102 protein-coding genes (1 of these 102 running past the window's edge) are annotated in these 115,343 nt (G+C 44.4%); 66 read left to right on the plus strand and 36 right to left on the minus strand.

The genetic code is table 11. The features are described 5' to 3' along the window. Window positions 1-113 precede the first annotated feature (113 nt). A complete protein-coding gene (locus tag AB9H30_RS04685) occupies window positions 114-800 on the plus strand; it encodes a transposase (RefSeq protein WP_371193486.1) in 687 nt (228 codons plus the stop codon). 804 nt (window positions 801-1,604) lie between these two features. On the opposite strand, the gene AB9H30_RS04690 is transcribed toward AB9H30_RS04685, so the two are convergent. Together AB9H30_RS04690 and AB9H30_RS04695 are read right to left on the minus strand one after the other, a co-directional pair. Continuing rightward, a complete protein-coding gene (locus AB9H30_RS04690) occupies window positions 1,605-4,283 on the minus strand; it encodes a hypothetical protein (RefSeq protein ID WP_371193487.1) in 2,679 nt (892 codons plus the stop codon). Between the two features lie 185 nt (window positions 4,284-4,468). Continuing rightward, on the minus strand, window positions 4,469-5,809 hold the full coding sequence (locus AB9H30_RS04695; protein WP_371193488.1) for a S8 family serine peptidase: 1,341 nt from the start codon (window positions 5,807-5,809) through the stop codon (window positions 4,469-4,471). Window positions 5,810-6,018: 209 nt separating this feature from the next. Here AB9H30_RS04695 and AB9H30_RS04700 point away from each other — a divergent pair, with 209 nt between their 5' ends. Next, window positions 6,019-7,740: a tetratricopeptide repeat protein gene (locus tag AB9H30_RS04700; RefSeq protein WP_371193489.1), complete on the plus strand. Its 1,722-nt coding sequence runs from the start codon at window positions 6,019-6,021 to the stop codon at window positions 7,738-7,740. 121 nt (window positions 7,741-7,861) lie between these two features. Further along, window positions 7,862-8,158 carry a hypothetical protein gene (locus tag AB9H30_RS04705; RefSeq protein WP_371193490.1) on the plus strand — a complete coding sequence of 99 codons (297 nt, stop codon included), beginning with the start codon at window positions 7,862-7,864 and terminating at the stop codon, window positions 8,156-8,158. Between the two features lie 365 nt (window positions 8,159-8,523). Here AB9H30_RS04705 and AB9H30_RS04710 read toward each other — a convergent pair whose 3' ends face one another. From AB9H30_RS04710 to AB9H30_RS04750, 9 genes are all read right to left on the minus strand, one after another. After that, entirely contained in the window at window positions 8,524-10,845 is a 2,322-nt protein-coding gene (locus AB9H30_RS04710; protein WP_371193491.1) for an immunoglobulin-like domain-containing protein, read from the minus strand. 240 nt (window positions 10,846-11,085) lie between these two features. Next, window positions 11,086-11,445: a DUF4870 domain-containing protein gene (locus AB9H30_RS04715; RefSeq protein ID WP_371193492.1), complete on the minus strand. Its 360-nt coding sequence runs from the start codon at window positions 11,443-11,445 to the stop codon at window positions 11,086-11,088. 100 nt (window positions 11,446-11,545) lie between these two features. Beyond that, window positions 11,546-12,397: a glutathione-dependent disulfide-bond oxidoreductase gene (gene yghU / locus AB9H30_RS04720; protein ID WP_371193493.1), complete on the minus strand. Its 852-nt coding sequence runs from the start codon at window positions 12,395-12,397 to the stop codon at window positions 11,546-11,548. A gap of 124 nt (window positions 12,398-12,521) precedes the next feature. Continuing rightward, a complete protein-coding gene (locus AB9H30_RS04725) occupies window positions 12,522-13,241 on the minus strand; it encodes an HAD-IA family hydrolase (RefSeq protein WP_371193494.1) in 720 nt (239 codons plus the stop codon). After that, window positions 13,238-14,179: a tyrosine recombinase XerC gene (locus tag AB9H30_RS04730; RefSeq protein ID WP_371193495.1), complete on the minus strand. Its 942-nt coding sequence runs from the start codon at window positions 14,177-14,179 to the stop codon at window positions 13,238-13,240. Before AB9H30_RS04730 ends, AB9H30_RS04725 begins: the two co-directional genes overlap by 4 nt. 13 nt (window positions 14,180-14,192) lie before the next feature. After that, window positions 14,193-14,912 (minus strand): DUF484 family protein, encoded by a 720-nt coding sequence (locus AB9H30_RS04735; RefSeq protein WP_371193496.1) that lies wholly within the window; start codon window positions 14,910-14,912, stop codon window positions 14,193-14,195. Then, window positions 14,909-15,736 carry a diaminopimelate epimerase gene (gene dapF, locus AB9H30_RS04740; RefSeq protein ID WP_371193746.1) on the minus strand — a complete coding sequence of 276 codons (828 nt, stop codon included), beginning with the start codon at window positions 15,734-15,736 and terminating at the stop codon, window positions 14,909-14,911. Before dapF ends, AB9H30_RS04735 begins: the two co-directional genes overlap by 4 nt. Window positions 15,737-15,781: 45 nt before the next feature. Next, window positions 15,782-17,029, minus strand: coding sequence for a diaminopimelate decarboxylase (gene lysA, locus AB9H30_RS04745; RefSeq protein WP_371193497.1), 1,248 nt, complete (start codon window positions 17,027-17,029; stop codon window positions 15,782-15,784). Between the two features lie 2 nt (window positions 17,030-17,031). After that, window positions 17,032-17,187, minus strand: a complete 156-nt coding sequence (locus tag AB9H30_RS04750; RefSeq protein WP_371193498.1) for a lipoprotein — start codon at window positions 17,185-17,187, stop codon at window positions 17,032-17,034. A gap of 298 nt (window positions 17,188-17,485) precedes the next feature. Between AB9H30_RS04750 and rraA the strand changes: the two genes are divergently transcribed. After that, on the plus strand, window positions 17,486-17,974 hold the full coding sequence (gene rraA / locus AB9H30_RS04755; protein WP_371193499.1) for a ribonuclease E activity regulator RraA: 489 nt from the start codon (window positions 17,486-17,488) through the stop codon (window positions 17,972-17,974). Between the two features lie 20 nt (window positions 17,975-17,994). On the opposite strand, the gene AB9H30_RS04760 is transcribed toward rraA, so the two are convergent. The 3 genes from AB9H30_RS04760 to mpl are packed head-to-tail and all read right to left on the minus strand — an operon-like array spanning window position 17,995 to window position 20,816. Next, the gene (locus AB9H30_RS04760; RefSeq protein WP_371193500.1) at window positions 17,995-18,774 is read right to left on the minus strand and encodes a S1/P1 nuclease; all 780 of its coding nucleotides are present in this window, start codon (window positions 18,772-18,774) and stop codon (window positions 17,995-17,997) included. 58 nt (window positions 18,775-18,832) lie between these two features. Beyond that, entirely contained in the window at window positions 18,833-19,456 is a 624-nt protein-coding gene (locus AB9H30_RS04765) for a flavin prenyltransferase UbiX (protein WP_371193501.1), read from the minus strand. Further along, window positions 19,449-20,816: a UDP-N-acetylmuramate:L-alanyl-gamma-D-glutamyl-meso-diaminopimelate ligase gene (mpl, locus tag AB9H30_RS04770; RefSeq protein WP_371193502.1), complete on the minus strand. Its 1,368-nt coding sequence runs from the start codon at window positions 20,814-20,816 to the stop codon at window positions 19,449-19,451. The genes AB9H30_RS04765 and mpl overlap by 8 nt, the downstream gene beginning before the upstream one ends. A gap of 337 nt (window positions 20,817-21,153) precedes the next feature. On the opposite strand from mpl, the gene AB9H30_RS04775 reads away from it, so the two are divergent. The 3 genes from AB9H30_RS04775 (at window position 21,154) to AB9H30_RS04785 (ending at window position 23,507) form a co-directional block, all read left to right on the plus strand. Continuing rightward, on the plus strand, window positions 21,154-22,122 hold the full coding sequence (locus AB9H30_RS04775; protein ID WP_371193503.1) for a class 1 fructose-bisphosphatase: 969 nt from the start codon (window positions 21,154-21,156) through the stop codon (window positions 22,120-22,122). Between the two features lie 286 nt (window positions 22,123-22,408). Then, window positions 22,409-22,945: an inorganic diphosphatase gene (gene ppa, locus AB9H30_RS04780; protein ID WP_371193504.1), complete on the plus strand. Its 537-nt coding sequence runs from the start codon at window positions 22,409-22,411 to the stop codon at window positions 22,943-22,945. Between the two features lie 127 nt (window positions 22,946-23,072). Next, complete coding sequence (locus AB9H30_RS04785; protein ID WP_371193747.1) at window positions 23,073-23,507, plus strand: DUF3299 domain-containing protein; 435 nt, start codon at window positions 23,073-23,075, stop codon at window positions 23,505-23,507. A gap of 103 nt (window positions 23,508-23,610) precedes the next feature. Here the strand turns inward: AB9H30_RS04785 and AB9H30_RS04790 are convergent, their stop codons facing one another. Together AB9H30_RS04790 and uvrA are read right to left on the minus strand one after the other, a co-directional pair. Next, window positions 23,611-24,018, minus strand: a complete 408-nt coding sequence (locus AB9H30_RS04790; protein WP_371193505.1) for an acyl-CoA thioesterase — start codon at window positions 24,016-24,018, stop codon at window positions 23,611-23,613. Window positions 24,019-24,037: 19 nt separating this feature from the next. Continuing rightward, window positions 24,038-26,875: an excinuclease ABC subunit UvrA gene (gene uvrA, locus AB9H30_RS04795; protein WP_371193506.1), complete on the minus strand. Its 2,838-nt coding sequence runs from the start codon at window positions 26,873-26,875 to the stop codon at window positions 24,038-24,040. Window positions 26,876-27,104: 229 nt separating this feature from the next. On the opposite strand from uvrA, the gene AB9H30_RS04800 reads away from it, so the two are divergent. The 26 genes from AB9H30_RS04800 to tldD all read left to right on the plus strand — a co-directional run bounded on the left by AB9H30_RS04800 (window position 27,105) and on the right by tldD (window position 54,105). Beyond that, window positions 27,105-28,517, plus strand: coding sequence for an MFS transporter (locus AB9H30_RS04800; protein WP_371193507.1), 1,413 nt, complete (start codon window positions 27,105-27,107; stop codon window positions 28,515-28,517). A gap of 14 nt (window positions 28,518-28,531) precedes the next feature. After that, window positions 28,532-29,083: a single-stranded DNA-binding protein gene (locus tag AB9H30_RS04805; RefSeq protein ID WP_371193508.1), complete on the plus strand. Its 552-nt coding sequence runs from the start codon at window positions 28,532-28,534 to the stop codon at window positions 29,081-29,083. A gap of 441 nt (window positions 29,084-29,524) precedes the next feature. Further along, window positions 29,525-30,484, plus strand: coding sequence for a biogenesis protein MshI (locus AB9H30_RS04810; RefSeq protein WP_371193509.1), 960 nt, complete (start codon window positions 29,525-29,527; stop codon window positions 30,482-30,484). Beyond that, the gene (locus AB9H30_RS04815; protein WP_371193510.1) at window positions 30,468-31,094 is read left to right on the plus strand and encodes a PilN domain-containing protein; all 627 of its coding nucleotides are present in this window, start codon (window positions 30,468-30,470) and stop codon (window positions 31,092-31,094) included. The genes AB9H30_RS04810 and AB9H30_RS04815 overlap by 17 nt, the downstream gene beginning before the upstream one ends. Further along, window positions 31,081-31,758 (plus strand): MSHA biogenesis protein MshJ, encoded by a 678-nt coding sequence (locus tag AB9H30_RS04820; RefSeq protein WP_371193511.1) that lies wholly within the window; start codon window positions 31,081-31,083, stop codon window positions 31,756-31,758. The genes AB9H30_RS04815 and AB9H30_RS04820 overlap by 14 nt, the downstream gene beginning before the upstream one ends. Beyond that, entirely contained in the window at window positions 31,748-32,092 is a 345-nt protein-coding gene (locus AB9H30_RS04825) for a hypothetical protein (RefSeq protein WP_371193512.1), read from the plus strand. Before AB9H30_RS04820 ends, AB9H30_RS04825 begins: the two co-directional genes overlap by 11 nt. Further along, complete coding sequence (mshL, locus tag AB9H30_RS04830) at window positions 32,089-33,783, plus strand: pilus (MSHA type) biogenesis protein MshL (RefSeq protein WP_371193513.1); 1,695 nt, start codon at window positions 32,089-32,091, stop codon at window positions 33,781-33,783. Before AB9H30_RS04825 ends, mshL begins: the two co-directional genes overlap by 4 nt. 4 nt (window positions 33,784-33,787) lie before the next feature. Then, window positions 33,788-34,747 (plus strand): ExeA family protein, encoded by a 960-nt coding sequence (locus AB9H30_RS04835; protein WP_371193514.1) that lies wholly within the window; start codon window positions 33,788-33,790, stop codon window positions 34,745-34,747. Next, complete coding sequence (locus AB9H30_RS04840) at window positions 34,744-35,850, plus strand: tetratricopeptide repeat protein (RefSeq protein WP_371193515.1); 1,107 nt, start codon at window positions 34,744-34,746, stop codon at window positions 35,848-35,850. The genes AB9H30_RS04835 and AB9H30_RS04840 overlap by 4 nt, the downstream gene beginning before the upstream one ends. Then, entirely contained in the window at window positions 35,850-37,652 is a 1,803-nt protein-coding gene (locus AB9H30_RS04845) for a GspE/PulE family protein (protein ID WP_371193516.1), read from the plus strand. The genes AB9H30_RS04840 and AB9H30_RS04845 overlap by 1 nt, the downstream gene beginning before the upstream one ends. Then, window positions 37,652-38,884 carry a type II secretion system F family protein gene (locus AB9H30_RS04850; RefSeq protein ID WP_371193517.1) on the plus strand — a complete coding sequence of 411 codons (1,233 nt, stop codon included), beginning with the start codon at window positions 37,652-37,654 and terminating at the stop codon, window positions 38,882-38,884. Before AB9H30_RS04845 ends, AB9H30_RS04850 begins: the two co-directional genes overlap by 1 nt. After that, window positions 38,885-39,361: a hypothetical protein gene (locus AB9H30_RS04855; protein WP_371193518.1), complete on the plus strand. Its 477-nt coding sequence runs from the start codon at window positions 38,885-38,887 to the stop codon at window positions 39,359-39,361. Window positions 39,362-39,405: 44 nt separating this feature from the next. After that, window positions 39,406-40,011: a type IV pilin protein gene (locus AB9H30_RS04860; protein ID WP_371193519.1), complete on the plus strand. Its 606-nt coding sequence runs from the start codon at window positions 39,406-39,408 to the stop codon at window positions 40,009-40,011. Window positions 40,012-40,052: 41 nt separating this feature from the next. Further along, window positions 40,053-40,574, plus strand: a complete 522-nt coding sequence (locus AB9H30_RS04865; RefSeq protein WP_371193520.1) for a prepilin-type N-terminal cleavage/methylation domain-containing protein — start codon at window positions 40,053-40,055, stop codon at window positions 40,572-40,574. A 31-nt stretch (window positions 40,575-40,605) separates the two neighbouring features. Next, window positions 40,606-41,163, plus strand: a complete 558-nt coding sequence (locus AB9H30_RS04870) for a type II secretion system protein (RefSeq protein WP_371193521.1) — start codon at window positions 40,606-40,608, stop codon at window positions 41,161-41,163. Then, window positions 41,153-41,743: a prepilin-type N-terminal cleavage/methylation domain-containing protein gene (locus AB9H30_RS04875; RefSeq protein ID WP_371193522.1), complete on the plus strand. Its 591-nt coding sequence runs from the start codon at window positions 41,153-41,155 to the stop codon at window positions 41,741-41,743. The genes AB9H30_RS04870 and AB9H30_RS04875 overlap by 11 nt, the downstream gene beginning before the upstream one ends. After that, window positions 41,743-42,630: a prepilin-type N-terminal cleavage/methylation domain-containing protein gene (locus tag AB9H30_RS04880; RefSeq protein ID WP_371193523.1), complete on the plus strand. Its 888-nt coding sequence runs from the start codon at window positions 41,743-41,745 to the stop codon at window positions 42,628-42,630. The genes AB9H30_RS04875 and AB9H30_RS04880 overlap by 1 nt, the downstream gene beginning before the upstream one ends. Next, window positions 42,620-43,066, plus strand: a complete 447-nt coding sequence (locus AB9H30_RS04885; RefSeq protein WP_371193524.1) for a type II secretory pathway component — start codon at window positions 42,620-42,622, stop codon at window positions 43,064-43,066. The genes AB9H30_RS04880 and AB9H30_RS04885 overlap by 11 nt, the downstream gene beginning before the upstream one ends. 463 nt (window positions 43,067-43,529) lie before the next feature. Further along, the gene (locus AB9H30_RS04890; protein WP_371193525.1) at window positions 43,530-44,573 is read left to right on the plus strand and encodes a rod shape-determining protein; all 1,044 of its coding nucleotides are present in this window, start codon (window positions 43,530-43,532) and stop codon (window positions 44,571-44,573) included. A gap of 27 nt (window positions 44,574-44,600) precedes the next feature. Beyond that, window positions 44,601-45,482, plus strand: coding sequence for a rod shape-determining protein MreC (mreC, locus tag AB9H30_RS04895; protein ID WP_371193526.1), 882 nt, complete (start codon window positions 44,601-44,603; stop codon window positions 45,480-45,482). Then, on the plus strand, window positions 45,479-45,955 hold the full coding sequence (gene mreD, locus AB9H30_RS04900) for a rod shape-determining protein MreD (protein ID WP_371193527.1): 477 nt from the start codon (window positions 45,479-45,481) through the stop codon (window positions 45,953-45,955). The genes mreC and mreD overlap by 4 nt, the downstream gene beginning before the upstream one ends. Window positions 45,956-45,960: 5 nt before the next feature. Further along, a complete protein-coding gene (locus tag AB9H30_RS04905) occupies window positions 45,961-46,518 on the plus strand; it encodes a nucleoside triphosphate pyrophosphatase (protein ID WP_371193528.1) in 558 nt (185 codons plus the stop codon). Window positions 46,519-46,523: 5 nt separating this feature from the next. Continuing rightward, window positions 46,524-47,990 (plus strand): ribonuclease G, encoded by a 1,467-nt coding sequence (gene rng, locus AB9H30_RS04910; protein ID WP_371193748.1) that lies wholly within the window; start codon window positions 46,524-46,526, stop codon window positions 47,988-47,990. After that, window positions 47,987-51,850 (plus strand): YhdP family protein, encoded by a 3,864-nt coding sequence (locus tag AB9H30_RS04915; protein ID WP_371193529.1) that lies wholly within the window; start codon window positions 47,987-47,989, stop codon window positions 51,848-51,850. Before rng ends, AB9H30_RS04915 begins: the two co-directional genes overlap by 4 nt. Continuing rightward, window positions 51,843-52,667: a carbon-nitrogen hydrolase family protein gene (locus AB9H30_RS04920; protein ID WP_371193530.1), complete on the plus strand. Its 825-nt coding sequence runs from the start codon at window positions 51,843-51,845 to the stop codon at window positions 52,665-52,667. The genes AB9H30_RS04915 and AB9H30_RS04920 overlap by 8 nt, the downstream gene beginning before the upstream one ends. Further along, window positions 52,660-54,105 (plus strand): metalloprotease TldD, encoded by a 1,446-nt coding sequence (gene tldD / locus AB9H30_RS04925; protein ID WP_371193531.1) that lies wholly within the window; start codon window positions 52,660-52,662, stop codon window positions 54,103-54,105. The genes AB9H30_RS04920 and tldD overlap by 8 nt, the downstream gene beginning before the upstream one ends. On the opposite strand, the gene AB9H30_RS04930 is transcribed toward tldD, so the two are convergent. Continuing rightward, the gene (locus AB9H30_RS04930) at window positions 54,102-54,866 is read right to left on the minus strand and encodes an MBL fold metallo-hydrolase (RefSeq protein WP_371193532.1); all 765 of its coding nucleotides are present in this window, start codon (window positions 54,864-54,866) and stop codon (window positions 54,102-54,104) included. The genes tldD and AB9H30_RS04930 overlap by 4 nt on opposite strands. A 41-nt stretch (window positions 54,867-54,907) precedes the next feature. Continuing rightward, a complete protein-coding gene (locus AB9H30_RS04935) occupies window positions 54,908-55,192 on the minus strand; it encodes a YebG family protein (protein ID WP_371193533.1) in 285 nt (94 codons plus the stop codon). Window positions 55,193-55,325: 133 nt separating this feature from the next. Here AB9H30_RS04935 and AB9H30_RS04940 point away from each other — a divergent pair, with 133 nt between their 5' ends. Then, on the plus strand, window positions 55,326-55,889 hold the full coding sequence (locus AB9H30_RS04940; protein WP_371193534.1) for an HAD family hydrolase: 564 nt from the start codon (window positions 55,326-55,328) through the stop codon (window positions 55,887-55,889). 380 nt (window positions 55,890-56,269) lie between these two features. Then, a complete protein-coding gene (locus tag AB9H30_RS04945; RefSeq protein ID WP_371193535.1) occupies window positions 56,270-57,781 on the plus strand; it encodes a helix-turn-helix domain-containing protein in 1,512 nt (503 codons plus the stop codon). A 31-nt stretch (window positions 57,782-57,812) separates the two neighbouring features. Here the strand turns inward: AB9H30_RS04945 and AB9H30_RS04950 are convergent, their stop codons facing one another. Next, window positions 57,813-59,957: a GspE/PulE family protein gene (locus tag AB9H30_RS04950; RefSeq protein ID WP_371193749.1), complete on the minus strand. Its 2,145-nt coding sequence runs from the start codon at window positions 59,955-59,957 to the stop codon at window positions 57,813-57,815. Between the two features lie 660 nt (window positions 59,958-60,617). Here AB9H30_RS04950 and rpsJ point away from each other — a divergent pair. Genes rpsJ through rpsQ form a run of 11 tightly spaced genes read left to right on the plus strand, consistent with a single transcriptional unit; the run spans window position 60,618 to window position 65,550 of the window. After that, the gene (rpsJ, locus tag AB9H30_RS04955; protein WP_008845776.1) at window positions 60,618-60,929 is read left to right on the plus strand and encodes a 30S ribosomal protein S10; all 312 of its coding nucleotides are present in this window, start codon (window positions 60,618-60,620) and stop codon (window positions 60,927-60,929) included. 18 nt (window positions 60,930-60,947) lie between these two features. Beyond that, window positions 60,948-61,586 (plus strand): 50S ribosomal protein L3, encoded by a 639-nt coding sequence (rplC, locus tag AB9H30_RS04960; RefSeq protein ID WP_371193536.1) that lies wholly within the window; start codon window positions 60,948-60,950, stop codon window positions 61,584-61,586. Window positions 61,587-61,600: 14 nt separating this feature from the next. Next, window positions 61,601-62,206 (plus strand): 50S ribosomal protein L4, encoded by a 606-nt coding sequence (rplD, locus tag AB9H30_RS04965; RefSeq protein WP_371193537.1) that lies wholly within the window; start codon window positions 61,601-61,603, stop codon window positions 62,204-62,206. Then, window positions 62,203-62,502: a 50S ribosomal protein L23 gene (gene rplW, locus AB9H30_RS04970; RefSeq protein ID WP_371193538.1), complete on the plus strand. Its 300-nt coding sequence runs from the start codon at window positions 62,203-62,205 to the stop codon at window positions 62,500-62,502. Before rplD ends, rplW begins: the two co-directional genes overlap by 4 nt. An 11-nt stretch (window positions 62,503-62,513) precedes the next feature. Then, window positions 62,514-63,338 (plus strand): 50S ribosomal protein L2, encoded by an 825-nt coding sequence (rplB, locus tag AB9H30_RS04975; protein ID WP_371193539.1) that lies wholly within the window; start codon window positions 62,514-62,516, stop codon window positions 63,336-63,338. A gap of 15 nt (window positions 63,339-63,353) precedes the next feature. Then, the gene (gene rpsS, locus AB9H30_RS04980) at window positions 63,354-63,629 is read left to right on the plus strand and encodes a 30S ribosomal protein S19 (RefSeq protein ID WP_010179506.1); all 276 of its coding nucleotides are present in this window, start codon (window positions 63,354-63,356) and stop codon (window positions 63,627-63,629) included. Window positions 63,630-63,639: 10 nt separating this feature from the next. Continuing rightward, window positions 63,640-63,972, plus strand: a complete 333-nt coding sequence (gene rplV / locus AB9H30_RS04985) for a 50S ribosomal protein L22 (RefSeq protein WP_371193540.1) — start codon at window positions 63,640-63,642, stop codon at window positions 63,970-63,972. A gap of 9 nt (window positions 63,973-63,981) precedes the next feature. Then, window positions 63,982-64,683 carry a 30S ribosomal protein S3 gene (gene rpsC / locus AB9H30_RS04990; RefSeq protein WP_371193541.1) on the plus strand — a complete coding sequence of 234 codons (702 nt, stop codon included), beginning with the start codon at window positions 63,982-63,984 and terminating at the stop codon, window positions 64,681-64,683. Window positions 64,684-64,685: 2 nt separating this feature from the next. Continuing rightward, complete coding sequence (rplP, locus tag AB9H30_RS04995; RefSeq protein ID WP_371193542.1) at window positions 64,686-65,099, plus strand: 50S ribosomal protein L16; 414 nt, start codon at window positions 64,686-64,688, stop codon at window positions 65,097-65,099. Next, complete coding sequence (rpmC, locus tag AB9H30_RS05000) at window positions 65,099-65,290, plus strand: 50S ribosomal protein L29 (RefSeq protein ID WP_371193543.1); 192 nt, start codon at window positions 65,099-65,101, stop codon at window positions 65,288-65,290. The genes rplP and rpmC overlap by 1 nt, the downstream gene beginning before the upstream one ends. Continuing rightward, window positions 65,290-65,550: a 30S ribosomal protein S17 gene (rpsQ, locus tag AB9H30_RS05005; RefSeq protein WP_371193544.1), complete on the plus strand. Its 261-nt coding sequence runs from the start codon at window positions 65,290-65,292 to the stop codon at window positions 65,548-65,550. The genes rpmC and rpsQ overlap by 1 nt, the downstream gene beginning before the upstream one ends. A 69-nt stretch (window positions 65,551-65,619) precedes the next feature. Here the strand turns inward: rpsQ and AB9H30_RS05010 are convergent, their stop codons facing one another. Next, window positions 65,620-66,417 (minus strand): thioredoxin family protein, encoded by a 798-nt coding sequence (locus AB9H30_RS05010; protein WP_371193545.1) that lies wholly within the window; start codon window positions 66,415-66,417, stop codon window positions 65,620-65,622. Between the two features lie 226 nt (window positions 66,418-66,643). Here AB9H30_RS05010 and AB9H30_RS05015 point away from each other — a divergent pair, with 226 nt between their 5' ends. Continuing rightward, a complete protein-coding gene (locus AB9H30_RS05015; RefSeq protein WP_371193546.1) occupies window positions 66,644-67,483 on the plus strand; it encodes a spondin domain-containing protein in 840 nt (279 codons plus the stop codon). Window positions 67,484-67,497: 14 nt separating this feature from the next. After that, window positions 67,498-68,358, plus strand: coding sequence for a spondin domain-containing protein (locus AB9H30_RS05020; RefSeq protein ID WP_371193547.1), 861 nt, complete (start codon window positions 67,498-67,500; stop codon window positions 68,356-68,358). 51 nt (window positions 68,359-68,409) lie between these two features. Here AB9H30_RS05020 and AB9H30_RS05025 read toward each other — a convergent pair whose 3' ends face one another. Beyond that, window positions 68,410-69,219 carry a PDZ domain-containing protein gene (locus AB9H30_RS05025; protein ID WP_371193548.1) on the minus strand — a complete coding sequence of 270 codons (810 nt, stop codon included), beginning with the start codon at window positions 69,217-69,219 and terminating at the stop codon, window positions 68,410-68,412. Between the two features lie 307 nt (window positions 69,220-69,526). On the opposite strand from AB9H30_RS05025, the gene AB9H30_RS05030 reads away from it, so the two are divergent. Next, window positions 69,527-71,431, plus strand: a complete 1,905-nt coding sequence (locus tag AB9H30_RS05030; RefSeq protein WP_371193549.1) for a S8 family peptidase — start codon at window positions 69,527-69,529, stop codon at window positions 71,429-71,431. 114 nt (window positions 71,432-71,545) lie between these two features. Then, window positions 71,546-74,809, plus strand: coding sequence for a two-component regulator propeller domain-containing protein (locus tag AB9H30_RS05035; RefSeq protein WP_371193550.1), 3,264 nt, complete (start codon window positions 71,546-71,548; stop codon window positions 74,807-74,809). 208 nt (window positions 74,810-75,017) lie between these two features. On the opposite strand, the gene AB9H30_RS05040 is transcribed toward AB9H30_RS05035, so the two are convergent. After that, the gene (locus AB9H30_RS05040) at window positions 75,018-77,927 is read right to left on the minus strand and encodes a sigma 54-interacting transcriptional regulator (protein ID WP_371193551.1); all 2,910 of its coding nucleotides are present in this window, start codon (window positions 77,925-77,927) and stop codon (window positions 75,018-75,020) included. Between the two features lie 275 nt (window positions 77,928-78,202). Here AB9H30_RS05040 and AB9H30_RS05045 point away from each other — a divergent pair, with 275 nt between their 5' ends. Then, window positions 78,203-79,507 (plus strand): 3-deoxy-D-manno-octulosonic acid transferase, encoded by a 1,305-nt coding sequence (locus tag AB9H30_RS05045; protein ID WP_371193552.1) that lies wholly within the window; start codon window positions 78,203-78,205, stop codon window positions 79,505-79,507. Window positions 79,508-79,547: 40 nt separating this feature from the next. Here AB9H30_RS05045 and purU read toward each other — a convergent pair whose 3' ends face one another. Beyond that, window positions 79,548-80,396 (minus strand): formyltetrahydrofolate deformylase, encoded by an 849-nt coding sequence (purU, locus tag AB9H30_RS05050; protein WP_371193553.1) that lies wholly within the window; start codon window positions 80,394-80,396, stop codon window positions 79,548-79,550. A gap of 56 nt (window positions 80,397-80,452) precedes the next feature. Here purU and AB9H30_RS05055 point away from each other — a divergent pair, with 56 nt between their 5' ends. Next, window positions 80,453-80,689 carry a hypothetical protein gene (locus tag AB9H30_RS05055; RefSeq protein ID WP_371193554.1) on the plus strand — a complete coding sequence of 79 codons (237 nt, stop codon included), beginning with the start codon at window positions 80,453-80,455 and terminating at the stop codon, window positions 80,687-80,689. A 147-nt stretch (window positions 80,690-80,836) separates the two neighbouring features. Beyond that, entirely contained in the window at window positions 80,837-81,559 is a 723-nt protein-coding gene (phbB, locus tag AB9H30_RS05060; protein ID WP_371193555.1) for an acetoacetyl-CoA reductase, read from the plus strand. A gap of 88 nt (window positions 81,560-81,647) precedes the next feature. On the opposite strand, the gene AB9H30_RS05065 is transcribed toward phbB, so the two are convergent. The 7 genes from AB9H30_RS05065 to AB9H30_RS05095 all read right to left on the minus strand — a co-directional run bounded on the left by AB9H30_RS05065 (window position 81,648) and on the right by AB9H30_RS05095 (window position 88,202). After that, window positions 81,648-82,868, minus strand: coding sequence for a lytic murein transglycosylase (locus AB9H30_RS05065; RefSeq protein ID WP_371193556.1), 1,221 nt, complete (start codon window positions 82,866-82,868; stop codon window positions 81,648-81,650). Window positions 82,869-82,957: 89 nt separating this feature from the next. Continuing rightward, a complete protein-coding gene (locus tag AB9H30_RS05070; protein ID WP_371193557.1) occupies window positions 82,958-84,208 on the minus strand; it encodes a polyhydroxyalkanoate depolymerase in 1,251 nt (416 codons plus the stop codon). A gap of 128 nt (window positions 84,209-84,336) precedes the next feature. Then, window positions 84,337-84,681, minus strand: coding sequence for a phasin family protein (locus AB9H30_RS05075; protein ID WP_371193558.1), 345 nt, complete (start codon window positions 84,679-84,681; stop codon window positions 84,337-84,339). A 36-nt stretch (window positions 84,682-84,717) separates the two neighbouring features. Continuing rightward, window positions 84,718-85,431 (minus strand): phasin family protein, encoded by a 714-nt coding sequence (locus tag AB9H30_RS05080; protein ID WP_371193559.1) that lies wholly within the window; start codon window positions 85,429-85,431, stop codon window positions 84,718-84,720. 187 nt (window positions 85,432-85,618) lie between these two features. Then, complete coding sequence (gene phaR, locus AB9H30_RS05085; protein ID WP_371193560.1) at window positions 85,619-86,044, minus strand: polyhydroxyalkanoate synthesis repressor PhaR; 426 nt, start codon at window positions 86,042-86,044, stop codon at window positions 85,619-85,621. A gap of 86 nt (window positions 86,045-86,130) precedes the next feature. After that, complete coding sequence (locus tag AB9H30_RS05090; RefSeq protein ID WP_371193561.1) at window positions 86,131-87,909, minus strand: PHA/PHB synthase family protein; 1,779 nt, start codon at window positions 87,907-87,909, stop codon at window positions 86,131-86,133. Window positions 87,910-87,956: 47 nt separating this feature from the next. Further along, a complete protein-coding gene (locus tag AB9H30_RS05095; RefSeq protein WP_371193562.1) occupies window positions 87,957-88,202 on the minus strand; it encodes a hypothetical protein in 246 nt (81 codons plus the stop codon). Between the two features lie 229 nt (window positions 88,203-88,431). Here AB9H30_RS05095 and mrcB point away from each other — a divergent pair, with 229 nt between their 5' ends. The 5 genes from mrcB to AB9H30_RS05120 all read left to right on the plus strand — a co-directional run bounded on the left by mrcB (window position 88,432) and on the right by AB9H30_RS05120 (window position 95,552). Next, window positions 88,432-90,744 (plus strand): penicillin-binding protein 1B, encoded by a 2,313-nt coding sequence (gene mrcB / locus AB9H30_RS05100; protein ID WP_371193563.1) that lies wholly within the window; start codon window positions 88,432-88,434, stop codon window positions 90,742-90,744. 242 nt (window positions 90,745-90,986) lie between these two features. Next, window positions 90,987-91,325: a P-II family nitrogen regulator gene (gene glnK / locus AB9H30_RS05105; RefSeq protein ID WP_371193564.1), complete on the plus strand. Its 339-nt coding sequence runs from the start codon at window positions 90,987-90,989 to the stop codon at window positions 91,323-91,325. A gap of 38 nt (window positions 91,326-91,363) precedes the next feature. Continuing rightward, window positions 91,364-92,602 carry an ammonium transporter gene (locus AB9H30_RS05110; RefSeq protein ID WP_371193565.1) on the plus strand — a complete coding sequence of 413 codons (1,239 nt, stop codon included), beginning with the start codon at window positions 91,364-91,366 and terminating at the stop codon, window positions 92,600-92,602. A gap of 263 nt (window positions 92,603-92,865) precedes the next feature. Beyond that, window positions 92,866-94,587 (plus strand): gamma-glutamyltransferase, encoded by a 1,722-nt coding sequence (gene ggt / locus AB9H30_RS05115; RefSeq protein ID WP_371193566.1) that lies wholly within the window; start codon window positions 92,866-92,868, stop codon window positions 94,585-94,587. Window positions 94,588-94,622: 35 nt separating this feature from the next. Next, the gene (locus tag AB9H30_RS05120; protein ID WP_371193567.1) at window positions 94,623-95,552 is read left to right on the plus strand and encodes a Dyp-type peroxidase; all 930 of its coding nucleotides are present in this window, start codon (window positions 94,623-94,625) and stop codon (window positions 95,550-95,552) included. A gap of 13 nt (window positions 95,553-95,565) precedes the next feature. Here the strand turns inward: AB9H30_RS05120 and AB9H30_RS05125 are convergent, their stop codons facing one another. The 3 genes from AB9H30_RS05125 to AB9H30_RS05135 are packed head-to-tail and all read right to left on the minus strand — an operon-like array spanning window position 95,566 to window position 98,971. Further along, a complete protein-coding gene (locus tag AB9H30_RS05125) occupies window positions 95,566-96,612 on the minus strand; it encodes an adenylate/guanylate cyclase domain-containing protein (protein ID WP_371193568.1) in 1,047 nt (348 codons plus the stop codon). A gap of 21 nt (window positions 96,613-96,633) precedes the next feature. After that, on the minus strand, window positions 96,634-97,920 hold the full coding sequence (gene hemL / locus AB9H30_RS05130) for a glutamate-1-semialdehyde 2,1-aminomutase (protein WP_371193569.1): 1,287 nt from the start codon (window positions 97,918-97,920) through the stop codon (window positions 96,634-96,636). A 31-nt stretch (window positions 97,921-97,951) separates the two neighbouring features. Then, window positions 97,952-98,971, minus strand: a complete 1,020-nt coding sequence (locus AB9H30_RS05135) for an aspartate carbamoyltransferase (protein ID WP_371193750.1) — start codon at window positions 98,969-98,971, stop codon at window positions 97,952-97,954. 421 nt (window positions 98,972-99,392) lie between these two features. On the opposite strand from AB9H30_RS05135, the gene AB9H30_RS05140 reads away from it, so the two are divergent. The 3 genes from AB9H30_RS05140 to AB9H30_RS05150 all read left to right on the plus strand — a co-directional run bounded on the left by AB9H30_RS05140 (window position 99,393) and on the right by AB9H30_RS05150 (window position 104,548). Continuing rightward, on the plus strand, window positions 99,393-100,589 hold the full coding sequence (locus AB9H30_RS05140) for an efflux RND transporter periplasmic adaptor subunit (protein WP_371193570.1): 1,197 nt from the start codon (window positions 99,393-99,395) through the stop codon (window positions 100,587-100,589). Between the two features lie 2 nt (window positions 100,590-100,591). After that, a complete protein-coding gene (locus tag AB9H30_RS05145) occupies window positions 100,592-103,756 on the plus strand; it encodes an efflux RND transporter permease subunit (RefSeq protein WP_371193571.1) in 3,165 nt (1,054 codons plus the stop codon). Window positions 103,757-103,843: 87 nt separating this feature from the next. Continuing rightward, a complete protein-coding gene (locus tag AB9H30_RS05150; RefSeq protein ID WP_371193572.1) occupies window positions 103,844-104,548 on the plus strand; it encodes a DUF2982 domain-containing protein in 705 nt (234 codons plus the stop codon). A gap of 13 nt (window positions 104,549-104,561) precedes the next feature. On the opposite strand, the gene AB9H30_RS05155 is transcribed toward AB9H30_RS05150, so the two are convergent. After that, the gene (locus AB9H30_RS05155; RefSeq protein WP_371193573.1) at window positions 104,562-107,708 is read right to left on the minus strand and encodes a response regulator; all 3,147 of its coding nucleotides are present in this window, start codon (window positions 107,706-107,708) and stop codon (window positions 104,562-104,564) included. 99 nt (window positions 107,709-107,807) lie between these two features. Between AB9H30_RS05155 and parC the strand changes: the two genes are divergently transcribed. The 4 genes from parC to AB9H30_RS05175 all read left to right on the plus strand — a co-directional run bounded on the left by parC (window position 107,808) and on the right by AB9H30_RS05175 (window position 111,983). Continuing rightward, window positions 107,808-110,162, plus strand: a complete 2,355-nt coding sequence (parC, locus tag AB9H30_RS05160) for a DNA topoisomerase IV subunit A (RefSeq protein ID WP_371193574.1) — start codon at window positions 107,808-107,810, stop codon at window positions 110,160-110,162. After that, window positions 110,149-111,072 (plus strand): putative RNA methyltransferase, encoded by a 924-nt coding sequence (locus AB9H30_RS05165; RefSeq protein WP_371193575.1) that lies wholly within the window; start codon window positions 110,149-110,151, stop codon window positions 111,070-111,072. Before parC ends, AB9H30_RS05165 begins: the two co-directional genes overlap by 14 nt. A 37-nt stretch (window positions 111,073-111,109) precedes the next feature. After that, window positions 111,110-111,625: a redoxin domain-containing protein gene (locus AB9H30_RS05170; protein WP_371193576.1), complete on the plus strand. Its 516-nt coding sequence runs from the start codon at window positions 111,110-111,112 to the stop codon at window positions 111,623-111,625. 151 nt (window positions 111,626-111,776) lie between these two features. Continuing rightward, window positions 111,777-111,983, plus strand: a complete 207-nt coding sequence (locus AB9H30_RS05175) for a hypothetical protein (RefSeq protein ID WP_371193577.1) — start codon at window positions 111,777-111,779, stop codon at window positions 111,981-111,983. A gap of 57 nt (window positions 111,984-112,040) precedes the next feature. Here AB9H30_RS05175 and AB9H30_RS05180 read toward each other — a convergent pair whose 3' ends face one another. Both AB9H30_RS05180 and AB9H30_RS05185 read right to left on the minus strand, forming a co-directional pair. Beyond that, on the minus strand, window positions 112,041-113,792 hold the full coding sequence (locus AB9H30_RS05180) for a diguanylate cyclase (RefSeq protein WP_371193578.1): 1,752 nt from the start codon (window positions 113,790-113,792) through the stop codon (window positions 112,041-112,043). 432 nt (window positions 113,793-114,224) lie between these two features. Next, entirely contained in the window at window positions 114,225-115,055 is an 831-nt protein-coding gene (locus AB9H30_RS05185) for a LysR family transcriptional regulator (RefSeq protein ID WP_371193579.1), read from the minus strand. 166 nt (window positions 115,056-115,221) lie between these two features. Between AB9H30_RS05185 and AB9H30_RS05190 the strand changes: the two genes are divergently transcribed. Next, window positions 115,222-115,343 carry the 5' end (the start) of an acyl-CoA dehydrogenase gene (locus AB9H30_RS05190; protein ID WP_371193580.1) on the plus strand. The gene runs 1,069 nt beyond the window's last position, so only the first 122 of its 1,191 coding nucleotides appear in the window; the start codon lies at window positions 115,222-115,224; the stop codon falls past the right edge of the window.

Genomic DNA, 115,343 nt, shown 5'->3' on the forward strand with positions numbered 1-115,343 from the left:
TCCTTCAGGGTCAGTGTAACTTAATCCTTAGGTCTAGTTTCACTTGGTACAGGATTGTAAAATTTCTGTCGTGTTTTATATTCAGTTATCGGCGAAATATCAATGGAATGAATATGGCAAGACGCAGGAGAGTAGGCCCTAAAGATGTAACGCAGCATGTTGTTCAGCGAGGAAATAATCGCAAAATATGTTTTGCATGTGAGCAAGACTATATCGTTTATGTTAGCTGGTTAAAGCAATACAGCGCCAAATATGATGTTGCTGTTCATGCATGGGTATTGATGACAAATCATGTACATTTGTTGTGTACTCCCCAGTCTGAAAATTTAGGTGTCAGTCAAATGATGCAGTCTTTAGGCAGGCAGTATGTTCGCTATTTTAATGATACTTATAAGCAAACAGGTACCCTATGGGAAGGACGATTCAAATCTTCTCTAGTTTGCACTTCAAGTTATTTACTTAGCGCATACCGCTATATCGAATTAAACCCTGTTCGAGCCAAAATGGTTAACGACCCAGCGCAATACAAATGGTCAAGTTATCATGTCAATGCCTTGGGAAAAGAGTCAGACCTTTGTCAGCCGCATGCTATCTATTTACAATTAGGTCAAACCTCAATCGAAAGGCTGAATACCTATCGCTCTTTATTTCAAGACACGCTTACACAACCTTTAATCGACGAAATACGAGCCTGTACGAATAAAGAATTAGTGCTTGGTAATGACAAGTTTAAACAAGAAATGGAAGCCTTGATTGGCGAAAAACTAAAAACTGGTAAGATGGGAAGGCCGCCTAAGTAATAGTAACACTGACCCCCTTTTCACTTTTCATTTTCAAAAAAAGGATCCAAAAACCGATGAATAGCTCATTACCATGGATTTTGTTTATTTTCATCTGGCTTCTTTTGATGGCGGTACTCAAGGTTACGTTAACAAGCAGTGACAGTTACTTTAGATTTGTATTAACGGGTATTAGTATTGGTGTAATTGTCGGAGTGGTGATGTACCTTTTAGCGAGAAAAAATAACTAAAACTTGATAACGGGCATAATGTTTTTCTTAATTGCTTTTTGTCTACCGATTTACGTCGGCACTTTCGACATTAAGACAAGTCAACCTCTGGCGGTTGTTATTGGAGCATTACAATGAGATTGAAGAGGTGTATTAGTTTTTTTGCTTTCGGAATCTTTTTGTTGGCAATAGCATTGTATTGCATTCAAGTTGGCAAAGTATCTTTAAGAGGCATCATGTTTGACTCAGAAAGTCCGATTTTTTATTTTATTATATTAGCTGATATCTCTGCCGCAATAGTGTGTTTTGTATTCGGTATATCTCAGTGTTTTAGTGATAATAACACTATAGAGGATGAGTAACTCACTTAAATTAAACCCTTAAGACCATAAAGAGAGAAACATGAAAAAGAGTATAATCAATTTGGCCGTTAAAACTGTTTGGCTCCGAGCATAACAAGATTAGATGAAAAAATGCAGAGAACCAAGCGAGCTAATTATAGCCCACTATTGTACATGTGACATTTCAACCGCACTTGCTTTGACCACAATACCGTCTTTATCATAAGTAACACTGACCCCCTTTTTCCTTTTTCTCACCCCCCACTTGCTTTGACCACAACGCCGTCTTTATATTCCGCTACTCCCTCGCTGGTCCATACTCGCACTGTGCTTGTTGAGCCTTGCGCTGACGATGCTGTTTCTTGGGCGTTAATCGCGTCAAACTCTGCAATAATGCCTTTCATATTGGGCAACACAAAGATTTTACGTGAGCGCTGCGCGCCGATGGTGACAACTGTGCTTCGCCATAGGTTTTGCCCCTCAATAAGTAGCTTAGCTTTTTCACCTGACTTCACCATCATCGGTTCAATACGCTCTATACTGGGTTTGGGTCTTTTGCCGAGTAACAGGAGCTCTGAGGTTATCTCTTCTTGATCGCCAGGCAACGATATGGGGTAGCTAATAGTCGAACCACTTGGAATAAAATTTCCTTCTTCATCAAGCCAACCGGTTTCGATCTCGATGTCAGCAGTGCGCCACCAAGACGGAGCAGACACAATGGCCGACAGTGAATTTTGAGAAGGTTGATGCCGGTATTTTGTTAAACCATCATTACCAACCACTAATTTAGGCCCTATAAGCCATCCCAATTCAGCACTTTTTTCATAATTGCTGTCATCAATATTGGTGTTGGACTGGTTTTCGTTAGAGTGGCTCGCAATTCCCACGATGATAGGGCGGCGTTCCGCTATTTGTGCATATTGAGACATAAAATTAGTGCTTCCAGCCCCGCCTGCAGCGCCAACGCCATTGACACTGCCTGATGCACTTGCACCTACTTGTTCGCTCGCCGCCTGGCTCGATGAACTCACTAACTGTTGAGTACTTTCACGGGGGGTAACAGCATATGAAAAGAGCGACATGTTTTTCTCTGATGCTTGTAGTTTATCTCGAAACTTTAAGTATCCGATTTTTGCTACAAGTTGAGGCTTAGCAAGGCTCGAGTAGCCGCTATACGAGATTGTCGGGTTTTCGATGTCTGCTTCTATTATGCGAACACCATCTTGCGAGTATTCTTTTTGAGAGAGGCTTTCTAATTCCCTCATATTACTATTACAGATTAGATATTTTCTTTGCGCCGCATATACCGGCACTATATCCTCACAGGCTAATTGTCGCTTAGTCCAGATTTCAAAAACTCGCTCGTCGCTTAACTTAAAAGTAAATAGCGACAAACCGTCAAAATCGACTTTACTCAATATATCTAGGGAGTTTGGTTCTTTAGTCACTAAATCATTAACGATAGTAGGCCCTAACTCATTGATTAACGACTGACAAACACGATACTCTCGATTATTAACATATACAGATACAGACTCTAAATTTGGGCATTGCAGAAGTTTAACCATTTCTTGGGAAATATCTTTTTCATTCACAGACCGGTTATAGTAATTGTTAAAAATTTGCCGTTCAGAGTCGGTTGGCTCAATAGGTACTGCTGATAAAGTAAGTGGGTCTTCATAAAATTCGGTATCGCTAAGTTCGTAAGGAACGAAAGGGATCCTCAAAGCATATTCTTCGACGATAATCGAATTGAAATCAGAGGCAGCTGTGAAAGATACAAACTGCTGACCTGATGTAGGTCCCTGAAGATTACTTGTGTCTTCAAATACAGGCACACTCGGGTCAAAAGTAGAACTATTCTGTCTTCTATCACTAGTTTGTTTTCTATCATTATTTATAACCAGATTTTTTTGGCCGAGGGTTGTGCCATATACGTCGAGCACTTTTTCGATGGCGAGTTCACGCTCAACCTTTTCACGACAACCGGTTTCCCCACATATTTTCTCATCTCGCTCTATCACTCCTAAACAATTCAAACGTTTAGGTGAATAACTTTGTATTTCGAATGCTTTGCCCTCACCTTCTGCGCTATGAACGGATTCAGCAAACACTTCCATTTCGCATGCGGTGTCGAATTTGAGGTGATTTCTCCATACTTCCATAGTTGCAACCCAGCCAACACCAAAGCCTTTTTGTTTTAGCAGAAAATCGTAAAGCTGCAGATCCGAAATGTTAACTTTCTTCGCTTCTTCGTCTAAGCTTGTATTGACCTGTTCTTGTAGGTCGCTCATCCAGCGTTGGTATAGGTCTCTACTCTCTTGCTCTTTATCTTCTGAATCGCTTTTGCCTTTTTTAAAGCGCACATTAATCTGCGCCCAAGCACTGGTGTCATTGCCGGGGATAATGGTCGCATCAAACTTCAGGCGGTATAAAGTGTTTCCTCCTAAATCATGTCTGTCATCTAACTGATTTTCTATGAGCGCATTGCGTACTTCCTCTCGCGCTGATTGGCGGCCTCTAAAAGACTCTATCGGTGACAATTGCGGGCTGCCCGATTCAGACATAGGATATGCTGCATCATTATTGGCCATATCTTGCTTAGGCGCTTGGTCAACTGTATCGGTGCCAAATGTCAGGCTTGCGCTGCGTTGACTCGTCGTTGTATTTGCTGTTGTCCCCTGAAATCCGGCGTTTTCGTCGCTCAGTTTATCGAGTTGCTCTAATAGCCACGCTTCTTGGTGAAAGCGATCATTTACCATACGCTCGCGGGTGTAAACCTCTGGAGAATCAACCAAAATGCGACCAAGTGTTGTGCCGTTTGAATGCATCGAGCTTGTGAAATTATGAGGGTAAAAAAAGATCAAAAGAAGCGTGACAACGATTGCTGCCGCTATGCCGTAGCGAAAAAAAGACTTACTTGGCGATGTCATGAATAGCGTTTCCCTGTCGGATAATTATTATGGTAAACCTTTGATACGGCATAGAATTTAATGACACATACTTTGTGCTGTTCAAAGAATAAACGATGTTAATTCACTATACAACAGATACAACAGATACAACTTTACTGCGGTAGTTGTGAATGATACCGCAAGTGAAATGACGGTGAAAAATATCACCTTCTCGAATAAATCTCTCTCAGCCTCTCTAGCGCTTTTAGCGCATTTGGAATGCCGGCGCCAATTCTATCGCTAGAAATATTGGCAGGATTTGAACAAGACTCTACTATTGCTTGCTGAATCTGATCGGAGGTGGCGTAAGGTTCTGCCTCAAGCAGCATCGCCGCTAATCCAGCAACATGAGGCACTGCCATAGAACTTCCATTCAAGGTTTTATAGCCCCCACCGGGCACTGCACTTAATATATTCTTCCCCGGCGCGCATAGTGTTGGACCCGCTCCAAAGCCGCTCATTTTTGCGCTGCCTGAAAAAGGCGCCACTCTGTCACCTTTGTCGGTGGCGCCTACTGAGAGCACATTTGTATAGTTACCCGGCGAAGCACTAGACATTGGGTCATTACCAATTGCGACTATAGGTAATAATTGTTGGGTTCTAAGTGTATTCATGATCCCCACCAGTGAATCATCAAATGGACTTATACCTAAGGAGATACTCAATATTCGAGCATTTGCTGCTAGCGCAAACTCAAGTCCAGCCAATAGTCGCGCAAAAGTATCGCCCCCATTAATAACTGTGGCACTAGCAAGACTCGCGCCTGGAGCCATGCCTACAAGCGGCTGACCGGCCACATTACGCCCGGCAATAGTGGCGGCTGTGTGCGTACCATGGGAAGATGAGTCTGAGTAAACGGCCTGTTCGGAGACATCTTGTCCGTCTATACTGACCATCCTGTTACTGATGACTACATCTGATAAGGCCGGGTGCGTTGTATCGACACCGGTATCCATATGAGCCACCAGAATATCTTTACCCGTTAGGCCTTGCTTCCACAACTGAGGTGCGCCCATGCGCTCTACACCCCAAGCGACTTCTTTATCTTGCTGGCCATCGTCAGTATCTTCATCAGGGACCGGTTGTATGAGACCTAAGCTATCTGATACCGACTGAATATCATCAACAGCTCTATTTGTTTCCAGCTTTTCTAAAACCAGTTGATTGACAGCACCATAAGCGATACCCAGAAGCGGAAAGTAGACCATATTTTGGCTTGGGGTCTTTTGCTTAGCGTCCAGCAAACGCCGCAACAATGGGGTATATTTGCTTAATTGTTTGGTATCGATTGCTCCAGAGGCCCGCAGCTCGTTCCAGCCAAAATTAAATAGGCCAGATAATTCAGATACCAGCTTTCGATCTATCATGGGCGCTATTCTTGACACTTTGCCAACTAGGGTGGAGTTGCTAGTGTCATAGGGCATCATAGTGACGGGGTTGATGCAAACAATCGCATTAGCAGCGCCCCTGTCTTTTATTTGGTCTTTGAGCTTTTCAATAGACATTTACAGTATTTCCTTTTATTCGCGTGCCGTATTTTCTTTGCGCTACCTTCGCTTGACTTAGGGTTTGCACATTGTTTAGAAAGGTGCTCTTTCACTGCGCCCTATCGTCCTATATAGTAGTGTAAATAAACCATTGATTAGAAGTTATATTAAGCGGTTTGCTAAGCTCCAACTAACTATACAAGAAGATGCTTTTGATGGGTACTGCTTTGAAAAAACCCTTTGCGGCATATAAGGGCAACGACTCGTTTACCTTTGTGTGTTATGCACACAGTGATGCTGAGTACGTGTATCAAGATTTAATTTTACTCAATAATGCTGGCTGCAATATTTGGTATGACGAAGGGATCTCTGCCGGAAAGCTATGGCGAGAAGAAATCGCCATGGCAATAAAAAGCGCCGATAAACTTGTTTTTTTCATATCTAAGTCCTCACTTGCTTCTAAGCATTGCCTGAGGGAGGTCGACTATGCTCTTGAGCATGATATTGACATTCTGCCCGTTTATTTAGATGACTCTAAACTACCTGAAGAGTTGGCATTAGTGTTTAATCGTGTGCAGGGGCTCTTTAGACATAAAGACGCAATGTATAAAGAGCATCTTATTGGCGCCATGCAATCAAATACGAGTTTCATACCACTTCTTCCAAAAAACACAAAATCGCTACGCCGCTTTGTATTGCCGTTAATAGCCATTGGTGCATCGCTCATCGCTTTGTTTATATGGAATCTGGACACCACAACGTCAAATCATAATGAAGTTGGCAACAGTATTGCTGCCACTAACATCGCAAATGCCTATGACAATTATTTAGAAGCGACAGAGTTGATGAAGCGGTGGGATAAAGATGACAATTTAGATATTGCCATTAATTTGTTAGAAGACGCCTACACATTAGATCCCAACTTTGCACTGGCTTATGCTCGTTCAGCCGAAGCGCTGCGCATCCGTTATATCTTGTCAGCAGATGATTCAGCGTTAGAAAAAGCCACTGAAGCTGCTAGCAAGGCAGTGTCATTGAATTCCCAACTGGCGCCTGCGCAGGCTGCCCTTGGTTTAATCTATAGCACTAAAGGGAACATGGATTTAGCGATTGCCGCAGTCGAGAGGGCCATCGCTATTGACCCAAATGATGCCTTAACGAATAGTATCTTAGCCATGGTGTATGCACAGCTTGGCAGAATAGAAGAGGCGGATGCCGCTTTTCAAAAAGCTACCGCTTTAGATTCAGACAACCCAACGGTGTTAAACAGCTATGCAAATTTCTTGTATGACCAAGGGCGCTTTGATGATGCTATTTTGCAGTGGCGGGCAGCGCTTCAGCTTGCTCCTGATCACTATGCCGCTCTAGTGAATCTTGGTTTGGCGTTTAACGAGACTTTGCGCATTTCTGAAGCGATTGACATGTATCAACGGGCTATCGATATTCGACCAAGCTACATTGCGTACACTAACTTAGGCACAGCTTATTCTAGAGAGGCTCGTTTTCAAGACGCTGCCGACGCTTATCTAAAAGCACTCGACATCGACGATACCGATTCTCTCGCCTGGGGCAACTTGGCATTTATTTATTCTTGGATGGGGAACATGGATGAAAAGGCGGCTGAGACATTTGCGCATGCCATTGAACTTGCAGAAACGATTCGTCAACAACATCCTCGCGACCCATTCATTCACTCTGACTTAGCGCTATATTATGCCAAAACAAAGCAAGCGACCTTGGCGCTTCAGAGGCTGCGCACTGCAACTATTTTAGCGCCTGATTCTTCTGAGATCTTATCTGCGGCTGCAGAGGCATATGAGATGCTAGGGCAACGAGATGAAGCAGTGAAACTCATATTATTGGCAATAGAGCATGGCCATTCGCGAGAGCACTTATTGCTAAGCCCTGAACTAAAAGAGCTTGTTAATGATCCGCGTTTGCAAGAGTGATGAAAAGTCAAAGGTTGTAGAGCTGCTGTAAACCCTTGATTTAAAACGGCTAGTGTTGCACAATCAAGGCGAAATTAAGAAGTTTAATCAATCACCATTAATTGTAATTAGGAGCACGCCCATGTCAGTAAACGCCGACATTATTTTAGTTTCAGGAGCAGACCCTGCGGAATTTGTACTCACCAAACAAACAACAGTCACCTTTCATAATAGTTGCCATGATGTCGACGGCAACCCAGCCCCCACAACGCTAAGCTGTGATCATGGTTTATTTGCGCCAGAAGATGCATTCCCGATGTCAATTGCGGCAGGCGAAACGGTCCACGTGAAGGTATTAGATCCTGAGAATAAGGAGTATTACTATAGCGACCCTTCGGTCGTTGAGCTTGCGACAAGAGGCGGCCGGATTAGAGTATAAAGTTGTATTGCAGACTGTTTTCTCTGCGGTTATATTGAGTTTGCTGACGATCGGTATAGATGAGCATTCAACACTGTGTGTTTTGACCTTCAGCAAGCGCTAAGGTAAAAATACACTTCGCCTCATTGACAAAACTTCTGCTTGTCAGGGTAATGCCTTATCCTGACAAGTTCCCCATGACCATACTCTGCGAGCAATTCAAGCTCCATTGAGACTCAAAACAAATCCTAACTTCTGTTATCGAAGAATTTTATCAATTGGCTAAACAGCTGCGAATGTGCCGGCGCTTATTAGTGCTAAAACTAAAAGAGCAAAAAAAAGCCCTCATATTGCTACGAGGGCTGTGTTACAAAAAATGCTAGCTACTAATAAAAGTAAATATTATCCAAGTAGACAGAATCACTAGTACTTCCCCACAATTGAACGCTGAACATGATCAAGCTCGACGCATCAATAGTAGTGTTTAGCGATGAGAAAGGTAACTCAACAGTTACCCATTGCTCTGTTGGCCAAGTGAAGTTTTGTGACACACCCGCATTGCCATACGATGGGATAACTTGGAATTGAGTCTGTGTTATGCCTGATGTGACATACAGGTCAAAACGCAGTCCAGTGAAACCCGATACATCTACAGGACCGCCTTGTATGCCATATTGAATACCGGTGATACCACCGGTTTCGCCACCGGGAATGATTTGGAACTTAGCGATATTGTCGCCCGCAATACTAATTTGTGAAAAGGTTGGGGCTCTGAAAAAGTTATCAGACCAAAATGAAATTGGCTTATCAACATTAAGCGTGTCGCTATATAGCACAAAGGCATCATCGTTAGCTACCGTAGGAACAGGAGCCGCTTCTGAAGGGCCTTCATTTAATGGCACCAAACTCATTGATAAGGTCGCATCACCACCCGCAATAACTTGATTATTTTGTGCGGCGCCAAAATTATTCGCCTCAACCAGCACTTTATACTGAGCCTCTGGCAAGGTTAGAACCGCATCACCACTTGCGTTAGTGTTAGCCGTTTCGTTACCGATTTTTACTGCGGCGTTTTCTAGTGGTGCATTATTGTCGTCAACCACATTTACGGTCATATCATAAGCGGTAGAAACACCTGAAAAGTAAATATTGTCAACATAAACAGATGTGCCTTCTGGTCCCCAAAGTTGAATAACAATGAGTTGCAGTATGCTGCTATTGAGCGTGTCGAAGCCTGCGCCGTCATTATCAACTAGCTCGTTATATGGCATTTCTAAGTTTAACCAAGTCCCGGTCGTAGGATTAACAAAAGTGCGCTTTGCGCCACCATCTCTTGATACCAACTGCACTTCAACTTGCGTGATACCCGGCTCAATATACAGATCCATATTCCAGGTAGTATGCGCAGAAGCGTCTAACTCGCCGTTCTCAAAGCCAAACTCAAGACCGGTTACACCGCCATTTGTTCCACCGGCCGTGATAGTGTACTTAGCGAAGTTATTTCCATTTACAGCGCCAGTAGAGTAAACAGGTGCGTTAAAGTAGTTAGCATTCCAAACACCAACAAAGCTGTCTTGGGTAAGAGAATCGCTGTATAGCACTACCACTTCGCTATCGGCGAAATCGGGCGGTGTTGGTGCGCCCTGTGGTGGGCCGGTAACCGGCGCTTGCTCTAGTGTGGTGAAGTAAATATCAGCTAACAATACCGTTGTACCGGCGTCACCTAAAAAGTTTAACGAAAACCACGTCATATCGCTAAAACCGGGTAGCGTTACTTCCATTTCTATCCAACCATTACCTAGGTCGGTGCCGGATGAAAAATTGTAGACGACTTGAGACTGTTGCTCGGTTGCGCTTTGCACAACTACGTCAATGCCAGTAAAAGTGTCGGTTTTCACTTTAAATCGTGCGTTGGTATAGGTCGAGATATCAATTGCATTTTCAGGCTGGTTACCCCAGGCAATAACGGTTCCCCAACCTGTGCTTTTGGTAATTTCTAGGGCTTTCGCGTAGGTGGTATCTGATGGTTGGTCGGTATATTGGGTGCCTGTTGACCAATTATCGCCCCAAAACTCCATAAAAAAGGAATCGTCATTTTCAGAATGGAAGATATATGCATTAGATGATGGCGTTGAAACCGCTTCAACTACTACCGAGCGAGTAATGCTAGATTGGTTGTTCGCAGCGTCGGTTGCGGTGTAGGTGACTGTGTACGAACCGAGGGTACTTGTATCTACCGTTCCACTAATGACGGCAACTAGACCTGTGTCTACATTGTCGGTAACCGTTGCTCCCTGCTCAGTATATGTTTGACCTACCGTTAGCGTGATAACCGCATTGCCCACTAGGCTAATAACGGGGGCCTCAGTGTCAGGCGCTGCCTCGACAATGATGGTTCTGGTCACACTGCTGGTATTTCCTGCACTATCAGCAGCGGTATAGGTTAAAACGTAGGAGCCCACAGTCGCGGTATCTACGCTTCCGGATACAGTCACGTTCACGGTTCCATCTATATTGTCGCTTGCTGAGCTGCCTTGCTCTTGATAGGCATCGCCAACCGTCAAGGTGACGCTGGCAGGGCCTGTTAAGGTGATTACAGGAGCGGTGGTGTCTGGTGTTGGAGCTGGAGCCTCATCATCGCTGCTCCCACAACCAAGCAAACTAAACGAGATGACTAAAAGGATTAGATACTTTGCGCTGAATTTCATTGTCGATTTCTACCGGTAGTTAACAATATCTTTACATAGTATAGAGTTTCAAAACCGGTAACTTGAAAAACAGATGAGCAGGGTACTTTTTAAGCTGAGTTGGTTTACACAGGTCTGTGGGTAAACCTATTTTACTGCAGTATTCTCTAATTTTTAACGGATGAGCAAGCTTTAATGTAAGCACTTACTATCATCAAAAAACCAGTAAAATTAGTTTCTCTATCGAAAAAAGGAAGTCCTTTAAACTTTAAAAAACTTTATGCTAAGAGGGTATTCCCACAACACGCGATCGTTCGCTTTAATGGCGCCAATTACGGTAAATATGATGGCGCATATTCCTAATATTATGTATCCAAACACGCCAATAAGTACAAAGGTCAGCACAAAACAAACCGCAAAGTAGATAAGAAGGCTAAACACCCAGTTTAAGATAACTTTACCGTGCTGATCAATTTCTTCGCTCTGATCTTTATTAGTTGCCCACATAATAATCGGCACAATTAAGCCACCCAGTGGAATAATGTACCCAGCAAATTGACTCAAGTGCATGAGCATTAAATAGACTTTGAGCTCTAAGCCCCAAGGTTTAAAATCTTCCATTGAACTTCCTTTTCTTTGATTTCAAAAACGCGGAGGGCTTTGTTATCAGCCCATATCAATTCGCTAACTATCGCACAAAGTACTGATATTTTGAAAGCAATTAATCGAGAAGGCCGTCAAAATCACTGGCGCTGTGACGCTCTTTTAACTGACGATTATCGTCACCCCAAACTTTATTTACTAAGCGTCCTCTTTGCACAGCTGGTCTTGCTAATAGCTGCTTCGTCCAGCGCTGAAGGTGCTCATATTCGTGGACCTGCAAGAATTCGCCGGCGTCATATAAGCTGCCGTGCGCAAGCAGACCATACCAGGGCCAAATCGCCATATCGGCAATGGTATAGTGACTGCCAGTGATAAACTCGTTATTGGCCAGCTGTTTGTCTAGAACATCGAGCTGGCGTTTGACTTCCATAGCGTAGCGGTCGATGGGATATTGGTATTTTTCAGGAGCGTATGCATAGAAGTGCCCGAAGCCGCCGCCTAAAAATGGCGCGCTGCCCATCTGCCACATTAACCAACTGAAGGTTTCGGCTCTGTCAGGCCCGCTGCTGGGCAGAAATTTCTCAAAGCGCTCGGCTAGGTAGAGTAAGATCGCGCCTGACTCAAACACGCGTTGAGGGTGTTTACCTGAATGGTCCATCAATGCCGGTATTTTTGAATTAGGATTAGCACCTACAAAGCCAGAAGAAAACTGCTCACCTTCTTGGATATTCACCAACCATGCATCATATTCAGCCTCTTTACATCCAGCCTCTAGCAGTTCTTCTAGCATTATTGTGACTTTTACCCCGTTAGGGGTTGCCAAAGAGTAAAGCTGAAAAGGGTGTTTACCCACGGGTAAGGGCTTTTCATGGGTACTGCCTGAAATTGGCCGATTGATGTTGGCAAATTTTCCGCCGCTTGCACGATCCCAAGTCCAAACATTAGGCGGGGTGTAGCTTGCATCTGACATATTGTTACTCCATTTTGTTGTGGGCTTGCTGATCATTCTAAGATCACGCTAGCGTTTATTATTGCCATATATAGATTGCCAAATATAGTGTAAAGCAAAGCAGTAGACAGGCAATTAGCCTTGGTCATTTCAATAGTTTGTTAATCGACATGATAGAATCGAGCTGAATATGTGGAAGTGTGCACACCGATTCGGCATTCAAATTCATCTTGCGGTCGTGTGCATACCAAGCTGAGTAGTAACCAGCGCGTGTTGCACCCCAAACGTCTTTTTCAAGGTTGTCGCCCACATGTAAGATATTCGACGGGGCTAAATTGAGTAACTGGGCGGCTTCATCAAACATGTCACAGTGAGGTTTCATTTTACGTTGTTTGCTGGCCTGTAAAATATGCGTGAAGTATGGCTTGATGCCTATCTGCTGAGCATTTACGTTGCCATTAGTGATGGCGACTAGCGGCACTTTACTTGCCAGCACTTTCAAAGCTGCGTGAATATCCGGTTCTATCTCAAAGTCGCTGCGTTTATGATAAAAAGTATCAAAACAATCTGCGACAGCAGTGGGAATATCTTCACTTGGCATGCCACTTTTTACAAAGCCTTTGGTCAGTGAAACGGTACGCAATGCACCCATATCATGGCGTAGCTCAGGGTCTTCGTTAAGTGCTTCTTTTTTAAATTTAAACCAATCAGCCGAGGTAAATATAGAGGCTTGTTGATAGTGTTCGCTAATATGCTGACGTAAATGCTGCTCAGCCTCTAAAATATAAGGCCAATTGGCATAAAAAGTGTCGTCTAAATCAAAGGTGATAGCGCGTATTTCGCCTATTGGTTTGTAAACAATCACTTCTTCTTGGCCCTAGGGTGCGCCTTGTCATACACATCTGAAAGGTGTTGGAAATTGAGATGTGTATAAACTTGTGTGGTGGATAAGTTAGCGTGTCCTAACAATTCTTGTACTCCGCGTAAATCGTTACTTGATTCTAGTACGTGAGTCGCAAATGAATGGCGCAGTGTGTGTGGGCTTATTTGTTGGTAAAGGGTTTGTTGCTTAGCCCAATGATCTAAACGGTTAGCCACTTGTCGGTTGCTTAAGCGTCGTTTTTGTTTGGATAAAAACAAGGCTTCGGGATCATCTATATCGACGCATTCGCCTCTCAGAGTCATATAGTTATCAAGAGCAGCGGTGGCTTTTCTGCCAATGGGAATTAAACGCTGTTTATTGCCCTTACCAGTAACTTTCAGTATGCGTCCATCGTCTGTGCTGTCGAGCACATCTCCAATATTTAGCCCAGTCAACTCAGATAGGCGAATGCCGCAGCCGTACATAAGCTCAAACATTGCTTTGTCTCTTAAACCAATAAAGTCATTGCGTTTGAAGTCGAGCAAAACACTCATTTCATCGACGTTTAGCTGTTTAGGCAGTGGCTTGTTTTGTTTCACCGAATGCACACTTTTGACAGGGTTACTTGGCAAATACCCATGTTTGACTAAGAATTGACAAAAACTGCGCAACACCGTGAGCTGCAAATTAATACTGCGCGCCGAAAGCCCCCGTTTGTGACCAATATGCAAGATGCGCTTACATTGTTCGACAGTCAGGTCTTGCCAATTAACAATGTTTAGGGATGTGCGGATACTGTTTAGCTGGCGAGTGTAGTTTTTAACAGTATGGGCTGAAAGGCGACGCTCTACCTCACATTCATAAAGGTACTTAGCCATCCAAGTATCCTCTTGAGGCACACCATCAATAGCAGAACCGCTGATAGCTGGAGGCGTTTTCATCTACAACCCAATATTACAGTAGTTTAGGCAAGTGAAATGACAGGTAATCACGTAAGTAGCTGAGTAAAGTGGTGTCCATATCTGGAGTAAAGTGCAAAGCATTGCTGCTTGCGATGGCTAAAAGGGCTATCGGTTTGCTCTGTCCTATACTTATTAGGGCGACCGATTCAGCCTCTTCTCCAGGAAATAATAGTTGTTTTTCGTTTTGTCCTAAGCGTCCAAAATAATATTCAGAGCGGTTCAGCTTTTTATCGATAAGACCGCGCTGCTGTATCTCCGGCATAACTTTATCGCTGGGCAGTCGCTCTGATACAAAGGGGTAAATATGCGCATGACTCAAACCCAGTGATTCACAAAGTTCGGTATTTAAAACGCTTTCAAGTTCTTCAAAAGTTTCGCACTGCACGATTGCTAAATTGAGTTTTGCATAAGTGGTATAAATCGTTTCGTTGCGTTTGGCATTGCTAACCAATTTTTCTAACTGCTTTTTAAGGGCTTTTATTTTGTCACGATATTGCTCTGACTGCAGTTGGGTCAAAGATACCACGCCTCTATTTTGATGATGCACATGCAGTTCGGCTAGCACGTCTGGGCAATCTAGAAAGAAGTCCGGATGCGCACTTAAATACTCAGCGACGGCTTCAGGACTAAGTTTAACAGGCGTTTGCTCATTGTGCGCTAGCGTGTCGGTCGATGCAGTTGCAGAGTTCGGTGATGCCTGATTGTTGCTCATAAAGGTATTTGTCCATCGTAAATATGTTCTGCGGGGCCTGTCATTTTCAGCACTGAGTCGCCTCCAGGCCACTTAATTGTGAGCTTGCCACCGGGTAGCTCAACTTCGACTTCTTGCTGCAGTTTACCTTGGATTTGACCAACTGCAACCGCGGCGCAGGCACCGCTGCCGCAAGCCAATGTTTCGCCAGCACCGCGTTCAAATACGCGTAGGCGAATTTTATTTTCGTTGATTATCTGCATAAAACCTACGTTGACCCCTTCAGGAAAGCGTTCATGCTGACCTAAAAATGTACCGATACCTTTTACATCGATATTGTCCACATCATCAACTGCAACGACGCAATGAGGATTGCCCATAGACACTACACCACAAAAGTAGGTCGCTTCCTGATTGCGAATAATATAAGTGTTTTCTTGTTTGTTGGCAGTAAAAGGAACATTAGCAGGTTCAAATATCGGTCTACCCATATTTACCGTGACTTGCCCTTCTTTTTCTAAGTACAACACCATGCGCCCAGCTTTTGTACTAACGATAACCTTGTTGCGGTTGATCAAGCCCTGCTGTTTCACAAAGCGCGCGAAACAGCGAGCGCCGTTGCCACACTGCGATACTTCCGAGCCATCTGCATTGAAAATACGATAGTGAAAGTCTTGGTCAGGATCGTAGGGTGGCTCAACCAACAATAGTTGATCAAAACCTACGCCATAATTGCGGTCAGCGAGCTGCTTAATGCGCTCTTTTGAGAAAAACGCATTTTGGGTGACATTGTCGACCACCATAAAATCGTTACCAAGCCCATGCATCTTGGAGAAATTTAGCATGGGGCGTCTGACAGCTTTATTGTTTGGTGGCTGATTCATGCTGGATTAATTCACTCTGTATTCGTCTTTGAACAGGTCGGCGAGTGTTTCACGTTCGCGCACGACTTGCATTTTACTGCCGTCTACCATGATTTCGGCAGGTCGACAGCGGCTGTTGTAGTTACTTGCCATCACAAACCCATAGGCGCCGGCGCTGCGTACAGCAAGCAAGTCGTCAGGGGCGATGCACAGAGCACGATCTTTTCCTAGAAAATCACCGGTTTCGCACACCGGGCCTACCACATCGTAGATATGTTTTTGGCCTTCACGCGGCACCACTTCTTCAATTTTTTGCCAAGCAGAATAAAGCGCAGGACGAATTAAATCGTTCATTGCGGCATCAACGATGGCAAAGTTCTTTTCTTCGCCTTGTTTTAAAAATTCGACTTTGGTCACTAAAATACCCGCATTAGCGGCAATAGCCCGACCGGGCTCTAAGATCAAGGTTAGGTGTTCACGGCCCACCATTTTTTTGGCCATTGCTGCGGCATACTCTTTTGGATGTGGCGGGTTTTCGTCGTTGTATCTTACGCCAAGACCGCCTCCTACGTCCAAATGATCAATCTGTATACCGACTGCCGCGAGCTGGTCGATAAGACCTAATAAGCGCTCCAGTGCATCTACAAATGGAGGAATTTCAGTTAGTTGGGAACCGATATGACAATCCATTCCCTTTATTTCTAGGTGTGACATTGACTGCGCTGTTTTATAAGTGGCGATTGCATCTTCATGAGCAATCCCAAACTTATTGGCTTTCAGTCCGGTTGAAATGTAAGGATGAGTTTTTGCATCGACGTCAGGATTAATGCGCAGCGAAATAGGCGCTTTGACATTTAATGACTTAGCGACCTTGTTAATGCGTTCAAGCTCAGGAATGGATTCGACGTTGAAGCACTTGATGCCTTGTTTTAAGGCAAACTTAATCTCTTCAGGTGTTTTGCCAACGCCTGAAAACACCACTTTTGCAGGGTCGCCTCCGGCCGCTAAAACTCTATGTAATTCGCCGCCTGATACGATGTCAAAACCAGAGCCCAATTTAGCTAATACCGATAAAACACCAATATTGGAATTTGCTTTTACCGCATAACAAATAAGATGCTTGTGCAGACTGACGGCATCGTTAAAAGCATGCCAGTGTCTTTCAAAGGTTGCTCGTGAATAAATATAGACCGGCGTACCGTGGGCTTTGACGATCTCTGTTACTGGCACATTCTCTGCGTGCAGTGCACCGTGTTTATACTCAAAGAAATCCATAGCTAGACTCCTTGCTCGTTATTTACGTCGGTAGTAGAAGGCTCTGCAGGTTGATTGGTAGTGGCAGGCTCAGGCAAATACAATGGTCCTCGTTGACCACAGCCTGCCATCAGCAATATTGCAATTACTGTAAAGGCTAATTTTTTTCGCATTGTCATGGTGCAAATCAAAGCTAAATGATAATGCGCTAACCTTGCACTGCTATGCCATAAAATGCAACCTAAATTCCTTGATTACAGGCTGTTAAAGAGGTGTTTTTGCCATTGATTGTCAGCATCTAGCAGTGACTTGCTCGAGTCTGTAAAATACAGTAGAAATAAATCAATATCCTTGGTGTATTGCCGTTGTGTAAGGCAATGCTGAACAGTTATTGGCCTCAAATTAGGCGATAAGGTTTACACCTTTCGTGTTTTCAACTAGTGTGAACGGGTCTAACTCAGTGAGAGCCTGCTTATTATGGAAATTAACACGTCAGAACTTTGCGATATGTATGCCGATCGGATTGATGTTGTCGAACCAATTTTTACGAGTTATGGCGGTGCCATTTCTTATGCTGGTGAGGTGACAACTATAAAGTGCTTTGAAGATCGCGGTCTGGTAGACAAAGTGCTCGCGACGAACGGAATAGGTAAAGTTTTGTTGATTGATGGCGGCGGTTCTTTGCGACGTGCATTGATTGACACTGACAATGTACAAATGGCCGTAGATAATGGTTGGGAAGGTATTATTTGCTATGGCGCGGTGCGCGACGTCGATCTTTTGGAAGAGTTTAGTATTGGCATTCATGCCATCAGCGCTATCCCTGTCGCCGCCGAAAGTCGCGAGATTGGTGACCTAGATATAGCGGTAAACTTTGCCGGTGTAACGTTTTTGCCTGAAGATTTGGTATATGCCGACGGCACGGGCATTGTGTTATCGCCCGAGCCGCTAGATGTAGAAATTTAGGTTAAGTACTAGCAACATAGTTAGTGTGCAAATACTTCATTTAAGTAAGCGGCAATACGCACCCCACCTTGCTGTAAACGAAGTTTGACCGTTGGAATATGGTCATACACATAGCGCCACGACAAATCGTCCCCCTCCGGGTAAATTTCATCTCGAATGTTGGTGCTTTCAGCGATATAGATCATCGGATCGGTGATCATCCACTCTTGGGCCTGTTGCTCGCTTATTTTGCTGCCCAACCAATCGCTCCATTCGCTGAAGGACAAATCTTGTCGGTCAATCAGACCAGAATCCCATACTCGGTGTAGGTTTGAATCTTCACGGAAAAACTCGACTTTTACATCATTGCCACCGCGATCAGTGCCGTTACCTGCATGCAATGGTTGATGAAGATCACCAATGATATGCACCGCAAAGCGCAAGGCGAGTTGTTTGTCAGCGAGGCTGGCTTCTGGGTTTTTAAGCGTCTTGGTAAAATCAGCTAAGGCACTGACCGAGTCACCTTTTTCTGGTGCGCCGACTTCTACATACGTTTTGCCTGCGGGCACCGTCACATAGTGAAAAGGGCCAGCTACTTCTTGCCAAAATTCATCTGGATTAGAGCGCATTTCATCGGCATAGGTTGAAGCTTCTGCCAGACTTTCATTAGGCAAAATAGCGGCGATGGCTGCTCTGGCTTGATCGCTTAAATAATGTTCAGCAATTTCACCGGTGACTCTATGACCCGTTTGTCCCCACGCATTCACGTAGCTACTGCACGTTAAACTAGCAATAGCGGCGGCTAAAAGGTATTTTTTCATTATGTTTCCTGTTCATTTAAAGGGTAATGCGTCTCAGGACGACCATGCTATTAAGCTTTTAGTCGGCATTTTTTGCTTGGCTGTAGCCCCAGCGTTCGACTAAGCTTTGGTCTAGACCAATATGGTCGAGTATACGAGCCACCACAAAGTCTACTAAGTCGTCGATGCTTTTGGGATTGTGATAAAAACCAGGGGCGGCAGGCATAATTGTGACCCCCAAATTAGAGAGGGTTAGCATATTTTGCAAATGAATACTCGACAGCGGCATTTCACGAGGCACTAAAATGAGCTGGCCTTTTTCTTTAATAACTACGTCTGCTGCTCGTTCAATCAGGTTATCGCAAGCGCCAACGGCTAATGAGGACAATGTGCCAGTAGAGCATGGGCAAATGATCATCTGTTTGGGCGCCGCTGAGCCTGAGGCAACTGGAGAGAACCATTCTTGTTTCCCGCACACTGTAATTTGCTCTTCATGGCCGCCAGCATAATGTGCGAAGAAACTTGCCATCGCCTCATTTTGTGCAGGTACCTTCATGTTTTCTTCGGTCGCAAACACGACGCGAGCTGCTGAAGACATCAGCAAAAATATATGATAGTCGGCCTGCACTAACATCTTTAATAACTTTAGCGCGTATGGCGCACCTGAAGCGCCGGTAACGGCTAAAGTAATGGATTTACGCATGATCAGTTCCTAGTGCATCTAGCAGTTTTTTGTGAATAGAGTCGAAGCCACCGTTGCTCATAATCAATACATGATCGCCGGCTTGCAGCGTGGACGCTAGGTGCTCAACAATTTTATCGGTTTGCTGATAAAGCGTGACTGGCACTTTGCTGTTGTCTACCAGTTCCTGCATGGGCCAATTTAGTTGACCGGGTTCCAACAGGTGTACTTCGTCGGCAACCTGCCAAGACTGCGACAATTGGTTTTTATGCACACCCATACGCATGGTGTTTGACCTTGGTTCTAATACGGCAATAATTTTTTGATTACCTACTTTATTGCGCAGGCCGTCGATAGTGGTTTTGATTGCAGTAGGGTGATGCGCAAAATCGTCATAAACGGTAATGCCTTTTGCCACGCCTTTAATTTCCATGCGCCGCTTGACGTTCTTAAAGGTGGCCAGCGCCGCCAATGCATCTTCGAGGCTAACGCCGGCATGGTGAGCTGCAGCAATTGCCATTAAGGCGTTATCCATATTGTGCTCGCCTATTAGGCTCCACTGCACCTTGCCGATGAGTTTATTTTTGTGTAATACCGCAAATTCGCTACAGTCAGACTTTAGGGCTTGTGCTTGCCAAACAGCTTTATTTGCATTGCCGATAAACTGTTTTTCGCTCCAACAGCCCATTTCGAGGACCGATTCCATATTCGCTTCAGCCGCTTTTGATAGCACTAAACCATTAGAGGGAACAGTGCGAACTAAATGATGAAACTGTTTTTTGATGGCGTCTAAATCTTCAAAAATATCGGCATGGTCAAATTCGAGATTATTCAAAATGAGAGTGCGTGGTCGGTAATGCACGAATTTTGAGCGTTTATCGAAAAATGCGCTGTCATATTCGTCGGCTTCGATAACAAAAAAGGGAGATTCGCCAATCCTTGCTGAAATTCCAAAGTTTTCGGGCACGCCGCCAATTAAAAAGCCCGGTTTAAGGCCGGTGGCTTCCAAAATCCACGTTAGCATACTGGTGGTGCTAGTTTTTCCGTGGGTACCTGCTACGGCAAGCACCCAGCGATCTTTTAGCAAATGATCGAGCAACCACTGCGGGCCGCTGGTGTATGGGAGGTTTCGGTCTAGCACAAATTCGACTGCGGGGTTACCACGGGCCATGGCATTGCCGATAATAACAATGTCAGGTGCCGGTTCGAACTGCGATGGGTCATACCCTTCTGAGAGGGTAATCCCGAGTTGCTCAAGTTGGGTGCTCATAGGCGGGTAGACGTTACGATCAGAGCCGGTAACGGTGTATCCTAAGCTTTTTGCAATGGCTGCGATGCCGCCCATAAAGGTGCCGCAAATCCCTAATATATGTACATGCATATGCTGATTCTTTTGAGATCTTTTTTGTATTGTATGTTTGCAAGTGTATCAGAACTCATTGCTAAGCCGTATTCTTGTTTCATATCAGAATACTCATAACATACAGCCCCATTTTTTATCACAACATCAAATTTACAACGTCTTTGCCAAATAAAATCGACAAACTATGCTATTTAAAGCCTTATTTGCAAATATATTCACGCAGTAGTTGAGCTATTTTGCGACGCGGTTACAATAGAGGGCACATACAGGGTTGTGATAGTCATCGCGATTATGAAGTTGCCCGCTCTACTTGCCACAGCAGTGGTGCTTACTACAAAAAGGATACTTGTTTTCGATGAAACGTCTCAATTCCCAACTCCAACAAGACGGCGCGCCGCTTGAATTGATTCTACTAATTCGTACTTTGCTTGCCAGCTGTAAAGAAATTTCTTTCCGCGTCAGTCAGGGTGCTCTTGCCGGTGTGTTAGGCTCAACCTTGAGTGAAAACGTACAGGGCGAAACTCAAAAGAAGCTAGACGTTATTTCGAATCAAATCATGAAAGATACCTTGCGTGACTCAGGTTACGTAAAAGCCATATCATCTGAAGAAGAAGAAGACGTCGTGCCCTGCAATGCAGATGGCAACTACTTGGTAAGTTTTGACCCGCTCGATGGCTCTTCGAACACAGAAATAAATAGCTTAATTGGCACCATCTTTTCGATTACCCATGCACCACAATGGATGAAACCTGATGACCCATCTGCTTTTTTACAGCCCGGCACACAGATGGTTGCAGCAGGGTACGTTCTTTACGGGCCTTCTACTATGCTGGCGATGACCACTGGTCGAGGCACACATCTGTACACACTAGACAAAACCCACGGCGGTTTTTTGGTGACGCAAGCGAATGTCAAAATTCCTGAAAAAACCAACGAATTTGCGATAAACGCATCTAATCAGCGTCATTGGGAAGAGCCTATTCAGCGTTATGTGGCTGATCTGATTGCGGGTACAGAGGGCCCCCGTAAGAAAGATTACAATATGCGTTGGGTAGCGGCCATGGTCGGCGATATTCATCGTGTACTTTGTCGCGGCGGTATTTTTATGTACCCATTTGATAAGCGCAACCCTAAGATCCCCGGTAAATTACGCCTGCTTTATGAAGCAAACCCAATGGCGTTTTTGATTGAGCAGGCCGGTGGCGTCGCCTCTACTGGTCACGGCCGGATCATGGAAGTTATGCCTAATGAGATTCACCAGCGCGTGCCTACACTATTAGGCTCGAAAGAAGAAGTAAACGCTTGCTTGGCCTATTATAAGTAAGATATTACGATGAAAACGATACTGGCCTTGGCGGAATAAACCCGCCAAGGCTTTTTTATGTGTGTTAGACATTTGTCTTAAAACATTTACAAGGCTCACAGCACTCGGTAGGGTTTGCGTAAAGAAATAAGCATGCTTGATCATAAAAAGCGCTTTGCAGTTAAGCGTCGTAGCAAGAAATTAAACCCTCAGATGGGCATGATAAGACTTTATAGCCATCGCGATATTCACTATACTTGCGCCATAACATTACTTTTAATTTTAATCACATCGTAAAGGAAGCAAAATGAGCTTAAATGACGTACCAGCCGGCGAGAACTTGCCAGACGAAGTCTATGTAGTAATTGAGATACCGGCTTTTTCATCTCCGGTTAAATACGAAGTAGACAAAGACACCGGTACTTTGTTTGTTGACCGCTTTATGGGCACCTGCATGCAGTACCCACTCAATTATGGTTATGTAAATAACACATTGTCAGATGATGGCGATGCCGTTGATGTCCTCGTTATGACGCCGCACCCACTATTAGCTGGCTCAGTAATCAAATGTCGCCCAGTAGGCGTATTGAATATGACGGACGAATCTGGACAAGATGCGAAAGTCATTGCGGTTCCGGTACCTAAACTTTCACAGTCTTATAATGACATTCAAGACATTGATGATGTACCGGCACTCATTAAAGACCAAGTTGAGCACTTTTTCTCTCATTACAAAGATCTCGAAAAAGGCAAATGGGTTAAAATTGACGGCTGGGCCGACATCAATGCCGCAAAAGCAGAAATTGTTGCGAGTGCTCAGCGCTATCAAAAAGACGCAAAGTAATTTGCGAACTTGCTAAATAGATTTAACTTTTAGTGCTACTTAAAGCTCGCGTTGCGGGCTTTTTTATTCAATATAGGAGAGCAAGGTGACTCATCCAGCCTGTTTATTTTCGCTTTTGCTGAGCATCATGTTTACGCTTAATGTGGCCCAAGCTGATTCCGTTAAAGAGGTGTATTGGGAAGACCTAGTGCCTAAAGGCTTTGTTGTGCCGCCAGTGCCTATTGACCACAACGGCAATATGACGCAAGCGCAGCCTAACGCTCCTCTGGTCGAAGCCTTAAACGGTCAACAGGTTAAAATCCCGGGTTTTGTGGTGCCGCTTGAAGGTGACGCCGATGCGATTACCGAATTTTTATTGGTGCCCTATTTTGGCGCTTGCGTGCATGTTCCACCGCCGCCGTCTAACCAAATAGTTTATGTAACATTTTCTGAAGGCGTGCCGATATATAATTTATATGACGCAGTTTGGGTGACCGGAACCCTATCTACTGAGGGTTGGCAGGGCGATATAGCCTCTGTTGGTTATTCGCTTTCAGGTTTGAGCGTTGCTGCTTTTGAATAGGTAAAACACATGTAAAGTGTGGTACCTAGCAACAATAAGAGCGTTTTACACGCCTACTATGTTGAATAAACGCCTGCTTGCAGGCGTTTTTTTTAACTATTTTTTAAGCAGGCGAGGGTACTTCAACTAATAGCGCTTCTAACTGAGTTTTAATGTCTGCTGGGATTTTTGCAGAGCGTTCGGTTTGATAGTCAAAGTGCACAAGCGTTGTGGTGCCTTTAGCCTTCAAGGAATTGTCTTGCCAGAGTTCTTGATACACCACGAATGAACTGTTGCCAATCCGCGATATGCCGGTTTTTACAGTCACGTCTGATGTCATGTAGATTTGCTGTAAAAAATCGACATTGTAATTGGCTAAAATTAAGGGCCAGTTATCAAGATCGAGCTCAGGAGTAAACATCTTGAAGATGGGAAAACGCGATGCTTCAAACCAGCCCACTAAAACAGTATTACTAACGTGCTTGAGTGCGTCCGTTTCGTAAAATCTTACCGCAAATGTATCTGTTAACATGCGTTTTCCTATTCCACAATTATGCTTTGGGTTTGTTTAGCATTTGCGCTAAAAAATGACCAGTATGAGAAGCTTTTACACCAGCGATATCTTCTGGCGTCCCCTGGGCAATAATTTTACCGCCACCAGAGCCACCTTCAGGGCCCAAGTCAATTACCCAATCGGCAGTCTTTACAACATCTAAGTTATGCTCAATGACGACAACCGTATTGCCATGATCTCTGAGTCTGTGCAGCACGGCCAGCAACTGTTTGATATCTTGAAAATGCAATCCAGTGGTGGGCTCATCAAGAATATACAAGGTTTGCCCAGTGTCACGCTTCGAAAGCTCTTTTGCCAGCTTCACGCGCTGCGCCTCACCGCCTGAGAGGGTCGTTGCAGACTGCCCTAAGCGAATATAAGAAAGGCCCACATCCATGAGGGTTTGTAACTTACGTGAGATGGCTGGGATCTTATCAAAAAACTCCCGAGCGTCTTCAACGGTCATGTCTAGTATTTCGTGAATGTTTTTATTTTTAAATCGTATTTCAAGGGTTTCACGATTGTAGCGCTTACTTGCACAGACATCACAAGGCACATATACGTCCGGTAAAAAATGCATCTCGACTTTAATTAGGCCATCGCCTTGGCAAGCCTCACAGCGCCCGCCTTTGACGTTAAAACTAAAACGCCCAGGTTTATAACCGCGTGAGCGTGCTTCTTGGGTGCCCGCAAAAATCTCTCTGATGGGCGTAAAAATACCGGCATAAGTAGCAGGATTTGAACGCGGTGTGCGACCGATTGGGCTTTGGTCGATATCGACTACTTTGTCGAGATGTTCCAATCCTGTGCAGCTTTTATGAGCGGCGGGCTCATTTACAGTCGCGCGGTTTAGTTCGCGTTGAGCAATGCGATAAAACGTATCGTTAATTAGCGTCGATTTACCAGAGCCCGAGACACCCGTTACACAGGTCATAAGTCCGGTAGGGATGGACAAATCCACCGACTGCAGGTTATTACCAGTCGCACCATTGAGCTTGATCCACTTTTTACCTTTTGTTGGCGTTCGCTTTTCAGGAATTTCGATTCTTTCTGTGCCGGCTAGGTAGCGCCCGGTTAAGGACTCTTTGCAGTTTTTAATATCTTCTAGCGAGCCTTGCGCGATTATTTGTCCGCCGTGCACGCCAGCCCCAGGACCAATATCTACGATATAATCGGCTTCTCGTATGGCGTCTTCATCGTGCTCTACCACAATCACGGTGTTGCCTAAATCACGCAAATGGCGCAGGGTTTTTAAAAGTCGCTCATTGTCGCGCTGATGCAAACCAATGCTCGGTTCATCCAGCACATACATCACGCCGACGAGTCCGGCGCCGATTTGACTGGCCAAACGAATACGCTGAGCCTCGCCGCCTGATAGGGTATCGGCACTGCGTTCTAGCGATAAATAATTTAAGCCAACATTGACCAAAAATTGCAGACGGTCGTTTATTTCCTTTAAGATCTTGTCGGCGATTTTGCCTTTTTGACCGCTGAGGTCTAGGTTTGCAAAAAAGTCTAAGGCATCTGAAATGGAACGCCCGGTGATACTGGGTAAATTAGTGCCGTTAATAAATACGTTACGAGCTTCTAGGCGCAAACGCGACCCAGAACAAGCGCTGCAGTGCTGGTGAGACATGTATTTACCCAGCTCCTCTCGCACGGTGTTCGATTCGGTCTCACGATAGCGCCGCTCCATATTTGGAATAATGCCTTCAAAAGGATGCTTGCGCTCCATCACATCGCCGCGCTCATTTATATAGCGAAACTTGACAGAGGTGCCTTTTGAGCCATGCAATACAATATCTTTGGCGGCTTCGTCTAATTCTGCAAAGGGCGTTTTTAAATCAAAGGCATAGTGCTCAGCAACCGACATCAGCATTTGGTAGTAATAATAGCTGCGTTTATCCCAACCTCTTATCGCACCGCCTGTGAGACTGAGCTCATCGTTGCTGACAACTCGGTGCGGGTCAAAAAATTGTCTGGTGCCTAAACCGTCGCAAGTTTGACAAGCACCGGCTGGGTTATTGAACGAAAATATCCGAGGCTCAAGTTCGGTGATGCTGTAGCCACAGTGCGGGCATGCAAAGTTAGCCGAAAATATAATTTCTTCTTTTTCGGGAGCGTCCATAAAGGCGACTTTTGCGTTACCTGCTGAGAGTCCTAGCGCGGTTTCAAAAGACTCCGACAAACGTAACTGCAAGTCTGCACGCACTTTAAAACGGTCGACCACTACTTCGATAGTGTGTTTTTTGCGAAGGTCGAGTTCAGGTGGATCAGATAGGTCGCAGACCTCGCCATCGATACGCGCGCGAATGAAACCCTGTGCGGCTAAACCTTCTAAGGTTTTGATGTGCTCGCCTTTGCGCTCCTGCACAACGGGAGCAAGTAGCATAAGCTTGGTACCTTCCGGCATTTCTAACACTTTATCGACCATTTGGCTGATGGTTTGCGCATCTAGTACAACATCGTGGTCTGGGCATTTGGGCGTGCCTACTCGTGCGAATAGTAAACGTAAGTAGTCATATATTTCGGTAATGGTGCCGACGGTCGACCGAGGATTATGAGACGTAGATTTCTGCTCGATAGAAATTGCGGGTGATAAGCCTTCAATATGATCAACATCAGGCTTTTCCATCATCGATAAAAACTGGCGAGCATAGGCGGATAAACTTTCTACATAACGTCTCTGCCCCTCTGCATAAAGGGTGTCAAATGCCAACGACGATTTGCCTGAGCCTGAGAGGCCAGTGATGACGACAAGTTTGTCGCGAGGTAAGTCTATGTTGATGTTTTTGAGGTTGTGCGTGCGCGCACCACGAACTTCTATCTTATCCATACGGCTTTATGTTGTACCTAATGTTATTGGCAAGCGCCAAAAGGGTAAATTATGCCACAACTGGCGCATAAATGATGCTTTAGTTATGTATAAGTTACGCATTTAAGCCCGTGCAGATCAGCACGCAAAGATTACAGCATGCTGATAAGTTTTCAGTGGAGCACTACTCAAGTGCTTGCAAAACAAGTACACTTCGCGTCTCAAATGTAAACTCATAATTATAGGCGTAATGTCGCAAGATTCTCTCAGTAAAAACGAACTCAGAGCCGCAGGCAGTTTAGCTTCAGTCTACGTATTGCGGATGCTTGGCTTGTTTATGGTGATCCCCGTAATTGCGGTTGCTGCGCTGAGTTTTGATGACTACTCTCCGCTTCTTGTCGGTCTCGCCGTTGGCGGCTATGGCCTGACTCAGGCGATGTTACAAATTCCTTTTGGCGTTGCATCAGATAAATGGGGTCGTAAACCTGTCATTTATTTAGGCTTAAGCCTGTTTTGTTTGGGCAGTCTCGTGGCTGGCTTTGCAGACTCCATGTTGATGCTCACTATTGGACGAATTCTGCAGGGGGCTGGCGCAATTGCGGGCGCTATTATGGCCCTCGCCAGTGACGTGACCCGTGAATCTCAGCGTACTAAAGTAATGGCCATTATTGGCGTATCAATCGGCTTTTCGTTTTATATTGCGCTGCTGCTGGGGCCTCTGCTAGCGTCTCAGATTGGTCTGCAGGGAATATTCTTGCTCACCGCTGCGCTCAGTATTTGTTGTTTTCCACTGGTAAAGTGGGGGGTAGCAAGCACAAACTTTAACACGGTGGCAACCGGCGATGCACTGCCTAAACTCCATCAGCTTAGAGGCTTGTTTAGTCACAGTGCCTTATGGAAGCTCAATGTATCGGTGCTCATTGTGCACCTCTTAATTACTTGCTTTTTTGTGCAGGTGCCGCTGTTCTTAATTGGCATAGATATGCCTTTAGGCGAGCATTATAAAGTCTACTCGGTGGTGCTCTTTGCGTCTGTATTAGTACTAATTGGCTTTATGCAAATAAGTAAGAAGTTGCCAGTAGGAAACACCTTTAGGCTGGCGCTTTTGTTTATGGCGGGTGGGTTTTTCTTACTCATCACCCAAGCACCCTCTTACTGGATGATTTGTATAGCGGGCATTCTGTTTTTTGGTGGTTTCAATTTTATGGAAGCGAAAATGCCCGCGATGGTTTCATCTTTAGCGCCTGCCGGCCAAAAGGGCAGTGCGATGGGGATTTACGCAAGCCATCAGTTTTTTGGCGCGTTCCTAGGCGGCTTAATTTCAGGTCTAATGAACAGTTACTTTGATGTCCAAACAAGTTTTATTATTTGCCTAGCGATGATTTTTGTATGTAGTCTAATTACACGAGGTTTGGCTAGCACCGAACGGGTAAAACGCGTTACACTAACGTACAATAATAATCTAAATACAGATTCAATTAGCAGTGCAAATGCCGCGTCAGTGCTCTCGATATCGCAAGTAACTGAACTGGCTGATAAATTACGATCATTAGCCGGCGTAAAAGATGTCACAGCCGACCTTGACGAAATGTCGTTCTACCTAAAAGTAGATGCCAAACAGTTTAATTTATCGCAAGCAAAAGCCCTGCTGCAGTCAATATAAAATAAGGAATAACGATGGCCTCAAGAGGTGTAAACAAAGTCATTATCGTGGGTAACCTAGGCAATGATCCTGAAGTACGCTATATGCCTAACGGCAACGCGGTGGCGAATTTAAGTCTAGCTACCAGTGAAAGCTGGAAAGATCAGCAAGGCCAACAGCAAGAGCGTACAGAGTGGCATCGGGTGACTATGTATCGCCGATTAGCTGAAATTGCTGGCGAGTATTTGAAAAAAGGCTCGCAGATATATATCGAAGGTAAGCTGCAAACCAGAAAATGGCAAGATCAGCAGGGTAACGATAAATACACCACTGAAATCATTGCAGACCAGCTACAAATGCTAGGCGGGCGCTCAGAGGGTGGTCAAGGTGGGCAGGGCGGCACTTATAATAAGCCGCAGCAAAATAACCCGAATCAAGGCTATCAAAAAATGCCGCCGAATCAGGGTGGCCAAGCAAATCAAGGAGGCCAAGGCGGTCCCCAGCACAACAGTGCTCCACAGAATAATCAGCAGCCACCTAAAATGGCGGAGCCTGACTTTGATTTCGATGATGATATTCCGTTTTGATTTCTGATAGAGCCTTTTTTATATAGTGCTGAGATACAACAGTCCAGCATGCTAATGTCCAATAAGTAAGCCCTCACCCAGAGGGCTTTTTTATGTCACCATCTTGCATCCCATTTATGATGTACACAAAAAACGGCTAACTCTCTCAACCTACCCCTGTGGGCCTGTATTTAATCAAACAATGTTCAACGAAATAAGATGTTTACCTAACGACAGTGGGTTTCGCATTTTCATGTTTATTCACCAAGGGCTTTGAACTTCAACTTTTCTAAAGTCACTCCCATCATCTGCCGATACCCAGATTGACAAGTAACTTTTCATTTTTGGTTTTGGCGTATTTTTTGCTACCAGCAAGCTAGCTTCTACCGATTTGACGCTTTTTTGACACGAGAGTTGATCTCCTCGCTAGTCTTCAAGGCACTACTAAAAGAACTGAGAACTATGCGCATTAGTTGGAAACAGTATTTAAAACAAAAGCTTAGAAAACCTTCTGAATATTATTCCGTTGGCATCGCCTTTACAGCAGAGCAGGTATTGCTGTGCGCTTTGAAGAAAACCGAAAGCAGTATTGAATGGGCGCTAGACGCTAGCTTTACTCATCAGTCTTGGGCTCAAGGCCTTATTGACTATGTCAAAGCCCACAAATTACAAGGTACATCATGCTATTTCACCTTGACCTCGCACTGGTACAAAGTTCATCAAATTGAGAAGCCCGATGTCGCGGACGACGAGCTAAAAGAAGCGCTAAAGTGGCCGCTGCAAGAGGCTGTAGGCAGTAGTACAGAATTAGTTTACGACTATGCGGATATGCCAGTGCAAGTCTCGGGGCAAAATAAGGCCATGGTGGTGGCAATTCCTCGGAAGGAAGTGGAAAAACTTACCCGCACAATTTATGAAGCTGACCTGGTGCTAGAAAGTATTACGGTTGAAGAACTCGCAACCATTGAATTATTAGAAGCTTCAAACGACGCCGTCATTACCCTTGTGCAAGAGCACGGCGAAGACGTTGTGTTAAGCATCGTTAAAAACAAAGAGCTGTATTTTAGTCGGCGTTTAAAAGGCTTTGAAAGCATTGGTAGCTTTACCGAAGCCGAATTAGATATGGGCATTACCGATTCATTGACAGTGCAAATTCAGCGCTCCATGGACTTTTTTGAGAGCCAATTAAGACAAGCATCGGTGAAGCGTATTTTAGTCAAGCTCGATACTCCGCATATGGCCTACATCTGCAATGTGATAGCAGAGACGATGGGAGTGCCCTGTGACTTGATGCAGCCTAATTTAATATGTGCTAAGCAATTAAACTTCAAAATGGCAAGCTTTAGCTGCCTTGGTGGAGCCTTTACAAAGGTGTCTGAGTCGGCGCCAGAAGAGGAGGCGATTAATGAAAGCCAGGATTAATCTTTATCATCGTGAATTTCGTCCGACTTTTGAATGGATAACGGGCAGCCACCTATTAATGTTGGTAGGTATAAGTGTCCTTCTGACTGGAGTTGTATACGGTGGCTTACTATCGTGGAAGCAAAATATCCAGCTTGATGCCGACGCACTCGCTCAGCGGGTTAAACAAGAACAACAAAATATTAATGAGCTTACTGACGCCTTACAAGCAAGATTAAATAATCCTATGCTCAGCGCCCAGCTCAACAATCTGCAGCTTCAAATATCTTCGCAGGATACCTTGCTTTTGCGTGTCAAAGACATGGGAGAGCTCAAGCAAAAGTCATTCTCTGGGTTGTTTGACGCACTTGCCAGCGCAAATTCAGACTATGTATGGATCACCAATTTTACGCTAGACGAGTCAGATTTAAACATTGTCGGCAGTATTGCTAAGCCCTCTGCGTTAACAAAATGGATCAGTGATTTAAGCAGTACTACATTTTTTAGTGGACAAGAATTTAGTGACGCAAGAGTTGAGCGGGCAGATGGCGAATTGGTGTTTCATTTAAACAGCAGCAAAAAACCGTCAGAACTATTAGTCGCGCAAGGAGGTGGTAATGCCTCAAACTAATCAAATCCAAAAGGTATCGGCCTTAACTCAAATATTAAATAAATTTGATGCGCTGGCGATGCGAGAGAAACGGCTCATCTTTGTCGCCGTCCCTAGCTTGATTATTTTTGTGATGTCTTTGCTGCTTATCGAACCCACTTATCTGGAAATCGACAATGTAAAAGCCAAGGCAGCCACGCAAAAAACACAGCTAAGTAATTTGCAAACCACAAGCACGGAGCTAGTCACTGAACTAGGTCGCGATCCTGACGCCATTGTAAAAAGTCAAATAGCAGCGCTACAAAAACAACTAGCGCAGATACAGGCGTCGTTTGACAGTGAATTGGGTCATTTGGTATCACCAAAAGCGATGCCTATTCTTCTGGAAAACCTATTTGAGCAGGCTCAAGGGCTTGAGTTATTGAGTATGGAATCCATTCCACCGACCCCTATTTTTACAGACGATAATCAATCTGGCGACATACAGCTATTTCGTCAAGGCATTCAAATAACCTTCCAAGGCGATTATTTTGCTACGCGTGATTTTTTTGCAGATGCTGAGCAACTGCAATGGCAACTGTATTGGAAGTTTTTAAACTATGACGTGCATTCCCATCCTTTGGCAACCACCAAATTGGAAGTGTTTACCTTAAGTACAAGCGAGGCATTCATCGGTGTTAACTAGATTATTTATTATTACTATTTTTTGGGGTCTTCATACAAGTGTTCATGCCTTGCAGCAAGACCCTACTCGCCCGCCAAGTGTCATTGCTCAGCAATTGGCACCGCTCCAAGAGTTTAACGCAGGTTTCAATTTAAGCGCGATATTTACGCGCAATGCTCAACGATACGCTGTAGTGAATGGCGAAATCTTGAAGCAAGGGGACGAGATCATGGGGATGAAAATCTCAACTATCGACGCATCTAATGTGACGCTTACCGACGCAAGGTTTGGTTCAGAAGATATTGTTCTTCAAGTACAAAAGGGCTCAGGCATGAGCAAGCAGGTAGTAAAATGAATAAACGTAAATTTCAACTCACTATTGGCGCTGCGATTTGCAGCGGGCTTCTATTTGGGTGTTCAAATACTGAAACTAGCCATATCGAGCAACACTTAGCGAACGAAGTGGCCATGGCAGATTTTGTCAATGCACCGGAGCCTAAAAACGATGATTTGACGACCTTGCCTGAATCGGTATCGCAAGCATTAATGGACCCTTTACAAAGTACCGCGGGCACCAGTTTAATAGCCGAAGAAAAGTATGATATCAATGCTAGAGCGGTAGACGCCGCAAGCTTTTTCTCTGGTTTAGTCAGGGATACACCGTATTCGGTAGCCGTTCACCCAGAGATTTCAGGCAGTATTTCTTTGGATTTGAAACAAGTGTCATTAGATAAGATATTTTCATTGGTGTCAGACCTCTATGGCTACCATATTGAAAAGAAAGGCACTATTTATCGGGTAATGCCAAAAGGCATGCGTACTGAAACATTCTCCGTAAACTATTTGATGATGCAGCGCGACGGTAATACTCAAGTCAGTATTATTTCAGGCGGTGTGTCGCAAGGCGGTGGTGCTGGCGGTAATCAACAAGGCGGTGTTGGCGGACAACAACAAAACAACTTTGCTGGTGGCGGTGTCGGTGGCGGCGGCGGCAATTTAGGTGGCGGCTTAGCTGGCGCTGGCAATGGCACAAGCATAAACACGCGTAGCGAAACGAACTTTTGGGAGTCGCTCGAAGAAGGCCTGCTGTCGATGATTGGCGGCGATACTTCAGACGGACGCAACATTGTGGTCTCACCGCAAGCGGGTTTGGTGAGCGTAAAAGCTTATCCTGATGAGCTAAAAACCATTCGTTCATTTTTGTCTGACACTGAGCGCAATTTAACCCGCCAAGTGGTTATCGAAGCGCGGATTTTAGAAGTCGAACTGTCTGATGAATATCAGCAGGGCATTAACTGGAACCAGATTTTAAGTAATGTTGGCAGCACAGATATCACCTTTTCTAATTCTGCAGCCGCTTTGGGTAATTCGATTAGCGCAACGTTAGGTGGCGTGACTAGTTTGGCGTTTCTAAATCGAGATTTTGGTGGCGTTGTTGAGTTATTGGCCACTCAAGGAAACGTTCAGGTGCTATCAAGCCCACGGGTTACCGCTATTAATAACCAAAAAGCGGTGATTAAAGTGGGTGAAGACGAGTACTTTGTTACCGATATTTCAAGTCAAAATACTATCACTGCTGCCGCAACCTCGGTTGTACCTGATATTGAGTTGACACCATTTTTCTCAGGGATAGCGCTAGATGTTATGCCGCAGATTGACGAGCACGGCAATATTTTACTGCATATTCACCCCTCAGTTATTGAAACTGAAGAGCAAGAAAAGATTGTTACGCTTAACGAAGAGCAGATTATTTTGCCTTTGGCGCAAAGCACCATTCGCGAGTCAGACACGATCATCCGCGCAAAATCTGGGGAAGTTGTGGTAATTGGCGGCCTGATGCAGAGCGTGAAAACGCTTGTTGAAAGCAAGACTCCACTATTAGGTGACATTCCAGGTTTAGGCAATCTGTTTAAGAACAAGCGCGAGCGCATCGTCAAAAAAGAACTCATCATTTTGCTCAAGCCTACGGTTGTCGACAAAGACACTTGGAAACAACAGCTTGAACAAAGCCGCTCAACCATGGCCGACTGGCTATACGTGGAGTAATAGGATGTATCTTTATCATTTCGGGATCCGTGAGCTACCTTTTACGCTAACACCAAATACACAGTATTTTTTTGGTTTGCCTAGCCACAAAGAGGCCATTGAGGTGCTAACCACGGCGCTTGATTCAGGCGAGGGTTTTATTAAAGTGACCGGCGAAGTTGGCACTGGCAAAACCCTAATTTGTAGAAAGCTATTAAACGAATTAGATAAAAACTTTGTCAGTGCTTATATTCCCAATCCTTATTTGTCGCCTATCGAATTGCGTAAAGCCGTTGCCTCAGAGCTAAACGTAGAGCTAAGCGATGGTGGAGATCAACAAGAGTTTAGTCAGCGGATCCAAAAGCGCCTGATTGAAATTCGTAAAAGTAATCGTTCGGCAGTGTTGATAATCGACGAGGCACAAGCGCTTCCTGATGAGAGCATTGAAGCCTTGCGTTTAATGACGAATCTCGAAACTGAGTCACAAAAACTTATGCAGGTTGTATTGTTTGGGCAACCTGAGCTAAACCAAAAAATCGCACAACCAGAACTACGACAACTGCGCCAGCGAATCACGTTTTCTTATAACCTTCAGCAAATGGATACCGACCAAATTTATCAGTATGTTCGCCACCGGCTGCGTGTAGCTGGGCATAGCGGTAAAGAAGTATTCAGTCGACCAGTATGCCGGGCATTGAAGATAGCCAGCAGAGGCACGCCTCGAGTGGTCAATATTTTATCTCATAAGGCCCTGATGTTGGCCTTTGGCGAAGGCACAAATACGGTCACTGAAAAACATATTCAATACGCCGCAAAAGATACCGAAGCGGCTTTTGCGATCCCTAAGCCTAGATGGATAAATTGGCTGATCCCTGGCAGTGCGGCGGCATTAATTGCATTAGCACTTACACAGATAAATATCCCATCGAACACTGAGCACGCTGAGCACCAAACGGTTACTGCCCAAATGGAGGCTGTGCAATGAGTGTGGTCAATAAAATGCTGCAAGATTTAGAAACCCGAAAAAAACGCTCGGGACTCACCGCCGATTATGTGCCAAACGAGCCTGCTTTATTTAAGCCGTGGATGCTAGGAGTATCAGTTGCGGTGATTGCTTTGGCAATAATATTGAGTCAAGTAAATTGGCAAAGCGAATCACAACTAAGCATGTATTCTCAGCAGTTACCCCCGGCGGCTTTTCATTCACAGAAGCCTTTGCTTGTAGCGAGCACTGAAGCTGAATCAGAAGTTAATGAACAGGAGATCGCGGTTCAAGCAGATGAGTCTGAAGCGCCTCTCGAAGTGACGAATATTCGTGCTGAGAACACCGAAATGGTAGCTGCAATTGAGCCGTCACCAGCACTTATTGAAGCGGTTGATAGCCCAGATTCAGCAAAGGCGTCTGAGCGAAAAACACCGCTTGAGCGAGCTGAGATTGTTGTGCAAAAGGCGAAAGTAGAACAAACCGAAGCGCCTGTGGCAGAGTTTAGCGTTGCACCGAGCAATGGCGCTAAAGTAGGAATTTCATCTTTACGTGAACAGGCACGAATTGCGCTAAATGATGACGATATTAAAGGGGCGCTAAGTGCTCTAGAAACCTTGATTTTTGAGTATCCAGAAGACATTCGGGCGCGCAAGCAACTGGCTTCACTGCTGTTTTCTCATCACGGCGTAGAACGCGCTTATCAGATATTAAAAGATGGATTGGTGCTAACGCCTGCTGACAATGCCATGCGGGTCATGTTAGCAAGAGTCGCGTTTAAAACCGGAAACTATCAAGACGCCCACAATGCGCTTGCTGAACACCCTTTTCCAAATTTGGCAGACGTAGAGCTTATCAGCTTTAGGGCTGCTTTAGCAGAGCGCTTAAGTCAGTACGAAAACGCATATGAAGATTACAAACTGCTGGTTGCCAGAGAACCAAGAAATGCCAAATGGTGGCTCGGTTTAGGTGTCAGTCAAGATAAGCTAAAACTGGTTCAGCCGGCATTAGAATCGTATCGACAGGCGAAAGATTTAAAGCAGTTGCCAACACAGGTAGACACCTTTGTTGACCAGCGTATCGCCGCATTAGCGAGGCAAAGTTAATGGTGCAAAGAGCAAAAGTCCGATTAGGAGATTTATTAGTTCAAGAAGGACTGATAAACGAAGAGCAACTGCAAAGCGCCCTGACTGAGCAGCGCCAGAGTGGTCGTAAATTAGGCGCATCATTAATTGCGATGAGCTTGGTCACCGAGCAGCAGCTGTTGCAATTACTTTCCAAGCATTTGAATGTGCCGGCTATTGATATTAACGAATATCGAGTGAATCAAAATGCTGTACGACTACTACCAGAAATTCAAGCGCGCAGATATCGAGCCCTTGTAATTGACGATACAGGCGAGCGTTTGTTGGTAGCGATGATCGATCCGGCTGATATTAATGCGGTTGATGAACTCTCAGCAAAACTACCAAAACCTCTGGATGTTGCGGTTATTAGCGAGTCTCAGCTGTTTGCTTCTTATGAAACCTTTTATCGCAAAACCGAAGAGATTGCGACATTTGCTACCGAACTTGCTGACGAATACACCGATGACGTTGAGTTTCAGTTAGGCGGGAGCTTAGATGATGAACAAGACAACCTCGTAGCGAAACTATTGCAATCGATTTTTGAAGACGCGGTGCTGGCAAAAGCGTCGGACATTCATATTGAACCCGGTGAAAATCAGCTTCGCATTCGCCAGCGCGTAGACGGTGTGTTGCAGGAAAATATTATTCCACAAAACAATATTGCGGCGGCCTTAGTGCTGCGTTTGAAGTTAATGTCAGGCTTAGACATTTCTGAAAAACGCTTGCCGCAAGATGGCCGGACGCAGGTTCAGGTCAAAAACAAAAACATTGACGTTCGTGTTTCTACTATGCCGATTCAGTATGGTGAATCAGTTGTGCTTAGGCTATTAGACCAGTCCGAAGGAATACTATCCCTTGAACAAACCGGCATGCCCGCCGACATTATCGTACGCTTTAGACGTTTATTGAGTCGTCCTCATGGCATGATATTGGTGACTGGGCCAACTGGCTCAGGTAAAACTACCACCCTCTATGGTTCGTTAAACGAACTGAATCAGCCTGAAAGCAAAATCATTACAGTTGAAGACCCTGTGGAATATCGTTTGCCGCGAATCAATCAGGTGCAGGTTAATCCTAAAATTAACCTTACTTTTGCAAGCGTGTTGAGAACCACCTTGCGTCAAGACCCAGATATATTAATGGTCGGCGAAATGCGCGATAAAGAGACCGTAGAGATTGGTCTGAGGGGTGCGTTAACTGGTCACTTAGTGTTGTCGACACTGCATACCAACGATGCTATCAGTAGCGCAATTCGCTTAATTGATATGGGAGCACCCGGCTATTTAGTGGCAAGCTCATTAAAAGGCATCGCTGCTCAGCGATTAGTGCGAAAATTATGCGAACGCTGCGCGCAAAGTGCACCGCCTAGCAGCGAGCATGCGGTTTGGCTCTCGCAAATAGACGAAGATCTTAGCCATGCGGACTTTAGACATGCTGGTGGCTGTCAGGCCTGCAATTACACCGGCTATAAAGGACGAGTAGGGGTATTTGAGTTACTCGAGATGAACGAGCCGATGATGAACGCACTGAAAAGTGCAGATACCTTAGAATTTAGCAAGCAGGCACAAATCAGCGAGGGCTACAAGCCTCTGGCGATGGCAGCTTTAGATTATGCGAAAGCAGGACTGACGAGTTTAGACGAAGTCCTAAAATTGGTGGAATTAGTAAGCGACCAGAAAGCACCGGTTGTTGACAATGAATCCACTGAGGGCGCGCCGCTTTCTCAGAGCGAGGTTCAACCACTCAAACCCGCAGGTCTGAGTCTTGAGGACATCGATTAGTGGCGAGTTTCCAATATACAGGCAGAACACTGCAGGGCGAGGTCACCAATGGCACGCTAGATTCAAGCGACCAGCAGTCGGCAGCAAAAGCGCTGCTTGCGCGCAGCATAACGCCGATAAAAATTACACCGCTTAAACAGTCAAAAAGTAAACAAAGCGCCGCTAATGCTGGCCAAGCCGGAGTCAATTTTCTTACACCCCAGGTGGCAATTGATGACTTGATCATTTTTTGCCGGCAAATGTATTCACTCACCAAAGCGGGGATCCCAATTATCAGAGCGGTTTCTGGTTTGTCTAACACACGCTCTGTGCGCTTGAAGCTTGCATTAAACGACGTTATTGACCAGCTCGAAAAAGGCCGAAACTTATCCTCCGCGATGGCGCAGTATCCTAAGGTTTTTTCACAGCTGTTTGTCAGTATTGTGCACGTGGGCGAGAACACCGGTCAGCTAGACACGGCATTTTTGCAACTCTCACATTATTTGGAGCGAGAACAAGAAACGCGCAAGCAAATAAAAGCCGCCACGCGTTATCCCACCTTTGTCATTTTTGCATTAGTCGCGGCCCTAGTGGTAATGAATATATTTGTGATCCCAGTGTTTGCTGGCATGTTTGAGAAATTTGATACTGAGCTGCCTTTAATGACACGCATGCTGTTGGGAATGTCTGATTTTTTCATGAACCAGTGGTATGTGCTGATTGGCATCATTTTGGTATCGGGATTCATAATTAAGCAATTTAAAGATACACAACAAGGTCAGTTGAAGTGGGATTATTGGAAGATAAAGATGCCAATCGTCGGGGACATCGTAGAGCGTTCACTACTCGCTCGTTTTTCGCGAAGCTTTGCAATGATGCTAAAAGCTGGGGTGCCATTAACCTCCGCGCTTTCTTTAGTGGCTGAGGCTGTCAGCAATGCTTATATGAGCGATGCGATTATAACGATGCGCAGACGTATCGAAAAGGGCGAAAGTTTAAGTCGTGTGGCGAGCGCCAGTGGATTGTTTACGTCTCTCGTTTTACAGATGATTCACGTGGGCGAAGAGACCGGGCAAGTTGACGATTTATTAACAGAAGTCGCAGAATTTTATGAGCGTGAAGTCGAATATGACATCAAAAGTTTAACCTCCAAAATCGAGCCAATTTTAATATCCATTGTGGCCGTGATGGTGTTGGTGTTAGCGCTAGGCATATTTACCCCGATGTGGGACATGATGGGAGTTGTTGGGTAAATGTACTCCCGCAAACTTTGGCATTTTGGGATGACTGCTTTTGTTGTAGTGATGTTAATGGCGCTAAGCATTTCACATATTTTTAGTAGTGATGCTAAGTGGGAACAGGCCAGTGCCAAAGGTTTGCAGCAAAAAATAAGCCTCGGACTGGAGCAAATTTATTGGCAGTGGCAAAACGAAGGAAGACCGAGCGAGATACTGTATCGCCCAGAAAATGCGGTGCAAGCGGTGATAATAAAACTGCGTGAAGACGGTAAACCTGATTTTGCTTTGAGCGACGATAATTGTAGAAAATTTTTAAACTGGTTTGTGCAGGATGTGTCGCTAGATCAGTTTGTGAATGTGAGAGTTGAAGGCAGCCAAGACCCTCAAAAAACCGGTGATAGTGCCCAGGCAAACCAAAGGGCATGCAGTTATACCATGGCAAACCAAAGCTTTGCTTATGATTTAAAGGATGCACAGCTGCGCAGTGAATGAAGTTTTATAGAGACTAGAGTTAAATTTATATAGGCGTAACTACCATGTTAACAAGACAATTTAGTAAACAAAGCGGATTTACCTTGATCGAACTAGTAATAGTCGTGGTGATTTTAGGTTTATTAGCAGCGACCGCTATTCCGCGGTTTTTAAACGTGACCGAAGATGCTGAAGATGCCACAGTTGAAGGCGTTGCCGGAGGATTTGCAACCGGTGTTGGCTTGGTCAGAGCGCAGTGGGAAATTGATGGCCGACCCAGATTTAATCAAGCGGCTAACCAGACCTTTGTTACTTTGGAGAGTATTCCAATTGGTGTGGATGGCGACACAGGATATCCCACCGGGCAGATGAATAATGATAGCAGTACGGAAGACAATGCGCTTAGCAGAGCAGACTGCGAGAGCGTCTTTACACTCATTATGCAAAGTGCTCCAAGGATAACCTCGCAGTGGGATCCGAATGTGGCAGAAGAGTTTATGTACTTCACTAATGTAAATGCAGGAGCAGGTTTTGGAAACAACGATGTTTGTCATTATTATTTGATGCAAACAGTAAAGAATCGTCAAGCGCAGCCGTTAACAACAACGATAGGCAATGGGTTTGTTTATGACCCGCGTATTGGCCAAATACAAGTATTTAGCAATAACTAGTGCATAAGGTGCACACATTTATATTAAATAGAGGAAGAGTCATGAACAAACAACAACGCGGTTTTACGTTGATAGAATTAATCATTGTCATCGTAATTTTAGGTATCTTGGCCGTTACTGCGGCACCAAGATTTATAGACATTCAGTCTGAAGCACGCACCGAAACGCTTAACGGCGTCAAAGGGGCATTGCAAGGGTCTGCTCAATTAGTGTTTGCTAAGGCGGCTATTGGCGGCGTCCAAAAGTTAGCAGCGGCAGATACAGGCTCAGAAGTGACGATTGCAGGCACTGCAGTACAAACGAACTTCGGTTATCCCGATGCCATTGCTTACACGGCAATCGGAACAACGGTTTCCGGCTCTACGTCAACGCCAGGTATCGGTACCTTTGTTGATTTGGATACAAACCAACTTACGTTGTACAAAGCATCTGCAACCGCAACAGAATTTAGGATTACCTTTGAGGGTGAAGATGCTTCGACAAATAACTGCTATGTGAGCTATACCAATGCCCCAGCAGTTGGCGGTGTACCTACGGTTGCGACCGTTAGTACTGGCTGTTAATCGTACTAATACCAGCAAAAATAAGTGAGATATGCAGTTTGCATCGACGCAACACCGCACATTCCGACAGCAACAACGAGGGTTTTCCCTCGTTGAGCTGATTACGGTGATTATTGTGCTTGGCACCGTTGCAATTGTGGCTGCCCCTCGCTTTTCTTCTACCGACACCTTTGCAGAATATGCGCTTCAACAGCGACTACAAACTGCTATGCGAACCATCCAAATTCAGTCCATGTATGACACTCGGCCCAACTACTGTTATAAAATTAACTTTGTTAGTGGCAATGCAAGTGCCTTTGGTCCACCTACTCAGAATTTTCAAGCAGGTAATGAAACGCAGTCGTGTGCAACGATTATTGACTACAGCGTGCCGCGCTACCTGCGAACAGACGCAAACGAATTAAGTGCACAGGGCATTAATCTTGAGGCGCTAGATTCAGGGCTTAACATTACACAGATCACCTTTAATTCACTTGGCCAGCCGTTTACCAGTGCGGGCAGTTGCGCCGGTGGCTGCGAGTTTACCTTTAGCGGTGGTGATAGCGCAAAATTATGCGTCAGTTCCGAGGGCTACGTGCATGCGTGCTAGCTTAGTTCAGCATAAGGGCTTTACGCTGATTGAATTGGTGATTGGTATGCTGGTGTTTGCGGTTGCAATGGTATCGCTAGCGAATGTGTTTTTGCCTCAGGTGCGTAAAGGTATCGATCCGATTTGGCAGGTGCGAGCGGTGACTTTAGCGCAATCTCTTACCAGCGAAATACGCGCCAAAGCCTTTGATGAAAATACCGGTGTAGGTGGCGCGAGCAGAGCGTGCGGAACTACTCTCTCATGCACGGTGAGTGCGGCCTTAGGTCCTGATAGTGGAGAGAGCAGGAGTTCTTTCGATGATGTGGATGATTATCATGGCTTGCTACTGCAGGGCTCTGATATCGCTAGTTCCTTAAGTAGCGCTACGACCTTTGCAGGAGTCGATGTTTATGCGGGCTTCAGTGCACAGATTAGCGTGATGTACGACAGTAACGCTGATGGCATAAATGATGACGACCTCGATCAAGACAACAATCTAGACTCCGGGACCTTAGTTGGCCCGCGAAAGCTCGTGAAAATAGTCATTCAGACACCTGCTGGCGAAAATATGGCATTTTCAATGTTTAGAGATAATTACTAATGCGCGCTTATGATTATGTTAATCGAAACATCCAGCGGGGCTTCACACTCGTTGAATTAGTTTTGGTTATTGTGATTTTAGGGGTGGTCGGCATCGGCATTTCTGGATTTGTACGAAGCGCAACAAGTGCCTATTTAGATATGACATCACGAGAGGCTTTGCTGCGAGACGGAAGCTTTTTTGTTGAGCGGTTTAGTCGTGAGTTAAATGATGCTGTACCTAACTCGGTGCGTATCAGCGGTAATGCAGCGGTGCATTGTTTGCAATTTGTACCACTGAATTGGAATACCTTTTACCTAGATATTCCTTTGATTGGAGAAAGTCCAGCAGTGGCCGATGTGATCGAGCTGAACAATACTCTGCAAGGGCAATCATACGTGCCCGACAGCGATGATATGGCGATCGTATTTCCTTTGCGAGCAGACCATGTGTATGGCGTTATTGACCCGACTGAGCCTAATGACATTAGGACGCGGTCGATTCTTAGCTGCAGTGACGATGATAACGATTGTACCACTAACACTGACAGCGACGCTGTGGTGCAGTTGACCTTAGCAGGCGGTTTTTTCACTGATTCACCGGCAAGGCGAATTTATATTGCAGATACTGCGGTGAGTTTTTGTGTGCGCGGGTCAGCAGTATATCGGCACCAAAGCAACATCTCAGCGGTACAGCCACTGTTTACCAGTGGCGGTGTGTTAATGGCTGAAAATATTACCAATATCTTGTCAGCCAATCCGACAGCATCAAGTGGCGCTCAAGACCCTTTTCGTTTATTTGACAGCACCTTGCGACGAAATGCCTTCACTCAGGCAAAATTCTTGTTTACAAGAGATGATGAGCAAATCAGTTTTCTAAAAGAGGTTCATATCCCAAATGTCCCTTAAGCTACGAAAACTTGGATACCAACAAAGTGGAAGCATGCTGGTTATGGCGCTGTTTGTACTAATTGTACTCACTTTGCTAGCGGGCACGATGATTACCATTATTTCTGGATCAAGCAAAAGTGTGGTGCATGAAGTCTACGGACTTAGAGCACAACAGGCAGCGCACGCGGGCATTGAGTCGCTCATACGCGCAAGCTTTCCGGCGGGCAGCGCAGCTATTGCATGTTCAGTAACTGAAAACAGCAGCCTTAGTTTTGCAACCATTGAAGGCTTTCGAAACTGCACATATAGTGCGACTTGTTCATCCAGCGATATAAACTTCAATAGCACAGACTACCGCTATTATCAGTATTCAAGCACGGGTTTTTGCGATACTGGGGACGGTATTGTGAGCCGCACGCTTTACGTCGATGCCATGCAGGAGCAGTTGCCCTAAGCGAGCTGCATATTCGTTTGGGCGTCGGCGATATGAAATACGTCTAGGGCGCCGAGTGAATTCGCTATCGATATTCCGTATAAGTAAATGTTTTGTCATCCAATCTGAACGATTTAGGATGTTTAACAGTCATACTGTTTGGTAGTTCAGGAGTCCACTGCATCTTTCTTAGTTTCGGATCTTTGTAGTGGCTAATTGCGTCGAATATATGTAATTCGAATGCGACGTCATTGTTGATATTCACACTAGCAATAATCCATCCTCAACGATTGCCTGTGAACTTTATCGCTAAAAGGGCAAGCAATCCATTGTCGAAAGGCGTTTTAGCGATAAAAACCGAACCCTATGCTTGCTCAAAGCCTGCGGCATTGGTAAAGTTACAGGATTATGTCAGCCCTCAGTGCAATGCCTGAAAAAGCAGTCGGTAAAAGCACTCAACACACACTAATATTATAGGCATTCCATGTTCAAAAAGCTTCGAGGTATGTTTTCAAACGACCTTTCCATTGACCTCGGCACAGCAAACACGCTGATTTATGTCAAAGATAAAGGCATTGTATTAAATGAACCCTCAGTTGTAGCGATCCGTCAGGAGCGTGCAGGCGGTCCGAAAAGTGTTGCAGCAGTGGGGCATGAGGCAAAACGTATGCTTGGCCGCACGCCAGGTAACATCAAAGCAATTCGGCCAATGAAAGACGGCGTGATTGCCGATTTTTACGTAACCGAAAAAATGCTCCAGCACTTTATTAAACAAGTGCACGACAATAACTTTTTACGGCCGAGCCCTCGGGTGTTGGTTTGCGTGCCCTGTGGTTCAACGCAAGTAGAACGTAGAGCAATACGAGAGTCAGCAATTGGTGCAGGAGCTCGTGAAGTTTACTTAATTGATGAGCCAATGGCAGCTGCTATCGGGTCTGGTTTGCCGGTATCGGAAGCGACTGGTTCGATGGTGGTAGATATAGGCGGCGGTACTACAGAAGTTGCCATTATTTCATTAAACGGCGTGGTTTATTCTTCATCGGTGAGAATTGGCGGCGATAAGTTTGACGAAGCTATTATTAATTACATTCGTCGTAACTTCGGGTCATTGATTGGCGAAGCTACTGCGGAGCGCATCAAGCACGAGATTGGCGCTGCCTATCCGGGTGAAGAAGTACGAGAAATTGAAGTACGTGGTCGTAATTTAGCAGAGGGTGTTCCAAGAGGTTTCTTGTTAAACAGTAACGAGATCTTAGAAGCCTTACAAGAGCCGCTTTCGGGTATTGTAAGTGCGGTGATGGTGGCATTAGAGCAATCGCCTCCTGAGCTAGCCTCTGATATTTCTGAACGAGGAATGGTGCTGACAGGCGGTGGTGCTTTACTCAAAGATTTGGACCGTTTGCTAATGGAAGAGACAGGTATACCTGTAGTCATCGCAGATGATCCGCTTACTTGTGTAGCTCGCGGAGGCGGTAAAGCCTTTGATATGATCGATCTGCATGGTGGCGATCTATTTAGCTATGAGTAAGGGATAGCATGGAGTTGTTCCCTTACCATGAATGAAGTTTTCCCGAGAGGCCCATCACTTTTTACACGCTTAGGATTTGTGTTGGGCTTTTCTATATTGGCCATGTTTGCTGATACAAAAGTTGAAAGTGTGGCCACTTTTCGAGCGTACCTAACATCATTAGTTAGCCCCTTACAATATATTGCGAATATGCCCGGTGTGCTGCTTAGTTGGAGCGCCTCTAGCCTGACGTCTAGGCAAAATTTAATTGAAGAAAACGAAAAGCTTATTACGCAAATGACTCTGATGAATGAGCAACTTCAGCGGTTTGTTGTCTTACAACAAGAAAATGAAAAGTTGCGAACCTTGCTAGACGCACCGGTGCAGTCAGAAATGCATAAGATGATTGCCGAACTAATGGCTGTCGACAACAATCCATATAGTCATCAGATATTGATTAACAAAGGCGCGATTGACGGTGTATTTACCGGCCAATCGGTACTCGATGAAAACGGCATCATTGGCCAGATCATAGAGGTTGGCACCACCAATAGTCGCGTGCTGTTAATATCAGACGTCACCCATGCAATTCCAGCTCGTGTCAGCCGTAATAACGTTACCGTCGTGGTATCAGGTATTGGCGATTTAAACGAACTTTCTCTTGAACATGTGCCTCATAGTACAGATATTCAAGAGGGAGATATGTTGATTTCATCTGGGCTTGGCAATGTATTTCCACAGGGCTACCCGATAGGCACCATCAGCTCCATTGTCAGAGACGAAGGCCAACCTTTTGCGCAAGTCAAAGCCATACCCTCAGCAAAATTAGATCGAATAAAATACTTACTGTTGCTGTGGCCGCAGTCAACTGCGCCAGCCCAAGCGGTATCTGCTGTAGAGGTCAATACCTCCCTTGAGCCTTCACAATGAAAAGTAATCGAACGTTTATCTTCACTAGCATTCTAATTGGATTGATTCTTCAAATCATTCCGATGCCAGCGCAGGCTGATATATATCGTCCAGATTGGTTGTTACTTATTTTGTGTTATTGGACAATGGCGTTGCCAAACCGTGTGAATGTTGGTATTGCTGGGCTTACAGGGATTATTCTTGATTTATTGTACGGTACGGCATTAGGAGTGCATAGTTTCGCTCTAGCGATCCCAATTTTTATTGTTGCCACAAATTATCAACGGATGCGTAACCAGTCGATATTGCAACTGGCATTGACGATCGGCTCGCTGTCTTTTGTTTATCACTTATTAATCTATTGGCTGCAGTTTTGGTTAACCAGTATTGAATTTAGAATTGAGTTTTTATGGCCTAGCGTCACATCCTTGCTGTTGTGGCCTTGGTTATTTTGGTTGTTGCGTAAATTCCGGCGCAAGCTTGGCGTCTCGTAGTTGCCATGCAAACGATTATCTTAGCTTCAGCCTCACCTCGTCGCAGCGAATTGTTTAAGCGTATTTGCTCAGAGTTTGATGTGCTCGCGGCAGATATCGATGAGACGCCGCTGGTGAATGAAAGTCCAGAAGCACTTGTAATGCGCTTAGCGCAGCAAAAAGCACAATATGTTTTTAATAAACATCCGAATGCTGTTGTGTTGGGCTCAGACACCTTAATCGCATGTGAAGAATGGATTTTAGGCAAGCCAAAAGATCAGGATGATTTTATGACCATGATGAGCAGACTTTCAAATCGCAGTCACAAGGTACACACAGCGGTAGCCATAATGAGTAGCAGGCAACAACTTTGTCGCATTGTCACAAGCGATGTGAGTTTTGCACGCATTACCGAGGCAGAGGCATTGGCTTATTGGCATAGTGGAGAGCCCCAAGATAAAGCGGGTGGTTACGCTATTCAAGGTTTGGGAGAGCAGTTTGTTACACATATTAGCGGTAGCTATAGCGCGATAGTAGGCCTTCCCCTTTACGAAACAAAACAAATGTTGGAGACCTTTCGCTAATGGATATAAGTGCCGAGCTTTTGATAAATGTCACGCCCTCTGAGTCAAGAGTTGCGCTTATTGAAAATGGAATTCTGCAGGAAGTACATATTGAGCGCCATACCAAAAAAGGTATTGTCGGCAATATTTATCATGCAAAAGTGATTAGAGTGTTGCCTGGGATGCAGGCGGCTTTTGTGGATATTGGACTTGAGAAAGCGGCTTTTTTACACGCTTCTGATATTGCCGTCAACGACGAGCTAAAAGACGAGGTCAATGCCAATCAGCTCGAGCGTAAAGATATTAGAGAGCTTGTTCGTGAGGGTCAGCACATCATGGTGCAGGTGGTTAAAGATCCATTGGGCACCAAAGGCGCGCGACTGAGTACTGACATCACTTTACCGTCTAGGTATTTGGTGTTTATGCCCAGTGTCACTCACGTAGGCGTGTCCCAAAAAATTGAAGATGATGCGGAGCGAGTTCGCCTTAAATCTTTAGTTGCTGACTTATGTGACGAACATGGTGGGTTTATTTTAAGAACCGCTGCCGAAGGAGTCAACGGTAAAGAATTGCGACAAGATGCGGAGTTTTTAAGGCGTTTATGGACGAAAATTGTGTCTCGAAAATCGTCTAATAAAATCAACATTCTATATGAAGACTTACCTGTTGCCAGGCGGGTCTTGCGGGATTTCGTAAGTACCGGCATTGAACGCATTAGAATAGACTCTAATCTGACCTATAAAGAGTTGAAAGCTTTTACCAAAGAATATGTGCCAGAACTTAGTAATAAGCTCGAGTATTATCAAGGTGAGCAACCAATTTTTGACTTGTATGATGTAGAAAATGAGTTGCAGAGAGCACTTGGTAGACGAGTTGATTTAAAATCTGGCGGCTACATCATTATTGACCAAACCGAAGCAATGACCACCATTGATATCAATACTGGTGCCTTTGTGGGCCACCGAAACTTAGAAGAAACCATATTCAACACCAACAATGAAGCGACTTTAGCGATTGCCAGGCAGTTGCGCTTGCGCAATTTAGGCGGGATGATACTGATTGATTTTATCGATATGATGGAACCAGACCATCAGCGGCGAGTCCTACATTCATTAGAACAAGCGATGAGTAAAGACAGAGCTAAGTCGAGTATTTATGGTTTTACGCAGTTAGGGCTCATAGAAATGACGCGAAAGCGCACTCGAGAGTCGCTAGAGCATCAGCTATGCGGTGAGTGTCCTGCGTGTCAGGGCAGAGGCACGATAAAAACCATCGAAACCATCTGTTTTGAGATAACCCGAGAAGTAGTGAGAGTAAATAGAGCATACAACGCAGACAAATTTGTCGTCTATGCGTCGGTGCCAGTCGCCGAGGCTCTACTTGGAGAAGAATCACATATATTAGCGGAGCTAGAGGCCTTTGTCGGTAAACAAATTAAAGTGCATACTGAACATCTTTATCATCAAGATAAGTTTGACGTGGTAATGATGTGAGCAAAGCAAGTAATGTAATTGCATTAGGTATTCGAAAACTTTGGACCGCAGTAGCGGTCTTGTTGGTGATCGTTGCACTATTTATCAGTTTCTTGCGCTACTCTTTGCCGATGCTCGATGATCGTAAACACGTCATCGAAGGATATGTGCTCACTGAATATGGCATCGACTTATCCATTGGATCAGTCTCTGCTGACTGGAAATCAACAGGCCCAAGTCTACAATTTAATGATGTGCATTTGCGGCAGGGAGACCAGTCTCCAATTTCACTGAAAGTTGGCGATGTATATCTAGCCGTGGAATTTTGGTCGTCTGTATTCAGCGGTAAATTGCAATCCCGCAATGTTTCACTATCGGATTTGCATATTACCTTAGATGTTCAAAGGATCGAGAGTGGTGCCACTGATTTTCCAATTGTAACTGCATTAGAAACTATCTTTTTAGAACAACTTAGCAACTTTTCGGTAAGCAGCAGTGAATTGACCCTGCTCAACAATGACAATCAAAACACGATTCGCATTCGCCAATTATCATGGCTAAACAGGGGTAATCGCCATCAAGGTTTAGGTGAGCTAACCTTAGAAGGTTTTGCGTCAAATACAGCCTCTTTTGTCCTGGATCTGCAGGGTAACGTTGATAGCTACAATGGAACGCTATACGCGAAGGGCAGGGACCTTGATATCTCTCCTTGGATTGACGAGTTTACCGCGCTTGATAGTGACCTAGTAACTAGCAAAGGTAATTTTGCGGTATGGGCAGATATTGCTCAAGGTAAGTTTACTGATATCAGAGCGCAGCTTTTGCCCAGTCAGTTTGATTGGACTACCACTGCGTCTAAACGCATTGAAACTGAGATTAGTGCTGAATTTGCAGGTACGCCAAGTGTGCAAAATGGCGCTTCACAGAGCTGGGCTTTTGTCATCAATAACTTAGCCATAAGCACTAACGAAAATTCGATTATTAGCAATTGGAAAGGACGATTTTCAGAGGGGCAAGGACTCGAGTTACATAATGAAGAGCCGCTCAATTTAGATAGCCTGTTACCCTTAAGTGCTCTGCTGGACGATGAGGCCTCATTAAAAATTGCGGCAATGCAGCCAAATATTGAACTTGCATCAGTTTATGTAAAGGCTAATACAGATGGTCTGCGAATTGTTTCTCAAAATAATAGGCTTGCTTGGCTAGCGCACGAGAACACTCCTGGTATTGATGAACTTCGTCTGGATATTTATTGGTCTGGTAAAAATGGGGTATTCAGGCTGCATGGCGAAAATGCCGAACTCCAAAGCAACGCACTGTTTGAGCGAAACTTGAGAATGGACAAGCTCGATATGCGCTTGCAATTCATGAACGTCAATGACGCTTGGTCAGTTTCAAGCCTAGTGTCAGATGTTCAGATTGATGGATTAATATTAAATCCGAGCATAAGTTATAGTAGTGCAAATCAAGTATTGTCGATTCTTACTGAGGTGCAAAAGTTTCCCTTATCAAAAATTCCCAGTCTTTTGCCCAATAATTACATGAGTAGCGATGCCAAAACTTACCTGAGCAATGCATTTGTGGGTGAGGGAGAGGTCACTGACGCTCATGTTTTATGGCATGGCAAAGCCTCTGATTTCCCCTTTGATGATCAATCTGGGACGTTTCAAGCATCGGTTAAAATAGCAGATGCTGACTTTGATTTCTCCGATCGCTGGCCGGCTTTGAATAGACTTAACATTGATCTGTTATTTGAAAATCAAAGTTTGTTAATGCGCGCCGATACTGGGCAACTCGCTGGCGTAGAGCTGAGCAATCTTCATGCTGAAATACCTAGCCTCTCGAATAACGCGACCTTGACAATCTTAGCCGATGGCAAAAGTGACGGGGAAGCGGTGGCGCAATTAATGCAACAAAGTAGCCTTAGCGAAACATTGGGTAGAGTTTTGTCACAAGATGTTGTCGTTACCGGCCCTGTGAACACTAATTTAAACTTATACATACCATTGTCTGACCCAAGTAATACGCGAGCAGTAGGTACAGCAACCCTTATCGAAAGTGACGTACGTATTACTGCCTTAGGTATCGACTTTCAACGAGCTAAGGGGGTTATTAATTTTGACAATGACAGACTTAACATTGCGGGGCTCGAGGCAAGCTTACTTGAGCAGGCGGTTAGTATTGATTTGCTTGGCCAAAGAGAGAACTTGAGTTATCAGTTAGATATTGGTATTCAGGGCAGTTGGCTAGTCGACAACCTTATTGGGCGATATGCGCCTGAGTTAGACCGCTACCTTGCGGGCGAGGCTGATTGGATACTTGATCTAGATGTAATGTTGCAGGACAAAGACTATACCTACACCGCAGAATTGCAAAGCACCCTTGATAAAGTGTCTTCGCAATTACCAGCGCCATTGCAAAAACAAAGTGAGCAAGCTTTGCCTCTATCTATTAACGCAAGCGGTAATAATATTGCTTCTGAAATTACACTTCAGCTTGATCGGGATGTAAGGTTTGAGGGCATTTTGCCGCATAAAGAAAGGCAATTTAGCCGCGCGCATTTAGCATTGGGACAAACTGATTTTGTTGGTATGGGCGTAGGCTTTAGCATTAGTGCTAACCTACCTTTTATCGATACCGAGAAATGGGTGGCAAGCGTGGCTGCCTTGGTCGGCGGTCTGCAACAGTCGGAGCGTTCTATTTTATCGTCACCGGAGCGAATATTTGCACAGGCCGACCAACTGCTGCTTGCGGGCACACGCATTACCGATGTAAATGTTACGGCAAAACGCCTAGATCGTGATTGGCTGTTAGAAATTGATGCTGATCAAATGCGAGGCACTGCCGATATTAGCAGCGACTGGGTGTCAAAAGGAGTTCGCATTGATGCTGACTATATCAAGCTCAACGACATTGATTTTAGTGTCGCTGCTACTCAGGCAGAACGTGAAATTGACCCTAAAACGATGCCGAATATCAAATTTAACTGCGCCGCTTGTGAGATTGCGAACATTGATTTGGGAAGGGTGACACTGGAGGCTGAGCCGAATAATGACGGTCTAGAAATAACCCGATTACTTATAGAATCAGAAAATGGCACTATTAATGCGTTAGGACAGTGGTACCAGCGGCATAGCGACCATTATACCTTTATAGCGGGGGATTTATTAAGCGATGACTTTGGCCGACTATTGAGTAATTTTGGTCTTGATTCAGGCGTTAAAGACTCCGAGGCTAACATAGACTTTGCGCTCACATGGAAAGACTCGCCGATGGATTTTGGTTTTGAGCAACTTGACGGTCAAATCGAATGGAGTCTCACTGACGGATACTTAACCGAGGTCAGCGATAAAGGCTCGCGTATATTTACTTTGTTGAGTTTAAACTCATTGGTTCGAAAGTTGTCATTAGATTTCAGAGATGTGTTTGCAAAAGGCTTTTTTTATGACGATATGAAAGGCAGTATTCAAATTACCGATGGTAAAGCCGATACTCGGGATACCGCTATTGACGGCGCTGCAGGAGATATTGAAATTTATGGTTACACTGACTTAGTGTCAAAAGAGTTAAATTATAATGTGAGCTTTACGCCTAACGTAACGGGTAATTTACCTGTCTTGGTGTACTTTTTTACCGTGAGCCCACCTTCAGCTTTAGCCGCTCTAGCAATAGACCAAGTGCTAACTTCTGCCAAAGTTATTTCAAATGTAAATTACTCAGTTTCCGGCACAATAGATGATCCAGTGCTTATCGAAACTGGCAGGCAGAGCACGGAGGTTGAATTACCCACCCGTCGAGACTTGTTTGAAGAAAAAGAACCGCTAGAGTTTTTGCCGCCAACCGTTGATGACTTATTGCCTTTGGAGTCCAATAGTGAGTGATCTTATTGCTATTCAAATCAACGGCAGTCCCTCGATAGCAGAAAACCTAGAGAAGTTAGACAGTCTGCTCGGCCATGCGAGACCCAAGCCAAATTCACCTGCATTGGCTGTATTGCCAGAATGTGCGATTCAATTTGCTTGCTGTGGAGCAACAATATTAGAAAATGCAGAAAATATGGGACAAGGCCCTATTCAGGCTCGCTTAGCGAATATGGCGCAAAAGCATAATGTGTACTTGGTGGGCGGAACAATGCCCATAAAAAGCAATGATTCGGCTCATTATTATGCGGCTAGCTTAGTATTTTCTCCAGCAGGTAAATTAATTAGTGCATATAACAAAATTCATTTGTTTGATGTAGAGGTACAGGATAAGACGCAGTCCTACCTTGAATCAAAATTTACGCAGCGCGGCGAGCATATTGCGACTTTTGATAGCCCTTGGGGCAAGGTAGGCCAAGCCATTTGTTACGACCTTCGTTTTGCAACGATGTTTGATGCTATGATGCCAATGAATATTGTGGTGATACCCAGCGCATTTACTAAAGCTACCGGTCAAGCTCATTGGCACGCATTGTTAAAGGCTCGCAGTATTGAACTGCAGTGCTACATAGTAGCAGCCAATCAGGTTGGCACCCATCAAGATGGTCGCGAGACTTTCGGGCATTCATGTATTTACTCTCCCTGGGGAGAGTTGTTGTCTGTCATTGAAAACGAAGAAGGGTGGGCCTCTGCAAGGGTTGACTCTGCGCGCCAATTAAGTATCCGAAAACGCATGCCCATGCAGTCACATAAACGAGAGAGATATAAATTTGAATAATTCCGTTGTCGAACATTTACTGCATCAATCTGGATTAGACCAAGCTCAAGTTTTTGCTTATTTAGAGAAAATTTTGCATCATCAAAATACCTTTGCTGATATGTATTTTCAATCGAGCCAGCATGAAAGTTGGGTATTAGAAGACGGCATTATCAAAGATGGTAGTTATAATATAGAGCGTGGTGTGGGTGTTAGGGCAATCAATCATGAAAAAACTGGCTTTGCATATTCTGATGAGATAAATGCTGATGCCTTGCTAAAAGCTTGTAATGCTGCGCGCAGCATCGCCCCGGCCAATGGAAGCCTGAGAGTTGCGCCCCTAGCAGCAGCTCAACGTACCGCCTTATATACCGAAACTAATCCCTTATTAGCAATGACTGATGATGAAAAAATCGCGTTATTACGCTTAGTGGATGAATATGTCCGTAGACAAGAGCCGAGCGTTAGTCAGGTTGTGGTAAGTCTGACAGGGGTGTATGAAGAGATACTAGTGGCAGCTACAGATGGTACCTTTGCTACGGATGTTCGTCCCTTGATAAGACTAAACTGCAGCGTCCTGTTAGAAAAAGACGGTAAAAGAGAGCGCGGAGCTTCAGGCTGCGGTGGGCGAAGAACCTACGAATTTTTCAGCGCGCAAACTGAAAGTGGGATCCCAAGATATGAACAGCTTGCCAATGAAGCATTGCATATGGCAAGAGTGAACTTAGAGGCGGTTCCAGCGCCCGCTGGCGCGATGCCGGTAGTGTTAGGCAGCGGCTGGCCTGGTGTACTCTTGCATGAAGCGGTCGGTCATGGTTTAGAGGGCGATTTTAATCGCAAAGGTGCTTCTACTTTTAGCGGCAGAATGGGTGAACAAGTCGCTTCAAAAGGCGTAACTGTAGTTGACGACGGTACGCTTGCAGATCGCCGCGGCTCACTTTCAGTTGATGATGAAGGAACGCCTACTCAATATAATGTGTTGATTGACGATGGAATTCTTTGTGGTTACATGCAAGACAAGATGAACGCAGGTTTAATGGGTGTGCCAGTAACCGGCAATGGTCGCAGAGAATCCTACGCGCATTTACCCATGCCGCGTATGACAAACACCTATATGTTGGGCAAAGAGCATAGCGCTGAAGAGATTATCGGCTCAGTAAAAAAAGGCATATTTGCCCCTAACTTTGGTGGCGGGCAAGTGGATATTACCTCCGGTAAATTTGTTTTTTCGACTTCAGAAGCATACTTGATTGAAAACGGTAAAATAACGCAACCCATTAAAGGCGCTACACTGATTGGTAATGGACCTGAAGCCATGCAAAAAATCTCGATGATCGGCAACGATTTAGCCCTAGATGCTGGTGTTGGTGTGTGCGGGAAAGACGGTCAGTCAGTTCCGGTTGGCGTAGGTCAGCCAACCCTAAAAATTGACGAAATGACAGTAGGTGGAACTGCTTAAGCTTCTGATTGGCTTTTGAAGCGAGCCAACCTTCTTGCTAAATGAAAAATGGTTTGTTGGACATTTTGAGGTTTGTTTGGTGCTCTGGAGACCAACTCTGTTATTTCGTCTTTGGATATTTGCTGGCTTGGAACATGGGCCATCATAATTGTGTATCCATTTAAATCATTCAGCCGCTTCAATGACGCTTTATAGTCCTTAGGATGATTTACTGGGTAAGGAGATTGAAGTTGCCCTCTTACTTTTACGACTAAGTCGGCAACATAGCAGCACTTATGTTCATGGTTTACTACGGAAATATCCATACTTGTGTGACCAGGTGTATATAGCACTTGCCAATCACTAAAACCCGGTACCGCCTCACCATCAGCTAACATCAAATCTGGATGTAGATTAGGCGGATACCATATAAAACTCCGTTTTCTACCTAATTTACTGGCCACCCAATGCGCTAAAAATATATCAGTTAAATGGGATACTTTACCGCCGATGCCAGCATACCACTGCTTATTAAATACGCCGCTAATAATCTGACATCCAGATTTTTTACGTAAATAATGCGCGCACCCAGCATGATCTGGATGCATATGTGTAACTAAAACGACTTTTAGATCGCTGAGAGGACGTTGCAATGTGTGCTTAAAATAATCAGCAATTACCGTAAAGTCAGCCTTGCACGCCCCATCAAGTAAGAGACAACCGTGGGGGTATTCAATTAAGAATATATTTTGAATGTAGCCACGTAGTTGATGTATATGCATGCCTTGATTATAAGACAGATTTAACTCATCCTACCAGCGCTTTATGCCTTTTTAATTGCGACCACGTCGGCTTTTTCAGCTTCAAGTATATTATCTGCTTGTGTACCGCGAAGCAGTTTACCGACAGATTCTTTATTTTTAGCAAGTAAGATGGACAGTTCTTCGGCAACCGCCTCGTCCAACTCCACCCCTTTTTGCTTAATGTAATGACTTAGATTATCTGCTATCTCCAACATTTTGTCGTATTGGTCAGCTTCTTTTTTATCAGTGGTTACCAACTTATCGACTCCTTTATGTTGAACCACGTATTGCGTGATAACGGCCATGTGGAACTCCTCGTTACATAAAATAGACCTATACTATACTCCCATGCACTGTACAAATAAACAGTCTCGTGGTCTAAATGTTAGAATTAACACTATAAGTCAGCGTGGATAGTTTTTGTATAGGCGGTATGTAGTGTTTTGTTTTACTAAAGTAGCGGGCATCATTTTTGATTTGGACGACACGCTGGTTCATGCAAATCTAGATTTCAAACAGATGAAGCAAGAAATTGGCTGCGATGAGGCAATGGATATATTGACTTATATTGAGCAAATTGAAAGTTGTGATGAGCAAGAGAACGCTCGGCAAACTGTCTTGAGGCATGAGCTAGAGGATGCTCATACTTCAGAGTTAATCACCGGCGCTTTAGATTTCATTTTAAACGCTCAGCAACTGGGGATCCCACTGGCTATTGTGACCCGCAACTGCAGAGAGGCGAGTGAAATCAAAATACGCAACAACAATATTCCCATCAATTTGCTTATTACTCGTGAAGATGCTCGCCCCAAGCCTCATCCTGAAGGCTTATTAAAGATCGCTGAGGGATGGCAACTACCGTGTCAAAAAGTTGCCTATATTGGTGATTATATTTATGACATTGAAGCTGCTCACAACGCCAATATGCAAGCTTGGCTCTATAAAGGAAGTTCAAAAAATAAACAGTATGCAGACAATCTGTCGTTTGTACCTAAATATTAAAGGCCGAAATTTTTATTGTTGATAATAGTTTAAGAAAATTTTAAGTAACATCAGAAAAAATCGATTTGCGATGAAAATTTGCACAGCTTAATTTCCACTCGGAATCAGTGTTAAATACAAAGGTAAAAGCTATACAACTATAAGATACAAAATGAGGGAAATAAGCAATGGATGCTGTACACGTGGTCTTGTCGAGCGAAATGCTCTCGACAAAGGTGATATCTATAAAGGATTTATTGATAGGGATAGCGATAATATTGTTCGGACCCTGCTGTCTATATATCAGAAAAATGTTATCGCGGGTTCACGGAGTTACTGAACACTCCTCTCAAAAATATGTACAAAGACGCCAAATAAAACCTCGTAAAAGTACGGCCCATGTGGCAGAGGCTTTAAGCGGTGTTATTGAAAACATGGTTCACTCACAATATGTTGTAAAGGACAAAAAGCGATACCCATCGCTTTATCAAACACCACTAAGAGATAACCTTCAGGTTTTACGGGCACTATCAAACGAGCTTCAACAAAGTACGCATTTTGCTATTGATTCTGCAACCCCAAGCAATAGTATCGGTAGCTCACAAGGTGTGTCTGAGGGTATTCAAAAAGCGCTTGCTTCAGAGCAAGTTTTGCACGATTTATTGCCTGCTATCAAAGACTATGCTGAAACAGAAAACATCAATATTAGTGTGTTTGAAAAAGCTCATGGTTATATCAATATAAGGAACGGTGTTGCTGAGAAAATGTTAAGGGAGCTGCTCTTAAATGCAATCAAACATAACCCTGCTCACACTGATATTCATTTCACGTGCAGCTTTACTAAAAGCCACGTAGTTTTTGAAATCAAAGACGATGGCGTCGGCATACCCGCGGGTGTTCTCAATGATGCTTTTGCCAAAAGTAAAGCGATTCAAGTAAACCGCAGCCGTCGGCTTTCAGATGCTGAAATACGCATAGACATCAAAACAATTGCGGTACAAGCAGCCCAGCTAGGCGGAAAACTAGTTATGAGAAGTGCAATTAATATGGGCACACATGTACGCCTTTTGCTTCCAGCTGCAGAACTAATATCGCGGCCGCAGTATCTTCGCTACAAGAAACCTGAAACATCGGTTCAGCCGGCCTGCGATAGCCGTAAGAAAGTGTTGGTGATCACAAAGCACTCTTTGATGAACGACACTTTGTACAGACACCTTCAAAATCAATACTCAGTTTACTGCTATGCTTCATTTGATAGAGCTTTGTCTGCATTATTTGAAATTAAGCCTGACATTGTTGTGGCTGACTTTAGTTGGCAGCATGCGCTAGGTATTCAGTTCTGTCAGTTTTTACGAGGGAGCTCTGCTATGTCGCAGGTACCTTTTGTTATGGTAACGATGGCATTAGATCAAGCTGAAAGAGTTAAAATGTACGCCAGCGGTGTTAGTGCGATTATTGAAAAGCCTTTAGACCAAGACGAATTAAAGACGGTGCTAAACAATATAGTGCGGAATCAAACCGTGTTTGAAAATGAAGTTAAAGAAGCGTGTGTTGCCTATACTATAGGCGATAAGGCGACTGAAACACTAGCAGAGCAAAATGAGTTCATTTCTGCATTTAAAAAAGTAATTACACATAATTACCAACGAGAAGCGTTTAATCGATTTGAGGCCTCCTCGGCTCTACACATCAGTGAAAAAACCTTACAAAGGCGAATGACAGCGCACTTTGACATGACTTTCGGTCAATATTTACGCAAGCACAGATTGAAGGAAGGGCGAAAGCAATTACTGATAGGCAAGCTGATTACTGAAGTAAGCTTTGATGTTGGTTTTAACTCAACGTCATATTTTGGTCAGTGCTTTAAAGAGGAGTTTGGTTATCCGCCCTCGATGTTATCCAAGGCATGTTAATAAAATCATAAATGACCGCTACCCTAACAAGTTAGTGACCACCAAGTATTTGAACTTGGGTAATATCAGTGTCGCCTTTTAAGACTTTTAATACCGCGTCTTGAGTTAGTGTGCGCATGCCATCATTCATGGCCTGGGCCTTCATAGCCGACACGGACGCTTCTTTGTATACCATAGCGCGGAGTTCGTTGGTCATACTTAACAGCTCATGGACGCCGGTCCGACCTTTGTAGCCAGTATCACCGCAATTATCACATCCTTTCGCTTTTTGCAGCATTACTTGCTCACTCAAACCAAGCTCCGCGAAGTATTCTTCGCCATACTGACGTTGCAAAAAGGCCATATCGTCTTCAGAAGCCGGGTATTCTTCTTTGCAACTCGGACATAAAGTACGAATCAAGCGCTGCGCTAAAATACCAACGCAAGCGTCAGAAAAGTTAACTGGATCCAATCCTAAATCAAGCAAGCGAGTGATGGTTTCGGGCGCGGAGTTGGTGTGCAGAGTCGACAATACTAAGTGACCGGTCAGTGACGCTTCAATCCCAGCGTGAGCCGTTTCTTTGTCACGCATCTCACCGATGAGAATGATATCGGGGTCGGCCCGCAAGAAAGCTCGCAATGCGTTGGCAAAGGTAAACCCAATTTTGGGACTTACTTGCACTTGCTGTAAACCAGCTTGAGTTATTTCTACTGGATCTTCAGCGGTCCAAATTTTCTTGTCGGGCGTGTTTAGATATCCCAAAATTGCATGCAAAGTGGTTGTTTTACCTGAACCAGTTGGCCCTACCACTAACATAATACCGTGCGGTTTTTTTATCATCGATTCAATCATCCCCATGTTGCGAGGGGATAAGTTCATTTTTTCGATTGGTAATGCACCGCCGGTGGCGAGTATCCGCATAACCACGCCTTCACCAGCAACGGTTGGAATAGTGGCGACACGGACTTCTACCGCTTGACCTGACAGCTTAAAAGCGAGTTTGCCATCCTGCGGTATACGTTTTTCAGCTATATTCAAACTCGACATAATTTTGATACGAGCGATGACGGCATTATGATGTGAAGCAGGAACTTGATTGATATCCCTAACGACACCGTCGACCCGCATGCGCACGCGAGTAGGCGCACCCTTTTCCGGGTCGATATGAATATCTGAGGCGTTTAACCGTTTCGCGTCGTGTAATATTCTGCTTACTAAGCGCACGACTGCGGGTGCATCTTCGGCTAAGTCGTCGTTTACATCTTCAATGTCGTCACTAGATGTACCGATTTCATCTAAGATTTCATCCATGTCGCCTGGGCCGCTACCGCCGCTGGTTTCGCCTAAATACTGGAGAATATGCTTAGGTAAACCCACGGCAATTTCGTAACTTTCAATTCCCAGAGCACTTTCGATTTCCATGAGCAGCGCGGCGTTGTTTGGCTCAGCCATTAATACCACCGCATTTTCATGCGCGTCGGCAATAACAGCGACGAAATTGCGCTTGAGATATGACAGATTCAATCGGCTGTTGCTTTGATACATATGATATACATCAGGTATGTAATCAATAAATGGTACTTGGTAATGCACTGAAAGCGCGCTACCAATGTCTTTTTCTTCAATGCGATATTCGGATGTTAATTTCGCAACGGTTTGGCGAACGTCAGGGAGTTTTGTGACCTCTTGTACGGTGTCGTCAGAAATTAAGCCTCGCAACACCAGATAATCGAAAGGATTTTTCGTGCCGCCCAACTCATAGCGAAACTTATCGCCGAGCATCTCCGCAATTTGCATGCCCATTTCTAAGTCATTGTGATCAAAATTCCCGCCTTTTTTGTTGATGATTTGCATGACGCCCATCATCACTCCTGCGTTCATTACAGGAATACACAAAATAGTCTCGGTTTTAAATTGACTCGCGCGGTCGAACTTTTTATCAAATCTTAGCCGCTGATGGATGCTAGATAACTGTTCATCATTGTAAGGGTCGTTAATAATCAATGGTTGTTGCGACATTGCCACATAACCGGCGATAGAGGCCGGACTAATAGGAACTTTTATTTCTTTGGTTTCTTGACCGGTTTTAAATCGAGCAACAAGGTCTTGCTGTTGGGCTCGTTTTTGGAAAAGCGACATCCGTGACGCGTCAAAAGCCTGCAAAATTAAAGGCTCTATTTTCTCATAAGCCGCCATTAAGTTAGGAAACTCTTTTAACTGAGCCTGCAATGCTTGCAATAACGGTGAATTAGGGACGCTGTCGAACATATACTTTTATATTTCCTGAATTAAAGTACTAAATTATTCCACTTATATGGAGGTATCGGCTATTTTTTGGGGAACATTATAGTCAAATGAATAATCTTGATATGAACATAAGTCTATATAAGCAGTAGATATTCTGAAACTGACTAGAAGTACTTCATTACGATTTCTGGCGGCTTTAAAATGACAAACTTAGGGCGTTCTATCATTGAAGCGCCTGCAAACTTTATGATACCCAGCAGAGAACCAAGCTAAACCGCATATTTTGAACCCTTTGCCAGCCTGATTTGTTATAAAGCGCTTGCATGAACTAACCATACATGTATAATTCGCGCCCACTGTCTATTGCAAGCTTTGTAAAGACGGAGAGTTAGTGGGTGTTTATCTAGGTCAATCAGTGCTTTGTCACTCCTTTAGAAAACATCATGTTAGTGCTTATATAGATAACAGCTTAAGTACAGCACGCTAACATATGAACAGGATCCCGATTGGGGATCACCGGTTTACGCACATCTTTTCAGCCCACTTTTTTAAGAAAGTTAAAGGCGTGAAAAGGTGAATTTTTTTGTTCTTTCGATTGGAGCTTAATCGATGCCAAATCAAAGAATTCGTATTCGTTTAAAAGCGTTTGATCATAAGTTGATCGATCAGTCTACAGCGGAAATCGTAGAAACAGCTAAGCGCACTGGTGCTCAGGTGAGTGGTCCTATTCCATTGCCGACACGCAAAGAGCGTTACACTGTATTGGTTTCTCCGCATGTAAACAAAGACGCGCGTGATCAATACGAAATCCGCACACACAAGCGTTTAGTAGACATCATTGAACCAACTGATAAAACAGTTGATGCTTTGATGAGATTGGACTTGGCCGCCGGTGTTGATGTTCAAATCAGCCTAGGCTAACAAGAGAGGGTAATAACAATGTCGATTGGTCTTATCGGTCGTAAAGTGGGAATGACACGCATCTTCACAGAAGATGGCGTCTCGATCCCTGTGACTGTTATTGAAGCGAGCCCCAACCGTGTGACTCAGTTACGTACTCAAGAAGTTGACGGCTACCGTGCACTTCAAGTTACCGCTGGCACCAAGAAAACAAATCGTGTAAACAAAGCGGCCGCTGGCCATTTTGCTAAAGCTGGCGTTGAAGCTGGTCGCGGTTTGTGGGAGTTCCGTCTTGAAGACGGTGAAGGTAACGATATGGAAGTGGGCAGTGAAATCACTGTTGAAATCTTCAACGATACCAAAAAAGTGGACGTAGCAGGCACATCTAAAGGTAAAGGTTTTGCTGGCGCAATCAAACGTTGGAATTTTAGTCACCAACGTATGACGCACGGTAACTCACTATCTCACCGCGCACCTGGTTCAATTGGTCAAAACCAATCACCTGGTAAAGTTTTTAAAGGCAAGAAAATGGCTGGTCAGCTTGGTAACAAGCGCATCACCACAATGTCTTTAGAAGTGGTTCGCGTAGATGCTGAAAACAACCTTTTATTAATCAAAGGTGCCGTACCTGGCGCACCTGGTAGTGACGTTATCGTCAGACCAGCTGTTAAAGCGTAACTGGGAGTGAACTGATGGAATTAACATTGAAAGACGCCAAAGGCGCTCTTGAAGTATCAGACGCCACTTTTGGTCGTGAATTTAACGAGGCTCTAGTGCATCAAGTCGTAGTGGCTTATGGTGCTGGTGCTCGTCAAGGTACTAAAGCGCAAAAGACTCGTGCAGAAGTACGCGGTGGTGGTAAGAAGCCATGGCGTCAAAAAGGTACAGGCCGCGCTCGTGCTGGTACTATCCGTAGCCCTATCTGGGTTGGTGGTGGTCGTGCATTCGCAGCTAAACCTCGCAGCTTCGAGCAAAAAGTAAACAAGAAGATGTACCGTGGTGCGATCCAAAGCATCCTATCTGAATTGGTACGTCAAGATCGTCTAATCGTCGTTGAGAAATTTGGTGTAGATGCACCGAAGACCAAAGACTTATTAGCGAAATTAAATGAATTAGAACTGAAAGACGTGTTAATTGTAACGGCTGAAGTTGACGAGAACTTGTTCTTAGCTTCACGCAACCTTTACAAAGTAGACGTACGTGACGTTCAAGGCATTGACCCAGTAAGTTTGATTGCTTTTGAAAAAGTATTGATTACTACTGATGCAGTGAAAGCACTTGAGGAGGCATTAGCATGAACCAAGAGCGTTTATTAAAAGTGCTTGTTGCACCTCACGTTTCGGAAAAAGCTACCTTAGCAGCTGAAGGCGCAAATACATTTGTGTTTAAAGTAGTAAAAGACGCGAACAAAGCAGAAGTGAAAGCAGCAGTTGAAATGTTGTTTGAAGTGGAAGTTGAAGGCGTTCGTACTGTTAACTGCAAAGGCAAATCTAAGCGTTATGGCCAGAAAATGGGCAAACGTAGCGATTGGAAGAAAGCTTACGTTTCACTTAAAGAAGGCCAAGACATCGACTTCGTCGGTGCCGGTGAGTAAGGGGATTAGACATGCCATTATTGAAAGCTAAACCTACTTCTGCTGGTCGTCGTCACGTTGTTCAGGTAATTAATCCTGACCTACATAAAGGTGCACCTCACGCTCCATTGCTAGAAAAACTTAGCAAGAGTGGTGGTCGTAACAACAACGGTCGTATCACAGTTCGTCATATCGGTGGTGGTCACAAACAACACTACCGTGTCATTGACTTTAAACGCAACAAAGACGGCATTCCAGCCAAAATTGAGCGTTTAGAATATGATCCAAACCGCTCTGCCAATATCGCGTTAGTGCTTTATGCAGACGGTGAGCGTCGCTACATCTTAGCTCCTAAAGGTGCTCAAGCAGGCGATGCAATCCAATCTGGTTCTGATGCACCGATTAAACCAGGAAATGCTATGCCTATGCGTAACATGCCTGTCGGTTCAACAGTACACGCGATTGAAATGAAGCCTGGCAAAGGTGCACAAATTGCACGTTCTGCTGGTAACTATGCACAAATCTTAGCGCGCGAAGGCACATATGTGACTCTACGTTTACGCTCGGGTGAAGTGCGCAAAGTATTAGCTGACTGCCGTGCAACTATCGGTGAAGTAGGTAATGCTGAGCACATGCTTCGTTCACTAGGTAAGGCTGGCGCTACCCGCTGGCGTGGTGTTAGACCAACAGTTCGTGGCGTTGCCATGAACCCGGTTGATCACCCGCACGGTGGTGGTGAAGGTCGTACGTCTGGTGGTCGCCACCCAGTAACACCTTGGGGCGTTCCTACTAAAGGTAAGAAAACCCGAAGCAACAAGCGTACTGATAAACTTATCGTACGTCGTCGAAACAAGTAAAAGCGAGGATTCACCATGCCACGTTCTCTCAAGAAAGGTCCCTTTATTGACCTGCACTTGCTGAAGAAGGTAGAGGCTGCAGTGGAAAAGAGCGACAAGAAACCAATTAAAACTTGGTCTCGCCGCTCTATGATCATCCCAGATATGATTGGGTTGACCATTGCAGTTCATAACGGTCGCCAGCACGTTCCTGTATTTGTCAGTGACGAGATGGTCGGCCATAAGTTGGGCGAATTTGCGCCTACGCGTACTTACCGTGGCCATGTCGCGGATAAGAAAGCCAAACGTTAAGGAGATAGAAATGGAAGCATTAGCTAAACACCGTTTTGCTCGCACGTCGGCTCAAAAAGCACGCTTAGTTGCAGATCAAATTCGAGGACTACACGTCGAAAAAGCTCTAGAGCTTTTAACGTATAGTCCTAAGAAAAGCGCCGCGCTAATCAAGAAAGTTCTTGAGTCAGCAATTGCGAATGCTGAAAACAATGAAGGTGCAGATATCGATGAATTATCGATTTCTAAAATCTTTGTTGATGAAGGCCCAACTATGAAGCGTATTAAGCCACGTGCCAAAGGCCGTGCTGATCGTGTTTTTAAGCGTAGCAGTCACATTACCGTGATTGTCGCGGATAACTAGGAGTAGATTATGGGACAGAAAGTTCATCCTACCGGTATACGCCTGGGTATCAGCAAGCCATGGACATCGACCTGGTACGCGAATACAGCAGAGTATGCCGACAATTTATACGGTGACCACGAAGTTCGTCAGTATTTGACGAAACAACTAAAAAACGCCTCACTTTCTAAGATTGTGATTGAGCGTCCAGCGAAAAGTATCCGTGTGACTATTCACACCGCTCGACCTGGTGTGGTTATTGGTAAGAAAGGTGAAGACGTAGAAAAACTTCGCAATCATATTACTAAGCTAGCCGGTGTGCCTGCTCAAGTAAATATTGCGGAAGTGCGTAAGCCTGAACTTGATGCGCAGCTAGTTGGAGATTCAATCTCTAGTCAGCTAGAACGCCGTGTTATGTTCCGTCGCGCGATGAAGCGTGCGGTACAAAACGCAATGCGTTTAGGTGCATTAGGTATTAAAGTTCAAGTAAGTGGCCGTTTAGGTGGCGCCGAGATTGCTCGTGCAGAGTGGTATCGTGAAGGTCGTGTACCTTTGCATACATTCCGTGCAGACATCGATTACGCGACATCTGAAGCATTGACCACTTATGGGATCATTGGCGTTAAAGTCTGGATCTTTAAAGGTGAAGTGTTAGGTGGTTTACCACTTACTCAAGAGCAACCAGCTCCTGCACCTAAGAAGAAAGGCCGTAACGCTAAGCGGGAGGGCTAATCATGTTACAACCAAAGCGTACGAAATTTCGTAAACAGCATAAAGGTCGTAACCGTGGTCTTGCTGTTGCAGGTGGCAAAGTAAGCTTCGGCACTTTCGGCTTAAAAGCTATTGGCCGTGGTCGTATGACTGCTCGCCAAATCGAAGCGGCACGTCGAGCTATGACTCGTCATGTTAAGCGTCAAGGTAAAATTTGGATACGAGTTTTCCCTGACAAGCCAATTACTCAGAAGCCTCTAGAAGTGCGTCAGGGTAAAGGTAAAGGTAACGTTGAATATTGGGTCTGCCAAATTCAGCCGGGTCGTGTGTTGTATGAGATGGAAGGTGTTCCTGAATCTATAGCGCGCGAAGCCTTTGAATTGGCTGCAGCTAAATTGCCGTTTAAGACAACCTTTGTAACTCGGACGGTGATGTAATGAACGCGACTGAACTTAAAGAAAAAAATGTAGAAGAGTTAAATGCAGAATTGCTAAGCTTGCTCAAAGAGCAGTTTAACTTGCGCATGCAACACTCTACAGGCCAGCTTGAAAAAACTGACCAGCTTAGAACAGTACGTCGCAGCATCGCACGTGTTAAAACTATTTTAACTCAGAAGGCTGATTCGTAATGACTGAACAGAAAATTCGTACAGTACAAGGCCGTGTAAGCAGCAACAAAATGGATAAAACCATTACGGTTGTAGTCGAACGTTTTGTTAAGCACCCAATCTATGGGAAGTTTATTAAGCGTTCAACTAAAATGCACGCCCACGACGAAGCTAACGTGTGCAATGAAGGCGATTTAGTTACTATTTCTGAATGCCGTCCTTTGTCTAAGAACAAAAATTGGACGTTAGTTGACGTAGTGGAAAAAGCTCGCATCGATTAATTCGAGTTTGCTTTTACATATTTAAAAGGCGCTTTCCGAAAGGTTTGCGCCTTTTTTGTATTTAAACGGCTATTTTTCCCAGTCAAAAGGCAAGTAGTCGGGCAGCAGTAGTTCAGCATTGGGCGAGTCTATAGCCTGTTGATATAGCGAAAGAATATCTTTTTGGAGCTGCATTCTATAGTCTCTTACAGCAATCCATCGCTTGGTAAATTCATCATTGATCTGACCAGAGAGGTCCTCTCGAATCATATCGGGTACTAATATGCCATATGCATATTGCAGCCGTTCAGCTTGCCTACTTTCGAAGTCGAGTATCGTCAGTATGTGTTCTGCTAAAATATTAGCATCCGCCTTGGGTAAATTTACGCTATCAAGCTTGGCATAGCGTTCAAAATACTCTAGATATGTATTAAATGGCACCGAATCAGCGCTGCCCCAAATCGCTAGGTCTTTTGCATTTAGTAAGGTCTCAGACACTGGGTCAATGACCATTACCGTAGGTGTTGCAAAGTAGTGTGCTTGCCCAAAACGACTGCTTATCTCTCTTAAGTCTTTGTAATAGCCCACATCAATGTAAATCAATTCATAGTGTTGGGTGATAATGCTCGCAAGTTCTGACTTTGCAAAATTCTCGGCCAATCCGCGACTGTCATGACACCATTGTGCTCCCATTACTATTAGCAATAAGCGATCGTTATTCGCTGCTTTGACCAATGCGTTTTGCACGTCTTGCATAGGCGTTTTGGATTCAAGGTAAACACTTTGCTTATTTCCATGATGCTGTGTGGCGCATGCACTAAGCAGGACTATCATTATTAAGCATAGGATAGAGTGAATAGTCTTAGCTGGTTGCTTAGTTACTTGCATATGCTGAAATTCCTTGTGCGCAGTTGTTTGTTTTGGTTTTAGCGTGATTGTTTCATATCATTATGCCTGCAGTGCTAGCGCAATTACAAACTGATTTGAAACTGAACATCCGCTTCATGTGCCCGCTATAAAATTGAAATGTTAAGAACATGTGACACTTTAGTGATAAATGACATTTACAGTTGTTCTCGTTATCTAAACAAATAAACACAACGAGGAAACTTAAATGAAGATTACGAAAATAGCAGCCCTTACCGCACTAGTGCTTGGCTCAGTATCCATTGCGCAGGCTGTAGAACTTAACATAACCATCACTAACCTTACGCAAGGTAACTATTTTACGCCACGCCTAGTTGTGGCTCATACAGATGCGGCTGACGTGTTCGAAGTCGGCACTACTGCATCATCAGCTTTAGCATGGTTAGCTGAGGCAGGTGTCATTGACGATGCTCAAGAGCCCGCGTCATCGGGTCAAAACTTTGAAGCCTTATTGGGCCCAGCGGATACGGATAACGGCTCCAATACTTGGCACCGTTTTGGTGGACTAGTGCCACCCGCTACCTCTCTTAGTTACCCATTTGACACGATGGACAAGCCACTATTATCAATTGCTTCAATGCTAATACCGACTAACGATGCATTTGTGGGATTAGACAGTATTGAAATTCCCACCACTCCAGGCACATATCACTACTATTTAAATGCCTACGATGCGGGCACGGAGCTCAATGATGAACTCAACAGTACTCGAACGGATATTACTGGCGTAGGCGGTACCGCGTTAGGGGGATACGCTGCGCCCGGTGTTGCAGGAGCGGGTGCCCCCCCTATCGCGCCGAGCATGAGTGTGGGTGGGACAGGAGTAGCGGTCACCGTAGGAGAAAGTGCTGACGGCACTAGCATTGGTGCAAATGAAGTTATTGACGGTACCGACGGCCCTGTGCACATTCATCGTAATACATTAGGAGATACATCGGCTACCGATGGTGCCAGTGATTTAAATTCCACAGTGCATCGTTGGTTAAACCCTGTTGCTAGAGTAACTATTGTGGTTCCAAGCGCTTAATAAGGGGTGAATATATGAAATATTTTAATGTTAAAATATTGGCAATGACTGCATCGTTAGCTTTATTGGCGGGTTGCAGCGGCGATGACGGGGCAGTTGGGCCACAAGGCCCTCAAGGTGAACAAGGACCAACAGGACCAACAGGACCAACAGGACCAACTGGGCCAACTGGGCCAACTGGGCCAACCGGTCCAGAAGGACCGCAATCGGGGGTAGCCGCTTATAACTTGACTATGCTGAACCTGACTCACGGTCAACCCATGGCACCCACTGCTTTTATTGCACACGAACCAAATTTCCATGCATTCTCGGCAGCAAACTCAGCTACCTTAGGCTTGGAAGTGCTAGCTGAAGGCGGTGACCCTAGCATGTTTATCAATGAGGCCTCAGATGCGGTAGAGTACTTAGATGCGGTCTCTAGTAGCGGTATTTTGATGCCCGGTATGAGCACCGATATCGTCACCCTAATTGTACCGGTTCTCGATGCGGATAATCTGCGCCTCACTGTCGCAAGTATGCTAGTGGATACTAACGACGCTTTTGCGGGTGTCGACAGCACGGATATCAGTAATTTAGCAGTTGGACAATCGATGATCATTACGTTGCCAACATGGGATGCTGGTACTGAGTTAAACACCGAAACGGCTGATTCGATGCCTGGGCCTGCTGCGGCTAATGCCGGGGGCGGTGGTGCCGCAGCCGGTTTCGCTGCGGCGAGAGACGATTTGGTTGACGCCGTCAGGATCCATGCAGGTGTGGTGACTAGTGCGAATGCAAATGATCCGAGTCGTGAGGGCCTGCCGACATCTGTGCTTGATCAAAGTGATAAATTTGATAACCCTAGTGCGAGAGTATTGGTCACCCGCACAAGATAAATCAGTAATGTTTGCTTTTACCCCGACACACGGAAGTGTCGTTTTTATGTGCTATTGCCTTTTGAGAGTTAGTGCTTCAGAGGGAATGTCTAAATACAGCGTGATTACGCGACCTTTCCTCATCGCTGTGATGACTAAGGTATCTGCATAACGCATGGTCCGTTGAAGCTCTTCAAATTCATCTGCAAGGGTGACGCTCTTGCCATTTATCGTAGTGATCACATCGTCTTCTTTAAGACCTGCTTGTGCAAATAAGTCAGGGTTGATACCAGGGCTTGCTAGCATCCCGTCGGCAATAAAGGGCGTTGGAGTAAGCTGAACAAAATGTTCGACAATTTGTGGACGGTTGCCAATTTTATCTACAGGCATACCGAGCAATTCAGAATGTGTTTGTGGTAGCGCTTGTTCAAGCAGATTAGGACCGCTTAGAACGATTTCGTATGTATGGTTTTCGAAGCCAAGAATAACACTATTGCTAAGTATGTCGAGTAGTTGAATAGGTCTATCGTATAAGAGATCACCCACCTCAAACTCACCTAGTATGCCAGCAGATTCCAACAAACACTTTGCGGCGCCTGCCGAGACTTCGATTCCTTTGAGCTGTATAACAATCGGCAAAGCCGGAGTCAGTTCTTGATCTTGCTTAGCAGTATTTTGCAATGGGCGTGATGTTACTGGTTCGTAAGCTTGATATTCGATGGCTCGGTTATCTGCCCTTCCAGCGCCGTTTAAGTTGAACGCTCGTGTGTCTGCTTTATCAGTACGATCACTACTAATGCTTTGGTCTAAGGTCACAACAGAATAGACGACCGCCGCAAGCAATCCTAAGAGTAAAACAATAGAAGTCAGTCGATTCTGCATGTGTGCTCCTTTATCAGAAGGTGTATCGGCGCGTCTGCATATTATTTTAGCTCAACTCAGTCGGTAAAAATTGAACTTAAAAAATGAACGAATAAAAAATTAACTAAAAATATGAATAAATAGAACAGTTTATTCATTCATTATTTTGTTCACATTTTTCATAATTAAATAAATAATAATAAATTCAATAAAATCAATATGTTAAATTCATTTAAAAGTTGGCATATATAGTGCTAACTATGCTTTATATCTATACTGAGCAGCGTCCGAGACGCGCTCATTTGTTTTTGAACTGGAGTACAATTATATGAAATCATTTAATCGCACGTTCTTAATCGCTTTAAGTGCTATTACCGGCGGAATTGCTGTAGGCGCAGTTGGACTTGGAGATACAAGCAACGTGCGGTTTGACGATGCAGCATTACTAATTGGGCATGAGGTTCAAGAGCCGAAGTCTTATATTATACAGGGAACAGATTCAGAGAATTTGGCTGCGGTAGTAGAAAAGGTAGGCGGAAATGTTAGTAGAGAATTCCCTATCATCAATGCGATCAGCGCTGTGCTTACTCCAAAACAGGCAGAAAAAATCAAACAACTGGGCAACGTTAGAGTGCAAGACGATCGCCAAGTTCTCACTATGAATGGAAACTCAGTCTTTAACTTTATGGTGTCGAGCACGGCGAAGAAAAACAAAATAGACAATCATATTGCGCGTCACGTCAATGCCGACAAATTACACGATATTGGTCTAACTGGACAAGGCGTAACCGTGGCGGTAGTAGACAGCGGTGCAAATTTTGGTGGTAACATTGGTGCCAATCTATTCAGAAATACTAGTGGCAGCGTTCGTATCCCGGTTAAATACGATGCATTTACTAGTCGTGTTAATTTTAGGTTTAATGACGACCAAAACGGGCATGGTACGCATGTATCTAACATTATTGCGAACAGCTTGATGTCAGAAAATAATAAGTTCAACGGCATTGCACCAGATGTGAATTTGCTGCCAGTAAAAGCATTTAATCACAAGGGAGAAAGCAGCTATTCAAAGGTCTTAGATGCGTTAAATTGGATTTTTGTGAACCGCTATCAATACAACATAAGAGTCGTGAATCTATCTTTAGGTGCTGAGGTACAATCAAGATATTGGCAAGACCCTATTAATCAAGCAGTTATGCGTTTATGGGATGCTGGCATAGTGGTCGTAACATCTGCAGGAAACAACGGTAAAGACATGGGGATTTCGGTACCGGGCAACAACCCTTACGTAATAACCGTGGGTGCAACAACAGACAATTACACACCATTTGACCCGGCTGATGATCGCGTGACCTCATTTTCTTCAAAAGGCCCCACCTATGAAGGTTTTGTAAAGCCTGAGATTGTGGCGCCAGGTGCTCGCATCGCGGTGAAAATGCAAGGCTCATTGATTGCCAAAGCAATGCGTAAAAGTGCGACCGGTATCGATTATTCTGAAATATCAGGAACGTCACAGGCCTCTGCTGTTGTTGCTGGCGTGGCAGCGCTAATTATTCAAAACGACCCGTTTATAACGCCCGACAACGTAAAATGTAAAATCGTAGCAACTGCAAAAGCTGCGAAAGTAAATGGCAACTTAGCGTTCAGTCCGTTTAAGCAAGGTGCAGGTATAGTGAACGCGTATGATGCAGTAATGAGCCAGGCGAGTGACTGTGCCAATCAGGGGCTGAACATCGTACAAGATCTTATGGGTATTAAACATTTCTTTGGCCCTGTGGTAAAAGCCCCTTCAGGCGAACTTCAGATTCTTTTACCTTCTGGTGGGGTATTGACCGAAGGTTCTCATTGGTCTACTGGCGATATCGCTGTAGAAGGCTCACATTGGACAGTAGGTAATATTGGCTTAGAGGGTTCGCATTGGTTGCAAGGGACAATGGGCCTTGAGGGTTCACACTGGGCACAAGGCATGATGGGTTTAGAAGGAGCGCATTGGAGCACTGGTGATTTAGTATTAGAAGGCGCGCATTGGACTGCTGGCCAAGTGGGTCTTGAGGGCTCACACTGGACGCAAGGCGGAGTAGGTCTAGAAGGTGCTCATTGGATGGAAGGAACCATGGGCTTGGAGGGTTCACACTGGGGAGAAGGCATGATGGCCATTGAAAGTGAGGTAGGCAACTTGCCACCTATCGACCCGAACGCAGAAATTACGATTGACGAAAGTGTTTGGCAATAAAATGCAAAGCTATAAAGGCCGCTTAATTTAAGCGGCCTTTTTTTTAATAAATTACTAGGTAATGCCGATACCTTGCTAATAAGCATCGATTGTAGAAAATAAACTGGTAGCCAAATGAATTGGAAGATAACAGCCCAAATACCAAGAGTGTTCCTCCTCTCCCTCAAAACAGCGTACCTGTGTTTGATGGTGGCGTTGATTCAAGGTAACGTGGCATTCGCAGCAATAGATAATGCTAGATTTCAAAAATTGGAAGTTGCCGACAGTTTGTCAAATCAAAATATTAACGTTATTTTTCAGGACAGTACTGGCTTTATTTGGTTTGGTACGCAGGAGGGCCTTAACCGATACGATGGCTATAGAATTGAAACATTTAATCAAATCTTTGGTGATAAAACATCGCTTTCATCTTCATGGATCAACGCAATTGTTGAAGACAATAACAATAAGCTCTGGGTTGGCACACGCAGTGGCGTGAATCGTTACGATCCTAACACCCGTCGCTTTGAGCAATTCAATACATCTGAAGACGGGCAAGGCATTAACGATGAGGTTGTACGTGATGTTTGGAAAGATAGTAAGGGTGTGATTTGGGTTGCGACACGCAAAGGCCTAAATAAGTTTATTGAAAATGAAAATCGCTTTAAGCACTACAATTTTGCAAACGATGAAGGTGAATCGATTGAAGCGTATGACGTGGTAATGGACCTCACCGGTGCATTTTGGCTTGGCTCTGAAAAGAATGGTCTATTCCGTTTTGACGGTGAATCTGAGCGTTTGGTTAAAGTGGTCCCGCAATTTTATGTGGATGGTAAGTTAAAAACCGTGCGCATTCGTTCGCTGTTTATTGACTCCCATCATAAGCTTTGGATTGGTACCAATAGTGCAGGTGTTTATCGCTTAGATTTTACTGCGCAAAAGTCTGAAAATATGGAAGAAGCGGTGGTTAAGATCCCAGGCATAACACAGACTTCGGTAATCGATATTATCGAGGACGACAACGGTACTATTTGGTTTGCTAGTTCTGATGGCTTGGTCTATTACTCAAATGGCAAAGTTGATGCAATGGTCAGTAGTGATACCAACAAGTTTTCAATCTCAGATAACATGGTGATTAGCATCATGATTGATCGCTCGGGTGTGTTTTGGGTGGGTTCATTTAAAGGCGTAGACAAGTGGAACATTTCGACCACGCAATTTGATCAGTATTCGCTATATGCACCAGAAGGCAAGCGCCTATCTGGAAACAATATTACCCTAGTAAATGCGCTGCAAGACGGCAGACATCTTGTGGGTAGTTATCAAGGTTTAGATTTTATTGATCCTGAAACTGGCGATGTTGAGTCTTTCCGCGCTGACCAATCCAATCCTAATAGCCTCAAAAGCAATTCAGTTATGTCGGCTAAGCAAGCAAGCGACGGTAAGCTATGGCTAGGCTATCGCGGCAGCGGCTTAAGCTATTACGATTTAGAGAATAAGACCTTTACGCATTTTAAAGCCGACACTTCAAATCCCAATGCGCTGCAATCAAATGGGATTACGGCCATTAAAGAAGCATCAGACGGGACCTTGTGGATTTCCGCTTTTGAAGGTGGAATTAGCAAGTTCCATCCGGAGCAACAAAATTTTACGACCTTCAAACACGATCCAACAGATCTCTATTCAATCAGCAGTGATCGCGTCATGTCTATTTATGAAAGTTCTGACGGTTTGCTATGGTTAGGCACTTGGGATAATGGGGTCTCGATTTTAAACCCCAATACCGAAACGGTATTTCGTATTCAATCGGAGCCGGACAATCCCGGCGGCCTAAGTTCAAACTCTGTCTGGTCAGTTCTTGAAGATTCCAATCATAATATTTGGATTGGTACTCAGGGCGGTGGCTTAAATTTATTGAGTAAAGAAGACAGAGATGCTGCAAATATTCGATTTACTAGAATTACGCAACAAGAAGGGCTGCCCAGTAATGTTGTTTATGGCATTCTTGAAGATGATTCAGGGATGTTATGGCTGAGCACCAACAGAGGCTTGACTCGTCTTGATCCTCAGACCATGAAAATTAAGAACTTCACGCAGGCTCAAGGCTTACAAAGCAGTGAGTTTAACTCCGGTGCCTATCATAAAACCGATTCAGGCATGCTGATGTTTGGCGGACCGTCGGGAGTTACCACGTTTATGCCATCTGAAATTCAACCAAGCACCCACAAGCCCAAAACGGTTATTACGTCATTTAATCGACTCAATACACAACTCTATATACCTGATGTTATTAACGAGCAAAACCAAATTGAAATCACTCATATAGATTATCTAATTGGCTTTGAATTTGCAGGCTTAGACTTCACCTCCCCAAAAGACAACCGCTACCGATATAGACTGATTGGATTTGATGATAATTGGATTGATAGCCGTGAGTCTAGAACGGCGACTTACACCAACTTGCCAGGGGGTCGTTACACATTCGAAGTGATGTCGGCAAACAGCGATGGAGTTTGGAATGAAGATAGCGCGAAAATCAGCCTTATTGTGCATCCTGCACCTTGGTTCTCGCCTTATGCGTATGCACTTTATGCGGTCCTAATTATTCTATTTATTTATTCGCTATATCGTTACTATCAAAACAAAATGCACGCGCAAAGTCTGTATAGAGAATCACTTGAACTCGAGGTTAGTAATCGCACGCAAGAGCTAAGCCAGGCCAATGAACAGCTACATAGAGCAAGTATTACCGATCAACTTACGGGCTTGTTTAACAGGCGTTATTTATTCGATGTTATCGAAGATAAATTCAAAGAAGTCTACGAAAAATTTACCAACGCTATCGAGCTGCAATCTGCCAGACATCATTCAGGACCACGCTTATTTTTTCTGATGTTTGATTTGGACGGATTTAAACCTATTAATGATACCTATGGGCATGACGCAGGTGACAAGATGATCCAACAAGTTGCCCACTTGCTGAACGAAGTCTGTCGCATGACCGACACGGTTATTCGTTGGGGCGGCGATGAGTTTGTCGTTATCGGCGAAATCGACGATGAATCAGAGGTAACCGCCCTTGCAGATGCGATTCGAAAAACGATCATGAAACATGGTTTTGATATCGGTTTAGCGCAGCGTATGCATTTATCTTGCTCTATTGGATTTTCTCTGTATCCATTTAGTCATCACTCTCCAGACTCGGTCAGTTGGGAGCAAGTCCACTTACTCGCTGATAAGGCGCTTTATATGTCTAAAGACAATGGACGCAACACTTGGTCGGGTATTGTTCAAGCAGAACATTCGGTGCCGTTTAGCACCATGAATGCCCTAAATCAAAAGTTAGAAGCGGCAATTTCTAGCTCTGATGTTCGTGTCCTGCGACATGAATCTGAATAGCGTTGCACGGCTATAGCGGACACAGCAAAAAAAACCAGCGCCTTGCTGGTTTTTATGTAAATAACCTTAATTTGCACAAGTTATTATCAAAGAATGGGTTTAAATAATCTTAGAGGTACTTAAGAGGATTGATAACTGTGGGCGAATATTTGAGGGCTTTAAAGAAAGAATCACGTAATAAAATGTAGATATTTATATCTGCCTTAGCCTATAGAGAACGTTTCAATTTATATAATGTTGGCTCACTCACCCCAAGCAGTTGCGCGGCATGCGTCATATTACCTGAGCCCTGTCGTAAAATCATAGCCAGTAAACGCAGCTTTAAAGTGTCTAAAGGTTTCGCTAAGCTGACCTGGCCCGACGCAATACTTTTCAGCAATTCAGCAACTGTGGCCCATGCGGGTGGATAAGCCTCAATCGTAAATGATTCGGCTTTATTTGCCTTGCGCCTAGCGGTACTTATGGGAATTTGTAAACGACTGGCAATCAGTTTATTAGTTCTGCACTGCTGAAATGTGAGCTGAAACAGGCTCATTTCAATCCACGTACCTATCTCAGACTGATAGTACTCGTGGGATGCATATATCTGTTTGAGCAGAGAATCGATGGCTTGGTTGTAAGCCTGGAGCCAATCTTCACCATCCAATTTCCCCATAGTAGCGGGTATCTCGTCATTTAGTGCGGTAGTCTGCTGTTGAGCCACATCTCCAAGTTCAGGCTCGTAATGCTCGATGGTATTTTTAGATATTTCATGCAGATTTTGGCCATTGCTAGTTTCGCGCTCGGCCTCTTGATATATCTGAATATTAATGTCGTCAAATAGGATTTCATTACCTTGGCACATTAAGCTAGCCTGCATTAGCTTATTTTCTAGCTCACGAATATTGCCGGGCCAGTGGTAAGCATGCATTTTTGCGAGGGTTTGCGGGCTCAAGTACTTACGAGTGGTCTCAAACTGATTGGCAAATTTACTTAAAAAGTGTTGAGAAAGTAATTCTAAGTCCTCAAGTCTGTCGCGAAGAGGCGGATTATGGAGCGTTACTACATTTAATCTGAAATATAGATCTTGTCTGAATGCGCCTCTTTGCACTTCTTTTTGCAGATCTCGATTAGTTAGAGCAACAATTTTTACATCTACTGATATGGCCTTATTACTGCCTACGGGAGTAAAGTGCTTCTCTTGCACAAAACGTAAAAGCTTTGGCTGCATAGACATTGGTAATTCGCCGATTTCGTCCAACACAATGATGCCGCCATCTGCCGCTTGAATTTTACCCACCGTATGACTTTGTGCACCGGTAAATGCGCCTTTTACATAGCCAAAAAGTTCAGACTCGATGAGAGTTTCAGGAATCGAGCCACAGTCAACAATCACCAGAGGCGCTTTATTTCTAGGGCTAAGATTGTGGATCGCATGAATCAGCTTCTCTTTACCGGTGCCGCTTTCGCCAGTAACCAGTATGGTAGTATCGGTTTGTGCCGCTCGCTGAGTTTGCTTCATAATAGTTTGCATACTTTCTGAACGATAGACTAAAGCACTTGACTTTAAACCAGTCTTTATTGTGTTCAGCTCTTCAGCCAGTTGTGCATTTTGCTGCTCTAAATTACGATTTAGTTCGTCTTCTAATTGGCTGCGTTTGAGCGCTTTACCAATTTGTCTTGCAAACCCCGCGAACAGCATTACCGAGTCGTGGGTTAAGTCGAGAGTTTGTTCTTGACCGACTAAAAAGAAGCAGGCATTTAGTTCGGCGCCTAATGGCACCAATAGAAAACGCTCTTGTTCATTTTGATACTCAACGTGTCTGCCGTTTTCAATAGCATCTTTGCTAAGCTTGCGAAGATCTTTTTCAAACGTGGTACTTTTAATATTGAGTGGCGAAATATCGGCCATTTGTGAAACTGAAATGGCTTGTTCAAATGGACTGTATTGATCATCTGAAATAATTCCAGCAGCGCTAAACTCAAAGGTATACGCTAACCTTTCAACGACGTTAACCAATAGACGTGCAAACTCGTGTTCATCAGCGATTATCGATGAAATATCCCAGAGCAACAACATGTTCCGATAGTTAGTTACATTATCGGGTGTAAAAATTCCGCCGATATAATTAAAATCTTGTTCGTCATATTTAAATTTGTCTGCTTCCCAATGCACAATGCTAGGTTTATCTGAGGTTTGAGCTGCCTTAAGTGCTTGTTCAGCTCGGCTGATCATAATGCTAGAAGGGGAGGCGTCTTCACCAACACAGTCTTCGGCCGTAATGTGAGCAACGCCAACATTGAAAGACAAACGAATGGCATTTTTTAAATAGGGCCGGTTGTGCAACTCAGTTTGCAGTTTTTGCGCGAGCTTGAGTCCTTCATCAACGCTATTTGCATCGCTAACAATACCAAATAGCGCACCGCCAAAACGGCAGGCTTGATCGCCCAAACGCGTCTGCTGGTTGATAATTGTCGCAATTTCATTGAGCACTTGATCACCCTTTGCTTGACCAAATTTTCGATTAACGATTTGAAAATCTCGGCAGTGGATCATGCAAAGATTCATGCCAGAGGAGGTGATATTCTCATCCACCGTTCGCTGCAATGCGTTTCTGCTTTGCAGTTTAGTCAAACTATCTACGGTCAGACCTTGAAATTGAGCAAATACACTTGTGCTGGTATATAAACATGCGCATAAATGTAAAAGTTGCTGTTGTTCTCTTGTGTTTATCTGGCTGTTTTCTGAGTGTGCAAGGTTCAACAACCAATTCGGAAAGACCTGCTCGGTTAAGAGTTCTATTTCAATTTGTCGCTCTTGTTTAGTTTGAATAATTGTTTGTCTGCGCTGTTGCTTACCTTGTTCACTAGTGTGCTTATGTATGCATATTAGCATGCGCTGTTTGTTGGACACGGATAGCGCAATCGACAGTTGTTCAACAAAGAACGCTGATTCCACTGCAAATTCTTCCGCTTGGCGTTGCTGGACTGTGAGTAAAGCAACGCTTAAATCACCGATCTCAAGGCGTTCATGATCCTTTTGCTCTAGCCCACTAACACGCAAATAGTCACTATCCGTTAATAAACGAATGCTTTGCAGCAATTGCTCAGTGGCCTGTTTTGTCAGTTTTATACTCAATGAAAACGTGTCAACAGTCGGGGATTTATAGGAAAGTTATCGGCTAAGAGTCTATTTTACTTAGTAAAAAGACCCTATTTATACTATGCTGTGCAGTTATCAAGGCACCTCTATTCAAGGCCAAAAAAAGGAGCAAAAAAACGTGTTATCCAATACAGGTTTGACTGCTATTCTGATTGTATTGCAATCGATGTATAGCATCGCGCTTATCCCATTGCCAATGGATGTGTCTGCTTCCCTCGCAAACAATCAAGCCTTGTAGTGGTAAAAAGCGAATGATGGCCCACAAAAAAGAAACCTTCGCGCAGACACTATATCGTTGGTTGTATTCATTGTTTTTAATAGCCTGTCTACCGCTACTTTTGTTGCTGTTTAAGAAAAAGCTAAGGATGGATCCAAACTACTCAGGCCAGCCTCGAAAGTTCAACGAACGCTTTGGTTGTGTGCCTACGAAACTAAGCGGCGGAGGTATTTTAGTGCACTGTGTTTCGATGGGAGAATTGAATGCTTCTGTGCAGTTGGTCAATAGATTACAAGAAAATTTCCCAGAACTCCCGATCACGGTAACCACTACCTCTACTACTGGCGCAATGCATGCCTATACTCTTTACAAAGACTCTGTACAGCATTTGTTTTTACCCATAGATATTCCATTTTTCATGCATTCGTTTTTTAACAAGCTTAAGCCTAAATTAGTGCTCGTGACGGAGGTTGAGATTTGGCCAAATATGATTCATCAATGTGTAAAACGAGACATCCCCCTGTGCTTGATAAATGCGCGATTGTCAGATGAGTCACTGCCGATGTATCAGAAGTTAAGCTTTCTTCTGCGCCCTGCACTCAGACAATTTGATGTTATTTGTGCACAGAGCCAAAGCTCTTATGACAACTTCACAAAAATGGGTGTGTACAAACCCCAGTTGAAACTGACTTTAAATATGAAATTTGACATAGAGCCTAGTCAAGATGACGAAGTAAAAGCGACGTTGCTGAAAGATAAATATGGATTCGGTGATGGGCCAATTTGGTTGGCAGCCAGCACCCATGAGCCGGAAGAAAAGTTTGTATTAAATGTGTTTGCAAAGTTACTCACCAACTTTCCTACTCTGCGATTGATACTCGTGCCTCGACACCCTCATCGTTTTGATGATGTTTATCTGATTGCGAAGGCCACGGGGTTGACTGTCACGCGCTTAAGTGATGATGATAGGGCCCAAGCCCAAGTGACAGTTGTTGATCAGATGGGCTGGTTGAAAGCCTGTTACTGTATATGTTCTCAGGCTTTTATTGGTGGCAGCATCGCGCAAAAAGGCGGCCATAATGCTTTGGAGTGCGCAATGTATGCAAAACCTATGGTGATGGGTACCAGCATCTTTAATAATCCTGGAATTGTCGAAATGTTGAAGGCACAGGGGTCTTTGGACTTGATTGAAAGTGAAGAACAGTGTTTTGAGAGGCTAAAGGACTTGCTACTCGATGCTAATATCAACGAAGCAAAGGGTCAGGCTGGTTTAGCGGTGTTGCTTAATAATCGCGGTGCGGTAGAAATGACTTATCAACAGGTCACCGACTTGTTATAAAACAGCCAGCAAGGATGCTGGCTTGATATATTAAATATCGCTAAGCAAAGACCACGGTTTTGTGCTGGCAAATAATGACTCTATCTTCAAGGTGATAGCGTATGCCGTTGGCCAAGGCGTTAACTTCGCAACGCTTACCCTTGCGAACCATATCTTGTGAACTGTCGCTATGGCTGATGCGCATAACCTCTTGCTCGATTATAGGCCCTTCGTCTAAATCTGAGGTCACATAATGACAGGTTGCTCCGATTAATTTGACGCCTCTGTCGTATGCCTGTTGATAGGGCTTAGCACCAGCAAAAGAAGGCAAGAAACTATGATGGATATTCATGATCCGACCAGCATATTTTTCACATAGATCTTCCGGCAGAATCTGCATAAATCGGGCAAGCACGGCTAAATCAATGTGGTAATGCTCTAATAATGACTCTACTTGTTGAAAGCCTTCTTTTTTATCAGCAAAGTCCACGTAGTGAAATGGTACTTGATACCAATCTGCGTATTGCTGCATGCTTTTGTGATTAGCAATAATGCACGATATATCGCAATGTAATTCGCCGCTGTGCCAACGATGAAGCACATCGTTCAAGCAATGTGATTCATGGCTAGCAAGCAAAGCGACTTTGCGCTTTTGTTCGGAATGCATCATTGACCAATTCATATCATATTGTTCAGCTAAGCTGGAGAATGACTCTTTTAAAGTATCGATATTCACAGTGAGAGAATTGGCATCTATTTCATGGCGCATAAAAAATCGACAAAGTTGCATATCAGTATGATGGCTTGCTTCTAAAATATTAACTTGATGAGCGGCAAGAAACTCCGATACGGCGGCAACCAATCCGACTTGGTCGGGGCAGTCAATGATAAGACGAATAGACGAAGACAAAAAGCTTTACTCCAATTTGTATATAAATCAATGTACTAAGGCTTTTCCAAGGGGTATTGAAACACTCAGGCGTGAATTTTGCTTTTATTAGAACACCCACAAATACCAATACTAACAATATGAATACATATATTGAAAAAGCGTTACTCACCTATTGTGACACGACTCAAACCTTTATCGCCAGACAAATTGCGTATACCACCTTGACCAATGCAGGTTTTACCGACAATGATTTACAAAAAGTTCTTGAAACCGGACCTGAAGCACTGCAAGTGACTATATTTTCTGCCTGAGCAATAAAATAGATTTAAAGACTGATTTACATCAATCAGTTGTGTGCTTGTTTTATTAATCTACTAAAGTCTCATAACACCTGTCATGTAGACACGTTATAACTGCTGCAATATTCGTTATTTCGTACATTAAAAGGATAAATTGTTATGGCAAGAGTAGCATTAGTCACAGGCGGCACTCGAGGAATCGGTGAGGCCATCTGTACCACGTTAAAAAATAAAGGTTATATAGTTGTCGCTAACTATGGCGGTAATGACGCAAAGGCCGCTGAGTTCACCGAGCGCACTGGCATTCCTGCAGTAAAATTTGATGTTTCAAATTTTGAAGCGGTTAAGCAGGGCGTCGCTGATATTGAAAGTACCTATGGGCCAGTGGATGTATTAGTTAATAATGCTGGTATTACTCGAGATGGCACTATGCATCGTATGAGCTTCGAGCAATGGGACGCAGTCATCCAGACCAATTTAGCGTCTTGTTTTAATACCTGTAGAACTGTTATTGAAGGCATGCGCGACAGAGAATTCGGACGTATTATCAATGTAGGCTCGGTAAACGGACAAGCTGGTCAGTATGGTCAGGTGAACTATGCGGCGGCTAAATCGGGTATCCATGGCTTTACAAAAGCCTTAGCACTTGAAGGTGCCGGTAAAGGGATTACTGTTAATGCGATTGCTCCGGGATACGTTGATACCGATATGGTGCGAGCAGTACCAGCAGAAGTGCTCGCAAAAATCATTAAAACCATCCCGGTTGGTCGTTTAGGTAAGCCTGAAGACATCGCTAACAGCGTTGCGTTTTTAGTAGATGATGAGTCTGGTTTTATTACTGGCTCTACACTGTCTATCAACGGTGGCCAGCATATGTACTAAAGCCTGCTGTTATCCGCTAGGCTTCATGTGTTGATAGTCTTGAAAATAAAAAATGCAGACCTGTTATGGGCTCTGCATTTTTTTATTACTATTGCTTAGCTAGGCTTCGAAGTAATTCAACAGTTTCTGGCGAAGGGAAACCATCGGGTACAAGCGCATTACTGGCTTGAAAGGCCCTCAGGCCAGAACGGGTAGCGGGTCCAATAATACCGTCAGCTCCGCCTACATCGAAACCCAGTGAGTTTAGATTGCGCTGCACTTCAGCCATTTGTGCAATGCTATACTTTGGTAAATCCGGCAATGGTGCCACTATAGCGGCACCGCCAATAATACGGTTTGCCAATTGGCCCACAGCGATCCCGTAAAACTCAGAATTATTCCAGCGCAGTATGGTTCTAAAGTTCCCGTATGTCAGAAATGCTGGACCACTGGCGCCGGCAGGTATCAACAGTTTCGCGGGGATATCTATGTCGCCCAAAGGTGTATTGTCTGTTTTTGTGACACCTAAGGAGTTCCACTCTGCAATAGGACGTGATGCTTGACCGGCTAAACTGTAGTCAAAGCCTTCGGGTAGGGATACTTCGCGACCCCAACGTAAGCCTGGCGTCCAGCCAAGCTTCCATAAAAAGTGGGCGGCTGACGCGAGCGCGTCTTTTTCACTTTCCCATAAGTTCACAATGCCATCATTATCGCCGTCGATGGCATAATTGGTGTACGCGGTTGGCATAAACTGAGTATGGCCCATCGCTCCTGCCCAAGAACCCTGCATTTGTGCTTTATTGAGATTTTCTCGATCCATTAACTTAAGGGCTAAAAATAATTCTTGAGTAAAAAACGTCGCTCTGCGTGGCTCGCATGCAAGAGTTGCGAGCGAATCCAGTGTAGACATTGTGCCTTTAAAGCCACCGTAGTTAGTTTCTAGTCCCCAAAATGAAATAATGTAGTGTCCAGGTACCCCATACTTTTCAGTTAATTCATTCAAAAACTCGCGATAGATTTGAAACTTTTCGCGGCCCTTATCAATACGCCACTGATTGACTCGCTTGCTAAAATAGTCAGGGAAGGTGGACACAAATTCTGGTTGCGAACGATCTAATTCAATTACGCGAGGAACAAAGTTAAGATTTGAAAACTCATTATCAATGCGAGCTTGACTCACGCCTGCCTCTAGCGCTGCTTGTGCTTTTTCCGTCAGGCATGTTGAAAAGGCTTGTCGCTGCAGTTCGATATACTGCTGCAGCTCATCTGCTCTAACAAAGCTTGCGACAGAACAAAAAGTGATGAGTGCAATGAGAGGAAAACGTTTCAAAAAGATAGTCCTTATCTTGGAAGCTAAGTTAGTTAGAGAAACTCTAACTAACTTAGTTCAAAGGTACAAATGAAACCGTGTGCAAAATACTACTTTTCTTCAGTACTGGTCGCTTCGGCAGGCTCACTGTATTTATTGATAAACTCAGTTACCACTGGACGTATGTTTTTACGATACATCGAACCACTGAAAATACCATAATGACCAGCACCAGATTGTATATGGTGCTTGCGCATATCGTTCGGAATATTTTTGCAGATAGTTTGTGCCGCTTCGGTTTGACCAAGGCCACAAATATCATCATTTGCACCTTCAACCGTTAACAAAGGCGTATTGGTAATGGCGTCAAAATTAACGGTCTTTCCTTGATAAGTAATGGTCTTGTTGGCGACTTCGTTGTTTTTGAATATCCGCTCAATCGTCTCAAGGTAAAACTCCGCGGGCATGTCTAATACAGCCATGTACTCATCGTAAAACGCACGGAAACGATCAGCATCTTCATCTTCGCCAAACAATAAGTTTTGGAAGAAATTTTGATATTTTTGCATATGTGACTTTTGGTTCATTGAAATAAACCCACCGAGCTGCATAAAGCCCGGATACACCTGACGCCCTTCCCCAGGGTAGCCAACAGGCACTTGCATGATGGCTACATTTTTATACCAAGGCATGGGATGGCGGTGTGCAAATTCATTTACCCGCGTTGGATTTTTGCTGGTATCTAATGGGCCGGCCATTAGGGTAAGTGATTTAGGCGTGTTAGGGTTGTTCTCTTCTGCCATGACTGCTGTGGCAATCAATGCCTGTACGGTAGGCTGACAGATAGCAATCATATGCGTGTCTTCGCCTAAGAAATTTAAAAATTCAATTAAATACGATACATAGCAGTCAAAAGAGAAAGGGCCTTCTTCTAAAGGGACTTCGCGGGCATCGGCCCAATCGGTAATATACACTTCGTGCTCTGGCAGTAATGCCTCAACAGTGCCTTTCAGCAAGGTTGCATGATGCCCAGATAAGGGAGCTACAAGCAGTACTTTGTCTTTATCGGTATGCCCGATAGTTTTAAAATGGGTAAGATCGCAAAATGGTTTGCTTAGCACAATGTCTTCACGAACTTTGAATTTTTTGTCGGCAATAGTGACTTCTTCGATGTTAAAACCGAGTTTGTCATAGCGACGAGTTACGCGCATAGCGGTTTCAAGTGTGGCTTTGGTTAGCCGGCCAGTCCACGTATAAGAAAAAGGATTGGAGGGGTGAGACACCAAATCGCTCATTATACCTAAACCCTCATTCATCATTTCGCCAGTTCGGGCTAGGTAGTCATAGGCCTGATAATTCATATTCATCTCCAACAGGACAGAAAAAAAAACTCCAATCAACTACATCTTTAAAAGGGTTGATTGGAGTCTTTGACAGCATCAATCATAGATTGACGCTATTATATTTAGCGAGCTAAACGAGTGCAAACTTACTTGGTAGCTGCAGTCATTTTAGACGTCATTTCTTCGCTAAGGCCTTTGATCATCGCGCCAGCTTTCTCTTGAGCACCGCTTACTAAAGTGTAAGTTTCTTTCGCAGACTCTGTAATCGTCGTCTGTAAGGTTTCGAGATAGGCTTTTTGCGCTTCAGCAAGGCTCATTACGTCTTTTTGTTGGCCAGCAGTTTCTGCAAAAGACACACCGCTCGATAAAAGCGTTGTAAATAATGCATTTTGCTTTTCAGCAAGCTCTTGTAAAACACTCATGTTCAATGTAGCTAGTTCAGTTACAGGCTTAAGTGAATCTTTGAATTGCTCGTTCATTTTATCGATCATTTATATTCTCCAGAATAGTAAAGTAAAAAAGTTAAATTATGCGGTTTTCGGTTGTTCTGCTTTTACATCAGCAGGGCTTAATGTCGCTACAGTTCTTTTAGGCGCGGCCTTTTTGGCAGCTGCTTTAACAGGTTTTGCTGTAGTACTTGCAGTCGCCTTTGCCGGCGCTGCTGCTGTTTTCTTTGCAAGGGCTTGTTTAGCCGGTGCTGTTGAAACTTTAGTTTGCGTTACCGCGCTTTCTACAACGGGTTTTGTAGGCACTGCCGGTGTAGCTTCTGGCGTTACCGTTTGCTTTATCACTTTGCTAGAAGCGGCGTTTGCTGAAGGCGCTTTCTTAGTGGGGTTTTTTTTAACCGCTACTTTTTTCGCTACAGGTTTTTTTACCAGCGGCTTTGCCGCGGTTGTAGCAGTGCTGGCAGATTTATCAGCGGCGATATTACTCGCGCTCGCGCTTAATTCTTGCGCTGCATTTTTACCGATGCTAGATAGAGCGCCGTAGGTAGTTTTTGATGCGCTAGTGAGTCGCTCTCTAAGCGATTCTGCGTAAACAGATTGCGCAGCAACTACACCTTGTATTTCTGTTTGCTCGAAAAGGGCGCCCATCAGCCTTACACTGTCAGTCATTACGCCTGAGAAGAACACGGTTTGCTGTTTTGATACCAACTCAAGTGCTTTCGCATTCATTTCGAGCAAAGTACTGGCTGGCTTTGTAGATTTTTTCAATTCTTGTGAAAAGTTACCAAACATCATCTTGACCTCATTGAATTTTAAATGGTGCGAAATCACATATTGCTGCACTGCAACATCGCTGATATTCAGATAATAGACAATTCAGAATAAAGATCAAGGTATATTTTGTTGCAGTGCAACATTTTTTTCTTAAAAAATAAGAAAACAGGTGGGTTTAATGGTTAAGTATATGAATTTAATAGATGAATTATTTCTTACGACTTTTGTCGTACTGCCATGCCGCCATATTCTTCTCCATCATCTTATTGAATAGTGCCATTGGAGAATTATCGACGATATTTTTCATCATGCCCTGCATTTTATCTTGCTGCTCAATAAATTGTATTAGGCTCTGCTCTAAATACTGGCGTACAAACACCTGCATATCACTGTCATAAAATCGGATCAGGCTTTTTAATAGCGCATCGGTGAGTAAAGATTGATGCTCTTCGGTTTCTGATTCACTGATGATTTGCAGTAAAATACTCTTTGTAATGTCATTTTCAGTTTTGGAGTCTACGATGCGAAACTCGTGACGCTCGTTGATCAGCAGCTTGATATCTTCAAGATTCACATATTGACTTTTAGAAGTGTCGTATAAACGGCGGTTGGGATATTTCTTGATTATGATCACGTAAAATGACTACCTTATGGACAAATATATGGCTGAGTTTGAGGTCTGTTAACTGCAAGCTCAGCCTGATCTTGGCCGCTATTGTATCACTCTAGTCTTTTTAATACATAATTACCCGGTGCTTTACAAAGGCTAGGATAATTCTCATGAGCCCCAGGTGCACTGGCCGAGCTGCGTTTCCCAGATTGAGGCTTCAACCACTTATGCCAGTCTTGCCACCAAGAGCCAGCCTGCTCCGTGGCGCCGTCTAGCCATTGTTCTGGTGTATCGCACAATGCGTCATTGACCCAATGGGGATATTTACCACCTTTAGTGGGGTTGATAACGCCGGCAATATGCCCCGAGCCTGCCAATACAAAGCGAGGCTTACCTGCAACCAGCTTGCTTCCCTTGTAAGCGCCTTTCCATAAAACAATATGATCGGCAATGGTGCTAAGAAAATAGCTAGGAATATCGATCGCACCCAAATCGATAGGGATGTCATCGATGACAACTTTACCGGGTTCTTTCAGTGCATCTTCCCAGTATGTCATACGCAAATATTGCTTGAAGCATGCGGCGGGAATATTGGTTGAGTCGCTATTCCAATATAGAATGTCAAAAGGTGCAGGATCTTTGCCTTTTAAGTAGTTTTCAATAAAAAATGACCAAAACAGAGAGTTCTCACGCAACAAACTAAAGCTCATGGCAATGATCCTGCCATCAAATACGCCTTTACTCTCGGCTTTTTGTTCTATCATCGGCAGCATATCTTCAGAAAAATAGTTACCCACTTCACCAGGCTCAGAAAAATCCAATAAGGTCGTCAAGAGTGTTAAAGAGGCTATACTTTGGTCTCCTTTACCGCGCAAATACGCGGCGGCAACCGCACATAGGGTTCCTCCCACGCAAAAGCCTGTAAGGTTTACCGTGCTTTGCCCACTAATTTGCTTTACTACCTCAATCGCAGTCAGCGGACCTTTGCGCATATAGTCGGCAAAATCGTAGTCAGCTAACTCTTCTTGAGCGTTTACCCACGAGATCATAAATACATTGTAGCCACTTTGGAGTAAGCCTTTTACCAATGATTTTTTCTCTTCTAAATCCATAACATAGTATTTATTGATAAATGGCGGAGTGACCAGCATAGGAATGGCATGTTGGGTTTTTGAAGTTGCTTTATAGTGGATAAGCTCGATCAGTTCGTTACGAAAAACGACGTCTCCTTCTGTATACGCCAAATTTTTTCCAAGGGTAAATGCCTTAGCATCAGATTGGCGCATCTTAAATGCTTCTAAGGGGCTTTCTTCCAGGTCTTCTAAATAGGCCTGCATGCCTTTTACTAAGGACTTACCTTTGGTTGCTAAAATTTCGTCGCAGACTTCTGGGTTGGTCAATACAAAGTTGGTCGGCGACAGAGAATTTACATATTGACGGGTAAAGAATTTCGCCTGCTCTTTTAGTTTTGGGTCAGTAAATTCTATTGAGTCCACCATATTCGTGACCATTTCGGCATTGATCAAATAAGAGTCTTTTATATATTTATAAACCGGATTGTCATCCCATTGCTGATGCGCAAATCTGCGATCTTTAGATGCCGGGGTTGCTTTGGTATCACCCATTACCTCGCCGAGCATGACCTTACTGGCTGCTTGCCATAGTTCGGATTGTTTTTGCATGTACGCAAACTGATGCTGCATAAGCTTGTTGGCGTCAATTTTGGTATCACTATTGAGTAAATGCTCAAGGCGCTCTTGATTAAAAGGGTTGGGGTAATTGCTGCTACCCTCTGCGCCTGCGCGGCTGAGAATTTCTTGTGCCATCTTATTAAAGACAGTGGCGTATTTATCGAGATACGCTAGCACTTCAGATTCGTCTGTACCCATGTTTGTTCCTTACGAGAGTAAGCTCCCGAAAATTGCGTGTTTACCCACTACTTAGCGCTTTTTTTCGCTTGGGGCTTCATAAAATTTGCCATCATATTTTGATAGGCAGAAAAGCCATTTACGCCCTGTTCAAGTGCGGGTTTGATGATGCTTTCAAATGCTGCTTGGGGATCTTCCTGACACTTTTTAAGTGCCTCAGCCGTAATACTTTGATGCAGTTCACTAAAATCAGGCAATCCAAACATCTCTCTTGCTTCTGCAGGTGTTAGTTCAAAATCAATGCTTATTTTCATGATCAGCTCCAGCGCCAATTTGTTGAACTTTCAGACTAAGCATCTGCCTGACTAATGTCTAGTCTTATCGACTAAGGTAGCACTAAGATTTCGTGCAAAACCGTTTTGTAGCTCCGAGAGAATGCGAGTCAAATTTGCTAACAATAATGACAGCCAAATGTACTGCGCTGATGTTAGACTAAGCAGGTAATTGCGCGTGGAGCGCATAAATAATAGGTGTTGTTGTATTTTGAAAATTTTGAGCATGTTGTTGTTGCCATTTAAGTGGATAAAACGTCACTTCTTTAAGCTCGCTTTTATCGGCGTGGTGATTGTTGTCAGCTACCTCATATATATCGACGCGCAGGTCAAACAACAGTTTTCTGGGAATAAGTGGGAAGTGCCTGCGCAAATTTATGCGCGTCCATTACGTTTAGAGCTTAAACAAGAAATATCGATAGCAGAGATTAAGGATGAGCTCAGTCTATTGGGCTATAGGCAAGTAGCGACGGCCAACGAAATAGGTGAGTTTAGTCAAGGAAAAGACACCTTAATCATTTATCGACGCGCCTTTCAATATGCCAACATAAGTGCGCCGGATAGAGTGTTGCAGGTAACTTGGCAAGATTCGCGTATAAGTGCTCTGGATTTGTTAGATACGAATGAGCGCGCTAAAAGCGTGATGTTAGAGCCTTGGTTAATTTCTCGTCTAGTAGGCGGCCTGTCTGAAGATCGCATGCTCATGCAAGACAGTGACATTCCTGAAATGCTAAAAATTGCTTTAATTCAGGTGGAAGACAATGATTTCTATGATCATCATGGAATTGCTCCACTTTCAATAGTGCGGGCCCTAATTGCCAATATTGTTGCTGGGCGCACCGTGCAAGGCGGCAGTACTTTGACTCAGCAATTGGTTAAAAATCTTTATCTAACCCGTGAGCGCAGCTATATCCGCAAGCTACGTGAGGCAGCCATGGCAATCGTTATTGATGCCAGATATACCAAAGAAGAGATTCTAAACGCCTACATTAACGAAGTATTTTTAGGTCAAAACGGCGCAGTTGCGGTGCATGGTTTTGGTTTAGCCAGCCACTTTTATTTCAATAAGCCGCTGCAGGAATTGGAGCTGACCGAAATTGCGACCTTGGTTGGTATGGTTAAAGGCCCCTCGTTTTATCATCCGATTAGACACAAAGAGCGCACTTTAGAACGGCGTAACCTAGTCTTGCGTATTCTTTTTGAAGCGCAATATCTAAATCCTAGCGAGTATCAGGAAGCAATAAATGAAAAGCTAGTGACGTCTAGCAGTCCAAGTTTAGCGTCAGGTCAGCACCCCGCATTTATGGACAAAGTGCGTGATGAGTTATATTCGGTTGTGCCCACAGCTGAAACAAGACTATCGGGAGTGAAAGTATTTACTACGCTCGATATTAACGCTCAAAGACGGGCTGAATTGGCCTTGACCAGCACCATAGCAAAACATGCTAAATCCCGTAATTTGCCTGACATGCAGGCGGCTATGGTGGTCACCGATATCGCCAGTGGTGAAATTCGGGCGATTGTGGGTGGCAAGCAAGCTGAGTTTGCAGGGTTTAATCGGGCAATAAATGCCTATCGGCCGATTGGTTCATTGATAAAACCGGTAGTGTTTTTAGCTGCGCTTGAAAATCCATTTGATTATAATTTAGCCACGCGTTTGGCAGATAAGCCAGTAGAGTTTGATGACCGAGATGGAAAGAAATGGCGGCCACAAAATGCGGATAAAACCTTTCGCGGTGACGTGTCATTATTAGACGCACTGGTTAAATCCTATAATGTTCCTAGCGTCAACCTAGCCAGTCAAATAGGTTTTAATGAAGTTGCTAGTACCCTGCAGCGCTTAGGCTACAGTAAGACAGTTGAGCCTCTGCCGTCACTGGCATTAGGCGCAATCGAACTTTCTCCTTTGGAGGTGAATCAGTTATACCAAGTGATCAGCAATGGTGGCTTAATGAAACCGCTGCACGCGCTCACTGCAGTGACCACTCATGACGATCAGCTAATTTGGAAGAGAACGCCCAGCGAGCAGCGCAGAGCCGATGAGGACGCGACATATTTACTCAACTATGCCTTGCATAAAGTTACCAAAGAAGGCACCGCTAGCGAATTAGGTAAAGCTTTTCCAAGGGTTAATATGGCAGGAAAAACAGGCACAACAGATGACTATAGGGACAGTTGGTTTAGTGGCTTTGACCGTAACTTAGTGAGCACCGTTTGGGTCGGTAACGACGACAACACGCCCGTGAATATGTCGGGCGCATCTGGCGCCTTGCCAATATTTATGGCATTTGAGGCCAAGCACTCCCCGAAAACTTTGTCTCGCGCGTTTCCATCGACCTTAACTATCGCTCATTTTGATCAGCGCACTGGGGCACTCACACAAGCGGGTTGTCCCAATTTAATCAGTGTCCCAGCAATTAAAGATGCACTTACTCCTCCACAGAGCTGCAAGCAGATGCAGCAAAATCCGGTCGAGCCGCCTAAAAAGAAACGCTCGTTATTAGACCGTATTTTTAATTGGTAACATTACCCGCAAAATGTAAATTGGGCGCAGCGTAAAAAGCATTAATAAGCCACGCTGAGCGATAAGCGAGCAGCCCAATTTGGTTCAATTGCACCATGTGAGTGCAGGCTTTCTCAATAACAGCCTCCCTTAATATCTTAACTCATTGAAAGATATAAACTATTTTAGTTGGCACTGCTCTTGTATTGATTTGCTTTAGGAAAAACCATTTAGCAATACATTCAAATCAGCAGGAGTTACCCATGAAACTAGTCACTGCAATCATTAAGCCCTTTAAGCTTGATGATGTTCGTGAAGCAATCTCAGAAATCGGTATAGATGGTCTAACCGTAACTGAGGTAAAAGGCTTTGGACGTCAAAAAGGTCATACCGAACTTTACCGCGGAGCGGAATATCAAGTTGATTTTCTCCCTAAAGTGAAACTCGAAATAGCGGTTCAAGATGAGCAAGTTGAGCGCTTAGTTGAAGCCATTGTTGGTGCAGCAAAAACCGGCAAAATTGGCGACGGCAAAGTATTTGTTTATAACCTTGAGCAAGCCGTGCGTATTCGTACCGGCGAAGCAGACGCTGACGCGCTCTAGTGCGTTAACCCTATCGGAGACTCTTTCGGAGAATTATTATGGAAATTACATTTGAACTCGGGTATGCACTAGATACCTTTTACTTTTTAATCTGCGGTGCCTTTGTTATGTGGATGGCGGCAGGTTTCTCTATGCTCGAAGCAGGTCTTGTTCGTGCTAAAAATACCACAGAAATATTAACGAAAAATATTGCTCTATATTCGATTGCTTGCATCATGTATATGATTTGCGGTTATGCGATCATGTACGGCGGCGATTTCTTTTTAAGCGGCATTACCGGTGACGGCGCCACAGGCGTGGCAGAAGACCCCGCCACCTATGCACCCTCTGCAGACTTCTTTTTCCAAGTAGTGTTTGTTGCAACCGCTATGTCCATCGTTTCTGGCGCGGTGGCTGAGCGTATGAAGTTATGGTCATTTTTACTGTTCACAGTGGTAATGACAGGCTTCATCTATCCTATGGAAGGCGCTTGGACTTGGAATGGTGAAGCTGTATTTGGTCTTTATGTGTTGGGAGATCTCGGATTTTCTGACTTTGCAGGCTCTGGTATCGTTCATATGGCCGGCGCCTCTGCAGCCTTAGCAGGTGTATTGGTCTTGGGCGCTCGTAAAGGTAAATATACCGCCGATGGTAAAATCAATGCCATTCCAGGTTCTAACTTACCACTCGCGACGCTTGGTACATTTATTTTGTGGATGGGTTGGTTTGGATTTAATGGAGGCTCAGTATTGGCGACTGCATCAGTTGAATCAGCTAACTCTGTTGCCGTAGTATTTATGAATACTAATGCCGCCGCCGCCGGTGGTTCGGTTGCAGCCTTAATTCTAGCGCGTATTCTGTTTGGAAAAGCGGATTTAACCATGGCTTTAAATGGTGCACTAGCAGGTTTAGTGGCAATTACTGCTGAACCTTCTACACCGACCGCGTTACAAGCAACCATCTTTGGTGCAATTGGCGGCGTTATCGTAGTGTTTAGTATTGTCGGCTTAGACAAACTTAAAATAGACGATCCTGTAGGTGCGATTTCGGTTCACGGTGTAGTAGGGTTATTCGGTTTGCTACTTGTGCCGCTTACCAACGAAGGCGCGAAGTTCTCTGGTCAGTTAATTGGAGCCGCAACAATCTTTATCTGGGTATTTGGCGCTAGCCTTGTGACTTGGTTAATCATTAAAGCAGTGATGGGTGTAAGAGTAACAGAAGAGGAAGAGTTCGCTGGTGTGGATATTAGTGAATGCGGCCTCGAAGCATACCCAGACTTTACTCAGTCGCGCTCTTAAACACGAAAAAAACTTGTAAGGGAGAGGCTTGCCTTAATCAAAATAATAACAAGCAGAATAAGAAAAATAACAAGGCAAGCAACCAACGACAGTTGGTAGATATCAGCCCCGCATTTGCGGGGCTTTTTTGTAGTCATTGGGATTTCCTTTTGTGGAGTTTCAAGGGTACACTCTGGATACAGCAGGCTGGATGGCTTGCTATCAAAATTACACCAACAGATAACAACAAAGTAATTCTGCAGTAATAAAATAGTGAGTTCATTATGATGCCATTACACACCTTTCGATTGCGACATGTTAAGACCGTCTTCATTCTTTCTTTAAGCCTTTTGTTTACTACTACATCAAGTCTTGCCTATGACCGAATAACTGGTGAGTCGTTTGCGACGCGTTCAGAGATTATTGCGCAAAATGGCATGGCGGCTACCAGTCAGCCCTTGGCAACGCAGGTAGCGCTTGATGTGCTTAAGTCGGGTGGTAACGCAATTGATGCAGCCATTGCGGCAAACGCGATGTTAGGCTTGGTTGAACCCACTGGCTGCGGAATAGGCGGTGATTTGTTTGCAATTGTATGGGATGCCGAAACCAAGCAACTATATGGCTTAAATGCTTCAGGTCGCTCACCACAGAGCTTAACGCTTGAACATTTTAAGGAAAAAGGACTCGACAGCATTCCAAAATTTGGGCCGCTTCCTGTTTCCGTTCCTGGTGCAGTGGACGGTTGGTTTATGCTGAATGAGCGTTTTGGCTCAAGATCCATGCAGGAGTTACTTGCCCCGTCTATTGAATATGCAAAAACTGGTTTCCCGGTCACTGAATTGATTGCCTATTATTTTGAAATGAATCAAGCCCGCATTGGTCAATACCCAGGCTTTACCGACACCTTCACTATCAATGGTAAAACTCCCAAAAAGGGCGAGATTTTTCGTAATCCAGCCCTCGCTTCTACCTATGAAAAAATAGCTACCGGCGGGCGTGACGCGTTTTACAAAGGCGATATTGCTCGGGTAATCGGGTCGTTCATGCAGGAGCAGGGCGGATTTTTAAGCTATGAGGACATGGCAGCCCATTATTCTGAATGGGTTGCGCCAGTTTCAGCCAACTATCGAGGCTATGATGTATGGGAGTTACCGCCAAACGGTCAAGGGATTGCGGCACTGCAGATTTTAAACATATTAGAGCTATACGATATCGAGGGCATGGGTCATGACTCGGCTGAATATATCCATACCTTCGTAGAAGCAAAAAAATTAGCCTTTGAAGATCGCGCAAAATTCTATGCTGACCCAACGTTTAATCAAATCCCCGTTGATTGGTTGATTTCAAAAGAATACGCAAAACAGCGTCAGCAGTTAATTTCGCCAACAAAAGCGGCTAAACGAGTAGATGCTGGTAAAAACGAAGGCGATACAATTTATCTTACGGTCGCCGACAAATTTGGCAACATGGTCTCTTTAATTCAAAGTAACTATCGCGGCATGGGCTCTGGCATGATCCCTACCGATTTGGGTTTTGTCTTGCAGAACCGGGGTGAAATGTTTGCAATGGAAGACGGTCATTTTAATCAATACGCACCGGGCAAACGTCCGTTTCATACCATCATTCCTGCGTTTGTGACACGCAATAATGAGCCCCTCATGAGTTTTGGTGTTATGGGCGGCGGCACTCAGCCACAAATGCACGCGCAAATCATCGTAAATATGATTGATTTTGGCATGAACCTCCAAGAGGCTGGAGATGCGCCGCGTATTTTACATTCGGGCTCAAGTAGCCCAGAGGGTTCCATAATGACCGATGGCGGCTACGTGAGTTTAGAATCTGGTTTTGACTATAAAACCCGCAGAGAATTAATGAAAAAAGGCCATACGATTACTGATGTTAACGGCGCCTATGGTGGCTATCAGGCAATTCTCTTTGACAGCAAAAATAAGGTATACTACGGCGCTTCTGAGTCACGCAAAGACGGTCAGGCTGCGGGCTATTAGGTCCGTTAATTAATTAGGATGCAATGTAATACACTATGACGCAACCACAAAAAGGTATTTGCGCCGAACCCAATCTACACGCTCAGTATTTACTCTTCAATGTCGTAGACGATGACATGAGCGCAGTGCGGGCAAAACTGGCAGCGTGCTTAGATCTGTTCGACCACTTTGACGAAGAGCACTATGAAGCTATGGTATCAGGCGTGGTGGGCGTGGGTAGCAACTTTTGGTCTGAACTTTATCCTGGTAACAGTCCACGCGCGTTAGCGCCATTTCCTGATATGCAGTCAGATGACCGTTGCGCCCCTGTAATTCCTTGCGACCTTTTCGTGCAAATACGTGCAGATAGGCTCGATATCTGTCATGCCCTTGGTATCGAAGTAATGGAGCTGATGCGTTTGCATACCGAATTGGTCGAGCAAATTCGGGCATTTCGATATTTAGATGGCCGTGACTTAAACGGCTTTATTATTACCGAAGATAATCCTCGCGGCATGAAAAAGTTTGAAATCTCCACCGTTGGTGATGACGACCCTGATTTTGCGGGAGGCAGTTATGTTCACGTGCAGCGTTATCGGCATGATATGACCCGTTGGCATGCTTTGTCAGAAAAACGTCAAGAAGACATTATCGGCAAAACTAAAGAGCACAATCTGCCGGTGGTCGATTCTGGTTTGTCGTCCCATGCATTTAGAACAAAAATAACAGGGGCAAATGGAGAATTTCCAATTTTGTTAAATCAAAGCATGCCATATGGCAATATGAGTGTTCAGGGCTTATATTTTGTGAGCTGTTCGAGTCACCCCAATGCCTTTAAGAATTTGCTTCATAGCCGCATCTACGGTGACCAAAATGGGCATTACGATCGTTTACTTGATTACTCAAATGCAGAGACCGGTGCCGCGTTTTTTGCGCCATCTATTCAGTTTATAAAGGCTCAAGCCTTAGAAAGTGAAAGTCTATAGAGCAAAGTCGCGTTTAGAGCTGGACGTGTCCATCCCAATGTTTATCGTCTAGAGCACGCTGGCAAAAGCTGATGTGATGATCAATTGCTAGGTCGTCGGTGAAAGACACTTTGCAGCTTTCAAAATGCTTTAGCGCATCTTCAAATGCGCCATTTTCACGTAGCTTAATTCCTTCTAAAATAGCGTTTGCGGCCAACAGCTTTTGGGCTTTGATTTCCTCGCTTAAGTGTGACAACACCTCTACCACTGGGACACTGACTGACTTACCTTTAAAGCGAATATTATCGAGCAGGCGGTAAACCACATCCACTTTTTTCCCGGCTAGCAGTAATGTACTTTCACTGGCAAGAATATCGGCATTAAAGTAAGGACAAAGACTTTCTATCCGTTGAGCGACATTTACGGTATCGCCAATCACCGTTGTGTCCATGCGATCATCAGAGCCTATGGTGCCTAATACGACGGGACCAAAATGAATGCCAATGCCGTTTCGCACCGCAGGATAGTGGCTATTGGCGCGGTGGCTATTGTATAAGCGTAACGCCGTTTGTATCTCAAGAGCTGCGTTGACGGCGTCTGCTGCCTTGTCATGATCTTCACCCTGAGGACTATCAAACAATGCCATAATGGCATCGCCGATAAACTTATCAATAAAGCCGTTGTTATGGTGTATCGGAGCATTCATTCGTAAAAAGTAAGAGTTTAGAAAATGCATAAGCTCTTGTGGCAGCATTTGTTCCGACAAGCTTGTAAAGCCGCGCAGATCGCAAAATAACACAGTAACTTTATCTTCATCGGCGCGGCCAAGCTCTAGGCTATGGGTACCAGATTTTGCAAAGTGCTCCACAAACTGACGGGGCACAAATTTTTGAAAAGTTTGATGCAGTTGCATAGCTTCATCGGCTTTCGCTTCGATAGTTGCATTCATCATCGCTTGGCGTTTTTTAAAAGCCGCCTTTAAACTCAAATCTGCGCTTTGCGCGTTGCTCAATGAACGCAGCCACAAGATGGTGATCACTAGCGCATATAGGACCACTAGAGCAAGTATTATTTCGAGCAAATCAACTTATCCTTTCAGCATTTATTTATCGATCGATGCAAATGCTTTATCTGCTGCGGCCAAAGTATCAGCGACAATTTGCGCGGTATGCGCTTTTGAAACAAAACCCGCCTCGTATGAAGCAGGGGCTAAATATACACCATTGTCGAGCATAGCGTGGTAAAACTGATTGAATTGCTTGGTGTTGCAGTTGATTGCCTGTTGATAGTTTGTCACTTTTTCGACGTCGGTAAAAAATATCCCAAACATACTTCCGGCCACGTTGATGGTCATGTCAACGCCATGTTTATGTGCTAGCTCTTTGATACCCTCAGCAATCAAACGAGTATTTTCAAAAATTGAGTCATAAAAGCCATCCACCGTAATCTGCTTCAAAGCGGCAAGACCCGCGGCCATAGCAACAGGGTTACCCGATAGCGTACCGGCTTGATATATTGGCCCAGTAGGCGCGATATGCGTGAGAATTTTACGTTTCCCGCCAAAAGCACCGACGGGCATTCCGCCGCCAATCACTTTACCTAAACATGTAAGATCAGGAATAACATTGTAGCGCTCTTGTGCGCCGCCTCTAGAGACTCTGAAGCCTGTCATGACTTCGTCAAAAATTAGAACGGAGTTGTAATTATCACAAATCGCTCGCAAGCCTTCTAAAAAACCGTCAACTGGCGGAATGCAGTTCATGTTGCCGGCCACTGGCTCAACAATGATGCATGAGATATCGCTACCGTGCTCATCAAAGGCTGCTTGTACAGACGCTAAGTTGTTGAATTCAACAGTTAGGGTGTGTTTTGCAAAATCGTCAGGTACCCCAGGCGAGCTAGGCACACCGAGGGTGAGGGCACCGCTACCGGCTTTGACCAATAGTGAGTCGGCGTGGCCATGATAACAACCTTCAAACTTTAGAATTTTGTCTTTACCGGTGTAGCCTCGAGCCAAGCGAATAGCGCTCATGGTAGCTTCAGTGCCAGAGTTTACCATTCTCACCATTTCCATCGATGGTACAACGGACGAGACCAATTCTGCCATTTCTATTTCTGCCTCGGTAGGCGCGCCATAGCTTAAACCGAACTCAGACGCATCGATAACGGCTTGGCGAATCTGAGGATTGTTATGGCCCAGCACCATTGGCCCCCAAGACTGGATATAGTCGATATAGCGATTGCCATCGACGTCCCACATATATGGGCCGTCGGTACGTTGAATAAATCTTGGTGTACCGCCAACCGCTTTGAAAGCCCGGACAGGAGAATTCACGCCGCCGGGGATAGTTTTTTGGGCGCGTTCAAATAAAATTTCAGATTTGGTCATAGAGTCATTATCCATAGGAAGAGAGTTATTCTTATTGCTGATTACTTTTATTGGTAAACCAATGCACAGGACGGTCAAAGTCGCTGACTTTATCGGCTACGCCAAGGGTTAAGGCAAACAATGCCATTCTTACCAATACGCCATTATCGGTCTGCCTAAAAATAGCGAGATTAGGATGCATGTTTAAATCGTTATCGAGTTCATTTGCCTCGATGCGCGAATCTCTGGGTAAGGGGTGCATTATTACGGTCTGAGATTTAAAGTGCTGAGTATAAATTTGCTGATTTAAGCGAAATTTCCCGCGGTATTTATTGGCTTCATCTTGCGACGGGAAACGCTCCTCTTGGATACGGGTTTGATAGCAGATGTCGGCCTCAACAATGCCTTCTAGTTGATCGGTAATAATCAGTTCGTGACCGGCATCCGTTATTGTGTCGCAAACACTTGTGGGCATTGACAGCTCAGTGGGAGAAATTAACGTGAATTTCACCCGCTTGAATAAGCTCAGCATTTTCGCTAATGAATGCACAGTGCGACCAAATTTCAAGTCACCAATCATAGCGATGTGCAGATCATCTATATTTGCGCCCTGAGATATACGTTCTTTAGCGATGGTATATAGGTCAAGTAGCGCCTGAGTAGGATGCTCGTTGGCGCCGTCGCCACCGTTTATTACAGGAACGCGGCTACCCAAAGCAAATTCTGCAACAGAGCCTGCCTGTGGATGACGCATGGCAATAATGTCGCTATAGCCACTGAGCACTCTGGCGGTATCGTAGAGTGACTCACCTTTTGCTAGGGCTGAATTGCTCATACCGGTTGTTTCGCGTACCTCACCGCCGAGTAGGTTAAAAGCGGTGCCAAAACTGACTCGCGTGCGGGTGCTGGCTTCAAAAAATAGATTACCTAAAATTGCGCCATCAAGCACCTGTGTTCGCTTTTGCCGTTTGGCGTAGGGCAGCATGTTGTCGGCAACACGGAACACGTGTTCAACTGCATCTCGTTCAAATTGATTAACACTTAAAATATGTTGTCCGGTAAAGGCTGACATAGGCATAGATTGCTTGGATTAATTGTGCTGCGCAGTGTAGCAAATTTTGTTGGCAAGGTACGAACATTCGCTTGCTTGAAACAGAGAATATCCCAATATTTTTTGGCATTGTGTTCACTAATCAAGACGGTTTTAATTCGCATTAAATATGTTTAGTACAAGGTTTACATCGTAAAAAGTTCAAGTGTACAAAGAATAGTGCAGTAAGTTGATATGCAAAAAATAAGCAACATGAGAAAAATTTAACATTAATAGACTAGACAGTCTAGTATTTATATTCTAGCATTGCTGAAAGATGATAATCGACGAGCAAAATGTTCGTAATAACAAAAACGATTGTTAGTCGAGGGCTAAGCATTTTGCATAGCTCGTTAATTATTATATTAAAGATGCTGTCCACTCACAGGCAAGGAAAAACAAGATGTCAAGCAACACCCAGATTCAGTACAACAGGGGTAAATGGTTACTCTTGTTGATATCATCGCTGTGCTTTTTGTTGCTGGCGCTATTGATGATCCTGTCGGGAAATTCAGGTGGCCAAGCTTATGCGCAATCTGAGCTATTTGTGATTCAAAACGCAAAGGTCGAGGTCCTACCCGTTAGTATTCAGGAAAACTTCCAACGTCAGCGTATTGTCTACGGTAGAGTTGAATCTGCCAAACGAACTAATGTTGGCTTTGAGCTTTCTGGTATTTTGCAGCGTTTAGATGTTTCAGAGGGCGATACCGTCCAGCAGGGAAAGCCGCTAGCGACCCTCGATTTATCTCGTTTGAATGCTCGAGAAAATGAATTGATAGCTGCTCTCAACAGAGCGCAAGCCGATGCGCGTCTTGCGCAAATATCCTTGCAGCGAGTATCAGAATTGGTTAAGGCAAAACTAGCCCCCCAGCAAGGCTTAGATGAGGCAAAAGCGTCAGTAGAAGCGGCGCAAGCCTTTGTCAGCGAAGTAGATGCTAGGTTAGAAAGCCTGCGAGTTGAAAAACAAAAATCGACGTTACTTGCACCATTTGATGCACAAGTGATCACTCAACTGATTGATCAGGGCACCGTTGTTACTATCGGTGAGCCGGTCTTTACATTGATATCGATAAACCGTTTAGAGGCACGTTTTGGTCTGCCAGAAAATATTGCTTTTGGGCTGCGCCTCGGTGAGCAGCATCAAATTAGTCTTGGTAAAACGGTCTTTACAGGTACGGTTCAATCAATAGCAAAACAACGTACTTTAACCACGCGAACTATTGATGCGGTATTCTCAATCGACCGTGAGGCTCTTTTGCCAGAGCAATTGACAGCATTAGTCAGTGGTGATCTTGTGAATATCAGTGTCGATCTTACTGTCAATAAAAAAGGGGCATGGATACCGCTTAGCGCGCTTTCAAATGGTGTGCGCGGACTATGGACTGTGCTGGTATATGACGGTAATGAGGGCAAATTGCTTGCTCGTACGGTCGCGGTTGAACATTTAGACGCAGAGCGTGCATATGTATCTGGCGCTATACGTCAAGGTGAACAAGTGGTTGTCAACGGTACGCATCGCTTTACGCCCGGTCAAGCCGTCAATCAGGTTGAGCAGATTGATGCATTAGATATTGCATCCATTTCGACGAAAGGCTTATAGCTATGAGTCACTTGCAAGAGGGCTTGGATCCGCCCAATCCTCAAGAGCGTCCACCTTGGTATACGGCTTTCTTTCGCAAAGGTCACTTACTGGCCTTGAGTATCATAATTATTTTGGTCGCGGGACTGTCAGCTATTCAGAGCTTACCAAGGCTTGAAGATCCACGCATTGATTTGCGTAATGTCATAGTGCTAACTAGCTTTCCAGGTGCATCAGCTGAGCGAGTCGAAGCCTTAGTGACCGATGTCTTAGAGGATGAACTGCGACAGCTTTTTGAAATAAAAGAAATTAACTCCACTTCAAAAGCAGGTTTTTCGTCTATTTCAGTGGAGCTACTTGATACCTTTGATAATAGTAACAACCAGCAGGTGTTTGCAAAAATCCGCGATGCGCTTAATGATGCCTCTGCGCGATTTCCCGCAGGTGTATTGCCGCCCATTTTAGAAGATAAGCGCGGTGCGTCAGCCTTTACAGTCCTCTTCGCAATCTCTCCAGCGGTGCCCGAGAACACTGCACTTAGTCAAACTGGGCGAATGGCTCAAGAGTTTGCGGACAGTTTGCGCAATGTGCCGGGCACAGAGCTTGTGCGCATTTATGGTGAGCCGCAAGAAGAAATTACGGTTACCATAAATGCCCAGCAGCTTGCTTTAGCTGGCATGAGTTTAGAACAGGTCAGTCAGCGCATTCAAGCTGCTGATGCAAAGCTACCTGCGGGCGTGCTCTATAACGCGGCTAGAGATCTAAGAGTGCAAGTTGCAGAGCCCCTTGAATCGGTATCAGTCGTTTCAAATACGCCGCTAGTGAGTAATCATGGTAATTATTTGCGTCTAGGCGACATCGCTGACGTTATGCGCACTGAACAAAGCCCCGCTCGCGAGATTGCATTGATTGACGGTCAGCGTACTATATTCGTGGCCGTGCGCATGCAGACGACCGTTAGAGTGGACCAATGGACGGAAGCAATCTTAGGTAAAGCACAGGCCTTTAATCAGACTTTTGCGGGCAGCGTGAGTGCTGATGTGGTGTTTGAACAGAACAAATACACCGAGCAGCGTTTGTCAGAGCTTAGCAGTAACTTGATGCTTGGCTCTGTCGTAGTCATGTTGGTTGTATTGTTTTTTATGGGAGCAAAAGCCGCTTGGATTGTTGGGCTAGCGTTACCACTGTGCGCTGCATTTGCGATTTTTAGTCTGAGTTTCTTTAATCAACAAATTCATCAGATGTCGATCTTCGGCATTATTATCGCCATTGGATTGTTGATTGATAACGCGATTGTGATCACCGACGAAATCCGTCTGAATTTATTGAATCTGTCTATGAGTCGCCTGCAAGTGTTGCAAAAAAGTATTCAGCATTTATTCTCGCCGCTTTTAGCTTCGACCTTGACGACTATTTTAGGCTTTATGCCAGTCTTTCTATTAGCCGGCAACATAGGTGATTTTATAGGCGGTATTGCAATTAGCGTAGTGATGGCCTTAGTTGGGTCCTTAGCTATTTCTCTGACTATCATTGCCGCATTAGCCGCTCGCTATTTGCCAAGAGACAGCAAGCCAGAACATTCTTGGTATCGACGAGGCTTTCAATTGCCATCGGTGTCACAAGCGTTTGAACGGCTGTTGGCAAAAACTATCAACAAACCAATGCTTGTTCTACCGATAATAAGCGCCGTATGCTTTAGTGGCTTTATGCTTTCATCGACATTAGAAAATGTGTTTTTCCCCAGTGCCGACAGAGATCAATTTGAGATGTATGTTTATATGCCAAGCGGCACCGGTATCGAAAAAACCTATGCGGTGACTCAAGAAATTGATGAATACTTGCGTGAAAATGACAGCATAAAACAATTGACGTGGATGATCGGCGGATCCACTCCTTCTATCTATTACAATCAGGTCATGACCCGAGACAATAGCGCCGAGTTTGCTAACGCGGTATTTACCACCGATAGCGTTGCCGCCGCCGATAGCTTGGTTCGTCGCCTGCACTTTGATGTGCAAGACCGTTTCCCTGAAGCAAAAATTGTGGTGCGTAAATTTGGTCAGGGGCCACCCATAGCATCGCCAATTGAGGTGGATATCTTTGGTCCAGATTTAGCAGTGCTAGACCAGTTAGGTCAGCAAGTTCGTTTGGCAATGGCAAGCATTGAAGGAATCACACAATCGACCGCTTCGATTAGCATGAATGAGGCTCAATTAAAATTTCATGTTTCTGAAAATGATACCTATTTGGCGCAGCTTTCCCTCAATGAAATTGCCACGCAGTTGCAGACGGCCTTATCTGGCAGTACTGGTGGTTCGGTGCTCGAAGGTACCGAGGAAATGCCTGTTCGAGTGCGCATTGACAACCAACAGCGTAGCAGCTTAAGTGCCCTTGAAGCACTGCCTTTGATCAACAGTCAAATATCACAAACTGGGCCGCTCGGCGTAGCCAGTATCGGACATTTTGAGCTACAGCCGAGTATAAGCGGCATTACGCGGACGAACGGTGAGCGCCTTAACAAAGTGCAGGCATACCTGCTCCCAGGTGTCCCTGCGGTAACTGCAAGCGAGAAACTTCGAGTTGCGCTTAACGAAGGCAAGCTAGTGCTGCCGCAAGGCTATCGATTGAAAATGGCCGGAGACGCAGATGAACAACAGCAAGCATTAGGGCAGCTTGCCACCTATGCGCCAGTGTTGCTGGTGTTGATGATCACTGCCCTTATTTTAAGTTTTTCGAGCGTTCGTTTTGCTGGCGTGATTGCGATTGTGGCCATTTTGTCGGTGGGGCTTGGTTTCTTCAGTTTATGGCTATCGGGTTTGCCAGTGGGGTTTAATCCTTTGCTAGGCAGCGCAGGTTTAATTGGCGTGGCGATCAATGGCTCAATTGTGGTTATTGCCTCCATTGCAAGTAATGCAGAAGCGATGCGCGGAAATGCCGCTGCGATTGTTGAAGAGACAATGAGCTGTAGCAGGCATATTTTATCGACGACCTTCACCACAGTGGGCGGCTTAATTCCTTTGCTGCTCTTCAGTGAAGGAAGTTTCTGGCCACCCCTAGCCGTGGTTATTGCTGGCGGTGTAGGCTTTTCTGTTATACTTTCACTGTTATTCACGCCAACAATAGTGGCAACTCTATGTCGACTTCGCGAAAAACGCAGAGCTTTTATGCTAAGGGCTTTAAAAAATTAAGCGATTGGTGGCATACCGATTGTGCTTTTTGCCGGCAAACGCGGTATATCATCATATGGGCTATTTTGATGATGGTGTTTTATTTTTATGTCTACCAGTGAAATCACCGATACAATTTATATTCGCGGCGTCTCGTCTCACAATGGCTTAACCACCATTTTGATTGGTTTGGTTGCCCTAACGGTGGGTAGTTTAGTGATCAATCTATTGCCAGAACTGTTTTTTCTAGCCGGCATTATTGTAATTGCAGTGGGTATCATTGCTATCACTATGGGTATATTTAAAATCCGTGAGCCCAAATATAGCCTCGAAATCACCAAGCAGGCTGTGACCTACCATCACCGACTCGGAAAGTGGCATATACCTTGGGATAACATCCAGCGCGTAGATGTGCCTCGGGTGCATATGGGTCTTGAGCATGTAGATTTAGAAATGGTAGGTTTTAGATTAAAACACCCAGAGACGATTCTACCGAATATTTCGCCGCGCTTGATAACGCACCTGTTGATGGAGCAACGTCCCCTTGTTGTCAAAGCAGAACAAGCAAATTGTGGCACTGGCAAGTGCTACGGCGATGACATGATTGAAGATGCCAAGTATAAAACCGTAGATGGCACAATTATTAAAGGGGTAATCGCCATGTTTGCTAACCGTATGCGAAAGTTACAGAACGGCTTGGGATACGACATCTTTATATCGATAAATGAATTAGACCGCAGTGCCGAAGAATTCGTCGCGCTAGTGCGCCAGTGTCAAGAGAGTGTTCAGCACGAAAAAATAAGGCTAGATTAGAGCTTTCAAATCCCTATACCAAACGCTGTCTGCGCTTCGACCAGTCATTAATTAACAGACTGGTTTCTATCATTAAATCGTTGACAGCATCTTCAAAGCGCAATCCTGGGTTGCTCTTGAGCATTTCTTCAAGGTCGAAACACATTGCTTGTAAACGCGGTACGCCGGTGTAACAGCATGCACCATGGAGTTTGTGAATACTCGCTAACAACTCTTCAACTTGGTGGCGTTCGGCATGTTGTTGAATGTTTTTTCGATGTTCACCGAGGTGAGCCATAAAGTCATCCATAAAAGACATCGCTACTTCGGGGTTGTGATTTGACCGAAGCAGCGCTAACTCCCAATCAATGCTGTCAGGCAACTTTTCATTGTTACCATCTGAAAACTCACACCATTCATTAATCAGTAAAATTAACTTATCTAATTCGATGGGCTTGGAAATAAAGTCTTCAAGCCCAGACTCTAAGAAATGCTGTTTTTCTTGGGCGAGGGCATGGGCCGTCACTGCGATTACGGGTGTGCCCATATTCAGGGGCGTTTGCCTTATGTGTTTAGTTGTTGCAATGCCGTCCATTGATGGCATTTGAATATCCATCAAAATAATATCGTATTCCGTCTGCTCGCATTTTTTGATCGCGCTTGGCCCGTCATAGGCTAAATCTAAGGTGATAGGCGAGTGTTTTAGCCACGTCTCCAGCAAACGTAAGTTCAGCTCCATGTCATCGACCGCGAGCATACGCACTGAAGGCAAATCCATAATCTGTCGTTCATTCAATGATGGCTTGTTTTGCTGCGCTGCAAATTCTAGGCTGGCAATTTTCCTTGCTGTTAGGGGCAGTCTCATTACTCTAGTTGAGCTTGGCATCATCCCCACTAATGGCGCAGGTGGAGGTGCTCCAGAGAACAAAATAACGGTTTTGGAGGGCGCGAACTGACTTATTTTATTGATAATGTCATGGCGCTCGCTGCTATGTTTGATGCCCAGGGTCACAAATAAAAAGCTATCGGGCTGCAGGTGTTCACGTAGGCTTTCGTACGAGTCGAAAGTACTGACCTCAAACCCGCTTAAAGTTAGCTGCTGCACGATAGTTTGTTGCGACTTTTCCCACAAATCGTACACCAGTGCTTTGCGTCCTTGAAATGCTGAGTGGTCTTGATCGAGTGGCGTAGGCGTTTGGACCTTAAAAGGAATCGTGGCTTTAAATGTGCTGCCAATGGACGGTTGGCTGGTTACCGATAGCTCGCCCTGCATTAAATAGACCAATTCCTGACATATCACTAATCCAAGGCCTGTGCCTTGATACGACTTATTGAGTTCGTCGTCTAACTGATGAAACGCGTTAAAAATACTGTGTATGTCAGAGTCGCTAATGCCAATACCTGAATCTTCGATTTGTATGCTGAGTACACATTCTGCAGTAGTAATTGATTGAACCTTTGCTCGCAGGGCTATATAGCCATAGTTAGTAAATTTTAGCGCGTTACCAATAAGATTAATTAGCAGTTGTTTGACTCTAAAAATATCACCGATTAAAACTTTTGGCATATCATCAACATCGTAAATAAATTCTAAGTGCTTTAAATGCGCCGTTTTCGACATGGTGGCGGCGATGTCTTCAAATAAGTCAGTAGTCTTAAACGGCTTGTTATTGAGACTCAGTTGCCCGGCTTCCATCTTTGAAAAGTCAAGAATATCGTTGACTAAAGTAAGTAGGTCTGTGGCGGCAGAGTTGATGATTTTGATGTGTTCGTCGCGCTCTGCAACATTGATTTTTGATTCGAGGGCTTTACTAAACCCAATTATGGCGTTGAGAGGCGTGCGGATTTCATGAGACATGTTTGCTAAAAATTGTGATTTTACTTCACTGGCCTTTACGGCATCACGTCTGGCCATATCGAGATGTACGTTTTGCTCCTCGACGAGAATAAAATTATTTTCAGCATCTGCGCGCGCCTGCACAAGCTCGGTTTCTAATTCAGTTTGCGTTTTACTTACAATCGACAGTAAAAAAGCGCCGGCCTGAATGTTTAATGCTAATTGAAATAGTTGGGCGTTAAATGTGTTGGTATTTAAATAGCCAAATATATATAAAGTGCTGAGCGCAGCGCCTAAGAACATGATAGACCAGCCGACTAAAATAGGCCGAGCTGGCACGTACTTGCTATTGAACGCTTGTAGTGAAGTTAAAAAATTAATGCCCAAGCAGCTAAATCCCACAGAATAAGTCAAAACAAAACGCCATTCAATCGATAGCAAAGGAAGCCTAATTAATACTAATGATAGTAATGAGACGGCGATAAAAATGAGCAGAGTAACGTACATTTGTTTTGTATATTTTTCTTTTGGAAGCAGTTTGAGTGTAAACGCAGTGCCAGACATACACAGCAATATCAAGAGTTCTTCAGGTTTTAGCAGGCTTAGTATTTGCCCGAAGTCATTGCCTATCAGGTTACTGTGACCGCTCCAATTCAACTGCCAAACTAGCACTACCGCAATGTGTGTAAAAAACAACATGTTACTGATGCTAGGGTAGTTGAACGAAAAGGTAATCGCATACATCGCGAGGATCAAGATGGCCCCATAAAAACCGCCCCATAGTAAAAAGTCGATTTGATTGGTTTGCTCGTGCACCGCTTCGGATTGCAAATATATGGGGGCAAGCAGCGACATGCTTGCTGACGATGCATACATAAATATGTCGACGTGCTCGTCTTTTGGTAAGTTAAACTCAAAGGTGGGGTTGGCGAAGTTAGAGCCTTTGTTACCAATGCCATCGCTGGCCTGATAAATCAACTCGCCTTGATACATGATATACACATGAGCATCTTCAAGTTGCGCAAACCTGACTGATAGCACCCATTTTTCGACATCGGTGCGATTAATCGCTTTGGCATGAAACCACAGCCCGTCTTTAACAAACCCAAAGTTTGATCGATCAGAAAATTGATAGGGCATGTTGTCTTTGTTTGCACGAAAGGCGTCAAAAGTAAGTGGCTCACCGTCTTGCCAATAAACAGCGAATTTCGGCGTTACTAATTCAGCGGTTTCGGTTTGTGCTAACACGATTTCATTTTGCGCATGGGCTTTGGGCGCAGCAAAAATACCTGACAAAATGCAGGCAAATACAAAAACCACACAATAGGATTTGAGTTTATTCAATAGAAAGTTATGCTTTTGCAAAAAATGCGATACCATGACCACTAATATAAAGATTCCTTTTGAATAAGTACACAACGCTCATCTAATGATCATCGACTTATGAATAACGATATAATAATAAACAATGATGGCATCGAACAATTGCCACTGGGCCGCTTTACCGAAGACGCCTACTTAAACTATTCCATGTACGTGATAATGGACCGCGCACTGCCGCACATTGGTGATGGATTAAAGCCTGTCCAGCGGCGTATTATCTATGCAATGTCTGATCTAGGACTGAGTAACAACGCCAAGTATAAAAAGTCTGCGCGCACCGTGGGCGACGTTTTGGGTAAGTTTCACCCGCACGGTGATTCGGCCTGTTATGAAGCCATGGTGTTGATGGCACAGCCCTTTTCTTATCGCTATCCCTTAGTTGACGGTCAAGGCAACTGGGGTGCTCCGGATGACCCCAAATCTTTTGCGGCAATGCGCTACACCGAAGCCCGACTCTCAAAATTTTCAGAAATACTTCTGACAGAGCTTGGACAGGGCACGGTAGATTGGTCGCCTAACTTTGACGGTACTTTGCAAGAACCCAAGGTATTGCCTGCTCGTCTGCCGCATATTTTGCTAAATGGCATAACAGGCATTGCAGTAGGCATGGCCACTGATATTCCGCCGCATAATGCGCGAGAAGTAGCGAATGCCTGTGCCGAGCTTCTGGATAATAGTAAAGCAGAGCTGCAAGACCTGCTGGCCCATGTGCAAGGACCTGATTATCCAACCGATGCCGAAATCATTACTCCTAAAGCCGATATTCAAAAGATATATGAAACCGGACGCGGCAGCATTAAAATGCGCGCGGTATATCATGAAGAAAATGGCGAAGTTGTGATCACCGCTTTACCGCATCAAGCGTCAGGCGGGAAAATTTTAGAGCAAATTGCTGGGCAAATGCAGGCTAAAAAATTGCCTTTTGTTAGCGACTTGCGTGATGAGTCAGATCATGAAAACCCTACCCGTTTAGTTGTCACGCCCCGCTCGAATCGGGTAGACATTGAGCAAGTTATGCAGCACTTGTTTGCTACTACTGATTTAGAAAAAAGCTACCGTGTAAACATCAACATGATTGGACTTGATGGTCGCCCTCAAGTCAAAGACTTAAAAGTTATTTTAACCGAGTGGCTCGCCTTTAGAAGAGATACGGTTACCCGTCGATTGCAATATCGACTAGACAAGGTGTTAGCCCGTTTACATATTTTGGATGGCTTATTAATTGCCTTTTTGAATATCGATGAAGTTATTGCCATTATTCGCGCCGAGGACAAGCCTAAGCCTGTTCTGATGGAACGTTTTGGTATCACCGATACTCAAGCAGAGGCAATTTTAGAGTTAAAACTTCGCCATTTAGCCAAACTTGAAGAAGTAAAAATTACGGGTGAGCAAGACGAGCTCGCTAAAGAGCGCGATGGCTTAGAGTTATTGTTAGGCTCAGATCGTCGTTTAAAGACCCTGATTAAAAAAGAAATTTTAGAAGCGGCTGATATCTATGGTGATGACCGCCGTTCTCCGATCGTACAGCGAGGCGAAGCCAGAGCATTGAGCGAGAAAGAACTCGTACCTTCTGAAGCGGTTACCGTGGTGCTATCTGAGAAAGGTTGGGCACGATGCGCGAAGGGCCACGATATAGATGGCACTAACTTAAGCTATAAGTCTGGTGACAGCTATCTGCACAGCGCTAAAGGGCGCAGCAATCAACCGGTAGTCTTTTTAGATACCTCCGGTAGAACCTTTTCATGCGATGCTCATGCCTTGCCATCTGCTCGCAGCCAAGGCGAACCTATCACCGGGCGCTTTAGTATTGTTAGCGGTGAGCGTGCCGAATATGTATTAATGGCGCAAGACAAACAAGCGTATTTAGTTGGCTCTGATGCGGGTTATGGCTTTGTCGGTCATTATGAGGATATGCTTACCAAAAATAAGGCTGGTAAAGCCTTTGTTTCGCTGCCTGTTGGCGCGAAAATACTGTGCCCGCAACGTCTTATTGAACTCGAGACAGACTGGTGTTTGTGTATTTCAAACCAGGGACGGATGCTGTTGTTCCCCTTAAAAGATCTGCCAGTGTTGGGCAAAGGTAAGGGGAATAAACTAATGAACATTCCGTCTGCAAAGAGCAAAAGTAGAGAAGAATACCTCACCCACTTAGTTGTTGTGCCCGCGGATGCCAGTGTCAAAGTGGTTGCAGGTAAACGCATCATGACCCTGAGTCAGAGTGATTTACAACATTATCATGGTGAGCGCGGACGCAGAGGAAATAAACTTCCACGCGGTTTACAGCGGGTCGATGACGTCGAAATAGTCTCAAAAGCCCTTGTGCCTGCTAGCGACCCACTCAGCGATAATGCTGATATTCACAATATCGACACTGATGCAGAACCGGGTGCCACTAGCGAAGATGGACCACAGTAGCGCTATCGAAAAGGCAAATGGGGTTTTGCCGTTTGTTTCGTGGCAGTGCCCGGTTTGCCATGCATTGCTTGAGTTGCAGGGGCGCACATGGCAATGTCAGCAACACCATGGTTTTGACTGCGCCAAAGAAGGCTACGTGAATTTACTGCTTGCGCAGCATAAAAACAGCAAGGCCCCAGGTGATAACAAAGATATGGTGCTGGCTCGCCAGGATTTTTTAGCTACGCAGTCTTATTTGCCACTTGCTGAGGCGCTTGCCAAAATAACACTTTCTCACCTGCAGCAACAAACGAACACCCAAGACAATTCTGCACGCCCACTATTGTTTGATGTGGGCTGCTCAGAAGGATACTACTCTGCACATATTCAAGACAAACTGGTTGCAGCTGGCATCGATTTGTCAGTGGCAGGCTTAGATATTTCTAAACCTGCGGTGCAAAAAGCTGCGAAAAAAAACAAGCAAAATCAATACGCGGTAGCGAGTAGTTATAATATTCCCTTAGCGGCTAAAAGTGTTGACGTTGCACTACAGGTGTTTGCGCCATCAAGCCCATCAGAGGTGCAGAGAATAATAGGCGCGCAAGGTATGTGGCTGGTCGTTGAGCCTGCAGCCAATCATTTACAGGAGCTCAAAGAGTTTGTATATGATGAGGCAAAGTTACATGAATCTAAACAGGCTCTGCCATCAGGATTTAACCTTGTTAAACAAAGCAGTCTGAGTTTTAACTTTCGCTTAGAAGATCCCGCCGACAAACTAAATTTACTAAAAATGACACCTTTTTATTGGCGGATTTCTCCAGCTAACAAAGCCCGCTTGTTAGAGAGCTTAGATACCATCACCGCTGACTTTACCATCAAGCAATTTTATCATGATGCTTTTGAACCTTCCCGCATGGTCTCATCTGTATAATGCTGCAAGAAGTATTGCGTGACCACAGGAGCAATATATGACTATTTCTAAGCAAGGCTCGTCTTCTAATTGGATAAGGCATGCCCGTGATGTGGTGCTCGCTGCGCTTGTGATTTCAGCCATTGTATATTGGCAAACTAAAGATATGCTCAGTAGCGACGGCAGTGTAGGTGTTGTGCAGCAAAATTTAGTCAGCCTTGAAGGAGAAGTATTGCCTCTGCTAGTAGAAGGAAAGCCCAATTTGATCTATTTTTTTGCGCCGTGGTGCACCATTTGTGCGCTGAGCATCGATAATTTAGAGTACCTCAACTCAGACAAAATCAACGTAGTAGTTGTCGCTCTTGATTATTCGAGTGAGCAAGAAGTACAGCAGTTTGTTGAGGAACATCAAGTATTGGCAAAAGTGCTAATGGGGCATGATGCTTTAAAGGCACAGTTTCAAATTCAAGGTTACCCTAGTTATTATGTTATTAGTGAGGAAGGTGTGGTGAGCAGCCGTGCATTTGGCTATTCCACTGCACTGGGTCTTAAATTGCGGGAAGCTTTTCAATAAGCAAGTCAATCTTGATGAGCAGACTCGCGAATATACAGGTAAAAGTGTGCTGAATTTATTGTTCAATGTACTCAGTGCTGGTATTTTACGTCGTGGATGTAAGGCTTGTTAGATTACTAGGATGTTAATCATGTTTGACTTTGGAGAGTGAATGAAAATTAAGGCATTCATATGTGCTGGCGTAGCTTCCTTAAGCTCTGCCGCTTATAGCAGTAAGGGTAGTGAAAACCCGGGTATGACCGAGGCTTTAATGATGCTCTCCGCGTTAGTTGGTTTGGTAATAATTGCGGCTATTGTGGTATCCATAATGGCTCCCAAAAAAGCGGCAAAAGCGAAGTCTGACCTAGCTAAAAAGTAGGCGAAAGAAGGCTTCTTGCAGTCTATCGTGACAATCCTCATTAATTAAAGATAAATTCTAATGACTCACTCTGTTCTTTCCAGCGCCCTTTGAGTTGTATAGTGCTTTGTCGGAAGCTTCAAATAGGCTGTCAAAGCTATAGCCACAAGTTTCAGAGCTTGCTACACCGAAACTCGCGGTTAAGCTGTATTCTTGGCTTGCTGTTCGGTTGGTGCTTTCAATTGCAATACGGCAGTCTTCAGCAATACTCATTGCGGTATTGATCTCGCAGCCGCGCAAAATAATCCCAAACTCTTCTCCACCCAGTCTGCCAATAAGGTCATTGTCACGACAGGCATCTCGTGCGGCATCAACTGCAGTTTGCAGAGCATGATCACCCGTTTGATGGCCAAAATTATCGTTGATGGATTTGAAGTCATCTAAATCAAACAGAATTAGGCTAATAGGAGAGTTATCTTTAGCGCTATTCTCAGTCATTTGCTTGGCGGTTGTTGTAAAGAAGTGCCGGTTTGCAATGCCCGTTAGTCCGTCCTTTCTGGAGATTTCTCGGAATTTTATATAGTTACTGCGTTTTTTATAGACCCAAATACAGGTAATTAATAAAGCGATGATCATGAAGGTAATGAGTAACTTCCGATTGTTTGCGGTTTCTTTGTCGAGCTGCGCTCTTGCTCTTAACAGTGAATTTTCGGTATCGAGTAGCGCTATTTGGTTGGATTTTTCTGCGCTGTCTTGCCTCGCTTTTTGGATACTCAGCATTTTTGCATTATCGTTGGTGATGTTTAGCGATTTAGCCCCTGCATATGCTTTATATAATTCTAACGCTAATCGGTAATCTTGATTAGCTTCGGCCACTTCATATAGCACTTTATAAGCAGCAACGTCTGATCTCGACACTAGCATGTCAGGTTTAGCATCCCCTACCACTAACAATGCATATTGATGGGCTTTTTCATACTCTTGCTTTTCTAAATAGGCCTCACTTAATAAGACATAGTAATCGTCAAACAAAGGCGCATAGTTTGCTCGTGTTATGACATCAAGTTGTTCTAAGAGCATGCCTAATGCTTGATCGGTTTGTCCTAGCTTAAACAGATAGGCGGCGTATTTATTATAAATTCCCAGCTTAACTACCGGCTCACCGGCATTTTCACAGGTCTGTAAACCCGTTTCAAAGTCATCTTCTGAAAGTGAGTCGATGTCGTTTTCGACTTTTGAAGTAAATATATGCATGGTTGCAATACAATTAAAGCGTTGGCTGTACTCGCTGTTTAAAAGGGGGGTGGCATAATTTATCAGCACATCATCTTCGTTAATCATGCTGTAAAGGTTGATCGCAGCAAGGTGAGCCTGCTCCTCAGAGTCAAGACTGTTAATCGCTTCGATATTGCCAATTAAATAATCGAGTGCTTTAAAGGCTTCAGACCAGTTTTGGGTGCCCGCATATAGAGCAGTGAGCGAAGCGTAGGCATTAAACTTTTCATCAGCGGTATGAGCATTTTCAGAGAGCGCTTTGAAAGCGTCAATTGACTCTAAAACCTTACCAGTCATAAACAGTAAATATGCATTGATTAAATCATAGCGGTCTTGATTAGCCTCACTCAATTGTTCACGTGAAATGTTGCTTAAAATTTCGATGGACTGACTCGGGTTGGAGCTTCTAATCGTGTAGGCGCGATCCAATTCGCTTGTTGCTTCGGCATCATCGACCGCTTGGTTATAACTATGACTTGTAGCAACAAATAGAAGCAAAGCTATTGAACTTATCCATGTTAAAAATGCAAAGCGTTTTTTAAGATTTAATTTCATAGATAACTTATCAGCCTGTGTGAACTTCATTTGATTTAAAACATCAAGCACCAAATTGGCCTCGTTCATTTTCTCAGGTTATTGAGACTGATGCAGAGCACCATTTTGTAACGAATATTCTTTGTTGTGTACTTATCGACCTAGGGCCTAGATTCATTAAAATCTGCAGAAAGTCGCGTATAGCGAAGACTCGCTATTGATTCACGTCAGATTCAAATATTGCTTTATTGACGAAAAGCAGAAGTTCGCTGCCCACGCATTATAATACGTCTTACCAAAGCAGATTATCAAGAGTAGGCTGATGCGGTGAGAAATTCAAATTGTTATTCGCAATAGTCAATGACATGTTTCATCTGCATGATGCTAGATGATCTGGCAAACGAATGCGCTTTTATAATACAGTGCAAAAGCTTATTTTCATTATCTAGAGTCTTAGCGGCGATGTTTAATAACTACTTCCTGTAGTTGAGAAATTACGCCTGTGGCTTGCTTAAATGCAAATACGATCTCTCGCATTAACCGTAATCCTTCAATAGGGCGATACACCAATTCTGTTTTACTCAAAATTTCAGAATGCGCAGGCACCAGTGCGCAGCCCAGGCCCGCCTGAACTAGACCCAAGGCATAGTCGATAGTTTGTATTTTAGCTCTTATATCGACGCTGTAGCCGGCTAAGGTTAAAGTGTCGTTAAGATGGTTCCATGCTACACATGGCGTCCGCTGTATGAAGGGTAGGGCGTCAAGATCAGACAAAGTAATATGGTCTTTTAGGGATAGCATATGGTTGTAGGGTAATGCCAATAAATAGTCTTCTTTCCAGATAGTAATAAATTGCTCATTTTCTTCAATTTCTTCTTTCATGATAATACGTGCATCACAAGTTTGCGTATGTGACACCAAGGTCAGCTCCATAAACTCTTGAGACGCTGTGAAATCTTTTAGCAGGGCGCTCATACGTTCGACACCTAAGCCCTTGGTCACGCCTAATAAAAAAGACTGCTTTAGGCTTTTTTCGACAAACAAGTGGCTAATGGCGTCAGCTTGCCCCAACAGTTGTTGAGCAAGTGGGAAAAGACGCTCGCCATATGCCGTGGCGGTAACGCCACGCGCATGGCGATTAAACAAAGTGGTTTGCAAACTATCTTCTAATTGCGCGATGGCAAAGGACATCGACGGCTGCGCTACAAAGCAAGCTTTAGCCGCGGCGCTAAAGCTACCCTGCTGGTAAACTGAGACGAAATATTTGAGGCTACGTAAATCCATATGTGGTTCTTATGATTTTTTGTAATGGTATAGCTACAAACTATAGCACCTAAAGAAAATATTTATTTTAACTTTAGCTAACTTTTCCTTATCATTAGGCATCTTCAATCGGTATGCGTTGCTCAAGATAGTGTCGCAGCGGTTTTTACAATTAAGGTGCCTTTTAATGTCTTCAGATTCAAACAATAAAGCGGTTTTTAACTGGGAAGATCCCCTTTCATTAGACTCTCTGCTGACCGAAGAAGAGCGCATGATCAGAGACAGTGCGCGTCAGTATTGTCAAGAAAA

Origin of the sequence: Glaciecola sp. SC05 (assembly GCF_041380235.1) — a bacterium.
GTDB lineage: Bacteria > Pseudomonadota > Gammaproteobacteria > Enterobacterales > Alteromonadaceae > Glaciecola.

Coding starts and splice junctions, on each gene's coding strand:
- AB9H30_RS04820 (WP_371193511.1), top strand. CDS start 31,081: ATGCCTCAAACTAATCAAATCCAAAAGGTATCGGCCTTAACTCAAATA.
- AB9H30_RS04690 (WP_371193487.1), bottom strand. CDS start 4,283: ATGACATCGCCAAGTAAGTCTTTTTTTCGCTACGGCATAGCGGCAGCA.
- AB9H30_RS05015 (WP_371193546.1), top strand. CDS start 66,644: ATGAAGATTACGAAAATAGCAGCCCTTACCGCACTAGTGCTTGGCTCA.
- mreD (WP_371193527.1), top strand. CDS start 45,479: ATGAAAAGTAATCGAACGTTTATCTTCACTAGCATTCTAATTGGATTG.
- AB9H30_RS05170 (WP_371193576.1), top strand. CDS start 111,110: ATGACTATTTCTAAGCAAGGCTCGTCTTCTAATTGGATAAGGCATGCC.
- AB9H30_RS05110 (WP_371193565.1), top strand. CDS start 91,364: ATGGAAATTACATTTGAACTCGGGTATGCACTAGATACCTTTTACTTT.
- ppa (WP_371193504.1), top strand. CDS start 22,409: ATGAGCTTAAATGACGTACCAGCCGGCGAGAACTTGCCAGACGAAGTC.
- rplW (WP_371193538.1), top strand. CDS start 62,203: ATGAACCAAGAGCGTTTATTAAAAGTGCTTGTTGCACCTCACGTTTCG.
- AB9H30_RS05070 (WP_371193557.1), bottom strand. CDS start 84,208: ATGAATTATCAGGCCTATGACTACCTAGCCCGAACTGGCGAAATGATG.
- AB9H30_RS05025 (WP_371193548.1), bottom strand. CDS start 69,219: ATGCAGAATCGACTGACTTCTATTGTTTTACTCTTAGGATTGCTTGCG.
- AB9H30_RS04845 (WP_371193516.1), top strand. CDS start 35,850: ATGGTGCAAAGAGCAAAAGTCCGATTAGGAGATTTATTAGTTCAAGAA.
- rplD (WP_371193537.1), top strand. CDS start 61,601: ATGGAATTAACATTGAAAGACGCCAAAGGCGCTCTTGAAGTATCAGAC.
- mreC (WP_371193526.1), top strand. CDS start 44,601: ATGAATGAAGTTTTCCCGAGAGGCCCATCACTTTTTACACGCTTAGGA.
- AB9H30_RS04750 (WP_371193498.1), bottom strand. CDS start 17,187: ATGACAATGCGAAAAAAATTAGCCTTTACAGTAATTGCAATATTGCTG.
- AB9H30_RS04805 (WP_371193508.1), top strand. CDS start 28,532: ATGGCCTCAAGAGGTGTAAACAAAGTCATTATCGTGGGTAACCTAGGC.
- rpmC (WP_371193543.1), top strand. CDS start 65,099: ATGAACGCGACTGAACTTAAAGAAAAAAATGTAGAAGAGTTAAATGCA.
- AB9H30_RS04880 (WP_371193523.1), top strand. CDS start 41,743: ATGCGCGCTTATGATTATGTTAATCGAAACATCCAGCGGGGCTTCACA.
- rpsC (WP_371193541.1), top strand. CDS start 63,982: ATGGGACAGAAAGTTCATCCTACCGGTATACGCCTGGGTATCAGCAAG.
- AB9H30_RS05180 (WP_371193578.1), bottom strand. CDS start 113,792: ATGAAATTAAATCTTAAAAAACGCTTTGCATTTTTAACATGGATAAGT.
- lysA (WP_371193497.1), bottom strand. CDS start 17,029: ATGGATTTCTTTGAGTATAAACACGGTGCACTGCACGCAGAGAATGTG.
- AB9H30_RS05145 (WP_371193571.1), top strand. CDS start 100,592: ATGAGTCACTTGCAAGAGGGCTTGGATCCGCCCAATCCTCAAGAGCGT.
- dapF (WP_371193746.1), bottom strand. CDS start 15,736: ATGCTAAATTTCTCCAAGATGCATGGGCTTGGTAACGATTTTATGGTG.
- AB9H30_RS04860 (WP_371193519.1), top strand. CDS start 39,406: ATGTTAACAAGACAATTTAGTAAACAAAGCGGATTTACCTTGATCGAA.
- AB9H30_RS04935 (WP_371193533.1), bottom strand. CDS start 55,192: ATGGCCGTTATCACGCAATACGTGGTTCAACATAAAGGAGTCGATAAG.
- AB9H30_RS05020 (WP_371193547.1), top strand. CDS start 67,498: ATGAAATATTTTAATGTTAAAATATTGGCAATGACTGCATCGTTAGCT.
- AB9H30_RS04685 (WP_371193486.1), top strand. CDS start 114: ATGGCAAGACGCAGGAGAGTAGGCCCTAAAGATGTAACGCAGCATGTT.
- rraA (WP_371193499.1), top strand. CDS start 17,486: ATGGAAATTAACACGTCAGAACTTTGCGATATGTATGCCGATCGGATT.
- rpsS (WP_010179506.1), top strand. CDS start 63,354: ATGCCACGTTCTCTCAAGAAAGGTCCCTTTATTGACCTGCACTTGCTG.
- AB9H30_RS04950 (WP_371193749.1), bottom strand. CDS start 59,957: ATGGCGGCTTATGAGAAAATAGAGCCTTTAATTTTGCAGGCTTTTGAC.
- AB9H30_RS04695 (WP_371193488.1), bottom strand. CDS start 5,809: ATGTCTATTGAAAAGCTCAAAGACCAAATAAAAGACAGGGGCGCTGCT.
- AB9H30_RS05010 (WP_371193545.1), bottom strand. CDS start 66,417: ATGCAAGTAACTAAGCAACCAGCTAAGACTATTCACTCTATCCTATGC.
- AB9H30_RS05075 (WP_371193558.1), bottom strand. CDS start 84,681: ATGATCGATAAAATGAACGAGCAATTCAAAGATTCACTTAAGCCTGTA.
- glnK (WP_371193564.1), top strand. CDS start 90,987: ATGAAACTAGTCACTGCAATCATTAAGCCCTTTAAGCTTGATGATGTT.
- rplV (WP_371193540.1), top strand. CDS start 63,640: ATGGAAGCATTAGCTAAACACCGTTTTGCTCGCACGTCGGCTCAAAAA.
- AB9H30_RS05035 (WP_371193550.1), top strand. CDS start 71,546: ATGAATTGGAAGATAACAGCCCAAATACCAAGAGTGTTCCTCCTCTCC.
- AB9H30_RS05095 (WP_371193562.1), bottom strand. CDS start 88,202: ATGAAAATAAGCATTGATTTTGAACTAACACCTGCAGAAGCAAGAGAG.
- AB9H30_RS05140 (WP_371193570.1), top strand. CDS start 99,393: ATGTCAAGCAACACCCAGATTCAGTACAACAGGGGTAAATGGTTACTC.
- uvrA (WP_371193506.1), bottom strand. CDS start 26,875: ATGGATAAGATAGAAGTTCGTGGTGCGCGCACGCACAACCTCAAAAAC.
- AB9H30_RS04730 (WP_371193495.1), bottom strand. CDS start 14,179: ATGAAAACGCCTCCAGCTATCAGCGGTTCTGCTATTGATGGTGTGCCT.
- AB9H30_RS04815 (WP_371193510.1), top strand. CDS start 30,468: ATGAAAGCCAGGATTAATCTTTATCATCGTGAATTTCGTCCGACTTTT.
- AB9H30_RS04865 (WP_371193520.1), top strand. CDS start 40,053: ATGAACAAACAACAACGCGGTTTTACGTTGATAGAATTAATCATTGTC.
- AB9H30_RS04810 (WP_371193509.1), top strand. CDS start 29,525: ATGCGCATTAGTTGGAAACAGTATTTAAAACAAAAGCTTAGAAAACCT.
- AB9H30_RS04765 (WP_371193501.1), bottom strand. CDS start 19,456: ATGCGTAAATCCATTACTTTAGCCGTTACCGGCGCTTCAGGTGCGCCA.
- AB9H30_RS04715 (WP_371193492.1), bottom strand. CDS start 11,445: ATGGAAGATTTTAAACCTTGGGGCTTAGAGCTCAAAGTCTATTTAATG.
- AB9H30_RS04775 (WP_371193503.1), top strand. CDS start 21,154: ATGAAACGTCTCAATTCCCAACTCCAACAAGACGGCGCGCCGCTTGAA.
- AB9H30_RS05045 (WP_371193552.1), top strand. CDS start 78,203: ATGATGGCCCACAAAAAAGAAACCTTCGCGCAGACACTATATCGTTGG.
- AB9H30_RS04800 (WP_371193507.1), top strand. CDS start 27,105: ATGTCGCAAGATTCTCTCAGTAAAAACGAACTCAGAGCCGCAGGCAGT.
- AB9H30_RS05135 (WP_371193750.1), bottom strand. CDS start 98,971: ATGTCAGCCTTTACCGGACAACATATTTTAAGTGTTAATCAATTTGAA.
- rpsJ (WP_008845776.1), top strand. CDS start 60,618: ATGCCAAATCAAAGAATTCGTATTCGTTTAAAAGCGTTTGATCATAAG.
- AB9H30_RS04785 (WP_371193747.1), top strand. CDS start 23,073: ATGTTTACGCTTAATGTGGCCCAAGCTGATTCCGTTAAAGAGGTGTAT.
- AB9H30_RS04875 (WP_371193522.1), top strand. CDS start 41,153: ATGCGTGCTAGCTTAGTTCAGCATAAGGGCTTTACGCTGATTGAATTG.
- AB9H30_RS04870 (WP_371193521.1), top strand. CDS start 40,606: ATGCAGTTTGCATCGACGCAACACCGCACATTCCGACAGCAACAACGA.
- AB9H30_RS04885 (WP_371193524.1), top strand. CDS start 42,620: ATGTCCCTTAAGCTACGAAAACTTGGATACCAACAAAGTGGAAGCATG.
- yghU (WP_371193493.1), bottom strand. CDS start 12,397: ATGTCAGATGCAAGCTACACCCCGCCTAATGTTTGGACTTGGGATCGT.
- AB9H30_RS04855 (WP_371193518.1), top strand. CDS start 38,885: ATGTACTCCCGCAAACTTTGGCATTTTGGGATGACTGCTTTTGTTGTA.
- AB9H30_RS04705 (WP_371193490.1), top strand. CDS start 7,862: ATGTCAGTAAACGCCGACATTATTTTAGTTTCAGGAGCAGACCCTGCG.
- AB9H30_RS05150 (WP_371193572.1), top strand. CDS start 103,844: ATGTCTACCAGTGAAATCACCGATACAATTTATATTCGCGGCGTCTCG.
- AB9H30_RS04735 (WP_371193496.1), bottom strand. CDS start 14,912: ATGAGCAACAATCAGGCATCACCGAACTCTGCAACTGCATCGACCGAC.
- rplC (WP_371193536.1), top strand. CDS start 60,948: ATGTCGATTGGTCTTATCGGTCGTAAAGTGGGAATGACACGCATCTTC.
- AB9H30_RS05185 (WP_371193579.1), bottom strand. CDS start 115,055: ATGGATTTACGTAGCCTCAAATATTTCGTCTCAGTTTACCAGCAGGGT.
- mshL (WP_371193513.1), top strand. CDS start 32,089: ATGAATAAACGTAAATTTCAACTCACTATTGGCGCTGCGATTTGCAGC.
- AB9H30_RS04905 (WP_371193528.1), top strand. CDS start 45,961: ATGCAAACGATTATCTTAGCTTCAGCCTCACCTCGTCGCAGCGAATTG.
- rplB (WP_371193539.1), top strand. CDS start 62,514: ATGCCATTATTGAAAGCTAAACCTACTTCTGCTGGTCGTCGTCACGTT.
- ggt (WP_371193566.1), top strand. CDS start 92,866: ATGATGCCATTACACACCTTTCGATTGCGACATGTTAAGACCGTCTTC.
- AB9H30_RS05030 (WP_371193549.1), top strand. CDS start 69,527: ATGAAATCATTTAATCGCACGTTCTTAATCGCTTTAAGTGCTATTACC.
- AB9H30_RS04890 (WP_371193525.1), top strand. CDS start 43,530: ATGTTCAAAAAGCTTCGAGGTATGTTTTCAAACGACCTTTCCATTGAC.
- AB9H30_RS05080 (WP_371193559.1), bottom strand. CDS start 85,431: ATGATGTTTGGTAACTTTTCACAAGAATTGAAAAAATCTACAAAGCCA.
- hemL (WP_371193569.1), bottom strand. CDS start 97,920: ATGACCAAATCTGAAATTTTATTTGAACGCGCCCAAAAAACTATCCCC.
- AB9H30_RS04835 (WP_371193514.1), top strand. CDS start 33,788: ATGTATCTTTATCATTTCGGGATCCGTGAGCTACCTTTTACGCTAACA.
- AB9H30_RS05120 (WP_371193567.1), top strand. CDS start 94,623: ATGACGCAACCACAAAAAGGTATTTGCGCCGAACCCAATCTACACGCT.
- AB9H30_RS04930 (WP_371193532.1), bottom strand. CDS start 54,866: ATGCATATACATCAACTACGTGGCTACATTCAAAATATATTCTTAATT.
- mpl (WP_371193502.1), bottom strand. CDS start 20,816: ATGCATGTACATATATTAGGGATTTGCGGCACCTTTATGGGCGGCATC.
- parC (WP_371193574.1), top strand. CDS start 107,808: ATGAATAACGATATAATAATAAACAATGATGGCATCGAACAATTGCCA.
- AB9H30_RS04710 (WP_371193491.1), bottom strand. CDS start 10,845: ATGAAATTCAGCGCAAAGTATCTAATCCTTTTAGTCATCTCGTTTAGT.
- AB9H30_RS05090 (WP_371193561.1), bottom strand. CDS start 87,909: ATGGGTACAGACGAATCTGAAGTGCTAGCGTATCTCGATAAATACGCC.
- AB9H30_RS05175 (WP_371193577.1), top strand. CDS start 111,777: ATGAAAATTAAGGCATTCATATGTGCTGGCGTAGCTTCCTTAAGCTCT.
- AB9H30_RS05165 (WP_371193575.1), top strand. CDS start 110,149: ATGGACCACAGTAGCGCTATCGAAAAGGCAAATGGGGTTTTGCCGTTT.
- rpsQ (WP_371193544.1), top strand. CDS start 65,290: ATGACTGAACAGAAAATTCGTACAGTACAAGGCCGTGTAAGCAGCAAC.
- AB9H30_RS04790 (WP_371193505.1), bottom strand. CDS start 24,018: ATGTTAACAGATACATTTGCGGTAAGATTTTACGAAACGGACGCACTC.
- rplP (WP_371193542.1), top strand. CDS start 64,686: ATGTTACAACCAAAGCGTACGAAATTTCGTAAACAGCATAAAGGTCGT.
- AB9H30_RS04840 (WP_371193515.1), top strand. CDS start 34,744: ATGAGTGTGGTCAATAAAATGCTGCAAGATTTAGAAACCCGAAAAAAA.
- phbB (WP_371193555.1), top strand. CDS start 80,837: ATGGCAAGAGTAGCATTAGTCACAGGCGGCACTCGAGGAATCGGTGAG.
- AB9H30_RS04760 (WP_371193500.1), bottom strand. CDS start 18,774: ATGAAAAAATACCTTTTAGCCGCCGCTATTGCTAGTTTAACGTGCAGT.